The organism is Tatumella sp. JGM130 (assembly GCF_018257525.1).
Taxonomy (GTDB): Bacteria; Pseudomonadota; Gammaproteobacteria; order Enterobacterales; family Enterobacteriaceae; genus Tatumella; species Tatumella punctata.
The window spans coordinates 1-91,410 of record NZ_JAERJS010000012.1; the positions used below are offsets into that span (position 1 = coordinate 1).

The following is a 91,410-nucleotide window of genomic DNA, read 5'->3' on the forward strand; positions in this document are numbered from 1 at the left end:
CGGTCCGGAAAGACGGAGCGATAAGCGAAGGAACAGCGAGGACTGCGCGAAGGCGTGGATTGTTAAGGCCCGCGCCCTCGGGCCTTAACCCGTCCGCCGCAGCGCGGCTGCTGAAACTCCGCCACTGATGGCGGAAGGAAGATGCACAGAGCCAGACATTTACACGGGGAACCGCTATTCAGAGGTAAAAGGTAATGCCCCGGGCACGGATTGTTAAGGCCCGCGCCCCCGGGCCTTAACCCGTCCGCCGCAGTGCGGCTGCTGAGACTCCGCCTCTGATGGCGGAAGGAAGATGCTCAGAGCCGGACGTTCACACGGGGAACCGTCATTCAGAGGTAAAAGGTAATGCCCCGGCACGGATGATTAAGGGCCGCGCCCTGTGATATTTGTTATCCCTGACTAAGGCTTTTTCAGCCGTAAGACCATCAGCATCCCCGTCAGCAACAGGGCTGCAGAGAAAAACGCTGTTCCCTGTACACCTCTGAAGGCCAGTAGCTGCCCGCCAGCCAGTGCTCCGCCACCGATGGCACCGTTGAAAATTGCCACATAAAGTGCCGACGCAGGCTGTACAGCCTCTCCGGCACTCTGCAGTACCCATGTCTGTAAGCCGACAAAGATTATGGCAACAGCAGCGCCCCACAGTACCAGCAACAGTGTGACACCAGCCACAGGCAATGGCACAATGAATTTTATCCCCAGCAGTATCAGTGCTGAGGCACAGACCAGTAAACCGCCAGCAATTAGTGTTTTTAGATGACGGTCAATCAGCTTCCCGGCAATAACATTTCCTGTCAGTCCGGCAAGCCCTGAAGCCAGCAGTAACGCTGAAACGGAAGAGTCCGGCACTCCCTGAATACCGGTCAGTAAAAGCTGAATATAGGTGAATGCGGCAAAATGGGCGCTGATAATTACCGCTGTCGCCACGTATAATGCAGGGAGTTGCGGATTTCTGAACAGTCCGCGCCATAGATTGAATTGCACTGCGGGTGGTGACGATAACGGAGGCAGTGTCCAGACCAGGGCGAAAGCCGTGATCAGTGATAACAGAGAAATAGCGCTGAAAGCATAGCGCCAGCCCTCTGAACCCGCCATTACACTGACCAGCGGCACGCCAAGTACACTGGCGGCTGACACTCCGCCAAAAATCACCGATGTTGCCAGCCCGAGCTGTTCGGTAGTCACCAGTTGGCCGACGATGCTACCTATGACCGCCCAGAACGCGCCGTGTGCAATGGCTCCGGCTATGCGCGCAGAAATAAATTCTCCCATTGTCTGAGAATGTGCTACCAGAAATGAGGACACGGCCAGTATCAGCATCAGGAGAACCAGTAACGGTTTACGGGGAAACCGGGCTGGCATCCAGGCTGAAAACAGAGCTGCCAGCGCCCCCGTCCAGCCATAGGCTGTTACTGCCAGCCCGGCCCCGGCCTCACTCTGATGCAGTCCGGTGGCTAACATTCCCAGCATCCCTACCGGTGCCAGTTCGCTTGTAACAATAGTAAAAGCGCTGATCCCCAAAGCAATAACTGCCAGCCAGCCACGTACCGCTCGCGGGCCGGCAGATAAAACTATTTCATTATTCATAAATTACCTTCAAAAACCTCAGAGAAACGAATCGGTTGCATTTCAGGCATTGATTCCTTTCATCCCTTCTGCGGTATAACGCTCTCCGGCGATCGGAATAGCCTCAAGCGCGGTCGTCAGTCCGGTTAATTCGGAAACCGTCAGTTGTATATCAAGCGCAGTGATGTTTTCACTCAGATGTTGCGGATTACAGGTACCCGGAATAGGTACAATGTTCTCCCCCTGATGCAGTAACCAGGCCAGAGCTATCTGTGAGGGGGTGCATTGTTTGCTTTCCGCAAGCGAGCTGATCAGCGCTACCAGAGAGTGGTTCTTCGCCAGGTTCCCGGGCTGGAAACGGGGTAACTGACTGCGAAAATCCTTATCGGGCACCGGCTGATGCTGAAATCTGCCGGTCAGAAAGCCGCGGCCGAGTGGTGAATACGCGACAAAACCAATACCGAGAGCTTTACACAACGGCAATACACTGTGTTCAGCCTCGCGGCTCCACAGTGAATATTCGGTCTGTACAGCAGCGACCGGGTGCACGGCATGAGCTCGCCTCAGGGTTTCAGCGCTGACTTCGCATAAGCCAATCTGTCCAATCTTTCCTTCTGCCACCAGTGTCGCCAGCCCCTGCATAGTTTCCTCAATCGGTGTACGGGGATCGATGCGATGCACGTAGTAAAGATCAATGTGATCGACACCGAGACGTTTAAGGGATGCTTCACAACTCTGTCGCGCATACTGCGGGCTATTACACAACCTGCGCCGGTATTCTCCGGGCTGACGAACAATGCCAAATTTAGTCGCCAGTCGGATATCAGGCTTACGGGTACGAATAAACTCACCAATTAGCATTTCGTTATGCCATGGCCCATAAGTATCTGATGTATCCAGAAAGTTAATCCCCTCAGAAACCGCATAATCCAATACCCGCATCGACGCCTGATCATTCCGTGGCCCATAAAATTCACTCATCCCCATGCAGCCGAGTCCCATGGCCGTGACCGTCAGTCCTGAATTTAAATGTCGTAATTTCATTGTGCTCTCCTTATCGGGAGTGCAGTATCATCCTTCCTGAAATGATAAAACAGAGCAGAAACTGGATAGCTGGTTTCCATTAACGGAAAAAGACAATGACTACTTCTTTTCACTGGGACGATATCCGGATCTTTCTGGCCGTCGCCCGGGCTGGCACTCTGAGTGCGGCCGCTGAAACAATGAATATCGGGATTGCCACTATTTCGCGTCGCCTTGAACGACTTGAGAGGTCACTCTCTGTGCCACTTTTCAGCCGTCACCAGAGCGGATATCGCTTAACAGATGACGGGGAAGCGCTGCTTGAACGTGCAGAAGCTCTGGAATATGCGGGCATGGCGCTTGCTGAGCATGCAAAGTTGCAGGAAAATGTTGCCGGAATGGTCAGACTGGCAACTTCAGATAATCTTGCCAGCCATTTCGTGATGCCATCACTGGCAGATTTACTCGGGCGCTACCCCGGCCTGCGGCTGGAAGTGCTCAGTGGTGTACAGTCAGTCAATCTTCACCGGCGGGATGCTGATTTAGCAATCCGTATGGTGAAGCCGGAAGCCGGTCACCTTACATTGAAACGGCTCGGAACAGTGGGTTTCGGTGTTTACGCGGCTGACAGTTACCTGACAGGTGCGGCTAATACGCCGCCGGATGAGACACACTATATTTCATGGGGAGACTCTCACCAGCATCTGCCCGCGGCACAATGGGTAACGCGTAAACTACGCGGTAAACCCTGCCGTGTGGCAGCAAATACCCTGACCTCTCAGGTCTCAGCCGTCAGCGCAGGCCTGGGTTTCGGAGTACTGCCGCATTTTATGGCACGGCAGCACAATTTGCGTTGTGTTGACCCGGATATCGGTGTTGATCAGGTCTTGTGGCTGGTGATGCATTCAGATCTTGCCGGTTCCCGGCGGGTAAGAGTGGTAGCTGATCATCTGATTGAACTGTTTGATGAAGTAAAACATCAGTTACTGTTACCCTGACGTAATTTTACTCACTGCTCTGCCAGAAGTGACAGCAAGGCCCGGACTGAACTCCCGGCTGGCTTTTGCCCTCAGTCCCTGACGATGCTGGCTGACGGCGATGGTTTTCACGTTATATTCCGGCAGTTCGGCTGCAAGACGCGGCGCACCATATTGTTGTTTTGCCGCACTGAACGCCCTGCGAACAGCATTATCGCAGTTAAGGCGGAACGGCTGACGCAGGCTGACCTGGTAACGGCGTTTGAACCAGGCATACCCGCCGCTGCAGGCGATACCTGGACCCGGCACATAGCCTTGATGCTGAACTCAGACTGATATTTTTCAATAAAAGACAGCCTTCATTTCAGGCGCTTCGCGAAGTCTGTCGCGGTCTTTTGGAGAATAGCCAGTTCCTCATCCCGTTCTGTCCGTTGCCGCTTTAACCGGGCATTTTTTGCGGCCAGTTCATTTTCACCTTCTGAAGAAGTGATTTGTTGCTGTTACTTACTGCGCCGGGTACAGAACTGCGATTCGTAAAGACTGAGCTGGCGGGCAGCAGCCACGCCGGGCTGCATCGAGGAATTCAGGTGTGTGTTTGTTTACGGGGCTTCTTGCTGGTTGATGTCGCTTTTGCCATGAGTCACCTCTGGCTGAAAGTTTACTCACTTAATCGTATGCCCACTATTGCGTGTAAGGTCAGACAACGACCTTGAAACTTACCGATATTACGCGGGTAGGATCACTTCCCGTTACTAATCGCTGCCAGACACAAAAAAGCCCGCAGTGACGCGGGCTTAGAGGTACTTTACTGCTTTTACGTGCAGGCTGTTGCCAGACGCGAAATCATTCCCACTCAATGGTGGCCGGTGGTTTACCGCTGATATCGTATACGACACGCGAAATACCATCGACTTCATTGATGATGCGGTTAGATACACGGCCGAGGAAATCATACGGCAGGTGTGCCCAGTGAGCTGTCATAAAGTCGATAGTTTCGACAGCACGCAGAGATACCACCCAGTCGTACTTACGGCCATCACCCATCACACCGACCGAACGTACCGGCAGGAATACAGTAAAGGCCTGGCTGACTTTGTTATACAGATCAGCTTTGTGCAGTTCTTCAATAAAGATAGCATCGGCACGGCGCAGCAGATCACAGTACTCTTTTTTCACTTCACCCAGTACACGGACACCCAGACCAGGTCCCGGGAACGGATGACGGTACAGCATATCGTACGGCAGACCCAGTTCGAGACCGATTTTGCGCACTTCATCTTTAAACAGCTCTTTCAGTGGCTCAACCAGACCCATCTTCATTTCTTTCGGCAAGCCGCCCACATTGTGGTGTGACTTAATCACATGCGCTTTACCGGTAGCAGAGGCCGCTGATTCAATAACATCCGGGTAGATAGTCCCCTGAGCCAGCCATTTCACGTTATTCAGTTTCAGCGCTTCTTCGTCGAAAACTTCAACAAATACGCGGCCGATAGTTTTACGTTTCGCTTCAGGCTCATCAATACCTGCCAGTGCATCCAGGAAACGGTTTTCGGCATTGACATGTACAATGTTCAGCCCGAACTGGTCACCGAACATTTCCATCACCTGCTCAGCTTCGTTCAGACGTAACAGACCATTATCGACAAATACACAGGTCAGACGTGAGCCGATAGCACGGTGCAGTAACAGGGCAGTCACAGAAGAATCAACACCGCCTGACAGACCAAGGATCACATGGTCATCCCCTACCTGTTCACTGAGGCGGGCCACAGCATCATCGATGATTTTAGCCGGCGTCCACAGGGCTTCGCACTGACAAATATCCAGGACAAAGCGTTTCAGCAGCTCCTGGCCCTGACGGGTATGGGTAACTTCCGGGTGAAACTGTACGCCATAAAAACGTTTTTCTTCATTCGCCATAATGGCAAACGGACAGGTTTCGGTACTGGCTACCGTGACAAAGTCATCAGGGATCGCAGTCACTTTATCGCCGTGACTCATCCAGACATCCAGCAGCGGCGCACCCGCCTGGTTCAGGCTATCCTGAATCCCCTTCACCAGCGCACTGTCTGAGGTAATTTCAACCTGAGCAAAACCAAATTCACGCTCAGACGAGCCCTGAACCTGCCCCCCCAACTGCATTGCCATGGTTTGCATACCATAACAAACACCCAGAACCGGAACACCGGCAGTAAATACATACTCAGGAGCACGCGGGCTGTTTTGTTCGGTGGTACTTTCCGGCCCCCCGGAAAGGATAATGCCGTTAGGGTTAAACTGGCGGATTTGTTCTTCGGTGACATCCCAGGCCCACAGCTCACAGTATACGCCCAGCTCACGCACACGACGTGCCACCAGCTGAGTGTACTGAGATCCGAAATCAAGGATCAGGATACGATGTTTATGAATATTTTCCGTCGTCATTACAGTGTTCCAGGCAAAAATTACAGAGCGCCCGGCGATCAGCCAGGCGCGGGAAACAGAAAGAAATTAAGATCCGGTACGGTAGTTCGGTGCTTCTTTGGTAATAGTCACATCATGTACGTGACTTTCAGAAATCCCGGCACCACTGATACGTACAAATTCAGCCCTGGTACGCAGTTCATCAATTGTCTGACAACCGGTCAGGCCCATACATGACCGCAGGCCACCCATCTGCTGATGAATGATCGCTTTCAGATGGCCTTTATAAGCCACACGGCCTTCAATGCCTTCAGGAACCAGTTTATCCGCCGCATTATCCGACTGGAAGTAACGATCAGAAGAACCTTTAGACATCGCACCCAGTGAACCCATACCACGGTAAGACTTGAACGAACGGCCCTGATACAGTTCAATTTCTCCCGGAGACTCGTCGGTCCCTGCCAGCATTGAACCGACCATCACACAGGATGCACCGGCAGCAATCGCTTTGGCGATATCACCAGAGAAACGGATCCCGCCGTCAGCAATCACAGGAATACCGGTACCTTCCAGTGCATCCACCGCATCCGATACCGCACTGATCTGCGGAACACCGACCCCGGTCACAATACGGGTAGTACAGATAGAGCCAGGACCAATACCGACTTTAACCGCGCTGACACCGGCATCGGCCAGAGCTTTAGCCCCTGCTGCCGTAGCCACGTTACCGCCAATGATTTCCAGGTCAGGGTATTTTTCGCGGGTATTACGAATACGCTGTAATACACCTTCAGAATGGCCGTGGGAAGAGTCAATCAACAGCACATCAACACCGGCAGCCACCAGCGCATCAACACGTTCTTCATTACCGGCACCGGCACCCACCGCGGCACCCACCCGCAGGCGGCCATGACTGTCTTTACAGGCATTAGGCTTACGTTCGGCTTTCTGGAAGTCTTTTACCGTGATCATACCCTGCAGATGGAACGCATCGTCAACCACCAGCGCTTTTTCGATACGCTTTTCGTGCATCTTTTGCAGAACCACTTCACGAGAGTCGTTTTCTTTAACAGTAACCAGACGCTCTTTCGGAGTCATGACCGCAGAAACCGGCTGATTCAGATCGGTCACAAAACGCACATCACGACCGGTAATGATGCCGACCAGTTGCTTATCGACATTGACGACAGGATAACCGGCAAAACCATTCGCTTCAGTCAGACGTTTAACTTCAAGCAGCGTGGTGGAAGGCAGTACAGTTTGCGGATCAACGACCACGCCACTTTCATACTTCTTCACCTTACGAACTTCTTCAGCCTGACGTTCAATGGTCATATTCTTATGAATAAAGCCCAGACCACCTTCCTGTGCCAGCGCAATCGCCAGACGGGCTTCAGTCACGGTATCCATGGCAGCGGAAACCATCGGGATATTCAGACGGATATTTTTTGTCAGTCGGGTACCAAGTTCTGCGGTGTTCGGCAGGACGGTAGAGTGTGCAGGAACGAGTAAAACATCGTCAAACGTGAGGGCTTCTTTAATGATTCTTAGCATAGCAATATCTCGGCCTGGGAGTGATAAAATATTGCAGCGGAATTATACAGGGGCAGGACGCTTGCCTCCAGCTTTTTTTATAAAAAAGTCTTGATACTTATTCACGTCACTGTAGTATCGGTTGATTAACCCGCTGATTTATTATTTGATCTTCATCACATGTTGCACGACGAAAACGCCACAATTTTCTCTGTCAGCCGCCTGAATACAACGGTCCGCAAATTGCTGGAGCATGAAATGGGGCGTATCTGGCTGACAGCCGAGATATCCAACTTTACCCGGCCATCGTCAGGGCACTGGTACTTTACCCTGAAAGATGACAATGCTCAGGTGCGCAGTGCCATGTTCCGCAGCAGTAATCAGCGGGTCTCATTTCGTCCGCAGAACGGACAACAGGTCCTGGTTCGCGCCTCGGTTACCCTGTATGACCCGCGTGGTGATTATCAGCTGATTGTCGAGAGTATGCAGCCGGCGGGTGAAGGTCTGCTGCAACAGCAGTTCACCGAGCTGAAAAGCCGCCTGCAGGCGGAAGGCTTGTTTGCCGCGGAGTATAAACAGCCGTTGCCCTCACCTGCCCGTCAGGTCGGGGTAATTACGTCGGCGACCGGTGCCGCTCTGCACGATATCCTGCAGGTACTGCGCCGCAGGGATCCCTCATTACCGGTGATTATTTACCCCACTGCCGTGCAGGGTAATGAGGCCGTACCGGCGATAGTCCGGGCGATTGAACTGGCAAACCAGCGTAATGAGTGCGACATATTAATTGTCGGACGCGGTGGCGGTTCCCTTGAAGATTTATGGTGTTTTAATGACGAGCGGGTTGCCAGAGCCATATTTGCCAGCAGATTACCGGTCGTCAGCGCCGTAGGCCACGAAACCGATATCACTATCTGTGATTTTGTCGCTGACCTGCGGGCACCGACGCCGTCAGCCGCTGCAGAGCTGATTAGCCGTAATCAGACAGAACTGCTTCGCCAGCTGCTGTCAGCACAACAGCAGATGGAAATGGCGATGGATTACTATCTGGCCCGTCGTCAGCGTAGTTTCAGTCAGTTACAGCACCGCCTTCATCAGCAACATCCGCAATTACGTCTGACAAGACAACAAAACCTGTTACTGCAACAGCAGCGTCAGCTGCAGGCGGCGTTACAGCAGCAGTTACAGAAACACAACCTGCGCTTTGAACAGTTGTCACAGCGTTTACAACGCCACCAGCCACAGCCACTGCTTTATCAGGCGGCACAGGACCTGAGTCTGGTTCACTACCGGCTGAGGCAAGCGATGGAAAAACAGCTTAATGGCAGCCGGCAGAGATTTGGCACGCTGGCGGTACAGCTGGAAAGTGCCAGCCCGCTGGCAACCCTTGCACGGGGGTTCAGTGTTACTACCAGCAGTAACGGTGATGTCATCAAAAATACCCGCCAGTTACAACGCGGTGATACCCTTCGCACCCGTCTGAACGATGGCTGGGTGGAAAGTGAGGTCACCGCAACAATGCCGGTCAGCCCGGCAAAAAAAACGCGTAAGCCTTCCTCCGGTCCGGCCAGTCAGTCATAACTGCGGTTAACTCAGCAAGATCGGTCAGGACAATCCCCTGGCCCCGCGGCATACTCCACCGACAGGAGAAAATGCCATGCTGACAGACAAACAACGTTATACCACTGACTACCATAAACGCCTGACCCGGGTGCTGGAATATATCGACAGTCATCTTTGCGAGCCGCTGCTGCTGGAAAACCTCAGCAAAGTGGCCTGTTCTTCGCCTTTCCATTTTCACCGCCAGTTTACAGCCTATGCGGGGATCCCTCCCGGACGCTATATTCAGTTACTGCGCCTGCGTTATGCGTCATACCGGCTGGCATTTAATCCTTACCAGAAAATCACTGATATCGCGCTGGATACGGGGTTTACACATGCTGAATCATTCAGCCGTGCCTTTAAACAGGTGTTCGGAATGACCCCCGGAGAATTTCGTCACCGGCCCGGCTGGCTGCGGTGGTATCAGTGTATGCCTCGCCCCCCGATGATGAGGAGAGAAAACATGTTACAGGTGACGATTGTTAGCGTTGCGGATATACAGACAGCCATGCTGACCCACTGCGGAACACCGGAAGCAATTAACGAAACAGCGACACGGTTTGTTGCCTGGCGGAAAGCGTCCGGTTTATCGCCGGTAAGCCGCAGCCGGACATTTGGTATTGCCCCGGATGATCCGGCATGCTGCGACCCGCAGAGATTCCGTTTTAAGATTTGCGGCGAGGTGACGGCCCCCATCCCCGAAGATAATAGTTATGGTGTCCTGAACAGTACCATCCCGGGCGGCCGCTGTGCGGTAGTCCGGCACCGGGGATCCCACGACCAGCTGACCGGGATTGCGCAGTCACTCTATCGCGACTGGCTGCCTGGCAGCGGGGAGACCTTGCGTGATTTCCCGTTATATTTTCACTACCATAATTTTGTACACCAGGTTTCAGAGCATCAGTTGATCACGGATATTTACCTGCCACTCAGTGCTGAGCAGCCACCCGGCCCCGCCTTACGCCTCAGCCAGCCAGAGCACCCGACTGGATGACAGCAGGCCATGCTGCTGGCAAAAGAAGTCGACCGCGCCGCAGGCTTTCAGTACCTGCAGCGGTGTACGGCATTCAGGACAGTAAGCAACCTTGCGGAAGTCAATACCACAGCGTGGGCAGTGCAGAGCTTCCCCCTGTGTGGTGAGCTCTGACTGACAGTGACAACATAACAAAGCCATATGTATTCTCCTGATCAAAAAAGAGGGCATAACAGCCCTCTTTCCCGATAATTAACGCTTATTCTTTTTCAGATGTGACATCAGACGCTGACGTTTACGCTGCTGGGTCGGCGTCAGTAAATTACGCTTACCTGCATACGGGTTATCCCCTTCCTTAAACTGAATACGGATCGGTGTGCCCATAACATTCAGTGAACGGCGGAAATAGTTCATCAGATAACGTTTATAAGAATCCGGCAGGTCTTTTACCTGATTCCCGTGGATCACCACAATCGGCGGGTTATACCCACCGGCATGAGCATATTTCAGTTTTACACGTCGTCCGCGAACCAGTGGCGGCTGGTGATCGTCTGCAGCCATATTCATCACACGGGTCAGCAGTGAAGTATTTACCCTGCGGGTCGAACTGTCGTAGGCTTCGGTAATTGACTCAAACAGATTACCTACACCACTGCCATGCAGGGCAGAAATAAAGTGAACACGGGCAAAATCAATAAACCCTAACCGGTAGTCGAGGGCTTCTTTAACTTCCTCTTTGATTTCCTGAGAAAGACCATCCCATTTATTGACGACAATAACCAGCGAACGGCCACTGTTAAGGATAAAGCCCAGCAGAGAAAGATCCTGATCTGAAATACCTTCATGAGCATCAATCACCAGCAGGACAACGTTAGCATCTTCAATTGCCTGTAATGTTTTGATGACCGAGAATTTTTCTACCGTATCAGTCACTTTACCGCGTTTACGAACTCCGGCAGTATCAATCAATATATATTCACGATCATCACGTTCCATCGGAATATAAATACTGTCGCGGGTGGTACCCGGCATATCATAAACCACCACCCGATCTTCGCCGAGAATACGGTTCGTCAGGGTTGATTTACCGACGTTCGGACGGCCGACAATCGCCAGTTTGATCGGCAGGGTCGTCGGATCAAAGTCGTCTTCTTCATCTTCCGGAATGGTGTCATTCTCTTCGGCTTCCAGGGCGGCCCAGTATGCCGCATTTTCCTGCTCTTCCGTCAGAGTTTCAATTTCCGGGGTTTCCATCCACGGCTCAAGTACCGCTTCCAGCAGGTTATGCACACCGCGGCCATGGGTTGCAGCAATCGGATGAATATCCCCCATTCCCAGTGAGTAGAAATCAAGTACGGCATTCTCCGGGTCCATGCCGTCAGTTTTGTTCGCCACCAGGAAGGTAGGTTTTTGACGGGTACGTAAATGCCGGGCAATCTGTTCATCGGCAGGCATCACCCCGGCGCGGGCATCGACCAGGAACAGGACGATATCAGCCTCTTCGATGGCCATCAGTGACTGGGCAGCCATCCGGTTTTCAACGCCTTCTTCCATGCCATCGATACCTCCGGTATCAATAACAATATATTCCTGGCCCTCAACTTCTGCGCGTCCGTACTTACGATCACGTGTCAGACCAGGGAAATCCGCTACAAGCGCATCGCGGGTACGCGTTAACCGGTTAAAAAGAGTGGATTTTCCTACGTTGGGGCGTCCAACAAGCGCGACCACAGGTACCATAATAAAGCCTCATTACAAAAAATTTCGACCGAATCCGGAGATTATAACGATTCCTGATGCAGAGTTCAGACTATTCAGCAGAAAATCTTCAGGTCGAAGAAAAACGAAACGGCCCCTGTATCACAGGAGCCGTCATTAGCAGGTATTTCTATACCGTATTTTTAACCGTTACTCAGCGCTTAAACGCGTAAACCTCACCTTTTTTCGCCTGAATAATCAGCTTATCTCCGGCTACAATAGGGTTGGTCTGGAAACCGGAACTGTCTGCTTTCTGCTGAGCAACAAAGCGGCCATCAGCAGTATTGATCCAGTGCAGATAGCCCTCTGCATCACCAACGACCAGATAACCGTCATACAGTACCGGTGCAGTCAGATTACGGTGCAGTAATTCACTTTGACGCCAGATAGCAACACCACCATCAGTCGCGACGGCATCGACACGATCGTTCTGGTCAACCAGATAAATACGGCCATTATCGACAATAATATTTTTTACGCCACCGGTTTCACGTTTCCACAGTACTTGCCCTGAACGCAAGTCCAGCGCGGATAAGTTACCGTTATACGCCAGCGCGTAAACAACCCCGTTAACAATAACCGGCGTTACATCCACATCACTCAGGCGATCAATTTCGGTTGCACCGCCTGGCTGAGAAATACGCTGCTGCCAAATCATCTGGCCCTGGTTCATAATGACCGCACTGACACGGCCGTTATCACCACCGACAATCGCGCCACCAAAAGCAACCGCTGGCGCGGATTCACCGCGTAACGACAGTGCCGGCACATCCAGATTGACCATCCATTTACTGGCGCCGGTATTCTGGTCAAGGGCCTGCAGGATGCCATTGCTGGTATGGATTAATACCAGCCCGTCGCTGACCACCGGGTGCGACAGAGCTTCACCGGCAACCGGCACTTTCCATGCAACTGAACCGTCACTGCTATTCAGGGCAAAAACTTCACCGTGTTCACTGCCGATGTATAGCAGACCACCCTGAACGGTAATCCCCCCGGACAGCATTGCCGAAATATTCGAAGAGAAGAATCCGGTACGGGTGGAAAGGTCAACCTTCCATTTCTGCTTACCGGTATCGGCATCCAGTGCTTCAACAATACCAAAACGATCGGCAGCATAGACTGTATTGTCCTGCCATGCAGGGTGAAGGTTGGAATAGAAATCACCCACCCCGTCTCCTACCGATTTATCCCACACCTGAACCGGCGTGAACTGATTTTCCACTTTAGGCAGTGGCGACATTTTCACCACATCTTCTTCGCCACTGAATAGCGAACAACCGCTGAGCAAAGTGACCGAAAACAGTCCCGGCAGCAGGTATTTACGTAATTCCATGCGCTCTCTCTTTACCGTCTTAGCTTAAATTATTTAATTTCATCTGCATCATTTGTTTCAGTGCAGGTGAAGCATCAGAATCAATACCTTTGCTCCAGGCTGCCCGGGCCCCGGCTTTATCGCCTTTGCTCAGCAAAGCCTCACCGCGGATATCCGCAGACAGAGCCGTCCAGCTATCCCCTTTAATACTGTCGAGGGTTTTTAGCGCATCATCAGCCTGATTCTGCTGCAACTGCAAACGTGCCAGACGTAAGCGCATTACCGCCTGAAGATTCGCATCATCGCTGTCTTTAATGCCCTGCTGTAACTGCACAGCCGCTTTATCAGGATGACCTGTGTCTGCATAAATCTTCGCCAGGTCCATAGCGGCTAATGCGCCGTAAGAACCCTGAGTCTGATTAACAAAAGCCGCAACGGCTTCCAGTGTTTCCGGTTTATCAGCGTTCATTGCCTCAGACAGTTGCTGGTAACGGGCTGAACTCTCCAGGGCATTACTTTCCTGATGGCTCATCCAATAACGCCAGCCACCCAGGGCTGCGATACCAATTACTAATCCTGCTGCCAGTGCCTTACCATTACTGGTAAAGAAATGTCTGAGAGCATTAGTCTGTTCCTGTTCTGTGCTGTAAACTTCCACGCCATCCTACTCCTGTCAAAGCTTAATAATATCTGCCGGTTACTGTAATACGTTCAGTAATACGCCAGATACGTCATCCCGGTTAACGGTTTGCTGGTCGCCGGAGCTCAGGTCTTTGATCACAACCTGGTTGTTTTTCACTTCCTCTTCACCCAGCACCAGGGCCACCCGGGCTCCCCACTTATCGGCACGGGCAAATTGTTTTTTGAAGTTACCGCCACCAAAATTGGTCATAACTTTCATTTCCGCGCTGGCATCACGCAGATCTTCGGCCAGCTGCATCGCTGCTGACTGCACACCGGCACCTGAAGCGATAACATAGACATCGACTTTACGGGTCGGTTCAAAATCCGGGTTAACTGCCTGAACTAAAAGTACCAGACGTTCCAGTCCCATCGCAAAACCAACGGCCGGCGTTGCTCTGCCACCCAGTTGTTCTACCAGACCATCATAACGTCCACCGGCACATACCGTCCCTTGTGAACCCAGGCTGTTGGTCACCCATTCAAATACAGTGCGGTTATAGTAGTCCAGCCCGCGGACCAGACGCTGATTGACCGTGTAACTGATACCGGCATCATCCAGTAAGGCACACAGACCATCAAAGTGTTCACGTGATTCCGGGTCCAGGTAGTCACCTAACTGAGGTGCATCGTTCAGCAGTTGCTGAATATCCTGGTTTTTACTGTCCAGCACCCGCAGCGGATTGCTGTACATACGGCGTTTACAGTCATCATCCAGAGCCTCTTTATGCTGCTCAAGAAAAGCGACCAGTGCATCACGGTAGTTTGCACGGGCTTCCAGCGAGCCAATAGAGTTCAGTTCCAGACGGACATGTTCAGCGATACCCAGAGCTTTCCACCAGCGGGCTGTCATCATAATCAGCTCAGCATCAATGTCCGGACCCTTCAGGCCGAAAACTTCCGCACCAATCTGATGAAACTGACGGTAGCGCCCTTTCTGCGGACGCTCATAACGGAACATCGGCCCGATGTACCATAACCGCTGTTCCTGGTTATATAACAGACCATGCTCAATACCCGCACGTACACAACCGGCAGTGCCCTCAGGACGCAGCGTCAGACTATCGCCATTACGGTCATCAAAGGTATACATCTCTTTCTCAACGACATCGGTAACTTCACCGATCGCACGTTTGAACAGAGGTGTTTGTTCAACAATCGGCAGACGGATTTCGCTGAAACCATAACCCGCCAGTACCTGCTTAAGGACCTGTTCAATTCGTTGCCAAAGTGCGGTATCTGCTGGCAGATAATCATTCATTCCGCGGATAGCCTGGATATTCTTCGCCACGTCAAAATCTCTTAAAACAAAAAACCTGTCCGGCATCATACCTTATCGGGCTGATACCGCACAGGAGCAATCATCAAACGATACATTCCCTGAGGAATGCATCACCTTTATTTCTCAACCTGGCGGACAGTAATCCGGTGATTTTCGTCAAGCATTGAAGCTTTAGCCCGGATACGCGCTTCAAGTTGTTCAATCATATCGCTGTTATCCAGCCGGTCACGTTGCCGGACACCGTCTTCATAAAACCCGCTTTTTTTGCTGCCGCCGGTAACGCCAAGTGTCGATACAGTGGCTTCACCCGGTCCGTTAACCACGCAGCCAATGATAGAAACATCCATCGGGGTGATAATATCTTCAAGGCGTTGTTCCAGTGCATTCACGGTACCGATCACATCAAATTCCTGACGTGAACAGGTCGGGCAGGCAATGAAGTTGATCCCGCGGGCACGGATACGTAATGATTTCAGGATATCAAAGCCGACTTTAATCTCTTCGACCGGATCGGCAGCCAGGGAAATACGCAGTGTGTCACCAATACCTTCAGATAACAGTAACCCCAGACCAATCGCAGATTTAACCGACCCGGCACGTGCGCCACCGGCCTCAGTGATCCCGAGGTGCAGAGGCTGATCAATCTGTTTTGCCAGCAGACGATAAGACTCGACAGCGAGAAACACATCCGAGGCTTTCACACTGACTTTAAACTGATCGAAATTAAGCCGGTCCAGATGATCAACATGGCGCATAGCCGATTCCAGCAATGCCTGAGGCGTCGGCTCGCCATATTTTTCCTGCAGATCTTTTTCCAGTGAGCCGGCATTTACCCCGATACGAATCGGAATATTATGGTCACGGGCACAGTCAACCACCTGACGGATACGTTCATTATTGCCGATATTCCCCGGGTTGATACGTAAACAGTCAACACCATACTCGGCCACTTTCAGGGCAATACGGTAGTCAAAGTGAATATCTGCCACCAGCGGCACACTGACACGTTGTTTAATCAGACGGAAAGCTTCAGCAGCATCCATGGTTGGCACAGACACACGAACAATATCAGCACCTACCCGCTCCAGAGCTTTAATCTGAGTAACGGTGGCTTCGACATCAGTCGTACGGGTATTGGTCATCGACTGGACGGCAATAGGCGCTCCGTCGCCGACTGGCACCTTACCAACATAAATCCGCGTGGATTTACGACGGTTTATTGGAGCCTGGTTATGCATATTTTTTCTCCACAAGTCCTCTGCAATGGCGCGCTATTATGCACCAACTGTCAGGCGGGCGACCTGGTTATTACGAATAAAACGATTTAAATCAACAGGCTGACCACGGAACTGTACAGAAACAGCTGAGGGTGCGCCAATTTTTAAGCGATACGGCGTTTTGCCTTTCAGGTTCAGGCTGCTTCCCTTACGTTGTAAACCACTGAACAGTTTACGGCCGGTTGCATCAGTCACTTCCAGCCAGCAGTCTCCGTTAAAGTTCATTACCAGCGCATCTGAACTTGCGGCTGTGGTATCTGCAGCTGCTGTCGCAGGGGCCGAAGCGGTAGTATCCGGCGCCTGAGGAGCCTGAGCAACGGCCGGCGGACTGGCCGGTAAAGAGGTCTGTGACGGAGAAACCGCGACCGGCTGAGCTGGCGTCTGTGGTGCTGCCGGTGTCTCAGCAGCAGGTGCCGGGGTATTTTCAGGCGCAGCAGGTGCCGTGTTCTCTGTATCCAGAGGCACCGGGGTTGAGCCTGTCGCTGAACTGTCGTCGGCCGACAGAGGGATAGATTGTTCATTACCGCCGCCGGATGATACTTCTGACGCGGAATCCGTCATCGCCGCCATATCCGCCTGAGAGGCTTTGTGGTTCTGCCACCACCAGGCAACAGTAAGGCCCACCACGACAAGGATAACCAGCACGGTAAATGTTGTCAGCATGCCATCGCGTTTCTTGCGCCGGCTGCTGCTGCCAAGGGAGATATTGTGCATAGGGGTAATTTTTGCCGAACGCACCGGTGCCTGTTTAGAGAGCATCGGCAAAATATCATCTTCAGGGACATTCACCAGCCGGGCATAAGAGCGTATATAACCGCGTAAGAAAGTCGCGGCTAAATCAGTCGGTGATTTGTCCTCCTCGATATCACGTACCGTGGACACTTTCAGGCAAAGACGTTCCGCAACATTTTGTTGCGTCAGCCCTTTGGATTCACGGGCTAAACGCAGACGTTCACCTGTGGACGGGACTGCAGATTTTTCTTGGGTGGCTTCAGTATTCATTAGCTAAATAACGCTGGTACTGTATCGAAAGTGGATAAACCCGCGCTAACTGGTCACCGTAACGCTTCACGTCACTGGTGGCATTTTGTCGCGCGGCGTAAAGAATCTTTAACCATAAACTCTCTGCACTGGCAGAGCGTTGCTGGTGATAAATCTCTAACAACAACCGTGTATCCGCAAATTTCTGTTGTTCCAGCCGTCGGCCGGCTTCTTCAAGCAATTTACCGGCTGCAGAATTTTCAGCAACAACCGCCTGCGACAAACTATCAGCCGCCTGGCGGGTATCCCCCGCATCCAGAAAACACCTTCCTGAAAACAGTAATGCCTGAATCCGGCTGCCGGTTTCATCAGCCTGCATTGCCGCTAAGAAACGGGACTGTGCTTTATCATACTGCCTTAAAGAACACAGAAACGCACCGTAATTATTAAGCACATAGCCATTTTCCGGTGCAATTTCCTCTGCCCGGGTGTACCAGACAGCCGCCTCGTCATTATCGCCCTGAGCCTGATAAAGCCGGGCCAGTCCCAGCACAGGCCGGTAATCTTCTGCCGCTGCCAGTCTGGCTCGTTGCAGGTTCCGTTCGGCGGCAGAATACTCCCCTGCCACCAGATATTGCAGGCCTAACTGTAACCGCACCGGTGAAACTGACGGCGGACGGCTGCAACCGCTAACAACTGCCGAAACTGCCAGCAATGCAGTGGTCATCCATGATTTTGTTAACATCCTCTGTCTCCATGCTCATCCTGACGAAGCTATAAGCCATACAGATGACAGAGGATCAATTAAACTAAGAACCGTATAAGCTTAGACTGCCTTCACAGAGATTTCTTCACCGGCTGCTTTTTTGCGTAAAGTCCGCTTTGTACGGTCAATAACATCCCCGGCTAACTGCCCACAGGCAGCATCAATATCGTCACCGCGGGTTTTACGCACAATAGTGGTGAAACCATAATCCATCAGTACTTTCGAAAAACGGTCAACACGGCTATTAGAGCTGCGGCCATAAGGCGCACCCGGGAAGGGGTTCCATGGGATCAGGTTGATCTTACAAGGGGTGTTTTTCAGCACTTCTGCCAGTTGATGAGCGTGATCGGTGCTGTCATTAACATGATCCAGCAAGACATACTCAATAGTTACACGGCCCTGATTGGCGTTAGACTTTTCCATATAGCGTTTGACCGACTGCAGGAAAGTCTCGATATTATATTTTTTGTTAATTGGCACAATTTCATCACGCAATGCATCATTCGGCGCATGCAGGGAAATAGCCAGTGCCACATCAATCATATCACCCAGCTTATCCAGTGCCGGAACCACCCCCGATGTCGACAGGGTTACGCGACGTTTAGATAATCCGAAACCAAAGTCGTCCAGCATGATTTCCATCGCCGGGACAACATTATTCAGGTTCAGTAACGGCTCACCCATGCCCATCATTACCACATTGGTAATCGGACGCTGGCCGGTTACTTTGGCCGCACCAATAATTTTCGCTGCCCGCCACACCTGACCAATAATTTCCGACACGCGCAGGTTACGGTTAAAACCCTGTTGTGCGGTAGAACAGAATTTACATTCCAGTGCACATCCGACCTGTGAGGAAACACAAAGTGTCGCGCGGTCATTTTCAGGAATATAAACCGTTTCTACCAGCTGGTCACCGACGCGGATTGCCCACTTAATGGTGCCATCAGACGAGCGCATTTCTTCAGCCACTTCCGGCGCACGAATTTCGGCGACCTGGCTCAGTTTCTGCCTCAGGACTTTGTTGATATCTGTCATCTGCTCAAAGTCATCACTGCAATAGTGATAAATCCATTTCATTACCTGATCGGCACGAAATGGCTTTTCCCCGAGTTCAAGAAAGAATTCACGCATTTGCTGGCGGTTTAAATCCAGCAGGTTGATTTTAGCTTTGGGTGTCGCAGTGACAGGGGTTACGGATACAGGAGTTGCTGCAGGTTCGGACATAATAATCTCTGGCCTCGTTGTTACACGTTATGGCTCGGTTATGGATAGACAGTTTAATAAAGAAACACCCCTGCAGAAATATTCTGCAGGGGTGCTTATTGTACATTATCTGTTGCGGGATGCCATTCAGGGTTGCCCCGTTCACTGACTATTTTGTCACTGTGTGTTTACAGTCATTTCCCGCAGGGACAGATTAACGGGTACGCGGGCAAACTTCACCTTCAGCGAAGAAGTAAGCAATTTCACGTGCTGCAGATTCCTGAGAATCAGAACCGTGAGTTGCGTTCTCGGTGAAGCTGTCAGCGTAATCTGCGCGTAAAGTACCCGCCAGAGCGTTATCCGGGTTAGTTGCACCCATCAGGTCACGGTGACGCTGTACTGCGTTTTCACCTTCCAGTACAGAGACAACAACCGGACCAGAGGTCATGAATTCTACCAGACCGTCAAAGAAAGGACGGCCTTTGTGTTCTGCGTAAAAACCTTCAGCCTGCTCTTTGGTCAGGTGCAGCATTTTTGCAGCAACAATTTTGAAGCCAGCGCTTTCAAAACGGTTATAGATAGCACCAATCACGTTTTTAGCGACAGCGTTTGGCTTGATAATAGAAAACGTACGTTCGATTGTCATTTTGACCTCAGTCTGAACTTTCACAGTATGTCGCACAGAATAATTATTGCGGCCTGAAAACAGAATACGAAATAACCGTTCCGGCGAAGAAACGGCGCAAATTATAGGGGGCTATGCCGCTATTGCCTACGGTAAATCGTGTTTTTTTTTAAAAAATCATCGCCTGATCAGCAGATTGGTGGATAGATGAACAAAATACCTGTCTTTCACCGGCCGGATAAATCCCTGCCCGCGTAAAAGTATGACAGTTGTTGTCTTTTTCCTGCGCCGGAACTTGAGCTGACAGATAAAATCACCGACACTCAGAACACCCTAATTCCACAGGAGAGGCTATGAATCCGGCAATTTTTGTAACTACCGCATGGCTGGCTGAGCATCAGCATGATCAGCATCTGCAAATACTGGATGCCAGAATGCTGCCACCGGGCCAGGAACTGACGCGAGATATTGACCGTGAATACCAGGCCGGACATATCCCCGGAGCACCCTTCTTTAATATTGAAGCATTGTCCGACCACAATAGCCCCTTCCCGCATATGATGCCACGGCCGGAGGCCTTTGCGGTTGCTATGCGTGAACTGGGGGTGGACAGTGATAAACACCTGGTGGTATATGACGATGGCAGCCTGTTTTCAGCGCCGCGTGCATGGTGGATGCTGCGCCACTTTGGGGTCTCTCAGGTCTCGATCCTCGCCGGCGGATTGCAGGCATGGAAAGAGGCCGGGCTACCGACAGAGACCGGGATCCCTCAACTGGCCGAAGGTGTTTTTGATGCCAGGCCACAGCAGGGGCAAATCAGCCGGCTGAATGATGTATTACTGGCCAGCCACGAAGGCAGTGCTCAAATCATTGATGCACGAGCCGCCCCTCGTTTTAACGGCGAGGTGGATGAGCCCCGGCCGGGTCTGAAACGAGGCCATATCCCGGGCAGCCTGAATATTCCCTGGAATAGCCTGGTACAGAACGGACAGTTACTCAATGACGAACAACTGCGCAAGGTGTTCGAAGCCGCGGGTGTGGATATCCGCCGACCGGTGATCGCCAGCTGTGGTTCAGGTGTTACCGCCGTGGTACTGATTGCTGCCTTAACCCGTCTTGGTCAGCAACAGGTCAGCCTCTACGACGGCGCCTGGGGAGAATGGGGCAGCAGAGACGACCTGCCCGGGGTGCAATTGTAATAACCTGTATTTTCCGGGGCACCCGTCCCCGGATTTATAAAATGCGCTGCCCGCCGTTTAACGCCAGTCCGCGCAGAAAACTGCCATGGGGCCGCTGATAGAACGGTATTATATGGGCGCTGAAGAAGTGACTGATACCTTCAGATGACTCCCGGACTTCACAGAAATCGATCACCCCATCATCAGGAAGCGTATCCATAGCCACGTGCCCGGCCGCCTGAATAATATCATCCAGATCGTCGCTGGCTTCGATACCGATCAATAAATTCCCGGGTTGCTCCGGTGTTTCTTTACACCATGCAATAAAGGCCCTGCGAACCGGTTTATATGTACTGAACAGTTTTTTCAGCGAGTCTGTCAACTGTTGCGGAGGCTGCTCAACGGCCGACAGTAATAACGTCTGCCCCTGTTCGCGGACACTGAGCTCAGTTAACGCGTTACCAGCCCCCGATAACAGCGCATCTATTTCTGCTACCGTAAATTCTTTCCCGCTGTCACGCCCCGGATTCAGAAACAGGATTTCGCCACGGGTCATTTCAAACAGTGCCCGGGTACTGAGGCTGAAACCTGCTTTTTTCGCCCCGCCCGCTTCGGTAAAGGCGGCTTCTGAGGTGAAGAACGGTATCACAGGCTGTCCGTCCTCTTTTTCCCAGTGTTCAAGATCACAGATCGTACTCTGTTCTGTGCTTCCCGCATTGTTACTGCCGATAACCCAGACATCAGACTGCATCAGCCGCTGAAAAAATTCAGGACGATGGGCCGGTTCTGTTGCCGCTTTAGTTAACAATTCTTCAAGAGATATCTGCATTTTATCTGCCCGAAAATAAGGGCAGACCGGAGTCTGCCCTGCTGAAGAAAACTATCAGGTTTATTTAAGTAACAGGTTAGCCAGTGTCCGGACTCCCAGTCCGGTCGCCCCGGCCGACCACTGATCGACCGCACCTTTCCGGTAAGTCGCCGAACAGTCAATATGCAACCAGCCCTGCTGGTAGTCTTCCACAAAATAAGACAGGAAAGCGGCTGCGCTGCTGGCCCCTGCCGCATGGGAAGGACTGGCAATATTGTTCAGGTCGGCAAAGTTTGACGGCAGATGCTGGCGATGGAACTCTGCCAGCGGTAAACGCCAGAATAACTCACCTTCTGCAGCAGCACTGTCCAGCAGTTGGCTGGCCAGCGATTCATCAAAACTGAACAAGGCATGGTAATCATTACCCAGCGCTGTTTTTGCGGCCCCGGTCAGGGTTGCGGCGTCAATCAGCAGCCGGGGTTTTTGCTGGCTGGCATCGATCAGGCCATCAGCTAAGACCAGTCGCCCTTCAGCATCAGTATTCATCACTTCAACTGATTTACCGTTGCGATAACGGATAATATCCCCGAGGCGCAATGCCCCGCCACTGACCATATTATCAGCACAGCACAGGATCAGCTTCACGCGTTTATTCAGGCCGCGGCTGATTGCCAGCGCCAGCGCGCCAGTCAGAGTAGCAGCACCGCCCATATCGGATTTCATCGAATCCATAAAAGTGCTGCCTTTCAGGCTGTAGCCGCCGGTATCAAAAGTAATCCCTTTCCCGACCAGACAGATATCAACCGGCGTTGCATCATCTGCCGAAGGGTTAAAGTCCAGGGTTAATAATACCGGTGAGCGGGTCGAACCCCTGCCGACAATATGCAGTCCGTTATACCCCTGATCACGCAGGGCTTCACCTTTAGTGATACGGTAAGTGACCGCATCACCGCCGGTTTCACTGAGCAGATCAATCGCGGCGCTGGCTAAATCTTCCGGCCCGAGTTCTTCGGCCGGCAGGTTGATGACATCCCGCACCCAGTCGACAATTTTCAGCCGCTGCTGAAGTTCGGTTTTATCACTGTCATTCAGTTGTGGCCACTGCACCTGGCGATGACCTTTTGGTGAACGAAAACCTTGCCAGAAAGCCCAGCAACGTTCCAGATCCCAGTCATCCCCCGCCAGTGCGACGGAACGTATTCCCTGACCATCGATTTTATGGGCAGCACGCTGAATAACCTGCAGCTCATCCCCGGCACTCAGGTGGATAGTCATCCCCTGGTCAGTGCTGGAAATAATGGCTTTTTCGCCCCAGCGGGCATCTGCAGCTTGCTGGCTGAGTCTGATCTGCATCATTGGTGTGGTCATAAAATCGCTCCTTACGGGTTATTCGTACTCGTCCATCCAGACTAACAGAATTGCTTCGAGGATTTTTTCATTTGAAGCCTCAGGGTTATCATCAAAATCTTCTAATTCACAAACCCACTGATGTAAATCAGTGAAGCGGACGGTTTTCGGATCCGTCTCCGGAAATTGATCATACAGTGCTTCACCGATAAATCGGCTGTCGGTCCATTTGATTGACATAATGACTCCTCTGGCACAAAACGGGCCGGAAAATTTCCGACCCGGGATGTTAACGTTTTAATTAATGCTCACGCGCATGGTTCAGGGTGTAACGCGGGAATTCCACGACCAGGTCTTCGTCGGCAATCCGCGCCTGACAACTCAGACGGCTGTCCGGTTCAAGCCCCCAGGCTTTGTCCAGCATATCATCTTCGTCATCAGTGCTCTCGGGCAGTGAATCAAATCCTTCACGCACCACACAGTGGCAAGTAGTACAGGCACAGGACTTCTCACAGGCGTGCTCAACTTCGATACCATTACGTAATGCAACATCCAGGATAGTCTCACCGGGCGCTGCATCATAGACGCCGCCCTCCGGCAGCAAATCTTTATGGGGCAAAATTACAATCTTAGGCATTCTTAAACCTCATCCACAGAGTGTCCGGTCAGCGCCCGGCGAATTGAATTATCCATCCGGCGTGCGGCAAACTCCTGAGTCACTTGATCCAATAATTTTATTCCGCCAGCAATCTGCGCTTCATCATCACCTTCCAGTGCGTGGCGCAGGTTGTCCTGAGCCTGACGAATTTTCTGCAGTTCATCAGCGGAAAGTAATGTGCTGTCTTCGGCTAACGCACCCTCCAGGCTTTCCAGTACCCGCAGACCATCAACTTTCTGTTCCGCCAGTTTTCGTGCCGCCACATCGTCGCGGGCATAGGTCATTGAGTCGGTGATCATGGTCGCAATTTCATTTTCAGTCAGACCATAGGACGGTTTCACCTGAATAGACGCTTCAACAGCCGTAGACTTTTCCATCGCAGTAACACTTAACAGGCCATCTGCATCCACCTGAAAAGTGACACGAATATGGGCTCCGCCAGCCGGCAGTGGCGGCAGACCACGCAAAGCAAAACGCGCCAGTGAACGGCAATCACTCACCAGTTCACGTTCGCCCTGTACCACATGAATACTCATTGCGGTCTGGGCATCTTTAAACGTGGTAAATTCCTGAGCACGGGCCACAGGGATAGTGGTGTTACGCGGGATCACTTTTTCGGTCAGTCCGCCCATGGTTTCAAGACCCAGTGACAGAGGGATGACATCAAGCAGTAACATATCACTGTCAGGTTTATTCCCCACCAGGATATCCGCCTGAATTGCCGCCCCGAGGGCAACGACTTTGTCCGGATCAATCGAGGTCAGCGGCTGACGGGCAAAAAACTCGCCCACTTTGTCGCGCACTGCCGGTGTACGGGTGGAGCCCCCGACCATCACAACTTCCTGTACCTCATCAACCGCGATTCCGGCATCTTTTAAAGTGCGGCGGCAGGCGATTAACGTCCGCTTAACCAGCGGTGCAATCAGGGCGGTAAACTGTTCACGGCTGATATTGCCCTGCCAGTCACCGACGCTGATAGTCGCCTGTGGTTTGTCACTGAGGGTGATTTTTGCTGCCGTGGCGGCATCCAGAATTTGTCGTTGTAAGCGCCGGTCACTCAGGTCGGTAATCCCCGCCTGTTGACAGATCCAGTCTGCCAGCAACTGGTCGAAGTCATCGCCCCCCAGTGCAGAGTCGCCGCCGGTCGCCAGCACTTCAAACACACCACGACTGAGACGCAGTACCGAAATATCAAAGGTCCCCCCGCCTAAATCATACACCGCAATCACACCTTCCTGTCCGGAATCCAGACCATAGGCGACAGCAGCGGCAGTGGGTTCGTTGAGCAACCGTAATACATTGAGTCCGGCCAGCCGCGCGGCATCTTTGGTTCCCTGGCGCTGGGCATCATCAAAGTAAGCCGGGACTGTGATCACTACGCCATCCAGTTCTCCGCCCAGAGACTCTCGGGCTCTGGCGGCAAGTTCTGCCAGAATATCACCGGAAACCTGAATCGGGTTCACCCGGCCATCGGGCGTCGTCATCATTGGCAGACCATTCTCGCTGGCACTGAACAGATAAGGAAGATGCGGATAACGCTGCTGAATATCAGCCAGCGATCGGCCAATCAGTCGTTTCACCGAACTAAAGGTATAACGGGGATCACTGGCAGCCAGGCGACGGGCTTCCCAGCCAATCATTAACTGGCCAGGCTGGTAATTCACCACCGAAGGCAGTAAATGACGCCCTTGTGTATCCGGCAGAGTTTCAGCCTGACCGCTACGGACAGTAGCGACCAGGGAGTGGGTGGTTCCGAGGTCAATCCCGGCAGCCAGCTTGCGCTGATGAGGAGCAGCACTTAACCCCGGTTCACTGATTTGTAATAACGCCATAACGAGCTTCCCGTTTAAAAATCCAGCAGTTTCTCTTCCAGCTTTTCTGCTTCAACACGCAGTTTAGCGAGAAATCTTAGCTTACGCACCGTATCTGCGGCTTCAGGCCATTGCTGCTGAATAAATAGCTGGCGCATTTGCTGACTACGCTGCTGTTCCATTTCATCCAGCCGGCGAAAACAGTCTGCCAGTGCATCACTGTTTTTCTGCTGTTCGATAGTTTCAAGCTCTTCACGTAATTCCAACTGTTCCATCAGAAAAGCCGTGTCACGCAGGGTATGCTGCTCATTGTTGATATCAAAACCATGCAGAGATAATAAGTATTCTGCCCGGGAGAGCGGCTGACGCAGGGCCTGGTAGCCCTGATTGATGGTTGCAGCATGTTGTAACGCCTTCAGACGCTCTGCTTCCGGAGAGGTCGCAAACTTGTCAGGATGATACTGACGTTGCAGTGTCTGGAAATGTTCAGCCAGCCGTGCAGTGTCAATATCAAAGGATTCTGGCAAATCAAACAGGGTAAAATAATTCATAACCGGCCCGAACCTGAGATAAAAATAAAAAAAACGCCCCAGCAGGCTGGGGCAGATGTTCAGTGTATGACACAGAGATTATACGTTGAAACTCTCGCCGCAACCGCACTCATCTTTTACATTTGGATTGTTGAATTTAAACCCTTCATTCAGGCCTTCTTTCACAAAATCCAGTTCTGTACCATCCAGATAAACGAGGCTTTTGCCATCGACAACGACTCTGACGCCCTTCTGCTCAAACACCGTATCTTCCGGCTGTGGTTCGTCCACAAACTCGAGGACATAAGCCATACCCGAACAGCCTGACGTTCTTACGCCTAACCGCAGGCCATAGCCTGAGCCACGGTTTGCCAGAAAACTACTGACACGCGCAGCAGCTGAATCGCTCAGGGAAATCGACATCTCTGCCCTCGCTTACTTGTCTGTTTTTTTGCTCTTATAGTCAGCAATTGCTGCTTTAATCGCATCTTCAGCCAGGATAGAACAGTGAATTTTTACCGGCGGTAATTCCAGTTCTTCCGCAATCTGCATATTTGAAATGCCCTGGGCTTCGTCCAGTGATTTACCTTTCACCCATTCGGTGATCAGTGAACTGGAGGCAATTGCAGAACCACAACCGTAAGTTTTGAAACGGGCATCTTCAATAATCCCCGTGTCACTGACTTTAATTTGCAGTTTCATCACGTCGCCGCAGGCAGGTGCACCCACCATACCACTACCAATACTCGGGTCAGCATTGTCAAAAGAGCCCACATTACGTGGGTTTTCGTAGTGATCTATTACTTTTTCGCTGTAAGCCATTTTATATTCTCCTGAAGACTGTTAGTGATGCGACCATTCGATGCTGTTCAAATCCACGCCTGCTTTAAACATTTCCCACAGGGGAGAAAGGTCACGCAGCCGGCCGATAGAATTGCGCACCAGATTAATGGTGTAGTCGATCTCTTCTTCAGTGGTAAAACGTCCTAAAGAGAAACGAATAGAGCTGTGGGCCAGTTCATCGTTCATACCCAGAGCACGCAGTACATAAGATGGCTCAAGGCTCGCAGACGTACAGGCTGAACCGGAAGAGACGGCCAGATCTTTAAGCGCCATAATCAGCGACTCACCTTCAACATAGTTAAAGCTGATGTTGACGATATTCGGTGCGCCATTTTCGAGGTCACCATTCAGATAAACCTCTTCCATGTCTTTGACACCGTTCCACAGACGGTCACGCAGCACACGTAAACGTGCCATTTCGCTGTCCATCTCTTCTTTAGCAATCCGGTAAGCTTCACCCATGCCGACAATCTGGTGCACTGGCAGGGTACCTGAACGCATACCGCGCTCATGGCCACCGCCGTGCATCTGAGCTTCCAGACGAACACGAGGCTTACGGCGAACATAGAGTGCACCAATCCCCTTTGGTCCGTACAGTTTATGGGCAGAGAAAGACATTAAATCGACTTTCAGTTTGCTCAGATCGACAGGCAGTTTGCCCACACTCTGGGTCGCATCAACATGGTAAATAATACCGCGTTCACGGCAAATTTCACCGATGGTGGCAATATCCTGAACCACACCGATTTCATTATTTACATGCATAATGGACACCAGAATAGTGTCTTCACGGATAGCCTCTTTCAGCACGTCAAGATCAATAATACCGTTGGTCTGTGGTGCCAGATAGGTCACTTCGAAACCTTCTCTTTCCAGCTGACGACAGGTATCCAGTACCGCTTTATGTTCAGTTTTACAGGTAATGATGTGCTTACCTTTTTTCTGATAAAACTGTGCTGCACCTTTAATCGCCAGGTTGTCAGCTTCGGTCGCCCCGGAGGTGAATACGATTTCACGCGGATCAGCACCAACCAGATCAGCAATCTGGTTACGGGCAATATCCACTGCCTCTTCCGACTGCCAGCCAAAACGGTGAGAACGTGAAGCAGGGTTACCGAACACCCCGTCCAGCGTCAGATACTGCATCATTTTCTCAGCAACGCGCGGATCTGCAGGCGTAGTCGCAGAGTAATCCAGATAAATTGGTAATTTCATTGCTCTTAAACTCCGTACATCACTTCAATGCTAATAATTTATAGTATGGCGGTGGTATTACGCAGGCAAATAACGCCATAATCTCTAGTTGTAAGCACGCTGTTTGACGTCTATGGCAGACGGCATCCGCGGGTCAAGAAAACGTCGGTTATCATTATTTTGACGATCCGCAACCTCAAGAATATCCTGGTTATTGACCAGTTCAGCCAGAGTAATATTATTCAGAAACTCACTGATTCTGTCACTTAAATCACGCCACAATACGTGAGTGAGACAGCGCTCTCCCCCCTGGCAACCTTCTTTTCCCTGACAGCGGGTAGCATCGACAGACTCATCAACAGCAGTGATAACGGTACCCACGGCTATCTGGCTGGCATCTTTACCAAGCAAGTATCCGCCACCCGGCCCGCGTACGCTGGCGACCAGGCCATTTTTACGCAGGCGCGAAAAAAGCTGCTCAAGGTAGGAAAGTGAAATACCCTGACGTTCAGAAATATCGGCCAAAGGCACCGGGCCTTCATTTGAATGCAGTGCCACATCCAGCATGGCAGTGACGGCATAACGTCCCTTGGATGTCAGTCTCATCGTTACACGACCTCGATCAGTATCCGGTTACCGGAGTGTTAATAAAAGTTAATAACGATAAGTCTGACATTCCCGACCAAAATGGTCAACTATTTAACCGGGTATTTTACTCAGGTATTTAACCTGCTGTGCTGTTCAGTCCTTCTTCAGCCACAGCGAGTCATCAGTGCGATTTTTTCTCAAAGGACGCGAGCATACCGCGCAAAATATTCAGTTCATCACGCTCAGGACGCGCCCTGGTAAACAGACGGCGCAGCTTACTCATCACCTGCCCCGGCTGGTCTTTACGAACAAAACCACTGTCCTGCATCATCTTTTCCAGGTGTCCGTAGAAACGTTCCAGGTCATCAACCAGCGGATAAGGTGACTCTGCATATTGTGCCACACCGGTATCTGCAGACTGCGACTGCAGCCATGCCATGCGCACTTCGTAAGCAATCAGCTGAACAGCCATCGCAAGGTTCAGGGAGCTGTACTCAGGATTTGCCGGAATGGCCACATGGTAGTGACACTTCTGCAGTTCGTCGTTAGTCAGCCCTACCCGCTCACGCCCGAATACCAGAGCTACCGGTGCCTGCTGACCTTCTTCGACGCTTTTAACACCACACTCTCTGGCATCCAGCATCGGCCAGGGCAAAGAACGGGATCGCGCACTGGTACCAACCACCAGGCTACACCCGGAAATGGCCTCATCCAGCGAGTCGACAATACAGGCATTACCAATTAAATCACTGGCACCCGCCGCCAGGGAAATTGCCTGAGAATCCGGTTTAATTAATGGGTTCACCAGATAAAGATTCGACAGCCCCATGGTTTTCATAGCCCGGGCAACGGAGCCCATATTCCCGGTGTGTGAAGTTTCCACCAGGACAATACGAATATTCTGCAACATAATTGAAGGCCGCTCTTAAAATGATGCAGGGATACTAACATAAAAAGAGACATTATCTGAACACGCTGCTATACTTCCCGGCGTTTTTTCGTTCTTTAACATCCAGTGGGAATAACTGATGCATCCGATGCTCAATATCGCCGTGCGCGCTGCGCGCAAGGCCGGCAATTTAATTGCTAAAAATTACGAAACTCCAGACGCTGTTGAGACGAGTCAGAAAGGCAGCAATGACTTTGTTACCAATATCGACCGCGAAGCAGAACGCCTGATTATTGAGGTAATTCGTAAATCTTACCCTAAGCACTCAATCGTCACTGAAGAAAGTGGTGAACTGGCAGGTGAAGATAAGGATGTTCAATGGGTTATTGATCCACTGGATGGCACCACCAACTTTATTAAACGTTTCCCGCACTTTTCTGTTTCTATTGCCGTGCGTATCAAAGGACGTACCGAAGTCGCCGTGGTCTATGACCCGATGCGTAACGAACTGTTTACTGCTGCACGCGGACAGGGTGCCCAGTTAAACGGTTACCGCCTGCGTGGCAGCACTGCCCGCGATTTAGACGGTACTATCCTCGCTACCGGCTTCCCGTTCAAAGCCAAACAACATTCAGTACCTTTTATGAATGTTGTCACGAAACTGTTCACCCAGTGTGCAGATTTCAGACGTACCGGCTCAGCCGCCCTGGATTTAGCTTACGTTGCCGCTGGACGTACCGATGGTTACTTTGAAATTGGCCTGAAACCATGGGATTTCGCCGCCGGTGAATTACTGGTGCGTGAAGCGGGTGGTCTGGTCACTGACTTTACCGGCGGTCATGGCTACCTGAGCTCAGGTAATATCGTTGCCGGTAACCCACGCGTAGTACGCGCCGTGCTTGCCTCAATGCGCGACGAATTAAGCGAAGCGCTGAAACGCTAATCATTGCTTTCCGGCAGGCGGTCTGATGACTGTCTGCCCTTCCCCCTCCTGATGTCGCCTTTTCTCCCCCGCTACGCCGCTCTTGCTTTGTGTCGTTATCTCTTTACTGTTCCGCAAACGTCTGCGGCCAGATAAAAAAAATGCACCCCGACAGCAGATTATCCGCCTTTGAGGTGCAATTAACGTTATCTGATGGCCACCCTGGCCCGCGAGGACCAGAGTACCGGATCACGGGTTATTCATTCTCAGGCGTAAACCGGGAACCGTGCGCAGATTTCGAGGACTTTGCCTTTAACACGTTCGATAGTCGCTTCGTCGTTAATGTTATTCAGCACATCAGCAATCCAGCCTGCCAGTTCACGGACTTCGGCTTCTTTAAAACCACGACGGGTTACTGCTGGCGTACCGATACGGATACCGGAAGTGACAAACGGGCTCTTCGGATCGTTAGGCACGCTGTTTTTGTTTACCGTAATATTGGCGCGTCCCAGTGCGGCATCCGCTTCTTTACCGGTCAGATTTTTGTCTACCAGGTCCAGCAGGAACAGGTGGTTATGCGTCCCCCCGGAAACAATGTTAAACCCGCGGTCCAGCAGAACTTCAACCATTGCTTTAGCGTTAACCGCAACCTGCTGCTGATACGCTTTAAACTCCGGCTCCATCGCTTCTTTCAGCGCAATCGCTTTACCGGCAATCACGTGCATCAGAGGACCGCCCTGGCCGCCAGGGAAAACCGCCGAATTCAGTTTTTTATAAAAATCTTCGTCACCACCTTTCGCCAGGATCAGTCCGCCACGCGGGCCCGCCAGAGTTTTGTGGGTCGTGGTGGTCACGATGTGGGCATAAGGAACGGGGGTCGGATAGACACCGGCTGCGACTAATCCGGCAACGTGAGCCATATCAACGAACAACCATGCGCCGACGCTGTCTGCGATTTCACGCATTTTTTCCCAGTCACACACACCGGAATACGCAGAGAAGCCGCCGATAATCATTTTTGGCTGGTGTTGTTTTGCCAATTCAGCCAGTTCGTCATAGTCAATTTTGCCGCTTTCATCAATGCCGTAAGGCACCACGTTATACAGTTTACCGGACAGGTTAACCGGAGAACCGTGAGTCAGGTGACCACCGTGTGCCAGGTTCATCCCGAGGATAGTATCGCCCGGTTGCAGTAATGCGGTATACACTGCAAAGTTAGCCTGAGATCCGGAGTGCGGCTGAACGTTGGCATAATCTGCGCCAAACAGTTCTTTTGCGCGATCGATCGCTAACTGTTCAACAATATCCACATATTCACACCCGCCGTAGTAACGCTTACCAGGGTATCCTTCTGCGTATTTGTTGGTCAGCTGTGAACCCTGAGCCTGCATTACGCGTGGGCTGGTATAGTTTTCTGAAGCAATCAGTTCAATGTGCTCTTCCTGACGCACTTTTTCCTGCTCCATCGCCTCCCACAGTGGGGCATCATAATCGGCTATGTTCATCTCTCGCTTTAACATCCGCATCTCCTGACTAAGCTAACTTAAAAACGGCAATTTAACACCCATCGGCGGGTAACGGCCAACAGTGTAAACTCTTTTCCCGGAGTACGGTAGCCGGAAAACGTTCTTTTTGCGCAAACGATTGGCATTCAGTATTTTCGCGGGTCAACCTGTGAGCAGTCGCACTTTTTTTAGCCAGAAAACATGACCGTTCGCCATAAATTTTCCGGCCAGCTCCACACCGCAGGAAACCCTTGCTAACAATAAGTTTATTTACAATCCATACTGCCGGCTATAACATGTATATAAAATACATGTTTAATAATGAACAATGAGGACGCCCGCATGCTTGATTCAGAAACTCTCGCCCTGGTCAGATCGACTCTTCCTGCTATCGCCAATGCCGGCCCGGCAGTAGCAAAACATTTCTACCAGCGCATGCTGAGCCACAACCCGGAACTAAAAAATGTTTTTAATATGAGTAACCAGGTCAGTGGTCGTCAGCCGGAAGCTCTGTTTGCCGCACTCTGTGCCTATGGCAGCCACCTGGATAACCCTGCTGCACTGCTTCCTGCCGTCGAAAAAATTGCCCAGAAACATGCCAGTTTATCCATCAGTCCGGACCAGTACGCCATTGTCGGAGAGCATCTGCTGGGGACTATCCGTGAATTGCTCAACCCGGGTGATGAAGTTCTTGCCGCATGGGCAAAGGCTTACGGCGCACTGGCAGACATTTTTATTGGACGTGAGGCGCAAATTTATCAGGAACATGAACATAAACCCGGCGGCTGGCGGGGAACCCGTCGTTTTGTTATCAGTGACATCACACAACAAAGTGAGGTTATTAAAAGTATTGTATTGACTCCGCAAGACGGTAAGCCGGTCGCCGATTATGTCGCAGGCCAGTATCTGGCTGTCTATCTCCAGCCGGAAGGTTTTCCATACCGGCAGATCAGACAGTATTCTCTGACGCGCACTGCGAATGGTAACGATTATCGGATTGCTGTACGTCATCAGCCGGGCGGGAAAGTTTCCGGCTGGTTACATGAACATGCAAAATGTGGCGATTTGCTGGAAATTGCAGTGCCGGGCGGTGATTTTGTGCTCGACCGTTCACTGGCCCCCGCCCCCCTGACACTGATTTCGGCGGGGGTCGGTCTGACCCCGCTACTGGCAATGCTGCACAGCCTCGCTGAACAAAGCTATCCGGCGGAAGTAAACTGGTGGCACGCTGCCGAAAATCCTGCCAGTCATGCTTTCAGGGATGAAGTCAGTGCGCTGGGAGAAAAACTGGAACACTTCCGCCAGCTGACCTGGTATAACCACCCGGCGGCAGGAGATAATGACCCGGCACACTTCTCCGGACTGATGGATCTGAGCCAGGCGGGCGAACAGCAAGTAAGCCAGCACCGCCATTACTACCTGTGCGGACCAGCCGGCTTTATGCAGTCCGTATTTAACCAGCTGACGGCAGCAGGTGTCAGTGCCGACCATATCCACTACGAAATGTTCGGTCCCCACCAGTCTCTGTAACGGTACTGGTCTGCAGAGGCCATCAATGATGGCCTCTGCAGGCCTGTCAGATAGCCTCTTCGTCTTCTTCTCCGGTACGGATACGGATCACACGGGCAACATCAAATACAAAAATTTTGCCATCACCGATTTTCCCGGTCTGAGCAGTACGCATAATCGTCTCGACACAGGTATCGACAATATCGTCAGCAACCACTACTTCGATTTTGACTTTAGGCAGGAAGTCGACCATATATTCTGCGCCACGGTACAGTTCCGTGTGCCCCTTCTGACGGCCAAATCCTTTTACTTCAGTCACTGTCATCCCGGTGATCCCGACTTCAGCCAGAGACTCACGCACATCATCCAGTTTGAAGGGTTTAATAATCGCATCAATTTTTTTCATAACAGAACCTTTTCTTTCGCCTGTGGCTACCGGGTATTCGGGTACCGGCGATCTTATCCGGTATCGGGGGTAGAAATAACTGGCAGCAAATTACCCTTTAAAATCGCCCGCGTCCAGTTCATGACGCGCCAGAAGTTTATAGAATTCAGTACGATTTCGTCCGGCAAGCCGTGCCGCATGGGTCACATTACCGCCAGTCATTTGTAATAACTTACGTAAATAATTCAGTTCAAACTGATTTCTCGCCTCAGCAAAAGTCAGCAGCGCTGTATTTTCGCCGGCCAGTGCCTGTTCCACCAGCCGGTCAGTGATCACCGCTGCGGAACTCAGCGCCACACATTGTTCGATAACATTAACCAGCTGACGCACGTTGCCGGGCCAGCTGGCCGTAATCAGTCGTTTCATCGCCCCGGCAGAAAAACTGCGGATATGCGGTTTATTCCGGTCTGCAGCCTGCCTCAGCAATGCATTTGCCAGTAAAGGTATATCTTCAGCGCGGTCATTCAGTGACGGTAACCGCAGAGTAACCACGTTCAGACGGTAATAGAGATCTTCCCGGAACGTTTTTTCCTCCATCGCTTTCGGCAAATCACGGTGGGTTGCTGAGATAATCCGTACATCAATCGCCACATCCTGATTACTGCCCAGCGGCCGGACCCTGCGTTCCTGTAATACCCGCAGCAGTTTGACCTGTAATGCCGCAGGCATATCACCTATTTCATCCAGGAACAGAGTCCCGCCTTCTGCCGCCCGGAACAACCCTTCTCTGGCACTCAGAGCACCGGTAAATGCGCCTCTGGCATGTCCAAACAGTTCTGATTCAAGTAACTGTTCCGGTAATGCTCCACAGTTAATGGCAATAAAGGGGCGGTCTGATCGCGGACTGGCCTGATGAATGGCTTTGGCGAGAACCTCTTTCCCGGTACCGCTCTGCCCCTGAATCAGGATACTGACATCGGCACTGGCCACCATTTGTGCCTGTTCCAGCAAGCGCATCATCAGCGGGCTGCGGGTCACGATACTGTCACTCAGCTGATGTCCGGTGACCGTGCCCCGCTGGGCGATAGCCTGGTCAATAGCCTGATACAGGGCATCACGATTAACCGGTTTGGTAAGAAAGCTGCATACTCCCTGCTGGGTCGCGGCGACAGCGTCAGGAATGGATCCGTGGGCCGTAAGAATAATCACCGGTAATCCGGGAAATTGTTTCTGAATTTCCCCGAACAGGGTCAGACCATCCATATGATCCATTCGCAGGTCACTGATGACCAAATCAACCGGCTCTCTGGCCAGATGACGTAACGCATCAGTGCCGTTTTCACAGGTGGCCACCCGAAAACCTTCACTGCGTAACCGCATTCCCAGCAATGTCAGGATCCCCGGGTCATCATCTACCAGTAATAATCGTGCTGCCTGTTTTGTCATGAGTTAATTATCTTCCTTTTGCGGATCGCCGGGGTTAACAGACACTGGACGGAGATCAGCGTTGTCACGGATCACCGTCCTTTTACGGGCAGATAGCTGATGTTCTATATCCGTGAGCTTTTGTAATTGCAGGCGTTTGTCAGACAGTTGCCGCTGCAGTTGTTGCTGCTGCTGGCGCAACCGGGCTATCCGGGCATCACTGTGCTGACGAAGTTGTTTATATTTTTCTGTTATCAGCGATGCGGTGAGCTGGCTTTGCTGATTGTCCTGCCATAACTGCAATAACGAACCGACGCGCCGGTCTGCCTGTGGCTGCCATTGTTTCATCCGCTGTAATAACTGCTGGCGTTGCTGATCAGTCAGATCCGTCCCGGAAAACAGAATGCTTTGACGAAATACCTGCTGCCAGCTATCAGCGTCGATCAGTACCGCCTGACGATAATTATCCTCAACCCCTTGCTGCTGTACGCAGTTCATCAGTTTCAGCCAGTAATCCGGCCAGGCTGTCTGAGGGGGCACCAGCGGTTGTGTTATTTGCCGGCAAGCGGAAACACTCGTACCCTGCTGGTCCGGGGACAAAGTGCCGGCTGATCTTGTCTGCTGGCTGCATGCACTCAGTAACGGGAGAATAACTGCGACAAATATACGCGGACAAAAAATGCGTTTTATCACTGACTGCCTCCATGAATGATCGGCAATTGACGAGGGATCGATAATTCAATCCGGAAACGCACTTCAGCATCACCATTACTGACCAGTATCAGCTCCCCCTGCATACGCCGGATACAATCTCTGGCAATACTCAGCCCCAGCCCGCTGCCTTTTACCGGCCCGCGCCGCTGCCGGGCGCCCTGATAGAAAGGTTCGAAGATCATTTTCTGCTCATGTGCCGGTATCGGTGTTCCGCTATTAGACACATCTATCAGGATCCTGTCTCCGTCACGGCAACTGGAAAAAAGAATCTGCCCGCCAGGCCTCCCATAGTTTATGGCATTAGAATAGAGGTTATCCAGAGTGCGGGCCAGAAGTTGCCGATCGGCCAGACAAGATTGCTCCTGTAAAATCACCTGCGTATCAATATCACGGGCACTGGCTGGCAGGGCATGGGCAGTCACCACTTCATTAATAATATGTTGCAGATCAACGGGCGACATTAAACACCCGGCGTCCGCGGTGTGTCGGTTATAATCCAGTAATTGCTCAATTAGCGTCTGCAGGTGCAGGCTGCTCTGATCAAGGATAGCGACAATTTCCTGTTGATCCCTGTTCAGCGGGCCACTGATCTCCTCCGCCAGTAACGCGCTCCCTTCCCGTAAACTTGCCAGCGGCGTTTTCAGCTCATGGGAAAGATGACGTAAAAATTCATGACGCTGAGCCTCAAGCCAGGATAAACGTTCACTCAGCCAGACGATCCGCTGTCCGAGAGAGCGGATTTCGTCAGGCCCGCGAAAATCGGTCATTCCGTCTATTTCCCCGCCCTCTCCCAGCCGGTGGATCATTTTTTTCAGGTTTTTTATCGGCCCGATGATCATCCGGGTGAATAACCATATAAACCCGAGGCTGATCAAAAACAGTAACAATGCCTGCCAGCCAAAAAATGCGCCACGATCCGCAATTTCACGTTGCAGCTCTAAACCACGGGTAAAGACATTCTGCCGGGTTTCTTCAACCAGCTGACTGTTAGCAATAGAAAATGCAATCAGGTTATCTGACACGCTTTGCGGCGGATTGCCCTGCTCACAGTGAAGTGGCGTCAGGGCCGGTAATAATTGCTGAATTTTTTGTGTGGATTTAAGCCGTGGTAAACGCCGGAAGTGAGTCTGCAGCATTTGCCGGTAACGTATATATTGCTGCTGATACAGAGACTCAAGTGTCGGATCATTTAACACACAAAACTGCCGGTAATTACGTTCCAGTTCCAGGGCTGAGCGGGCCATCATTTCACTCAGACGGACATCCGTAAAGGTATTACGGTTGGTTTCTGCGGCCTGTTCACTGAGACTGGAAAAGCTTTCCCAGGCCTGCCATGCCAGCACAAGTAACGGTAACAATACCAGCACAAAAGCCAGCAAAACTAACTGTCTGAGAGAACGGGGGACAAAAGACCAGCGCTTCACGGTGACCGCCATCGGGAAAATAAAGATGATGCTAGCCGGATTAAGCTCAGGAAGGAAGCAGACTGCGGGAAAAATCCACGCTGTAATGACAGGAATAAATGAAAAGCACCGGGAATCACTGTCCGGTGTAGTCTCCGGACCAGTGTCAGAAAGGTATAACGCCGGCCATACCGGCGTTAAGAAAAAGGCGGTGCCTTACTCAACGTTACGCCCGTAGCATGATAACGCAGTAAAACTGACGATTATCAAAAGTCGGACGGCAGGCACCTTGGGGCATCATTCAAAGTTTATGAGCGCTTGACCGCTTACGCAGGGCATCATAAAGAGCAGAATGAGCTGTACTGACTATAATGCAATAGCTGTGCCACATATTACAAGTGTTTTTATATCAGTAAGTTAATGGCATTACGGCCACTATATCATCTCAGGACAGGTCGGAATTGTCTCTGATCAGAGACATTTAAAGCAGGTTGATAAATAATATATATTTATCAAATAATTAAGTGTCACAATTCAGCGACAGTTTGCGAGGGGAAATGTCACCATAATGATACAGTCCCCCTCTGTGGCCAGCAGGAGGCAGATAAAAAAAGCACTCCGCAGAGTGCTTTTTGTACCACATTCACCGCAGGCTGATGATTAGCCCAGCTGTTTACGTGCATTACGGAAAATACGCATCCACGGGCTGTCTTCGCCCCACTGCTGCGGGTGCCAGGAGTTACTCACCGTACGGAACACCCGTTCCGGGTGAGGCATCATAATAGTGACGCGACCGGAGGTATTGGTTACCGCAGTCATCCCTTTCGGTGAACCATTCGGGTTAGCCGGATAATTTTCGGTGACATTGCCGTAGTTATCGACAAAACGCAGCGCAACCAGCCGCTGTGCTTCCAAATCATCCAGCTGTTGTTGATCACGCAGTTCGGCAAAACCTTCGCCATGAGATACGGCGATTGGCATACGCGAACCCGCCATTCCCGACAGTAATAATGACGGGCTGTCAGCCACTTCAACCATACTAAAACGTCCTTCAAACCGTTCAGACTGGTTACGCACAAAGCGTGGCCACAGGTCACTGCCGGGGATCAACTCACGCAAGTTAGACATCATCTGACAGCCGTTACATACCCCCAGAGCCAGTGTCTGGTCACGATGGAAAAACTGCTCGAAGTTCTCACGAACCCGCGGGTTAAACAGAATGGACTTCGCCCAGCCCTCACCCGCACCCAGTACATCACCATAAGAGAAACCGCCACAGGCGGCCAGTACATGGAAGTCATCCAGCCCGCGACGTCCGGCAAGTAAATCACTCATATGGACATCGACAGTATCAAAACCAGCGCGATGGAACGCCGCAGCCATTTCCACATGGGAGTTAACCCCCTGCTCACGTAAGACCGCCAGTTTAGGCCGGGCACCGGTAGCAATCATCGGGGCTGCAATATCTTCGGCCGGATCGAAACTCAGCGATACATTCAGGCCGGGATCCTTATCGTCCAGTTTAGTCTGGTGTTCCTGATCCGCGCAGTCCGGATTATCACGCAGCCGCTGCATCTGCCAGGTCGTTTCTGCCCACCAGCGACGCAGGACAGAACGTTTCTCCTGATAGACGACCTGCTGTGATGCACGTACCACAAAGTCGTCTCCGCACTGTGCACTGCCTAATACATGCAGGCAGTCACTCAGCCCATGCTGTGCAAATACTGCGTTCACCGCCGCAAGGTCAGCCGTATTGATCTGGATAACCGCACCCAGTTCCTCGGTAAACAGCGACGCCAGTGTATCCCGGCCAAGGGCGGTAATATCAACATCCACACCACAATGTCCGGTAAAGGCCATTTCTGCCAGCGTGACCAGTAAACCACCGTCAGAACGGTCATGGTAAGCCAGTAATTTCTGTTCACTCACCAGTTGCTGGATAGCAGCAAAGAAACCCGCCAGTTGCTGTGCATCACGGACATCCGCCGGGGTATCACCCAGCTGGCTGTAAACCTGAGCCAGTGCGGTCGCTCCCAGGGTATTGGCCCCTGCACCTAAGTCCACCAGTAATAGCAGATTATCTGACTGTGACTGTAACTCAGGGGTGACCGTATGGCGAACATCTTCAACCCTGGCAAACGCGGTAATTACCAGAGACAGAGGAGACGTCATTTCCCGCGGCTGATCGTTCTGCTGCCAACGGGTTTTCATCGACATTGAATCTTTACCGACCGGGATAGTCAGCCCCAGAGCCGGACACAGCTCTTCACCCACCGCTTTTACCGCCGCATATAAACCGGCATCTTCTCCCGGATGACCGGCAGCAGACATCCAGTTGGCCGACAGTTTAACGCGGGTCAGTTCACCAATGTCTGTCGCCGCCAGGTTAGTCAGTGCTTCCCCTACCGCCATGCGTGCCGATGCAGCAAAATCCAGCAACGCTACCGGCGCACGTTCACCAATCGCAAAAGCTTCACCATGATAACTGTCCAGGCTGGCTGTGGTGACGGCACAGTTTGCTACCGGGATCTGCCAGGGTCCGACCATCTGGTCACGTGCCACCATGCCGGTGACGGAACGGTCACCGATAGTGATAAGGAAGGTTTTTTCGGCAACACCTGGCAAGTGCATTACACGTTTTACCGCCTCAGCCAGAGAGATACCGTCGCGGCTAAGCGCCACCCCCTCGGCCTGCAGAGTCGTGACGTCGCGGGTCATTTTCGGGGTTTTGCCCAGCAGTACATCCAGCGGCATATCAATCGGCTGGTTAGCAAAATGTTCGTCTGTCAGAGTCAGATGCAGCTCTTCGGTTGCCTCACCAATAACTGCATAAGGTGCCCGTTCGCGTTTACACAGCTGTTCAAATAACGCAATTTTTTCCGGCGCAACCGCCAGGACATAACGTTCCTGGGACTCGTTACACCAGACTTCCAGCGGACTCATCCCCGGTTCATCACTCAGAATATCGCGCAGGTTAAAGCGTCCGCCACGGCCACCGTCGCTGACCAGCTCCGGCATTGCATTCGATAATCCGCCTGCACCGACATCATGAATAAACAGAATCGGGTTCTGTTCACCCAGTTGCCAGCAGCGGTCAATCACTTCCTGACAACGGCGTTCCATCTCAGGGTTATCTCGCTGCACAGAAGCAAAATCCAGATCAGCATCGGACTGACCTGACGCCATCGATGATGCTGCACCACCGCCCAGACCAATATTCATTGCAGGGCCGCCCAGAACTATCAGTTTAGCCCCGACGGTAATGTCACCTTTCTGCACGTGATCAGCGCGGATATTACCGATTCCGCCCGCCAGCATCACCGGCTTATGATAACCACGCAGCTCTTCACCATTGTGGCTGTTTACCTGCGCTTCGTAGGTACGAAAATATCCGTTCAGTGCCGGACGGCCGAATTCATTATTAAATGCCGCCCCGCCCAGCGGGCCTTCCGTCATAATATCCAGCGCGCTGACAATCCGCTCCGGTTTACCGAAATCCTGTTCCCACGGCTGCTCAAAACCGGGGATCCTCAGGTTAGACACGGAGAAGCCGGTCAGACCCGCTTTAGGTTTAGCGCCGCGGCCGGTCGCACCTTCATCACGTATTTCCCCGCCCGACCCTGTCGCCGCTCCCGGCCACGGAGAGATCGCTGTCGGGTGGTTATGGGTTTCCACTTTCATCAGGATATGGGCTTCTTCCTGATGGTAATCATAGCGGCCCTGCTGATCATCCGCATAAAAACGACCCACGGTTGAACCTTCCATCACTGCCGCATTGTCTTTATAGGCAGAGAGCACATGCTCAGGATTTTTTTCGAAGGTATTTTTAATCATTTTAAACAGCGACTTTGGCTGTTTTTCACCGTCAATAATCCAGTCGGCGTTAAAGATTTTGTGACGGCAGTGCTCAGAGTTAGCCTGAGCAAACATATACAGCTCAATATCGTTCGGGTTACGTCCCAGCGCGGTAAAGGCTGCCAGCAGATAGTCAATTTCGTCTTCTGCCAGTGCCAGCCCGAGGGAGAGGTTTGCTTCCTGCAGCGCTTCACGCCCGTGTCCCAGAATATCCACCGCCTTTACCGGTTGTGGCTGATGATGAGCGAACAGTTGTTCAGCCTGAGACAGATCCGTGAATACGGTTTCCATCATCCGGTCATGGAGTAATACCCCCAGCCGGGCCCACTGAGCTTCTGTCAGGTTTTCTGCCTGAATATAGAAAGCCAGCCCGCGTTCCAGCCGCAACACTTTAGATAGTTCACAGTTATGTGCAATATCAGTCGCTTTCGAAGACCATGGCGATATGGTACCCGGCCGCGGGGTAACCAGTAATAAACGTCCGGCAGGTTCATGTTCTGCCAGCGAGGGACCGTATTTAAGAAGACGTTGGAGACGATTTTGCTCGTCCTGAGTCAGGGGTGAACTGACATCAGCAAAATGCACGTATTCGGCATAAATGTCACTCACCGGCAGATGAGCGTCGTGAAAGCTGGTCAACAGTTTGTTAATACGAAATGCCGACAGAGCGGGCGAACCACGCAAAATTTCCATCATTAAAGATCTCTCGTCTTCGAAACGCCGGGCGACGCTTCATTGGGCGCAACAGGGGGAAAACGGGGCGTATTATAAAGAATAAGGCCCCGTTACGAAACCGTTTGCGCGGATTTTATCTGGATAATTCACCGCCCAAAAAACAAACATTTCTTGCTATAAAAGTTGCTCTTTGCCTTTTTGTTGCTCAAAATGCTCTCCGCGTCGGGGTACTATTCCTGTGTTTAACATCCTGCCAAAAGGCTGAACCCGGCGCTGATTAATGAGATAATACTTTGAAATACTTAAAGTTTAATTATCTTTTGATCGGTCTTGTCACTCTATTACTGGCAATAGCTTTATGGCCTGCGATACCCTGGCATTCAGGTTCACAAGACACTCTGTCGCAAATAAAATCGCGCGGAGTATTACGTATCAGCACCATAAATTCGTCACTGACCTGGCAAAAGATAAATAAAGATCCTACGGGAATGGATTACGAACTGGCCAAACGCTTTGCAGACTATCTGGGCGTGAAGCTGGAGGTCACTGTACGCCCGAATATTGAAAGCCTGTTTGATGATCTGAACAATCACCAGGCGGATTTACTGGCTGCGGGTCTGGCCTGGGACAGCCACCGCCAGCAAAACTACCGTAGCGGACCGGCCTACTATACGACCACGCAACAACTGGTCTACCGCGTCGACCGGCCACGGCCTAAAAATCTGGGTGATCTGCGAGGTACACTGGCCGTGCCTTCAGAGTCAGCGTTTATTCCGACCCTTAAAGCGGCAAAAGCAGATCAATACCCGCAACTTGACTGGAGCATAGAGAAGAAACTCAGTCCTCAGGCAGTGCTGGAACAGGTAGCCTCAGGCAAACTGGACTATACCATCGGTGATTCGGCGACCATCGGTATGATGCAACGTATTCACCCGAAACTGGCTGTCGCGTTTGATGTCACCAGTGAGACTCCCGTGAACTGGTATATGGCAAAATCTGCTGATGATAGCCTGAATGCTGCCCTGCTTGATTTTTATAACCGTTTAAATGAAGAAGGTACTCTGGCGCGGCTGGATGAAAAATATTTTGGCCATACGGGAAGCTTTGACTATGTTGATACCCGGACATTTTTACGGGCGATTGACAGTACCCTGCCTTCCCTGCAGCCACTGTTCAAAAAATATGCCAGCCAGATAGACTGGCGTTTGCTGGCAGCGATTGCTTATCAGGAGTCACACTGGGATCCGCGGGCCACATCACCGACCGGCGTCCGGGGGATGATGATGCTCACCCGTAATACGGCCGACAGTCTGGAGGTCAGTGACCGGCTGGATGCTGCCGAAAGTATTCGCGGTGGCAGCCAGTATTTGCAAAATCTGATGGATAAAATGCCGGAAACTATCCCTTCAGATGAGCGTATCTGGTTCGCCCTGACTGCCTATAATATCGGTTATGCCCATATGATGGATGCCCGAAAACTCACCATGAAGCAGGGGGGCAATCCCGATAGCTGGGCCGATGTCAAAACCCGGTTACCGCTGCTGGCTCAGAAACGTTATTACAGCCAGACAACTTACGGCTTTGCCCGCGGCAATGAAGCCTATAATTACGTGGAAAATATCCGTAAATACAATATCAGCCTGGTCGGATACCTGCAGGAAATGCAGCAGAAACCGCCGGTTCTGCCGGAATCCGATCCTGTAACACCGGCTGAACCACAAATTGCTATGAACTAAGTGACTGATTTTCCCGCTGCGCCTGGCGCAGCGCTTTTTTTTGTGCACGACGCAGGCGGAAAAACTCACTTAACTGGCTGGCACATTCGTCAGCCAGTACCCCTCCGGTAACCTCTATCCGGTGATTCATCCCCGGGTGACCGGGCACATCCAGTAAAGACCCCGCAGCCCCGGTTTTCCCATCACTGGCACCGAATACCAGTCTGGAGATACGGCTGTGTACCATCGCCCCGGCACACATTACGCAGGGCTCAAGGGTGACATACAGGGTTGTGTCGAGTAAGCGATAATTGTTCAGTGCCCGCCCGCCATTACGCAGCGCCATGATTTCAGCATGTGCTGTCGGATCATGTGATGCCACAGGATGGTTCCAGCCTTCGGCAATCAGCGCCCCCTGAGACACCAGTACCGCACCGACCGGAACTTCATTATTATCCTGAGCCCGCTTTGCCAGCGATAATGCGTAACGCATCCAGTACTCATCATTTTTTTCGGTCAACACTTTATCCCCGGTTAATATTTTCGCGGCGCATTATACCGGGATCACTGATGAATGCGTAGCAGCGGTCGCGGTCCTCCGGCCGGAGTATTGTCGTTCACCCTTCGCCGAGCGGTTCAATCTCTCCGCGGGCGGTGACACGCCAGCGATGGCTGCAGCAGGCCATTAACGGATTATCCTGACGACTGTCACTGTAACCGCTGTAAAGCCGCAGCGGGCTGCCCAGTTGCCGTTCCAGCTGCCTGACTTTTTCTTTACCAATACAGCGCAGAGTCAGTACCCGCCCTCCGAGACTGCGTCGCATCTGTGAACCGATAATATTTACCGCGGGTAAAAAAGAGGACTGATGATACACACTTTCCACCAGCGTCACCGGCGACCCGGTAATTAACCAGACACTGGTATCCGTTGCCTGAAGATAGTGATTAAGCCGCCGGTGCACATCCGGAAACGGGATCACCCGTGGCCGGAACCAGCGACAAAACGCCTGTTGCTGCCGCTGTAAAAATGCTTCACTGTGCCCGACAGTCACCGACCAGAGTAACAGGCTGACAGGCCAGCGTGAGGCCCGGCCACAGACCAGTAACCCGCCGGCAATAAGCGGTATCAGCAACAATAGCGGCAACAGATTTAACGGTTGCCGGACAAGGCAATAGCGCAGATAACTGCCGAATAAATCCTGTTTATGGAGCGTGCCATCAAGATCGAAAAACACCACCCGTTGTTGTGCTTTTTTCATTATTTATGACTCTTCAGAGCTCTGCCGATACTCACCGTATCCTGACTGTAGCAGATATCACCACAATGCCGGATATACCGGGTACCACTCATAGGCTGCGGATTGATCCCCGCCTTGCGAAGAACATCACCGCAGGCATTATTGGGCTTTAACGGCTTCTGTGGTAAAGTGCGCCCCATTAACCCGCCTTTTAGTGTGGGATAACGCTGTCGCCGGAGCTAACCACAGAAACCCCGGTAGTGATGAAAAATGGTATAAGGCAGATAACCGAAGTGGCATTACTGATAACTACGCGCTGTATAAATTGTGATATGTGCGAACCCGAATGCCCTAACCAGGCGATTTCAATGGGGGATACCATCTATCAGATTGATGCCGATCGCTGCACCGAATGTGTGGGTCATTACGACGCACCGACCTGCCAGAGTGTCTGCCCGATCAATAATACTATTATCACCGATCCGCAGCAGACAGAAACCACCGATGCATTATGGGAAAAGTTTGTGACCCTGTGGCACTCTGCCTGAGTCAGCGGAATCAGTTTTCCAGGATTACCGTCGCACAGGCATAACGACGTTCATCCGCCAGGGTAACATGCACATGGCGAACGCCCAGATTTTCTGCCAGTGCACTGGCCTGACCAAAAAAACGCAGACAGGGTTTACCCAGCGCATCATTGAACACTTCAAACTGGTTGAAAGCCAGCCCGCCGCGGATTCCGGTGCCAAACGCTTTGGCAACGGCTTCTTTTACTGCAAACCGTTTCGCCAGAAAACGCACCGGCTGATGGTGTTGCTGATATTGCTGCCATTCGAAATCAGTCAGTACCCGGCGAGCCAGCCGGTCACCGGACCGGCCAATCACCTGCTCAATGCGTTCAATCTCAACAATATCAGTACCCAGCCCGAGAATAGCCATTAACGACGCGATTCTCTGAGCAGGGTTTTCATTTCACCTACTGCCCCGGCCAGGCCGGTGATCACTGCCTTGCCGATAACAGAATGGCCGATATTCAACTCATAGATCTCTGGTATCGCCGCAACCGGTAAGACATTATGGTAAGTCAGTCCGTGACCGGCATTGACTTTCAGACCGCGGGAGACGGCATATTGCACGGCTTCACGAATACGTTCAAGTTCAGCATCCTGAGCCGGCCCCTGCGCAGCTTCCGCATAAGCCCCCGTATGAATCTCGATAAACGGTGCCCCGGCAGTAACCGCTGCGTCAATCTGCCGGCGATCTGCATCAATAAACAGGGACACCAGAATACCGGCCTCACTGAGGCGCTTGACGGCGGCATTGAGTTTTTGCTGCTGCCCTGCCACATCCAGCCCGCCTTCGGTGGTCACTTCCCGGCGGTTTTCCGGCACCAGACAACAAAAATGCGGACGTGTCTCACAGGCAATGTTTAACATCTCTTCGGTGACAGCCATTTCCAGATTCATCCGTGTCTGGATAGTTTCACGCAGCAAACGAATATCACGGTCAGTAATATGGCGGCGGTCTTCGCGTAAATGAACTGTGATCCCATCAGCGCCGGCCTGCTCAGCAATAAAGGCGGCCTGCACCGGATCCGGATAGCATGTGCCTCTGGCATTACGTAAGGTGGCGATATGGTCAATATTGACCCCTAATAATAATTCCTTCATGACAATCCTCAGTCTGAATAATGGCACCCGGCCGGGTTCAGGAGCTCCCTGATCACTGTTTGTCTGGCGCTACTGTCCCGGCGGGCAACGTAAATTGCCGGAATAATTCCTGGCTCTTTAATGGTTTACCACCAAGATAAGGCTTTAAGGCTATACGTGTAAAACGTTTTGCTGCTTTCAGGGTATCGCCGTCCGGAAACTCACGCGCATAAAGTGCCAGCAAATGCCGGCCGGTGAAACTGCGCTGGGTCACAACCAGACTGGCGATAAAACCTTTTTCGTCCCGGTAACTGTAAGTCATTGTTTCACTGACAGGTTCGCCACTGCCGGCGCAATGTAAAAAATCGACCCCGTAACCAAGATGCCCCAGCACCGCCAGTTCGAAACGACGTAATACGGGCTCAGCCGATCCGGTGGCCGCAGCCAGCCCCTGAATACAGTGCAGATAGTCGAAAAACAGTTCGGAGAAGGGAATTTCCTGTCCCAGCACACGGGAAAGCAATTCATTGACGTATAAACCGCAGTACAGATACGTACCACTGAGCGGCAGTGCCAGCGAAATGGCTTCGGCACTGCGGAGGGTTCTGATATCACCTTTACCGGACCAGCGAACCAGTAACGGCGTAAAAGGCTGTAAGGTACCTTTCAGTTGCGAACGTTTGGAACGGGCGCCTTTTGCCAGCACCCGGACCCGGCCTTCGCTTTCGCTGAACAGATCCAGTAACAGGCTGGTTTCGCTGTACGGGCGACTATGCAGTACAAATGCGCGTTGCCAGCCTTCCATTGGTTAAAGGTCGTCAGTATAACCCAGGCTGCGTAACGCACGTTCATCGTCCGCCCAGCCGGATTTCACTTTAACCCACAGTTCCAGATGCACTTTAACTTCAAACATCTGTTCCATATCTCTGCGGGCTTCAATGCCGATAGTTTTAATTCTGGAACCTTTATTACCGATCACCATTTTTTTCTGGCCTTCCCGCTCGACCAGAATCAGACCATGGATATCGTAACCGCCGCGTTCGTTATTCACAAACTGCTCGATTTCGACCGTTACTGAGTAAGGCAGTTCAGCCCCCAGAAAACGCATCAGTTTTTCACGGATGATCTCTGAGGCCATAAAGCGCTGAGAACGGTCGGTCACATAGTCTTCAGGAAAATGGTGATCTGCTTCCGGCAGGCGTTTGTGCACGATAGCGGCAATCGCATCGACATTATTCCCGTCTTCAGCACACATGGGGACCACATCCAGGAAATCCATTTTCTGGCTCAGCATCTGAATATGCGGCAGTAAAATAGATTTATCCTGCAGGTTATCAATCTTGTTGATCGCCAGGACTACCGGTACTTTGCCTGCTTTCAGTTTACCCAGCACCATTTCGTCATCATCTGTCCAGCGGGTTCCTTCCACGACAAAGATAATCAGTTCCACATCCCCGATAGAACTACTGGCTGCACGGTTCATCAGGCGGTTAATCGCCCTTTTTTCTTCCATATGCAGGCCGGGGGTATCAACATAAATAGCCTGATAATTGTCCCGGGTATCAATACCCATGATACGGTGTCGCGTGGTTTGTGGCTTACGCGAGGTAATAGAAATTTTCTGACCCAGTAACTGGTTCAGTAAGGTAGATTTACCGACATTTGGCCGGCCTACAATTGCGATAAAACCGCAATGGGGTGCTTGTTCGCTCATTCAATTCCTAACTTAGTCAGCGCCTGTTCTGCGGCTGCCTGTTCTGCTTTGCGGCGGCTGGAACCAACACCAACCACCGCATCATCCATCCCGCTCACCTGACAATGAATAGTAAATTCCTGGTCATGTGCTTCACCGCGTACCTGTACTACCAGATAGGAAGGTAACGGTAAATGACGGCCCTGTAGAAATTCCTGCAGGCGCGTTTTCGGGTCTTTTTGTTTATCACCCGGACTGATTGATTCCAGGCGACTCTGATACCATTTGAGGATCAGTTGTTCTATTTGCTGTATATCGCTGTCGAGAAAAATCCCGCCAATCAACGCTTCAACAGTATCGGCCAGAATTGACTCGCGGCGGAAACCGCCACTTTTCAGTTCTCCCGGACCAAGGCGCAGACACTCGCCCAGTTCAAACTCGCGGGCCATCTCCGCCAGAGTATTACCGCGCACCAGGGTAGCACGCATCCGGCTCATGTCCCCTTCATCCACGCGCGGGAAGCGGTGATATAAAGCATTAGCAATCACATAGCTGAGTATTGAATCTCCGAGAAATTCCAGCCGCTCATTGTGTTTGCTGCTTGCACTGCGATGCGTTAATGCCTGCTGCAGTAAATCTGCTTGTGAAAAAGTATAGCCCAGTTTCCTCTGGAGCTTAGTCATCAGGATGGGGTTCATGCGTTTCCAGCTCTTATCTTACGTCTGTTGCTCTGCACACGAAACAGGGCTGATACAGCACTCTCTGTTTAGTGTGCAGTGGCCTGCCGGCCAGGTTTGAGAAACAAGGCCCGCAAATGCGGGCCCACATTAGTATTAATGGATGCCACCAATACGGCTCAGGCGTACACCTGTCGGCCACTGGCCTTCCTGTTTTTTGAAGCTCATCCAGATGGCAACGGCTTTACCCACCAGGTTCTTCTCAGGAACAAATCCCCAGTAACGGCTGTCAGCACTGTTGTCGCGGTTGTCGCCCATCATAAAGTACTCACCGGCAGGTACAACCCATGTTGCCGGGGGCTGACCTGGCTGCTGGTAATAGGAACTGACCGGACTCTGTGCTTCATTAACCAGTAAAATATTATGGGTGACATCACCAAGGGTTTCTTTGCGGATCCCAAGGCGCAGTCCGCCCTGCATACTTTGATCCAGCGGTAGCTGATAGAATCCGTTACCGACTTCATTACCGTCAAAACCACTGAAGGTCTGCACAAAGTTACTCGGTTCCATATCACTGTAGGTCACAGGGACCGGATTACCACAATGGCCAAAACCACAGCCCGGAGTGATGGAGAGGGTTTTACTGTAAGGGTCAAATACCACCTTATCACCAGGTAAACCAATCACACGCTTAATATAGTCGACACTGGGATCTTTCGGATATTTAAACACCACCACGTCACCACGTTTCGGGTGGCCGGTCGGGATCAGCGTTGTCTGGGTAATCGGATCTTTCAGTCCGTAGGCAAACTTTTCGACCAGAATAAAATCACCGATCAGTAAGGTCGGCATCATGGATGCCGACGGAATCTGAAATGGCTCAAAAATAAATGAGCGCACAATGAAAACCACAAATAATACCGGGAATACCGATACAGAGGTTTCAATCCAGCCCGGTTTACGGTCAACAGCGCTCAGGGCTGTTTTATCCAGCGTATTACCCGCCTGTTCCTGAGCCTGTTGCTGCTTCCTGCGGCGGGCCGGCGCCCACACAAATTTATCAATGCACCAGATGATTCCGGTGATTAAGGTCGCTAACGCCAGAATCAACGCAAACATATTTGCCATGCCAGGTCCTTATTTATTGTCCTTGCCCACATGAAGAATGGCTAAAAACGCTTCCTGTGGTAACTCTACGTTGCCCACCTGCTTCATACGTTTTTTACCGTCTTTCTGTTTCTGCAACAGCTTTTTCTTACGGCTTACGTCACCGCCATAACACTTGGCGAGTACGTTTTTACGTAATTGTTTCACTGTCGAACGGGCAATAATGTGGTTACCAATCGCAGCCTGAATCGCAATATCAAACTGCTGACGCGGGATCAGATCTTTCATCTTTTCCACCAGTTCACGTCCGCGATATTGCGAATTATCACGATGGGTAATCAGTGCTAATGCATCAACACGTTCTGAGTTAATCAGAACATCGACACGTACCATGTCAGAGGCCTGGAATCGTTTAAAATTATAATCCAGAGATGCATAACCCCGCGACGTCGACTTCAGCCGGTCAAAGAAATCCAGAACAACTTCAGCCATCGGGATTTCATAGGTTAATGCAATCTGGTTTCCATGATAAACCATATTGGTTTGCACGCCGCGTTTCTCAATACAAAGTGTAATGACGTTACCCAGATACTCCTGCGGTACCAGCATATGACACTCAGCAATAGGTTCGCGTAATTCTTCAATATTATTCAGAGGTGGCAGCTTGGAAGGGCTGTCCACATAAACAGTTTCACCGTCTGTGGTCTGTACCTGGTAAACCACGGTCGGGGCGGTAGTGATCAGGTCGAGATCATACTCACGCTCCAGACGTTCCTGGATAATTTCCATATGCAGCAGACCGAGGAAACCACAACGGAATCCAAAGCCCAGTGCCGTAGAGCTCTCCGGCTCATAGAACAGCGATGCATCATTCAGGCTGAGTTTACCCAGCGCATCACGGAATGATTCATAATCATCAGAACTGACAGGGAACAGACCCGCATATACCTGTGGCTTCACTTTTTTAAAGCCCGGTAACGCTTTATCCGCCGGATTGCGGGCGCTGGTCAGGGTATCACCTACCGGTGCACCTAAAATGTCTTTAATCGCACACACCAGCCAGCCAACTTCGCCACACCCCAGGGAGTCGCGGTCAACCCGCTTCGGTGTAAAGATACCTAACCGATCAGCGTTATAGACCTGTCCGGTACTCATTACCTTAATTTTCTCACCTTTGCGCAGAGTGCCGTTTTTAATCCGCACCAGTGACACTACGCCCAGGTAGTTATCAAACCATGAGTCGATAATCAGTGCCTGCAACGGGCCTTCAGGATCACCTTCCGGGGCCGGGATATCACGGACCAGACGTTCCAGCACATCTGGCACACCGATACCGGTTTTTGCCGAGCAGCGCACTGCATCTGTTGCATCAATCCCAACAATATCTTCAATTTCCTGAGCCACACGGTCAGGATCGGCTGCCGGCAGGTCAATTTTATTCAGTACCGGAACGACTTCGAGGTCCATTTCCATGGCCGTATAGCAGTTGGCCAGGGTCTGGGCTTCAACCCCCTGCCCTGCATCCACCACCAGCAATGCCCCTTCACAGGCCGCCAGTGACCGGGAAACTTCATAAGAAAAGTCGACGTGTCCCGGAGTATCGATGAAATTCAGCTGATAGGTCTGACCATCCGTCGCTTTATAATCCAGCGTCACACTCTGTGCTTTAATGGTAATACCGCGTTCACGTTCCAGTTCCATTGAATCCAGAACCTGAGCAGCCATTTCACGATCGGTCAGCCCGCCGCAGGTCTGAATCAGGCGATCGGAAAGCGTAGATTTGCCGTGATCGATGTGCGCTATAATGGAAAAGTTTCTTATATGCTTCATTTATATGAATATCTTCGCGTAAAAACGTCTGTTGAATACCCGGGCACAGAGATGATAAGTAACATCACTCGTTACTCGTATTGAGTCAGCCTCATTAATGAGGAGGCATATTACACTGTTAAGGGCCGCTACGAAAGCCGGTAACCCGGTGTAATTGCTACAGAGAAAGGTAAATTCAGGTGTGAAAAAGGCCGGACATTGTCCGGCCAGGGTTACTCACTCTTTACGTTTTCAAAACGTAATGTATCAGGTGGCAAAGCAATACTGAGGATCACTGGCTGAAAAGCTTCTTTATCACCGATCAGCGCCGAGATGCCTTTAGACAAAATAAAACCACCCACGCCGCCAAGCAATGCGCCACTGGCCGAGGCGAGATCCGAATGAAAGAGCATCTGAAACAATCCGGCAAGCATAAACAGCCCCAGTAGCGGAGTCATATAGACTAACAGCGCAGAGCCCAGCAGACTGCTTTCGCGGATGCCTAACTCAATACGCTGGCCCGGCTGTAGTGGCTGTTTACTGGCAATCTGCATAACTTCGGCATCTGCAGGCCCAAGTTTATTCAGTAAATGGCTGCCACAGCCTTTGCGGGCCGTACAGCTATTACAGGAGGTTTTAGCCTCAGTATGCAGTGTCGCTATCCCGTTTTCCCAGCTAGCAACCGTTGCCCATTCTCTCATCATAGTCAGTTACCTGTATCAACACTATCCGCAATACGTTTCGCGGTTGCCGGAGGAAGTTCGCCAACAACACTTATTTCTTTATTATTACGTATTTCCACCTGAATGGTACGTCGTCCAGTGCGCAATGTCTGATTCAGGCTGTATTTATCTGCATCAGTCACATTAATGGTAAAGGTAAATAAACCATCAGAGTAAAGCCGGGTTTCGAAAGCTTTCCCGATATTCGGGATTTGACGGCGGGTCTGAGAAATCATTTGCATACCGGCGGGCAGCCATGCGGGCTTCCAGGAAAAATTAACCTTCTCCCCTGCCGGCAAAGAGATAACCGGCGGCAGACTGGTGTCTTTCAGCGCCTGCATCATGCGGCTGATACCGTTATCCACCGCAAAACTGATCACCTGGAACTGCTCGATAGTCTCACCGTCCTGGTCCAGCAGGTCAACGCGTAATGGCAGGGAGGTATCAACATCCAGCCAGATGACATAGCTGTAGCGGGAACCATCATGAGAGACAACCCGCACTACATCACACATCTGATCGGCCACCCGCGAACGGCCAACCGGAATAAAATCATAGAAATCGTGTAACCGGCTAAAATCGGCATACAGTACCGAAGGCAGACCATCAATGATGTGCTCTCCGGGTAAGGTAAAGGGCTCTAAACCAGATTCAAAATAGCTGATATTGTTACCGCGCTGGATAATTTCACGCCGCGGGCCATCCATTTGCAGCATCTGGGCATAAGTCTGTCCGGAAACCAGCGCATGACGATAACGCAGTGATTCAATCCCCTGCCGGGAAACATTGATATAGGCGAGTTCGTAATTAAGACTGGCGCTGGCTTGTTCCATCTTTTCCAGCAATGCCTCAGACGCAGACTCCTGCGCTGAGGTGGCAAATGAAAAAAGTAAGCTACCAGCCAGAGTAGCTATCAGACGAAACGGTTTTTTCATTACTGCTACTGAATACCCAGAGACTGATTACCCGGCACATTGATCTGTGCCTGTTCAGGAGCACCCGACTCGAACTGGTCATTATTCAGACGGCGTTGCAGTTCATAGTCCTGCAGCATCGCATTAACTCTGCGGCGCTGGTCCTGAACCTGCTGCGAAGCATTGCCCGCATCAAAGATATCTGAAGGGACACCCAGACTTACCGGAGACGCTTTACCCATCATCGGCAGGGTATTAAATGCCGGGGTATCTGAGGTGTCAGCCGCATTGCTGGTGCCTGTCGGCGAATTACCATAGTGCTGCACCCCGACAATAACCGCCAGAGAAACACAGGCTGCCACACCCACCTGAGCCAGTTGTGCCATCCACGGGTGATTTTTGCCGAAAAACGGCATTTTACGCCAGCGTGAAGGAACCGGCTGGGCTTCCGGAATCAGCGAGGTCACATTACGGGCCGGTTCCTGCGCAATAGCTTCTGCAACACGGGCCGAGATATCAAAATGAACCACTGTTCCGACATCGCCACGCATCGTATCACGGATAAGATGATAATCAGCCCAGTGCTGCTGCAACTCTGCATCTTTAGCCAGCGAAGCAATCAATGACTGATCTAATATTTCACCATCCATTAAAGCGGAAAGTTGTTCTTTCTGCATGCCTTTTACCTTTCAAGTAGCCGCTGTCACTAGCGCTGGATCAGCGGTTGAACTTTGTTATCAATAGCCTCGCGGGCCCGGAAAATCCGTGAACGTACAGTTCCTACCGGACAGTCCATAATCTCAGCAATCTCTTCGTAGCTCAGGCCATCAAGCTCCCGGAGAGTAATTGCCATCCGCAAGTCCTCAGGTAATGTTTCTATCGTTCTAAAGACAATTTGTTTCAATTCGTCTGACAACATTAAATTCTCAGGGTTCGAAATTTCTTTTAATGCCCCTGCACTTTCGAAATTTTCTGCATCTGCCGCATCCACATCACTGGATGGTGGCCGGCGTCCCTGAGCTACCAGGTAGTTTTTCGCTGTGTTGACAGCAATACGGTATAACCAGGTATAGAAAGCACTATCGCCACGGAATGACTCAAGGGCACGATAGGCTTTGATAAATGACTCCTGCACAACGTCCGGAACATCCCCTGACGGTACATAACGCGACACAAGGCTCGCCACTTTATGCTGGTATCGGATCACCAGTAAGTTAAATGACTTTTGATCTCCTTTCTGGACGCGCTCAACAAGAACCTGATCTGTTAACTGCTCGCTCATCCGAGGTAATATCCCCACAAAATATGTTCTACATCCAATAAACCACCAGCAACATCTCACAAAATCGGAGCAAGCGGTGACTTAGAGCAGATACTTTAAAGAAAGTTCATCATTCCCTGGGTTTTCCGGATAACAGAGCCAGCAAGCTGCATTATCATCTGTCATCCGGGCCTTGTGTTACTGATAAACTAAGTCCTTCACAGCCCATTATAAGTGAGCAAAGGTAATATTACTGGCAGGTTACCTGATCACACTCAGCTTTTCATCTCTAATTCAGAGCCCGGCCCGGTAAAACAAACCACACTGCGAACCGTTGGTCCGGCAGCACTTATTTTACCTGACGTTCATTGTCCGAAACACGGCAGAAAATGACCGGCCCCGCCGCCGGAAAGGCTCATTACACCATTCCCGGTGATGGCGGTATTAACCATAAGCGCTGACCCGCTATGCTGATGATGGCTGACTGCGGGCCGATAAATAAAAATCCCCTGTCAGTTGCCGGTAACCGGCAGAATACTCCGCTGAAGGATCACGGATAATCAATTGCTGCTCCGTACAGCCGCCGTTTTGTAAGGACAAAAAAGCCAGAATCCGGTGCGGTTGTCGGTCGGCGTATTCACAAATATGTACCCGGGTACGTAATCGCCAGCCTTCATGTTGCGCCAGTTTAATAAATGCCTGCCCTTCACTGGCCGGCAAAATGACACAAAATATGCCCTGTGGCGTAATATGCTGCTGTGCACTTTGCAGCAGCGCCAGGTGAGTCAGGGTGGTAGTGTAGCGGGCGGTCTGTCGTGTTGAAGAACGGCAACTGACACCGGGACTAAAAAATGGCGGGTTACTGACAATCACTGCGTAAGGTTGCGTTATCTGTGGTTCCCACGTCAGGATATCCGCATGATGCACGCAAATTGCTTCCGGCCACGGTGATTCGGCAATATTCTGTCTGGACTGAGTCACCGCCGATGGCTCAATCTCAACCGCATCGATTTGTGGCCTGATACCTTGCGCAGCAATACGTTGCGCCAGCATCAGGGAGATCAGGCCACTGCCACTGCCAATATCCAGAACCCGGCCATCATCAGGCAGCGGTGTACTGGCACCTAAAATAATACCGTCGGTACTGACTTTCATGCCACACTGATCATGGGCGACGAAAAATTGTCGGAAGGTAAAACCATTTTTTCTGAAACTGGGCGCAACCGGCATTTATCCTGTCCTGCATTATGTTGTGACACTGAATAAGACCGCTAAGTGTACCTCCCTGCCATAAATATTGCCGTGAAAATCATGGTCTGTGGCCGGCCTGAAGGGGATAAACATCATTTAGCGGTCATCAGAAAGCAGACAACAGATGAAGAATGCGCCCGAAGTGTCTATAATCAGCGCCCCAAACAGAGGTAGACCATGACTGTAACCACATTTTCCGAACTTGAACTTGATGAAAGCCTGCTTAATGCACTGCAGGATAAAAATTACACACGTCCCACTGCTATACAGGCAGAGGCAATTCCACCCGCACTGGATGGACGTGATGTCCTGGGTTCAGCACCGACAGGTACCGGAAAAACAGCGGCCTATTTACTGCCCGCATTACAACATCTGCTCGACTTTCCCCGTAAAAAGTCAGGTCCTCCGCGTATCCTGATCCTGATACCGACACGTGAACTGGCAATGCAGGTTGCTGAACAGGCCCGTGAACTGGCGAAATATACCCACCTGGATATTTCCACCATTACCGGCGGTGTGGCGTATATGAACCATGCTGAAGTATTCAGTACTAATCAGGACATTGTTGTCGCGACCACCGGCAGGCTGCTGCAATATATTAAAGAAGAGAACTTCGATTGCCGCGCAGTAGAAACACTGATCCTGGATGAAGCCGATCGCATGCTGGATATGGGCTTCGCCCAGGACATTGAAACCATCGCCGGGGAAACGCGCTGGCGTAAGCAGACATTATTGTTCTCGGCTACCCTGGAAGGGGAGCATATCGAAGATTTTGCTGAGCGGATACTGAATGAACCGGTTACCGTTGAATCCGATCCCAGCCGCCGTGAACGTAAAAAAATTCAGCAATGGTATTACCGTGCTGATGACCTGGAACATAAAACCAGACTACTGATCCACCTGCTGAAAAAACCAGAAGCCAGCCGGGCGATTGTGTTTGTGCGTAAGCGCGAGCGCCTGCACGAAGTGGCTGAGTGGTTGCGTCAGGCTGATATCCGTTGCAGCTATCTTGAAGGTGAGATGGTACAGGCTAAGCGTAATGAAGCCATCAAACGACTGACCGAAGGCCGGGTGAACGTGCTGGTCGCCACCGATGTTGCTGCACGTGGTATTGATATTGATGATGTCACTTTGGTGATTAACTTCGATCTGCCGCGCACTGCTGATATCTATCTGCACCGGATTGGCCGCACCGGCCGGGCCGGAAAGAAAGGTACCGCTTTGTCACTGGTTGAAGCTCATGATAACGAACTGCTGATTAAAATTGGTCGTTATCTGAATGAGCCGTTAAAAATCAGAACCATTGATGAACTGCGGCCAAAAACCCGTGCACCTTCAGCCACTGGTCCGAAAAAACCGTCAAAAAGACAGCTGGAAAAACGTAAAGAGAAAAAGAGAGCTGAGGCGGATAAACCGCGGGTAAAACAGCGTCACCGCGATACTAAAAATATCGGTAAGCGCCGCAAATCATCAGTCACCGCAGCCCCTCAGACGCCGGAACAGTCTCCGGATTAAAAATCCATCACCACCGTATAAAAGTCGCCCCTGCGGGGCGATTTTTATCACTGTAAACAGTCGTTTTTACCCTGTTACCCGAAGAAAAAATTCTGACAATCAAAAATCAGATAAATATTTTTATTTATAAAAAATATCAATACGTTATAAATAAAAACGGGGCACAAAGTGCCCCGCTAATACCGGATGATAAAATTACAGGCTTTCGGTAAAAGTACGGGTAATAACATCACGCTGTTGTTCCGGTGTCAGAGCATTAAAACGTACGGCATAGCCTGATACACGGATAGTCAGCTGCGGATATTTTTCCGGATGCTTAACAGCATCTTCAAGAGTTTCGCGGCGTAAAACATTTACATTCAAATGCTGGCCACCTTCAACACGTACCTGCGGTTTTACTTCTAAAGGAATTTCACGATACTCAATATCACCCAGCTCCTGTAAAGAGACCAGCTGATCAGCCTGATAATCACCTTTCGCACACAAACAACGTGCTTCGGCGTTTTCTTCATCAAGTAACCAGAAAGAGTTAAGCAGCGCTTTATTACTGGTTTTCGTGATTTGAATTCCGTTAATCATATTTTTCCTCCCGGGAAAGAAACGGTCATTTAAAAGAATCCGTCTGGATCAACAACATGCTCACTGTATAACAAATAACCAGACCTGCTTCCTTGACCTCAGTCAAAAAAAACCAGAGATCAAATATAACCTTATGATATAAAACGGTTTCTTATGTAAACTATACTCGCAATTTTTCAAATTAATTTTAAGGCTTTACCTGAAAGAGAAAATGGTTAAGCTGGCCGGGAATACTCAGGAGTAAAAAAATGACAACGACACTGACGTGGCATGATGTACTGGCAGCCGAAAAGCAACAGGATTACTTTATTCAGACTCTGAATAGCGTGGAAGAAAGACGCCGCCAGGGTGTCACCGTCTATCCGCCGCAAAAGGATGTATTTAATGCCTTCCGGTTAACCGAACTGCATCAGGTGAAAGTGGTTATTCTCGGTCAGGATCCTTATCACGGTGCGGGTCAGGCACATGGCCTCGCATTTTCTGTACTGCCGGGGGTAGCAACACCACCTTCATTACTGAATATGTACAAAGAACTGGAACAGGATATTGAAGGCTTTACGCGGCCAAACCATGGTTACCTGGCAAGCTGGGCAACTCAGGGGGTACTGCTGCTGAACACGGTTTTAACTGTCGAAGCAGGAAAAGCCCATTCTCATGCCCGACTGGGCTGGGAACAGTTTACAGATCAGGTTATTTCACTGATAAATCAGCATCGTGAGGGGGTTATATTTTTACTGTGGGGCGCCCATGCGCAGAAAAAAGGCCGTATTATTGATCGCCAGCGCCACCATGTATTGCAGGCACCACACCCGTCACCGTTATCAGCCCACCGCGGTTTTTTTGGCAGTAAACCGTTTTCTCAGGCGAATAGCTTACTGGAACAGTCAGGACGTACAGGCATTAACTGGATGCCGGAGTTACCCTGAATAAATGTCCTGCCCCTGACCCCGGGCAGGACAACGCCAGCTTAGCGGGCCATTTTCCGGCCCCGATAACCTGCCAGCAAAAGTATATTCATCGGTAACAGAGGATGATTATGCTTTCGCTTTAGACACAGCCACCATCGCAGGACGCAACAGGCGGCCATTCAGGGTATAACCGTTTTGCATCACCATCAGTACATGATTCGGGGCCACATCTTCAGACTCGACCATCGACATAGCCTGATGTACATCCGGGTTGAAAGGTACGTGAGTTTCCCCCACCACTTCCACACCGAATTTACGAACCGCATCTAACAACGATTTCAGGGTCAGCTCGATACCTTCAATCATTGACGCTAATTCAGGGTTACTTTTATCAGCGACCTGTAATGCGCGCTCCAGGCTGTCGATCACTGGCAACAGTTCGTTAGAAAATTTTTCCAGCGCAAATTTATGGGCTTTTTCGACATCCAGTTCGGTACGACGGCGAATATTTTCCACTTCAGCCTGCGCACGTAACTGGGCATCGCGTACTCCGGTACTTAACGTTGCCAGCTCCGCTTCCAGCTGAGCAATACGCTCATCACGGGGATCGGCTGTGCCTGCATTCTCTGCGGTGGCCTGTTGTTCTGCCGACTGCTCTTCTGAAAAGTGCTCGTTAGGGGTATTCTGTTCTTTGCTGCTCATGAAAATCTCCGCGTTTTCAATATTCGTATCGCCGGTGAGCTTATTATGGGGATCAAAATTACGGATTCAAGGGACTCTGTCATATTGACTGATGTTTTGGTTAGAGGAATTACCGCAAATGAACACTTTTTTTAAATGCATTGGAATTGTCGGCCATCCGCGACATCCGAATGCTCTCGCCACCCATGAAATGCTGTGCCACTGGCTGACCGGAGAAGGCTACCGGGTTATCGTGGAACAACAAATTGCGGCAGAACTGAAACTGCAGCAGGTCAACACCGGAACCCTGGCAGAGATTGGCCAGCTGGCCGACCTGGCAGTGGTTATTGGCGGGGATGGCAATATGCTGGGAGCTGCACGGGTGCTGTCCCGTTATGACATTAAAGTTATCGGCGTCAACCGCGGTAACCTTGGGTTTCTTACTGATCTTGACCCGGAAAACGCTCGCCAGCAATTAGCCGACGTACTGCAGGGGAATTTCTTTACCGAACAGCGTTTTCTGCTGGAAGCCAGAGTCTCCGCCCCCGGAGGAGATCCGCGCATAGCAACTGCCATTAATGAGATTGTGCTTCACCCGGGTAAAGTCGCCCATATGATTGAATTCGAAGTTTATATCGATAATAACTTTGCCTTCTCACAGCGTTCGGACGGACTGATTATCGCCACCCCCACCGGCTCAACGGCTTACTCTCTGTCGGCCGGTGGTCCCATCCTTACACCGGGACTGGAGGCCATCAGCGTGGTACCAATGTTCCCTCATACCCTGTCGGCCCGGCCACTGGTAATTAACAGCAGCAGCATTATTCATCTGCGGTTTTCAGCCATGCGCAGTGACCTGGAAATCAGTTGTGACAGCCAGATAGCCCTGCCCATCCAGGAGGGGGAAGAAGTACTGATCAAGCGCAGTCCGCAACACCTTGATTTAATCCACCCAAAAAACTATAACTATTTCAATACACTGAGCACAAAACTCGGGTGGTCAAAAAAATTATTTTAAAAATTGCGCAGCGTCTCTTTACTGTATAAAAAAGCTGATTATACTGTACAAAAAAACAGTCATGTTTTTACATACAGGTGAATACTATGCTGGCACAACTGACCATCAGTAATTTTGCAATTGTTCGTGAACTGGATATCGACTTCCAACAGGGAATGACCGCCATCACCGGCGAAACCGGTGCCGGTAAATCAATTGCGATTGATGCGCTCAGCCTGTGTCTGGGCACCAGAGCAGAAGCCGACATGGTCCGTCCGGGTGCTGCGCGGGCCGATATCTGCGCCCGTTTTCGCCTGCAGTCATCATCCTCAGCACGCCAGTGGCTGACGGAGAATCATCTCGACGACAATGACGAATGTCTGTTGCGCCGGGTCATCAACGCCGATGGCCGGTCTCGGGGGTTTATTAACGGCACTGCGGTGCCACTTTCACAGCTGAGAGAGCTCGGACAGCGACTGATTCAGATCCACGGGCAGCACGCCCATCAGCTGTTACTTAAGCCGGAACACCAGCGCCATTTACTGGATGCTTATACTGATCCGACACCGTTAGCCGTGCAAATGCGCCACAATTATCAGCAATGGCACTCGGCCTGCCGTGCACTTGCTGCACTTCAGCAGCAAACCCAGGAGCGTGAATCACGCCGTGAACTGTTACAGTACCAGCTAAAAGAACTGAACAGCTTTGCGCCGGCCGCCGGAGAATATGAAGGCGCAGACAATGAATACAAGCGTCTGGCAAACAGTGGTCAGCGTCTGACCGTCAGCCAGCAGGCTTCGCAGATAGTATCAGACAGCGATGATGTTACCCTGCAATCGCTGATGCACAGTTCCCGTCAGATGGTAAGCGAGCTAATTTCGATGGATGACAGTCTGCTTCCGGTATTGAATATGTTGGAAGACGCCGCCATTCTGATCAGTGAGGCCGGTGATGAATTACGTCATTATTGCGAGCGGATCGACCTTGACCCTAACCGGCTTCAGGAGCTGGAGCAACGTATATCGCGGCAGATTTCGCTGGCACGGAAGCACCATGTGTCTCCGGAAAACCTGCCGGATTTACATCAACAGTTACTGACAGAATATCAGCAGCTGGAATCTCATGATGAAGACCTGGAACTGCTCAGCCAGCAAGTCAGCCAGTATCATCAGGCAGCTCTGGACACTGCACGACAAATGCATCAGCAACGGTGCCACTTTGCAGCGGAACTGTCGGCAAAAATAACCGAGTCTGTTCACCAGTTATCGATGCAGCACGGTAAATTTGTTATTGATGTCAGCTTCCGTGAAGACCGCCTGACCCCCGAAGGGGCCGATTATGTTGAGTTCCGTGTCAGTACCAACCCCGGTCAGCCATTACAGCCCTTAGCAAAGGTCGCTTCCGGCGGAGAAATGTCTCGTATTTCCCTGGCTATTCAGGTAATTACCGCGAAAAAAATGGAAACTCCGGCCATGATATTCGATGAAGTTGATGTAGGGATCAGCGGCCCGACAGCCGCCATTGTCGGAAAAATGTTACGTCAGTTAGGGGAATCAACCCAGGTGATGTGTGTAACACACCTGCCGCAGGTCGCAGGTTGTGGTCATTCTCATTTCTTTATCAGTAAAATAACCGACGGAACAATGACCGAAACCCAGATGCGGTTACTGGATAAACCCGCAAGGCTGCATGAATTAGCCCGTTTGCTGGGGGGAAGTGAAGTCACACGTAATACCTTAGCGAATGCTAAAGAACTTTTAGCCGCCTGATTTGGCACTTTTTTCTTTATCGGAAGTCATATGCATACTCTGCAAAGGTTTCCATCTGGCGAAAGGTCTATTATTATCGATATCTTATCTCGCCGGACGAAACCTGTTACAGGCAGAATTCATCGTTGATGGCAAAAACCGCCTTGCACAGGCACAAGTGTCCGAAAAAGGAATGTATACATGCGCAGTAAAATACTGGCTGCTGCTGCAGTAGTAATGTTGATAACAACTGCAGGTTGCTCAACTCTTGAACGGGTTGTTTATCGTCCGGATATTAACCAGGGTAACTACCTGGTTGCGAGTGATGTCAGTAAGCTTCATACGGGCATGACACAGCAACAGGTTGCCTATACTCTCGGTACTCCGATGATGCGTGATCCTTTTGGCAGCAACGTCTGGTTCTATGTGTTCCGTCGCGAGCCAGGCCATGAGCCAGTCACCCAGCAAACCCTGACCCTGACGTTTGACAGTAACGGGACACTGACGAATATCGTCAACAAACCGGCACTGACAAAAAATTAATCCGAAACCCTTTCGGATTAATAAAAAAAGCGCAGTACCGACTGCGCTTTTTTGTCCCTGAACAGCATAGTAACCCGCCGATATTATTTCTTATTTGCATTGGCTGAGCGTTCAGCCCGCTGGCGGCGCAGCTCTTTAGGATCGGCCAGTAGCGGACGGTAAATTTCAACCCGATCTCCGGGCGATACAACGTCCTGTAATTTTACCGTGCGACTAAAGATACCGACTTTATTTTCTGCCAGATTAATGTCTTTACGTAATGTGGCCAGTCCGGAAGTTTCTATCGCCTGCTCTACCGTACTGCCCTCTGGCACAGTAACGGTACGCAGATACTGTTTTTCCGGTAACGCATAAACGACTTCAACCTGAATATCAGCCACGGTATACCTCTTTCGCCCGCAAACTAAAGGCCTGCACCATACTGTTTGCCAGCTCTTTAAACACCCGGCCAAACGCCATTTCTACCAGCATATTGGTAAATTCAAAGTCGAGGCTTAACTCAACTTTACAGGCATCATCACCCAGGGGCACAAACAACCAGCCACCGGTCAGTTTACGAAACGGGCCATCGACCAGCTGCATATGAATACGCTGATTATCGGTCAGTGTGTTGCGGGTGGTAAATGTTTTACTGATCCCGGCTTTAGAAACATCCACCGAAGCAGTCATTTGATCTGCTGAGCTGTCGAGGATCCGGCTACCAGTGCAACCCGGCAAAAACTGCGGATACGCATCAACATCATTAACAAGCCGGTACATCTTTTCAGCGCTGTACGGAACCAGCGCTGAACGACTAATCTGAGCCATAACACTTCCTGCTTAGTAAAAAACATACCGATCATACCAGTTTCAGAAGTTAAACAAAAATGTCTTCATGCTACCGGCGTGCTAGAATGTGCTTCTTATTACCCCCGTCACGGGGGATGGTTTCTGCGCATAAGTGGTGTAAAATAAGCGATATTATGACTAAGAAAAAAGCTCACAAACCCGGTTCTGCAACCATTGCCCTGAACAAACGTGCCCGCCACGAATACTTTATCGAAGAGGAATTCGAGGCCGGACTCTCATTACAAGGATGGGAAGTCAAATCACTGCGTGCAGGCAAAGCCAACATCAGTGAAAGCTATATTTTGCTGCGTGACGGTGAAGCCTTTCTGTTTGGTGCCACCTTCCAGCCATTACTCGGTGCATCCACCCATGTGGTCTGTGATCCTACCCGTAACCGTAAGCTGCTGCTAAAGCAACGCGAACTGGATTCCATTTTCGGTCGTGTAAACCGCGAAGGTTACACTATTGTTGCTCTTTCCCTGTACTGGAAAAATGCCTGGTGCAAACTGAAAATTGGTGTTGCTAAAGGTAAGAAAGAACATGACAAGCGTGATGACATCAGAGAACGTGAGTGGAAAATAGACAAAGCACGTATTATGAAAAAAGGAAATCGCTAAACTACTGGTGTAGCTTATGCTTTTCCTGATATAGTAACCGACAGTACTTGGGGCTGATTCTGGATTCGACGGGATTTGCGAAGCCCTAGGAGCATGCCGAGGGGCGGTTGGCCTCGTAAAAAGCCGCAAAAAAATAGTCGCAAACGACGAAAACTACGCTTTAGCAGCTTAATAACCTGCTGAGAGCCCTCTCTCCCTAGCCTCCGCTCTTAGGACGGGGATCAAGAGAGGTCAAACCCAAAAGAGATCGTGTGGATACCCTGCCTGGGGTTGAAGCATTAAACTTAATCAGGCTAGTTTGTCAGTAGCGTGTCCATCCGCAGCTGGCAGGCGAATGTAAAGACTGGACTAAGCATGTAGTGCCGACGGTGTAGTAATTTCGGACGCGGGTTCAACTCCCGCCAGCTCCACCATTTTTGATAGGACCACAACCGGACAATAGCAGTGAAAACAGCTATTTAAGGACACTGACCAGACAGAGCGTGGACCTAACAGAGAAAAACAAATGCACGTGAAATGCACGCGCAGTTGGATCCAACCAGAAAGCCTCTGATTAACTTCAGAGGCTTTTCTGTTTGTGTCTAATTGAAACAATTAATCTCGCTTAGCTGAACCATGCCAAGATGCTCATACTGGCCTAAAGTTTTCCTGCAAAGATCCGTTAACTTAAACGAACCTGTGAATTTGCAGTACCTTGCCACTGAGTCAGACCTCTGTTGTGATTGGCCCGCCCCCTGGCGGGCTTTTTTTGATCTCATTCACTTGAAATCAGCCCATCACTGATCAAAAATTGAACAACAATAAGATAGAGCTCATAGGCAACCTCCTTGCCCGCACCAATTTTGCTGGGGGTGCGGGCCTTTCTGGAAACCCTGTGAACCTGCTTATTGTTGTTGAAGCTCAGTCCAGTCTGTCTTACCTCATTCGCACGGGTACTTACTGATTGATAGGGTGCCCGTGCGCTTTTTATCTTATCCCGTAGCCTGCTCAGACAGGAACGGCTGAGTCATTGCCCGGTCGCCGGGCTTTTTTCGTTTCTGTATTATAAGATCGATTCCTTGATCATCCCTTCGCCCAATGACAAAATCCGGTATCATTTCCTTTAGGTGTCGTCATGGCTAAATTATTTGCCCGCTACATAACGATTGGAGTTCTGAATACACTTATTCATTGGGTCGTGTTTGCCATATGCATCAAGAACGATCAGAGTCAGTCGATCTCCAACTTCACAGCCTTTTGTGTTGCAGTCACCTTTTCCTTCTTCGCAAACGCCCGATGGACATTTAGCTCTGAGGCGACCACATTCAGATACATGATGTACGTGTTTTTCATGGGCGCTGTTGCAACCCTCATCGGGGCATCGGCGGACCGGATGCATATGAATCCCGTAATTACGCTCGTCGTCTTCTCCGCAGTGAGCCTTGTATGCGGATTCCTTTATTCTAAATATATTATTTTTAGAGAGAAAAAATGAAAATATCGCTAGTCGTTCCAGTATTTAATGAAGAAGATGCGATAAGGCATTTTTATAGCGACGTTAGATATAAAGATTGCTTGAAACCATATGAAATCGAAATTGTTTTCGTAGATGATGGAAGCACTGACTTCACGGCGCAGTTGATGAAGGATATGCAGGAGGGTGACCCATTAGTTCGGAACGTATTCTTTACCCGAAACTTTGGCAAAGAAGCGGCGCTGTTTGCTGGCATCGAGTGTGCCACCGGTGACGCGATTATCCCTATTGATGTTGATTTGCAGGACCCGCTGGAAGTGATACCTCAGTTGATTGAGCGCTGGCAGGCAGGCGCAGATATGGTGCTGGCCAAGCGTACTGATAGAAGCACTGACGGCCACATGAAGCGCAAGACTGCAGAGTGGTTCTACCGACTACATAACAAAATCAGCTCACCGAAAATTGAAGAAAACGTTGGAGACTTCAGGCTGATGTCACGCGACGTGGTTGAGAGTATCAAGCTTCTACCTGAACGAAATCTATTCATGAAGGGAATTCTGTCATGGGTTGGTGGCAAAACTGAAATCGTTGAATATACCCGCGGGAAACGTGTTGCCGGTACCACAAAGTTCAATGGCTGGAAACTGTGGAATCTGGCATTAGAGGGCATCACATCTTTCTCTACCTTCCCACTTCGCATGTGGACATACATTGGGTTCTTTGTTGCCGGATTATCTTTCCTTTATGGAGTATGGATGATAATCGACAAAATATTCTGGGGGAATCCCGTGGCCGGTTATCCGTCAATACTGGTATCAATTTTGTTTCTTGGCGGGGTGCAGTTAATTGGTATTGGTGTTCTGGGAGAATACATAGGAAGGATCTACATCGAGACTAAAAATAGACCAAGATATATTGCTAAGAACAGCGAAAGGAACCTCAAGTGATCTCGCAAAAAGTTAATAACCAGTTAAAAACAAAGTACATTTTGTTATTAATCCTATTATCAACTGTCATTCTCATTACAAGAAGACCGGACGTTTTTACCCACCCGCAGCTTTGGGCGGAGGATGGTGCCGTTTTTTTGTATCAGGTATGGAATGGCGACATATTGAGTTCATTATTAACGCCTAGGGATGGCTATTTTCAAACCCTGCCAAAGTTAACAATGGCTTTCGCCTCGATGTTCGATTTAAAATATGTTTCATTAATTTCAGTAGTTATCGCGACTTTAATAAGGTTGGCTTTTATAACTTTCATCTTATCATCGAGATTTAATAGTTTTGATATAAGGCTAAGAATATTATTCATTCTTTACTACCTCCTGCAACCAAACGTGCAGGAAGGTTACATTAATATAACAAACACACATACATACCTTGCTATCTATCTGCTTGCCATAATTATCTCTGAAGAGCCTAAAAGTAGACTGTGGAAGGCGCATGACCTAATAGTGCTTGCTGTATCTGGTGTCAGTGGCCCATTCATAGCTCTTCTTGCACCATCCCTGGCTTTAAAGAGGTTGTATCAACGAGGTGGACTTTTTGTAGCTTTTAAAAAAATAAACGGATTCGATTTATTGTTTTCATTGTGCTTTATAATTCAAGTTTCCTCGGTTGTATTTGGCAGTTTTACCAGAACACAAACCTCACTTGGTGCTAACCTTCTACTCTTCTTTGATATCATTTCATACAAGATAATCTTTGGAAGCTTCATAGATCTTAAGTATGTTGATTGGGTTTTTGATAAAGAATTTATTAATGCAGTATTGACATGCATTTTGCTCATTGCTGTGATTTATGTTTTCATTAAAACCAAATGGAAATCTAAAGCAGTAATTCTTTACATTGCATTAAGCTTATTCGTATCGCTATATAAACCTGTAATAAGCCATTCAGGTAATCAATGGCCGCTATTTTTTAGCCATATAGTAGGCTCACGATACTTTATCGTTACAGGAATGGGAGCATTTTGCCTTGTCTTATATTATCTGACTTACGTTATTAAACACAAACCAATAATTTTATACGTAGCCTTTATTGTTATCTTGGTATGCCTTTGTTTTTCATACCGAATGCCAAGGCTAGATAATGTAGGGTACAGTGAAGATATCAATGCTTACAATAAGGCTAGTATTGGCGAACATGTTAGGATAAGAATAAACCCACCCGGATGGGAAATGAATCTTTTGAAGAAATAATTACAAGCCCACTAAATGTGGGCTTTTTATTATGCGTCAGGACCCTTTGGAAGAGCATCTTTACCAGACGCCTCAGCAATGTAAGCCCTCAACGCTTTGCGGTAAGTAGTCCAGTCAGCTTTTGACTTTGCCACCCCCGCCTCCGTGTGCTCACTGCTATAGTCCTCATCCTCAATGCGCTGGTTGAGGGCGGTGATCTGGGCTGATGCGCGGGCATATTCTGACTGCGCGGTGTTCAGGTTCTTCTGTGCCTGTTCTTCCGGGGTGATCACAATTACAGGAGCGGTAAATACCCAGTTGCCTGTTTCATCCTTTTTCGCCATATAACCCGGCCCGACCTGCATGCCGTCGACTATCTTGCATTGTTCGTATTCACTAAAAATCTCGCCTTCACCGTCCCACACGACTGTATTCATGACGAGACCATCTTTAATTAAAGCGTAACCAGACATTATGCGTACTCCCAAACGAGAATCATGCCATTACCACCGAACCCACCGGCAAAGGGTGTGGCGGGTGCAGAACTGCTGATTGCACCTGTCCCTCCGGAGCCAATCCCACCTTGCTTCCCTGCCCCAGACGAAGCATACGGTGGCAGTGGTGCTGATGAGAAAAAGGATCTTCCACCTTCCCCTCCGATTAAATTACCGCTGACGGTGGTAATACCCCTGCCACCATTCGCGCCCCGGGAATTAAATAATCCGCCACTACCAATGCCACCTTCTCCACCTTTAACCTGTCGAACGCTGCCGTCAGCGAACTGCACATCGGCATTCTCACCACCTAATCCACCAGTCGCAGTAACCGTACCGAAAGTACTGACCCCGCCTGGCGCGCCCTGATCACCACCTAAACCTACCGTTAAGGCCTGTGAAGCTGGTGCGGGTTTGATGATGGCTTTAGCATATCCTCCTGCGCCACCACCACTCCCCACAGCCATAAAACCATTTGAGGTGGCTCTTGCATAGCCGCCACCGCCGCCGCCTGCCTGAACCTCAACAACGACTGATTTGGTTCCGGGAGTCGGGGTGTAGATACCGGAAGCAGTAAAGACCTGCACATTCAGCAACCGGCCAGGCGTTAATGACGTCATGCCCGCCTTAAGACTGGCCAGAATAGCTGCAGGCGTACCGTTGTCGAGAACGTCAACCGATGCCGAATCCGAAATAAACTGTGCCAGGACGTAGGCCATTACTGAAGACTGTCTGAGCGCCTTATTAATCTGTGCCGAACTGGCTTTGCCTGCCTGAAAACCGGTCAGCAGCGCCGCCAGTGCCTCATAATCAGCCTGGCTGGTAACGTTGGCGTTATTGCCGATTGCGAAAGGTTTAAAATTATTCGTTGCCATTTACTACCTCGTCCCATGAACCCTGGTCAAAACCAGCTAAATATTGTGTGTCTGAATCAAATGCAAAAAGACGTGATCCGTCTGATGGCATCACCATTTCTTTAACGCGAACTCCGGCTGCTTTTACCGTTAGGTAACCCTGTTTAATTGCTTCAATCAGCTCCAGCGATACGTTGGCAAACTCTATTTCAGGCAGGATAAGGATACTTATGCTCATGTCCTGATTATCGACCACCTGCATTGATACGCCGGAACCGGATAACGCATTGTCGAGAATGTCGGGTAATGTGCCGTTTTGTCCGTTCCAGTTATTGATAGCGATTTTCGCCTTGAGGATGATCCGGTACGTCTCGTCTGAAAGACTGGTAAATCCAGTGTCCGGGTCATACGGGCCCTGCCAAACGCCCTGATCAAACCCGAGGCTGTCCGTATCGAGGGAGAAATAAACCCCTGATATAACCTGACTCACTACACGAGTACGCCCTACCCATTCCCCGATAATGTCTAGTTGCTTTCCAACCGCCGTATCAACGTCGAACGCGGTTATCAGGCTCTTAACTGAAGTATTGATATCAATCAGTGGGCGAGTTGAGAGATCTACATGCTGGACAAACAGGGGCTTACTGGCGTGATAGTTCGTTATCTTCTCTGTATAGACGCTCATGAAGTCACCGTCAGAGTAATGTCATCAACGCTGCATGATGCTGATTCGTTATATGCGATGGTCACATTTCCCGCGGCAACACTGCTATCCCGACCGACTTCAAGGCTCATGACATCGAAGTATGTGCCATTGGAGCTATCAGTACCCACAGTCAGGTTTGCTGCAGAGTACAGTCTCCCCAGATAGAGGCTGTTGCCTATACCTAGGTCATTGATGTAATCGGCAATGGCCTGTTTGATCTGGGTTCCGATAACGGTGTTGTAGCCGGTAAACGCCAAGAGTGTCACTGTCACAGCGATCGGGACGTCGGTTGAGCGTGAAAGATTGATGATGTGCGGGTTACCGTACTTATCATAGGTAGTGACTGACGTACTGCCATAGGTGGTCACCCCCTGCCCCTTAGTGCTACGGATAGCCTCAGCCAGATCGTCCACGTCCCCGCCATCTACAATGGCAGCAACTGAATGTGCTGGCAGCCCATTATCATCAGTGGTTTCCGTGTCATTCTCATACAGCTTGTGACGCGTCACCCCATCGACACTACCAATGGCCCCGTCGAGAGCATCAAATGGCGTCAGGCTCGGCAGGGCTACACTTTGTGTCTGGCGGGATCGTAATTCAGCATCTGTTTCTGCCGCACTTCCGACCGTGGCCTCTGCGGCATTGGTCACAGATACCCAGCCCAGAGTTGGCGTATTGATTTTCGTGATGCTGCCGGCCACTGCCGATACCGCGCCAGACTGTGCACACGTCGCGGTGACTGTAACGGTGCCCGTAGTTAGAATGGTTGTGGTGGTTGGAAGGTTCCAGATCACCCCATTGGCATCTTTAACGCTGCCGTTGCTGATGACGGTCCCGCCGGTACCAGTAATCGTCAGATCTGCCGTTGAATTAACGGCTGCCTGCCGGGATATGCCGTTAATCTTCACGTTCCGGCTAAGCGCGTCAGATTGCGCCGTTGACGGGCTAAACGAGTTGTAGCACTGGATAGCGGTGTTGTTCGCATCATTGATAGCCAGCGCCATCAGCGCGATCATCTGCCCATCTTTACTGTCCGGATCGAGATATGCGTCAGTGCCGTAAATCTGCTGGAAGTAGCCGGTCAGCGTGGACAGTATCGTCTGGTATGCAGGCGCACTTATCCCCTCAGCATCTATCGTTGCCGATAGGCCGAGTGTGTCTAAATCTAAGGCCATTACGCCTCCGAGGTTACTGTGGTTGTTCCGTAGATGGTTTCGACTGTTGCCGTGAATATGACCCGGCGCGTGGAGGTATTAACGGTGGTGCTGAATGAGGTGATTGAGTTAACGCCAGTGGTTTCGAGTATCCGCTGACGGATAGCCATGTTGTAGATGTCCTGCTTCTGTTTATCCAGCACAGACTGAATCCACGGTGTCCCTTCTGTAGTATCGAGGAACCATTGTCCTCGCCATAGTAGGAATCGGGTTTTGATGGCCTGCGCCACCGCCTCCGGAGAGTTGATCAGCCAAGTGTTATCGCCTAGGCCGAAGGAATAGTCACCATCATCTGTTTCTCTGCGATACCTCATTCAGGAACTCCTGTGGTTGACCCGCCAGACTCAACGCCGCTGTGCTTGTGCGACTCGAGACTGATGTCCCCAGCCTTAACATCGTCAGTCGAGGTTATGCTGCCATTAACCTGCAAGTTGCCATTCAACGTGATTTTCGGCGAAGTGATATTCACATTTCCCGACTTGGTGAGCTCAATGAATTGGCTTCCTCTATCGGTTCGGATCTGAACACTGTCGGTAGAAACAGACGATAGCGCTCTCGGGCATGAAGTCGGCCCGGGTATGACAAATGCATCAGACAGGTCATGCATACGGTCATCTACCGGATGTTGAACGCCACCACTCTGCCACCAAAAATCGATACACCGGTCAGCAAAAATGATCAGGCATTCATCACCTTCAGCGATGGGAAATGTCATGGCTACACCACCGCCATGGGGGAACACCACTGGGCAGTCTTGGAGCAACGGCAGAGACTCTTGGGAAATTGTGCCGGTACTGGATGACTTGGCGCCGGTTATCGCTGGCTGCACGGTGGCTGTGCACTTCTCGGCATCGAATGACTGGATTATCCCAGGCAGTGCCACGCGGATACTGCCAGCCGTTCTTTTCCGTAAGGCCTCATCTACTTGCTCACTGCTGCCGGTTTGCGAACTAAGCTTTACTGGCATATTTACTCCATAAAAAAACCCGCCGTAGCGGGTTGCACTCGAATAATAAAACTTATGAGGCTAATGATTGTTCCTTATGAGAATAAGCTCCATCATTGATTTCTAACGTACGGTAATATTGTAGAGCTGCTGGATTTGCCACATAGTCGACAACTCCATGATTATCCTCTACACATTTAATTATTTTGTCGATATCAGTTTTGAAAAATTCTTTTCTTAAATTAACTTTGTTTATTCGATCATTGCTAAGAACGCTATGAAGTTTTGCCTCTAAAGCTGGAGCATCATCGCAACTGATCATTGCATGAACATCAAATTCAAATGGAACACTTGCACCACTTAATTCTGAGATTCTCATCAATGGCTCTAGGCGGCGGGTCATGCCAATTTTAAATACATTCTCACCGAATGATCCGATATTAGAAATCACATATACATGCCCCTGTTTGGTCATCTGTGCCATAGACTTTGCTCGCTCATATTGTTTGTGAACGTCTTCAATCTCTTGCTCCAGCTTGCGGCGTGTCTCTTCAAGTTCTTGGCGATGATCTTCATCTGCAGCTAGTAAAGCCTCCTCTACAGCTTTACGGCGAGCCTCCAGTTCCTGCTCCTTAGCTTCAGCCTCTTGCTGCTGTTTTTCAAGCTCTTCAGTACGTTGTCTTTCTTCCCGCATCTGTCGCTTGATTTCATTCTGAGCCTCTCGCTCATCCTGAGCTTCTTGAAGAGCTAACACTTTACTTCGGAATTCATCTTCAACTGTATTCCAATCTGAATTATCAATAAGCTCAAAGAAATCATATTTTGCAATTAATGACTTGTAAATATCACGTTCTTTTCTTATGTCTTCAAGCTTCTTCTCGAAATTTCTTAATGATAAAGCTGAGAGAAGTGTCTTTCTTTTAAATCTATAAGAATCATCAAGCACTCTCTGAATTTCAATCTGTGCATTTTTGTGTTGATCCTTAAATATTTTCTCGAAATCAAATGCAAAGTCTACTGCTTTATCCAAAACAACCTTACTTCTAGACCTGTAATAAGATATTGTTTTATCTAAATCGGCCATCCTTTCTGTATGTTCGTTATTTCTTATTGTATCTTTAATTTTATACTGCTGAATTACCTTGTCTTTTTCAGATATTGTTTCTTCGAGATTTTTACTGTGATTAGACTTAAGGTCTGAGTAATTTTCAGTATGAATCTTGTTCATTATTTTGTAGGTGATTACACTTGCTATAAGAACTCCAACAAAGAAAACAATCACCAAGTAATCAAATGTATCTAAATCTGCCATTCCTAAACTCCACCAGTCATGATTCAATTCTGGTGGAATATATCACCACATTTAAAATAAAACCTATTTAAATTAAATGTATCATCATTTTACAAACTAACAGCTATTACACTTTGAAGAAGAAATAATCAAAGTTAATAAGCACCCGCCAATTACTTAACTCTCTCACAGTCATACGTCCAATACTGCCGAGGGGCATCCATGTTGGTGCGAATGACTTCGACATTGAGGATGGCTTTGCCGTCACGCTTGATGTAGTCCATGCCTAGCCAGTGCCCTATCTGTTGATCGGGAAGCATCCATTGGTATTTGATATTGCGATAGTCACCATCGGCTTTGAGAAAGGTTATCTTCTGGGACTGTGGCCTCATGTGATTTATGTGAGCAAATCCATCATCACTTGATGATATAAGGAATGGACCACATGTCATCAGTGGCTTTTCCGCCGCACAAGCCATAGTGGAGATGACCAATAATCCTGTAAATAATATTTTTTTCAACTTGGGATGACCCCTTTACCAAGGGTCGACTGTGATACCAAATCCTGTCCACCCTTCGCCAGACAAAGCAGATCCATGTACCAGTTCTGCCCCCGTGTATCACCAGTATAATCAATGCTACCCACGAAGTAATCGCCATCGGTATTTATTGCGGCCGGTTGCGCGCCGGTCAGGCCGTTGACGTAAAGGTTATCACCAGACTGGCTTTCACTGAGTTTGCTAGATGAACCCTGAGTGCTGGCGATCTGCTCATCACTCAACTGTGTACGGTAGACGGATGACTGGTCGAGGCGTATCAGGCCACCCAGCTTGATATTCGGGTTAATCAGGCAGCGGACGTTTACACCGGCACCCATTGTCTGGCGCGGTCGTCCAATCAAGCCAGTGTCAGCATTCAGGATAACGATGCTATCCAGCGGAGCCGACTCTTTGACGATATGAACCTTGTTATCCTCGTACCACCAGTGGGCGTCACATTGTCTGGCCACATCATTGATAATGTCCGAGGAGTTGCCGACAAGAACCTTTGCCCGGGGGAATACCGTTGCTGGCATGTCTGCCACTTCCCCTGCATTTATGCCATATGGCTCAAAGGTCCCCATGGTGGTGTTGAATACGTCATTAAACGTCCATCCGGCGGCAATCGTGGTCCGTACACCGGCGTACATGTGGCCCTGCCAGCTATCGAGGCACTGTAGTAGCACCCATGAGTCTGTGGCGTTATCTTTTCCAGCAATAGAAAAGCGAATGTCTCCATTGAAGATCATGCCCACATTCCGGTCCGGATAATTTCCAGATGCATCCGGCGTTCCGTCGTACCCAGCAAATACGCGAATGCGGGTGAACTCGGTCGAAAGTAGGCGGCTCTGGGTAGTGTTAGACAGGTTATAGATTTTAAAGTTACCCACGAACCCGTTAAATATGGTGGCGGGCTGTTTCTGGATCTGAAACTCAACCTTCAAATCGATCAGGCTCAGGCCATCGCCTTTATCATCGATAACCTGAATCTCGAAGTGGCGCATCCAGTTTTTAGACATTGTTACTCCGTGACAATATAGAGGTTGCTGGTAACGCCCAGGGTGGTGTCTGTCGGATCATCATCACCAGTGCTGTTTATCACATACAGGGAAAATCCTAGGCTGAGATGTGCGTATTGGCCTAGTAGGTCCACGCCGGTCACTAGCGGAATACCGTTGATAATCGCATCGCCGGATGAGTCCATCATATCCAGCGTCCAGAATTCCCCGCGCCATAGTAGTCGGAACTTGTAGGTAACGCCGCTAATGGATGAATCGAACTCCTGATTCTCCGTAGTCAGGGGTAACCGGCTTACTGAGCTTGTCATTTGCAACTCCGATGTTAACCAGCAAGCGTTGCCAGAATGGATTTATTGGCGGTGACCGGCGTTTTTACACCAGTAGACTGCACGGCGCTGGTATTGACCCCTTCGGTCATGTTCTCTTTTTTCGCTAAGGTAATACTCAGCGATTGAGTCAGAATCACCTCTCGCAAGGTCACGGTGATCATCAGCACGTTTTCAGATGTCTTATCCGTGGTGACGTCCAGCGAGCGGATCAGAATATTGCTGTACATTCGCTTTCCGGTAATGACATCGAGAGGTTCACGGGAACGCTGTAGGGCCAACAGTTGCGCGTAAATTTCCTTGGGGCTGGTGCCAATGGATAACCCTATGGATGACGTATCAACCAGATCGGTAAGACTGCCACCACCCGAGAACCCAACTTCCATCACCAATTCAGACGGTCGCCTGTAGGCATGGTCGGCAATAAAGCCCGCCCCGCCTGAGGTAACATCGGTATCGGTAGTTGGTCGCTCTACAGGGTGTTCAGTTATCTCGAGTGCGTCAGAGTGGCGCTCCGAAATGACGACATCAGGGATGATGGTGCCAATTTTTCGCGTTCTCTGGTTGAGTAATACAGAGAGGAAGTCCATTAGCTATTACTCCTGCTCAATTGCTGAGTTGCTCGGGAGTTCACCTGCTCCTGCCGGTCCGCGATCACCCTTCCTGCCTCTCTCGGATTATGGACGTCATGGATATGGATGACCGTTTCCTGATTCAGCGTGGCACCCGCAACTTGTCGAGCGACCGGACTATTCCACTGGCTGTAACCTTCCTGACGGGCCATAGACTGCATAAGGCTGGACATGGTGTCGGGATTGCTCAGGTTAAGCGCAGCATCTGGGCTGACATGCATCCACTTGGCGACATGGGCAATGTAACCTGCCGTATCGTTTTCATTTGGCGGCGCCCACGTGCTCACAATGTCGTTAATCGTCTGAAGATGACGACCAGTGGTTTTACCCGTGAAGTAACGCATTAACTGGTCATGCATTGCTGTCCAGCCACTTGCGGCGTCACTAAATGAGCGAAAGCCGCTAGAGCTCGTCAGATTGCCAGGATTGTTATTTCGGTCTGGCCGGTTTCCAGTGAGATACTGACCAACGCTGCGCGGATCAAAGCCAGTTTTGTTTTTAATCCAGTCAGCAACAGCATTGGCGCTTGATGACACACCGGGGGTCGCATCAGTGGTCGTCTCGCTGCGCTGATCCAGTAATGCTTTACCTGCCGCATAGGCATCTTTCCAGCGACCATCCTTGATAGCATTAAGCATCTCAGCGATGTAATTCAACATCTTCCCGAAGTCGCCGAGGTTCTTTGTGAGATTTGAAAAATCCCACTCACCTGTCCACTTCTTCGGGTCGATGCCAAACAGCTTCAGGAGGCTGCTCTCGAGGCTCTGGACGCCCTTAATCGCGCTATCGATGTCAGGCTTCCATTTCGCCCAATCAACGAGCGACTTGCCGCCCTCCTTCCAGGTCTGGTAGTCCTCAAATAGGAGTGCAATCGCTGAGCCAAGGGCGATAATTCGGCCAATCGGTGACATCATGAATGCGCTGTTAAGCACCTTCCATGCAATAGCCAGCGCGCCAATCACCTCAATCACTCTGCGAGTGCCAGCCTCGAGGCTTCCCCACCATGACAATACAGAGCCCGCGCTCTCTATTAGGCGGAACACAATGCGCGTCAGCACATTAGCCAGCCAGAGCATCCCATTCGCGCCCGAGGTGATAGCCCCTTCGATCTTCGGGAAGTTATTCACCACCTGATGGCGCAGGTTATCAATCGAACCCGCCAGACCGCCTGCCAGCGTAGAACCGATTTTGTCCCGCGCCATGCCGGCCATTAGGCCAAAAGACCTCAGGCTGGTCATAAACACATTTGACTGGCGGGCTGCGATATCGGCGTTGTAACCAATGGCTTTAGCCATCTGGGTATATTGCCCAGAGAACTGACCAAGCCCGCGGCGCATTGCCATCAGCGTGTTTTCATCAATCCCCAGCATCTGGGCGAACTGATTAGCCCTGTAGTAGGGCATCTGGCTCAATCGTTGGCCTACGCCGGTGAAGATCGCCGACATATCCATCATGTGGCCATGCGCATCGCGGGTCTGTACGCCCAGCCGATTCAGGAAGCCTTCGCCGCCGGGGTTGTTACGCATGAACCGGGCAAGTGATTCCAGTGAACCCCTTGCACCTTCTACGCTTCCACCGACCTGTGAGGCTGCATACCCAATGGCCTGAATACCTGCCACCGTTGAGCCGGTGCGCTGTGACGCCCAATAAAGCTTGTCCAGCCCTGCTGCAATATTCGCAGTAAACGCCACGACAGACAGCGCTGATGCCTCCACAGCCGCTGCCATCTTCACAGTCTTCAGCGTGACACTTACCAGTGTCTGCTCAAACTTCTGCTGTCCAGACTGGTCTACCTGAAAGCCCAGAGAGACCAGGAAGTCCTTAATTGTTTCAGCGTTCATTCGCCTGCTCCCATCGTCTTATTCGGGCCTCGTTATCTGCCTTGAGGTCAAGCCAATCATTCATCAGGGCGATGTCAAAAAGGCTCAGTGAGCCGTCTTTCAGCGCCCCATAATGACAAAGCCCCGAATCAACGGGGCGCATCAGGTAACCAAGGCCATCAGGCAGTGAGTCGAGTGTCAGGCCGACTGCTGGACTTGCATCTCGCTGGCGGGGGCTTCTGGCAAAAAATCACCAATGTTCTCCCCGATTACCTTTCCGACGATCTGCAACATGGCAGGCAGGTTAATGTCATCGAACATCAGAACGCCGCCATTGGAAACCGCTGTCCAGTTGCTACCATTCTGGCGTGAGACTGCTGCGAGGCATGGCTTCATGATGGCTTCTACGCTCTCTTCCGGCATATCTGCCAGCACACCTGCTACCTTTGGCAAGGCCGCAGTAATGGCCTTGGTGATTTTCTCTGAGTCTCCGGCCGCATCACGAATGGAGGACAGATCAGAGGTCATGCCGGCCAGAACCGGCAACAACTTACGGGCAATGCGAAACTGTGCAAACACGTCCAGTTTTGCAGTGCGGTACTGCTGGCCATTAATTTCAAACTGCATCATCTACCCCTTAAAATGTTCCCAGAACTTCATCGATTTTGCCGCAGTCGAATACCCACTCCACGGTCCCGCCTTCTTTGGCGTTGACGTGATCTGGCTGCTTCTGGAACGCTACGGTGCGGGCAGTGGTGATGTCGCCGGACTCATGGTTACGGATAACAATGATGTTATTCCCCCACGATGCGGATGACAGGCTCTGCTCGTTGTAGGCCAGTGAAAGTTGCTTATTTTTAGGGGACGTTTTGAGAATCCGGACGGTAATGGTTCCACTTTTGCCAGCATGCAGAGAGTGCATAACCTCACCGTCAGCGCCGACGGTCATGGTGTTCTTGCTCTCTGACATGGTGACGGTGATGCCCTCTTCGGAGTTACCAGAGCCATAGCCCAGGTCGATACTCCCTGACGTGCCGGTAAGCGATGCCGACACATCCATAAAACTATAAGTTGCCATTGTTCACCCCTTAACGAACAACATTAATCTGCACATCGGCAAAGTGGACAGCGCCTGCCAACTTGATGGCGCATTGGATGGTTGGCGATTTACGCGCCTCACGGTCGGACTGGCTCTGAGACGTGAGTTTATTGGCATAGACGTAATAGCCCTTAGTCAGTGTGTCTCCGGATGACAACTCGCCGATATCGTCACCATTCCATACGCCCGGACCAACCAGTCCATTATCCGCAGCCTGTGCCAGCGACTGCTCAACATTGGTCACCAAGCGAGTGATACCGGCTTCAGTCTGGGGGATCTTCGTGGTTGACGTGTACAGCAGGTTAAACAGATTGGTCTGTACATAGTTTTGCAGCCAGTCCAAACCATGGCGCTCATCAAAGAAATCACCACTTGCCATGACACCCTGCTGAAGAATTGCGGTGTCGTTGTCGTAGTAGACATAAACGTTGCAATATTTCGCATCCAAGGCCGCAGCCTGAGAGGACGTCAGTGTTTCGTAGGTGATGCCAGGCTCAGTCTTGAACTTCAGGGTGATCGTGGTGTTTTCACCGGTGAAGTCCACAGTGAATGCACGACCGAACATCGAAACAGCCGCATATTTGCTGGAAGTTGAGTACTGCGAGAAAGTGCGCGTGTAACCCGCGGCTTTCAGCTTGTACGCAATATCATCTGTCGCAGAGGACGAAATGGCATCAGCAGCAGAAGTGGTCACACCAAAGGTGCGGCTAACTGTCGCTGCCTCGATTGCCGCAGCCACCGTCAGGACATCAGCATCAGCAATATCGTCACTGTCTGCCAGATGGATACCGTACCAACTGGTATATTCCAGTACCGCAGTGATAGCATCAGAGGCAGTTTCAACGCTGCCGGTTTCAGCGGTAGCCAGCGTTTTCGCCCAGCGCCCAACATAGACTTGAGTAGGCTTCGGAGACTGCGAAAAGAACACGGTGGCTGCGAGATATTCCGGGCTGGTCGAGCCGAAGTCAGTTGCGATATCGTCTGGGTCGGTATACAGACGGATACGTTCACTGACAGGAATAATGGTGGATGTACCGAGGATAAGTAACGAGCCAAAATTGCGACCCGTTGCTGCTTTCGCTGACATGCTGACGTCAACGGTCACAACATTTGAGACAGGCAAGCCCTGTGTCATAGTTAATCTCCAAAGAATTTGGTTTCTGCCGATTTGATTGAGCGGATCGCGTAATTGCGCGTAACTTTCCGGCGGACAGTGATGGCAACGTCATAGCGACGCACCCATTGGTTATTGATAAGCTCAGGGAAGTTGATGGCATCGCCGATCTGCTGAAGTGTCATTCCTGACGCTTTCAGTGTTTCATTGCTTTGCTCGACAGATGCACCGTCCCGAAAGGCAGTGGCCATCGACATGCCGGCAGGCCCATAGAAAGATGCGAGGCAGTCGATAGACTCATGACGAAAGAGATCGTCAGACTCAGAGTCAACCGCAGACATGGCAACCGAGTAATCCCCTCTGATGCCGGTAACCCCAAAGGCGCACCAGTCGGTCAGTGATGATAAAAGCGGGGCCTGCGTCTGCTGCCATCGGGCACGGACCATGCCGTCCGGGTAACCCGACACCCCTTTGAACCATCGGCTGAGCAGTCGGTCGAGGTCATCGCCATATACCGCATCGGTGCTCTGCTCTGTGAGGTAACCCGCTTGCGTTGAATCAGATGCCATTTGCAGCACCCCCATCAAACGGAAGCAGCTCACAGTGAGCCTGAACGAAGCCGGCGCCATACTCGGTGTAGTAGTCCACAAACGACACGCGATAATCACGGCCACGGTAGGTCACCACATCAGCATCGTTTGTGCTCGTACCCTCTGTGAGAATAAATCTGGTAATGACGAGGATAGCCCCTCGTACTACCTGGCCAGCTTCCATCCTGGCATTTTCCAGTGACTTATCGACGGTGACCACACCAGCAAACGGCAACTGACTTGTTGAGTTAGTCGTGAATCCATCTGCGTCTGTGGACTGTGCTGACCTGGAACAAACAAGCGAAGTATCGAGAAACTCCGGAGATAGCAGGACATCACTGACATCAAGAGTCGGCATCTTTATCCCTCACGATGTAGGTGATTGAGTCTCGGTATTTCCCGGTGTCAACCAGTGGCATGGCATTGGCATTGTTAGGCTCCCCTCCATTAGCCCTACTTTTCATCTCAGCAATCGCGCCTTTCCTACCCTTTCTGGCTCTTGCTGCAACAGTACTGTCTGCTAAGGGTGCAAACCCAGATTGGTCAATGACGCCCTTTACCGCATTGGCGGCTAGGAATCCCGCCTGATTCAGATCACGTGTCGCCGCACCTTCGTTACCGCTCAATGTTGCTTGTGCCGCAGATTTCAGCAGCGGGAGCGTTTCGGTCTGCGCACCGCGAACTCCAGGCACCAGATGTGGCCTTGCAGGTATATTCCTGGCCGGTGAGCCGTTTTCGTTGATGAATCCGATAGCAGCATTGCCGATATCATCCCCATCACGAACGTTCTCCGACTCAGGAATCCCCACAAGGACGTCTTTTTTACCGATAGCCTTGAGTGCTTTCAGGATGTCAGCGCTCTTATCAAGACGCGTGGTTAAGCCTGATTTCATAGCTGACGCCCTCCCGCACCGAACATGCCGATCAGTTGCCAGAACTCAGCACCATAGCGGGTGTAGTTCCAGAATCCTGCATCAGGATTAAGTGTCGTGCCGTTGTCATACGACACAGACACCTTATCCACTGACTTAGACGCCACAACACCACTGGTTGAACCTGTCGCACCACCTACCGCTGAAGCTGCTGAATCAGCCGCATAGAGCGTGAGGTAGTGCGCCACAAATAACTCCGCGAAATACGGGAATAGCTTCACGCCCGTTAATTTTTCAGATAACAGAGTGTCAGCCAGCGTAAGTCGGAAGTTTATTTGTGCGTCAGGGAACTTAGTGGTGTTAGAGAACTGCGGGAAGTCTGTTCGGAACTGGTCAGCATCAGGCAACGATGAATTGTTGCTCATGCCAGGCCACCTTAGATTCCATCCATGTAGGCCATGGTTTCTTTGTACACTGGCTCAACCGCACCCAGCTTCCCGTAGTAGGTAACCAGCTGATACAGGCCACGATACTGAATCGGAATTGAACGCAAAGGTACCATCGGGAAGCGGACATATTTTTTGTCGTTGGTGTACGCCATCATGCGATCGGCATTTTTAGAACCACGACCTTTAAGCCATTTCACTGGACGGATATTCAGTGGAACACCGTTGTTGTGATAAGCAATGGTGTTGGTGCTCAGGTAAGTCAACAGTGACTGGTTACCGGCGGTAGAAACGATGATAGACGCCAACAGTGCATACTGCTCAGGTGGCAACAGCAGATCGGTAGGAACTACAGAGTAAGCCGATGCCTTCCAGGCTGCAGTTAACAGCGTGTTGATGCTGTCGCGGATTTGATCTGGCGTTGATGTTGCCCAGGTCGCGGCAGCGCTTGCAGTGCTAACGCTGCTTTGGTTCAACAAGCCACTTACTTTCAGATCCGTGTCACCGATGTAAACTTGCTCATCGGTGTCCATGTTCCATTTCAGTTGCATACCTTCGTACTTCTGGCTGTCAATCGGGCGACCAACCTGTGCGGCGGCTGCCAGCTCAACAACGGTCCAACCAAGCTCTTGGCCCCATAACTGGAGCGGGAATCCCTGCTTAACCAGGTCGAGGTTAACACCAGAAATCGCAGTTGAGTCTTTGCCGATCCAGTTTTTACCAGACGCTTTACCGCCGGTACCGGATGCTGCGAAGTTGCTCAGGGTGAAGGATGAGATGTCATCTGCTATAGAGACATCTTCGCGCAACTGAATGTCACGGCTCCAGGTATAGGCTACCAGAGGCATATTTAGTTTCTGATCCAGGCGTTCAAGCTCGCCAATCAGGAACGCGCCAGTTGAATCGATAGTGGCGCGGTCATAGGTTTGTAATGGCATAAATCACTGCTCCTTAAATATTGTAAGCCACTTCAGCGTTGCCGTCGGCATCGCCAGCGCCGGTAAACACCGCGCTCGGAATCTGAATAACCGTGGCGGTAGCTGTGGTGGTCGTACCATCGGTGGTTGTGGTATCGGTCGTCGGTGCGGTAGCGGTGATGCTGCCGGTACTCAGGTCGAAATAGACCGAGGCGTTTTTGGTGATCGCCGTTGCATCGCCGCCAACGTTGACGTTGATGTAGCCACGCTTGAGGATGTCACCCTGCTGGTTGCCACCAGAGGTGACGTTGCGGGCGAAGTCAGAGGCATCAGTGGTCGGCCACGGACGAACCAAGAGACCAACGATGTCGCTGGCAGTGTCAGTCGATGCCAACGGCACGAAGTTGTCGCCGCTGTATTTACCCGGTAACCCGTAAGCCGAGAACACATTGGTTGCGTCCAGAATGGCAGGTTCAGTAGTCAGGTCCTGAGGGCGTGAAATAGCCCCGGCAATGCCCGCAGGCATCCGGTACAGATATGCTGTCATGTGTTTACCTTATTTTTTAGACCAGAAGTCGCGAGCGGTCTGGTTGAATGAAGCGGGGGTTGTTTCGCCAATCGACAATGCGTTGTCAGTAGTGCGACCACGGGTATTACGGGTTTTTGCCAGTTCGGAAACTGCGTTGAATGCCATGTTTACAGCTGACTTTGGCAGTTTGCTGATAGCGGAATCACCTACCACAGCACGAACCAGTTCCTTATCGGCTGCCTTTAACACATCCCGCTTGAATGCTGTTGGTTTGGATTTTTCCGGGATCTCATATCCAGGGACGATAATTTCAGCACGGGATGCACTGTCACCCGTTACCTGACCTTCTTTTTCATCATCTTCAGAATCACCGGTATTTTCAGCAGGATCGTCTTCTTCGCTGTCACCAGTTTTTGGGGTAAGCAACTCAATTAACCTGTCCAACTTTTCATGGATAGCCGCTGAGTCGTCATCACCAGTCAGGCCTTCCTGTTCAGGTTTCTGGGGTGGAAGGGAATAATTTGGCGGTGTCTCGCTGTCACCACTGGCCATTTCCGCCAGTTCTGCAATATCATCCGCGTCTCCGGTTTTCACTGCCCTGGCAAATAAGGCCAGAAATCCGCTTTTCTTTTTGGGTTGCATAGAGTCTTTATCTCCTATTGCGCAACGTGAACCAGCACGGCCTTTATCAACCAGTGCCACATGATTACCAGTGATCATCTTCTGCTTTGCTCTGCCCGGGCTAATCTGCTCATAGTCAGCATCATAGCCGCAGGAGACTTCCCGCAGCCCTTCATCAATGGCTTGTATCGCCTCAGCAGACTTGACCACAAGGTCTGCCAGCATAAGGTCTGAGTTAATCCCATCACCGCGCCGGACGTTCTGTAGGTGCCCCATAGAGAGATCACGCCAGTTTTCCGGGTTTATGAATAGGATGCCACCGTCAAGGCCGTGGGGATGGTCGATGGTGATGCTCATGCCCTCGAACGAGGCTAGTGTCTGTTCGCTGAATACTTCGTCCTCGTGCCGCTCAACCACAATGAGGCCGCCGGGTGATGGCTCGATATCTGGCAAGTCGTCGGCTGTGTAGGTCTGCTCCCCTGTCCGGGCGATGGGGACGTCTTTGCAAAGCAATCCACCATCAGCCATTTGGAAGCGTGTTTCACCCAGCTTGGTATTGAAGAAATATTTCATTCCACCACTATGACTTCTGTCTCCGGTTTTCCCTGATTTACCCTGATATCTGCGTGATATTTCCAGGAAGGACCTGGGATTATTGCTTAGGAATTTAATAAGTAAGTCACGGGCATCTTTATTGTCAGGAGCTTCTTTGAAGAGTGCCTTTACCTTTTCATTAAACAAGGCATCACTATCGTTTTTGGCGGGCTTATTTATCTCTTCACGCCAGGACCGATATGCAACACTCTGCCTTTCGTTCAGTTTTATCTTGTATTTACCGGAAAGTGGTGACTCAGGAATGTTAAGCTCAGCCACAGGAGTACTGGATATTTTCTTGCCAGCATTGGAAATATTCTCCCCGTTAAACTTTCCGCCCATTCCGGCCTGAACTACACCTTCTTTATTTATTAATACAGGAGAGCCACTACCGTTATTTGGATGTACGGTGATCCACCTGTCACCATCACTATCGATTGATCTCTTATCCACCGACCAATTGTTAAGTACATTTTTCATTGTTCACCTGTGAATTTCAGGCATAAAAAAGGCCGCCTAAGCAGCCTGTTGTGGATTTCTGAATACGACCTCTGGGTAGCATCGGCAGTTCGGGACGCAACCAGCATGACCGGTTAAGCCATCCAGTGTGGGCGGCCTATCCCACGCAACAAACTTACCTTCCATTTCTTTATGTGAGTGCCGTACGTCACTATCATGCGCTGTACGCCAGATATAACCTACTGACCCAACTGATAGTGCACGAGCCTGAGTTAGTGCACCATTCGCTCGCCCGATCTCCGTTCTGGCAATCAGCTTCGCCCGTGATTCTGCCACTTCGCCAGTGCGCATGATTTCTTTCTGCAGCACTGATGCCCGCTCACCATTTACCACCGCCTCAATGGCTCGGTTCTGGATGTCGTATACGCGGTCAGCGGCCTCGATAGGAAGTGACTTCATGTACTTCACCTGTTCATTAACGATTGAGCGCATGACGTCACCAATAGGCGTGTCATCAACAATATCTTTCAGTCCGTGGTGAATTTCCCTGCTCATCTGCCGCCACTGTTTATCATTTTCTCGCAGTACGCCGGAAGCAAATGTTTGGGCAATACGATTAGCCCAGCCGTCAATTATCTGACTGTACGCATCGAGGTTAGCCATGATTTCGGTAACGCTATCGTTGGAACCATCGTAGGTACCGTCTACGATACCGCCCACTGCCTGCGCTATCTTGCGTAGACTGGTTCTGTACCGGCTCTCCACGGGCGTGCTCCGGAGGGGTTTCTGCTTCCTGTCGGAAGTCCGGAGGCGGTTCGTTTTCCGCATCGTTGATATCCTCGTCGGTTATTGACGCGCCAATGCCGGTCAGGTCGGAAAGCTCACGCATATCAGTCATAGCGGCCTTCTTCGGCAGCAGGTCATTCTCATATGCTGAGTTGATCGCATTGATGAGGTTCACTGCCACCGTGGAGCGGTCAAGGTCTGACATCTGCCACAGTGGGTTGAACTCAAACGTGAAGTCATCATCAATAGGCTGACCCAGTTCAGATCGGCTGATAATGTCGATGATTCTGCGAAGGGGGTTACGTAAGCGGCGCTCCTGCTGGCTACCGATGCCGTCATAGTAATTCGCTAGATCGGCGTCACCAGTAGAGAATCCCTGTGGGGACTGGCCAAATAGCCGAACCAGCGGGATGCCGACAGCGCCGGATATCTGCTCAGAGAACTGACTGAGCAGTCCGTCAAGGCCACCGAATGAATACTGGTGCGTTTCAAATGTATCCTTGGCATCCATCAGGGTCATGCCCTCATTGGACTGGAACTGACGGATCATGTCGATGTGCTTTAGCAGGCCGTCATATGCAGGACCGCCAAGGGTAATAAGCTGACGTAGCCCTTCCACGCTGTACGTGCGTAGGTGAGCCTTGAAAATAAGCTGTGCCGCGCCCTGTGTAGAACTGTCGTAAGCCATCAAACGATCGAATATGCGCTCAATGACCGACATGCCCCACTCATTTTCGGTGATTTTCTGCTGGTATGGCAGTGTCACACCATCAAAACGAATCAGCCGACTGTGATGAATGTGCCACCCCTGCAGCCCGGTTCCGGTAGTCACCAGGTCGTAGAACTTCGGCATCGTGTAATGCGGGCCGAGCTCAGTGATACGTTCAGTCAGGTTTGGGTTAACCTGCCAGCGGTCAAGAGGCAATATCCCTTTAAATGCACCACGACCGATAGTCTCCGGCCGTAGTGGAGTTGAAGGGTCCTGCCCGTCAATCATGATATAGCCAACAGCCCCACCATAGAGCCGTGACCACTTGATGATATCGTTCAGTTTGTCCCAGATTTCCAGAGCATCGAACTGGCTCTCAATCACACCCCTGGCTTTCGGGTCAATCTCGGAAGTGATCCGGATGCCTTTGCGGGTCATATCGTCAGCAATACAATCGACTGCTGCGCCAATAATCCACGATGACCGGTAGCACCACTCGATTTCAAGCCGGTTGCGTGACGTGAAATTAGGGCGATACTCACCGGCTGCGCTTTGGTTCTGGGTCTGAATCCCGGTACGGGAGACAAAGTTGTTGTAGCCGTCAGCAGTTTTAGTCCCGCGGCGGTTTCTGTTTTTTCGTGACATATTCCCTCGCGGAATTGATTAAGACTGGCGACCGAGTGACATCCAGGTGCCTATTCCTCCGTCAGAGGTAATGTACCCGTCCAGGCCGTAGCGTATGGCATCCCAGCAGTGATTATGGGCGTCAGCAATTACCGGCAGAACGTCACCGGTTATGCGATCTGTTTTGTAGGAGTAAAGACGAGCTTCCTGTGCTGTATGCTTACAGCGTGGGTGAATAACGATTTTCTCGAATCCGCGCAGGTAGGTGATGCCATCTTCAACACAACCTTGCCACTTTGCTGCAGCAGCGATGTCAAACCCCTGCCGTGACAGGTAGCTGATTGTCTCGGGTCGTGCGGCATCTCCCTTGATAGGCCAACGTCTTACCTCGGGGACCGAATCATAGAACTGCGGCATTTCGTCAAGCTCGACTCCCACCCCGTAGCACTCATATTCGATGTACAGCCGGTTATCGAGCATGAACATGCGGATGAGCGTATTCGGGTCTTGGGCAAACCCGAAGTCAGCACCGAAGAATAGCCGATCTGCTTTCTGCCAAAGATCATCAGGAAATTCTTCGACAATATACTTGCCGGCAAGCACCTGTTTCTCAGAGTTTTCGAGGTAAGCACCTTCCCACACCCAGCAGTAGGACGCATAGTCCATATTGCGAAGGTCGCGCAGCCTCTCACTCTCAAGCACATCAGGGAACCACGGGTTATCTGTATAATTCATCTCAACGACAACTATTTCGTCATCATCGACTTTACGGAATCGCTTATCAGTTGCGCTTCCGTCCATTTCAGGGTTCCAAGTCACCCAAATTTCAGACCCTTCTTCACGAACGGTGGGTGACAGCTTGCGCCAGGCGATTTCACTAACAGACTCAGCTTCATCTACCCAGCAAAGTAGGATCCGGGCTTTTGATTTAATGCTGTCCAAGTTGTGACGCAGGCCAGCGAAAACATAGGTCACGCTCTTATCGATGGTACGGATGTACTTTTCACCGATATCGAAGTTAGCTGCCAGCCAAGGAACTGAGCGTATCGCCTGCTTCACTTCCTCCATACTCGACTCTTCCAGAGAGTTCATGAACTCACGGGCGCAGAGGATCACGCCTGACTCGCCGTTCATCATAGCCTGGTAGGCTTTAACAGCTGTCATTAGCGCAAATGTGCGAGTCTTGGCGCTACCACGCCCACCATGTGAGCAGCGGTAACGTTTATTTGTAGCGGTGAAGAGTGGAGCAAGTTTGGCTGGTATGGGTAGCTGTACGCTACTCATGCTTTGGCTCTACCGGCAGTAGCTGGATGACAGTTGGCTTCGGCGTCATGCTGCCGTCAGAAGATTTGTTGTCTACTTCGGCTTTATCACTGTACCCGTGATTAGCCAACATCAGTTTAGTTATCGTTGGATTGAAGTCGCCGACAAGACCTTTGTTGATGAGCTTATTTTCCTGCAGTGTCTTTATCGCCTCTAACGTGCCCGAAAACTCTTCATTTTCCTTGGCGTATTCCTGAGCAGTTGACCGGCTAATACCTAAATAGCAGGCCAGCCCGGCAACGCTTGGAACAACGTCCCCTACTGTTTCATAGCCGCCCATTAAGTAGTCTTTAGCCTTACTGATGCTTTCGGCCAGTTTACTCGGGCGACCTACTTTGTTTTTAGTCGCCATTATCTATTCCTTGTTGATTGCATTAAACAGCACCCGGACGGATGCTCTGTGATGCAGAGAGCCGTTGTAGAAGTGGCTCTCGGGTTGGTTAGGCAGCTACGAAACCGGAGTCACGTGGCGATTAGAGTCGATACCCATATTCCGGGTAACGGTAGCGCAGGTTTACGCTTTGCTTTTTAATCATGCACTTAGCACACATTTAGAACCTGCCTCAAAATTGAGGAGGGCGATACGGGAATCACCGTAACGGGGTTTTGCCTGCTAGGATTGGTTGTTTTTTGTTTTCGACGCTCTCAAGGATTCTTTCCTTTCTTTCAACGTCATTAACACCTCAATCAGCACATCGACATTCTCTACGCAGGCGACCCCATCGGCCACTCGACCACACGAGAAGTAATCTACTGCACTTTTAAGGTATCGCTGAGCCGTTACCAGTTGAGACTTTTCGTCTTTAGTCACGACCGTTTCCTTCCATAATCATCACCATATCTGGATTGCTAAGGCTCATGATGTGCTCATGCTCAATAGCCAATGCACGCTTTTCTTTCTTCCTGTCGTTCATCAAGCGACTTCCGATCGTACCCTTGAGCTTTGAGCGAGTCTCTTTGATAACTAATTTATGCTGAGCCTCTTCACCGATTGCGGCACGGCGGCGAAGCTGCTCCGACATCCAATTAAATGCTGCGATAAAGTTTTCTTTAATGGCTGACGCGGCATGACCAGTAAAACCCATGATTAGAAACATGCATCCATCGCGGGAGATATTCATCATCGGCTGAATGTCGCCATTTTTATCAATAAAATCAGTGGGCTCATAATTGAGCCGCTTAAATTCATCCGAGCATTTTAGGTTTCTAATCGCGAGCAATACGTTTTTGTGCTTCTTGCCAAAGTATTCTGCGACCCTCACTGATGTTGTCATCAGCTCGCCGCCAGACACGGTCACCATTTCACGGAAATCGAAAGCTGGTAAGACTGTGGGATTATTCATATCGGCATTTCCTTTTAGTGGTGAACCTTGTCACACAGGAAGACAGCCCTCAGAAGGCATCCGACAGCCAGCCGAATTCCTCAAGGGTCACCCTGAAAGGTTCTGAGTTTTTTGCGCGTGTGAAGCGCCAATAAAAAAGCCCACCGGTTAAAGTGGGCTTGGGGAGTGAAATTACTTGTCGGGTAATCACAATCGAGGCCACCGCAGTGATGGCCTCTGTTCTGATTACTTTTTCACGCTGACAGCTTTAGCGAAGTCGATAGCCAGCTCTTTGTATTCAGCGCCGAATCGTTCGGTTAGTTCTTTAACCACGTCATAGAACTGGCTGAGGTCACGTTCCACAGTTGCCACAACTCCAGTATCAGTTGACGCTGGTTCAGTGGTGGCTGGATGTACGGTATCTGCCACTTCTGGCTGAACTACGGCTGGCTGTTCTGCTACTGCGGTCTCGGTTACTAATTGGTCTGCCATTTTCTCTTTCTCTCGGTTAAAAAGGCTGATTAGCCAGGTGATGAATTTCATTTGATGATTTCCCTGATGTAAGCCTGCAGGCCGTTAATCTGGGCGGTGGCCTGGTTTAACTGGCTTCGGAGGGTGTAATAATCTTGTCGAGCGTCTGGACTGAGTTCGGCGCTGGTTGCATTAGTGCGGCTGGCGGTGCCGGAGGTTTTGGACACTCCGATTGGACAGACTGCTTTGATACGCAACCGGACAGCACCAGAGTCAACGCTGTTGCGCAGAAAACTGATTTCATCGTCTTTCGCCTTAATGGTTGTCTGGTACTGGGTGTCGATGTCAGAGACAGCCTTCTGTTGTGCCTGCATCGTAGTGATAGTGCTCTGCAATTGGGCGGAAAGCGCCTCAGATTGCGAGAGCGCCGCTTTCTCTGTCAGGTAGGCTGAGTGCCAGTGAATAGCGGTGAACCAGATGCCGCCGCATATGCACAGCAGGAACGCCAGAATAAACGCCAGATAACGAAGGCTCATTCGGTACCCCACATGCAGACTTCACGCTCAACCTGTCGGCGGTTCATCAGGCCAGTGGATTTAGTCCGTCCGATGTACACCCAGCGGGTGAGTGAATTACAGGCCTCGGCATAATGGCCGGCGTTGAGCTCACGCAGTAACGATGACCGAGAGAAGTTACCGGCCCCCACGTTAAACACGAAACTGGTCAGGGCCGCTTCCTGCATTTCATTCATCGGGACCTTTACCAGACGGGTGACCGACCGGTTGGCGGTAGCAATGTCCGCAGACAG

Annotated in this window: 98 protein-coding genes, 1 other RNA gene and 1 pseudogene; 18 read left to right on the forward strand and 82 right to left on the reverse strand. The window is 50.7% G+C overall.

Going from position 1 to position 91,410, the window contains the following annotated elements; genetic code table 11:
- Window positions 1-399: 399 nt before the first annotated feature.
- Both JK211_RS07495 and JK211_RS07500 read right to left on the reverse strand, forming a co-directional pair.
- The gene (locus JK211_RS07495) at window positions 400-1,584 is read right to left on the reverse strand and encodes an MFS transporter (RefSeq protein WP_212708059.1); all 1,185 of its coding nucleotides are present in this window, start codon (window positions 1,582-1,584) and stop codon (window positions 400-402) included.
- Window positions 1,585-1,626: 42 nt separating this feature from the next.
- On the reverse strand, window positions 1,627-2,607 hold the full coding sequence (locus JK211_RS07500) for an aldo/keto reductase (protein ID WP_212708060.1): 981 nt from the start codon (window positions 2,605-2,607) through the stop codon (window positions 1,627-1,629).
- Between the two features lie 95 nt (window positions 2,608-2,702).
- On the opposite strand from JK211_RS07500, the gene JK211_RS07505 reads away from it, so the two are divergent.
- Window positions 2,703-3,584 (forward strand): LysR family transcriptional regulator, encoded by an 882-nt coding sequence (locus JK211_RS07505; RefSeq protein WP_212708061.1) that lies wholly within the window; start codon window positions 2,703-2,705, stop codon window positions 3,582-3,584.
- A gap of 42 nt (window positions 3,585-3,626) precedes the next feature.
- Here the strand turns inward: JK211_RS07505 and JK211_RS07510 are convergent.
- The 3 genes and pseudogenes from JK211_RS07510 to guaB all read right to left on the reverse strand — a co-directional run.
- Window positions 3,627-4,200: pseudogene (locus tag JK211_RS07510) on the reverse strand (IS3 family transposase); the annotation flags it as partial.
- A gap of 206 nt (window positions 4,201-4,406) precedes the next feature.
- Window positions 4,407-5,987 carry a glutamine-hydrolyzing GMP synthase gene (guaA, locus tag JK211_RS07515; protein ID WP_212708062.1) on the reverse strand — a complete coding sequence of 527 codons (1,581 nt, stop codon included), beginning with the start codon at window positions 5,985-5,987 and terminating at the stop codon, window positions 4,407-4,409.
- A 66-nt stretch (window positions 5,988-6,053) separates the two neighbouring features.
- Entirely contained in the window at window positions 6,054-7,520 is a 1,467-nt protein-coding gene (gene guaB, locus JK211_RS07520; protein WP_212708063.1) for an IMP dehydrogenase, read from the reverse strand.
- A gap of 159 nt (window positions 7,521-7,679) precedes the next feature.
- Here guaB and xseA point away from each other — a divergent pair, with 159 nt between their 5' ends.
- Both xseA and JK211_RS07530 read left to right on the forward strand, forming a co-directional pair.
- Window positions 7,680-9,077: an exodeoxyribonuclease VII large subunit gene (gene xseA, locus JK211_RS07525; RefSeq protein WP_212708064.1), complete on the forward strand. Its 1,398-nt coding sequence runs from the start codon at window positions 7,680-7,682 to the stop codon at window positions 9,075-9,077.
- A gap of 76 nt (window positions 9,078-9,153) precedes the next feature.
- The gene (locus JK211_RS07530; RefSeq protein WP_212708065.1) at window positions 9,154-10,092 is read left to right on the forward strand and encodes a GyrI-like domain-containing protein; all 939 of its coding nucleotides are present in this window, start codon (window positions 9,154-9,156) and stop codon (window positions 10,090-10,092) included.
- Here JK211_RS07530 and JK211_RS07535 read toward each other — a convergent pair.
- The 10 genes from JK211_RS07535 to ndk form a co-directional block, all read right to left on the reverse strand.
- Entirely contained in the window at window positions 10,057-10,272 is a 216-nt protein-coding gene (locus tag JK211_RS07535; protein ID WP_212708066.1) for a zinc ribbon domain-containing protein, read from the reverse strand. The genes JK211_RS07530 and JK211_RS07535 overlap by 36 nt on opposite strands.
- Window positions 10,273-10,323: 51 nt before the next feature.
- Window positions 10,324-11,811 (reverse strand): ribosome biogenesis GTPase Der, encoded by a 1,488-nt coding sequence (gene der / locus JK211_RS07540; RefSeq protein ID WP_212708067.1) that lies wholly within the window; start codon window positions 11,809-11,811, stop codon window positions 10,324-10,326.
- 172 nt (window positions 11,812-11,983) lie between these two features.
- Window positions 11,984-13,165 carry an outer membrane protein assembly factor BamB gene (gene bamB / locus JK211_RS07545; RefSeq protein ID WP_212708068.1) on the reverse strand — a complete coding sequence of 394 codons (1,182 nt, stop codon included), beginning with the start codon at window positions 13,163-13,165 and terminating at the stop codon, window positions 11,984-11,986.
- Window positions 13,166-13,184: 19 nt separating this feature from the next.
- On the reverse strand, window positions 13,185-13,802 hold the full coding sequence (locus JK211_RS07550) for a YfgM family protein (protein ID WP_212708069.1): 618 nt from the start codon (window positions 13,800-13,802) through the stop codon (window positions 13,185-13,187).
- Between the two features lie 39 nt (window positions 13,803-13,841).
- Entirely contained in the window at window positions 13,842-15,116 is a 1,275-nt protein-coding gene (hisS, locus tag JK211_RS07555) for a histidine--tRNA ligase (protein ID WP_212708070.1), read from the reverse strand.
- Window positions 15,117-15,223: 107 nt separating this feature from the next.
- Complete coding sequence (ispG, locus tag JK211_RS07560; RefSeq protein ID WP_212708071.1) at window positions 15,224-16,345, reverse strand: flavodoxin-dependent (E)-4-hydroxy-3-methylbut-2-enyl-diphosphate synthase; 1,122 nt, start codon at window positions 16,343-16,345, stop codon at window positions 15,224-15,226.
- A gap of 36 nt (window positions 16,346-16,381) precedes the next feature.
- Window positions 16,382-17,386 (reverse strand): cytoskeleton protein RodZ, encoded by a 1,005-nt coding sequence (gene rodZ / locus JK211_RS07565; RefSeq protein ID WP_212708072.1) that lies wholly within the window; start codon window positions 17,384-17,386, stop codon window positions 16,382-16,384.
- Window positions 17,376-18,110 (reverse strand): type IV pilus biogenesis/stability protein PilW, encoded by a 735-nt coding sequence (gene pilW / locus JK211_RS07570; RefSeq protein ID WP_249213327.1) that lies wholly within the window; start codon window positions 18,108-18,110, stop codon window positions 17,376-17,378. The genes rodZ and pilW overlap by 11 nt, the downstream gene beginning before the upstream one ends.
- A gap of 81 nt (window positions 18,111-18,191) precedes the next feature.
- Window positions 18,192-19,358, reverse strand: coding sequence for a bifunctional tRNA (adenosine(37)-C2)-methyltransferase TrmG/ribosomal RNA large subunit methyltransferase RlmN (locus JK211_RS07575; RefSeq protein WP_212708073.1), 1,167 nt, complete (start codon window positions 19,356-19,358; stop codon window positions 18,192-18,194).
- 193 nt (window positions 19,359-19,551) lie between these two features.
- Window positions 19,552-19,983, reverse strand: coding sequence for a nucleoside-diphosphate kinase (ndk, locus tag JK211_RS07580; RefSeq protein WP_038022177.1), 432 nt, complete (start codon window positions 19,981-19,983; stop codon window positions 19,552-19,554).
- A gap of 332 nt (window positions 19,984-20,315) precedes the next feature.
- On the opposite strand from ndk, the gene sseA reads away from it, so the two are divergent.
- The gene (gene sseA, locus JK211_RS07585; RefSeq protein ID WP_212708074.1) at window positions 20,316-21,161 is read left to right on the forward strand and encodes a 3-mercaptopyruvate sulfurtransferase; all 846 of its coding nucleotides are present in this window, start codon (window positions 20,316-20,318) and stop codon (window positions 21,159-21,161) included.
- A 34-nt stretch (window positions 21,162-21,195) separates the two neighbouring features.
- Here sseA and sseB read toward each other — a convergent pair whose 3' ends face one another.
- The 11 genes from sseB to trmJ all read right to left on the reverse strand — a co-directional run bounded on the left by sseB (window position 21,196) and on the right by trmJ (window position 29,829).
- The gene (sseB, locus tag JK211_RS07590; protein ID WP_212708075.1) at window positions 21,196-21,969 is read right to left on the reverse strand and encodes an enhanced serine sensitivity protein SseB; all 774 of its coding nucleotides are present in this window, start codon (window positions 21,967-21,969) and stop codon (window positions 21,196-21,198) included.
- Window positions 21,970-22,029: 60 nt separating this feature from the next.
- The gene (gene pepB / locus JK211_RS07595; protein WP_212708076.1) at window positions 22,030-23,316 is read right to left on the reverse strand and encodes an aminopeptidase PepB; all 1,287 of its coding nucleotides are present in this window, start codon (window positions 23,314-23,316) and stop codon (window positions 22,030-22,032) included.
- Window positions 23,317-23,334: 18 nt separating this feature from the next.
- Window positions 23,335-23,535: a Fe-S cluster assembly protein IscX gene (iscX, locus tag JK211_RS07600; protein ID WP_212708077.1), complete on the reverse strand. Its 201-nt coding sequence runs from the start codon at window positions 23,533-23,535 to the stop codon at window positions 23,335-23,337.
- 61 nt (window positions 23,536-23,596) lie between these two features.
- On the reverse strand, window positions 23,597-23,932 hold the full coding sequence (gene fdx, locus JK211_RS07605; protein WP_212708078.1) for an ISC system 2Fe-2S type ferredoxin: 336 nt from the start codon (window positions 23,930-23,932) through the stop codon (window positions 23,597-23,599).
- A 2-nt stretch (window positions 23,933-23,934) separates the two neighbouring features.
- The gene (hscA, locus tag JK211_RS07610) at window positions 23,935-25,785 is read right to left on the reverse strand and encodes a Fe-S protein assembly chaperone HscA (RefSeq protein WP_212708079.1); all 1,851 of its coding nucleotides are present in this window, start codon (window positions 25,783-25,785) and stop codon (window positions 23,935-23,937) included.
- Window positions 25,786-25,799: 14 nt separating this feature from the next.
- The gene (gene hscB, locus JK211_RS07615) at window positions 25,800-26,315 is read right to left on the reverse strand and encodes a co-chaperone HscB (protein ID WP_212708080.1); all 516 of its coding nucleotides are present in this window, start codon (window positions 26,313-26,315) and stop codon (window positions 25,800-25,802) included.
- Between the two features lie 78 nt (window positions 26,316-26,393).
- Window positions 26,394-26,717, reverse strand: a complete 324-nt coding sequence (iscA, locus tag JK211_RS07620) for an iron-sulfur cluster assembly protein IscA (protein ID WP_038022191.1) — start codon at window positions 26,715-26,717, stop codon at window positions 26,394-26,396.
- Window positions 26,718-26,729: 12 nt separating this feature from the next.
- Window positions 26,730-27,116 carry a Fe-S cluster assembly scaffold IscU gene (gene iscU, locus JK211_RS07625; RefSeq protein ID WP_212708081.1) on the reverse strand — a complete coding sequence of 129 codons (387 nt, stop codon included), beginning with the start codon at window positions 27,114-27,116 and terminating at the stop codon, window positions 26,730-26,732.
- Window positions 27,117-27,137: 21 nt separating this feature from the next.
- Window positions 27,138-28,352 carry an IscS subfamily cysteine desulfurase gene (locus JK211_RS07630; protein ID WP_212708082.1) on the reverse strand — a complete coding sequence of 405 codons (1,215 nt, stop codon included), beginning with the start codon at window positions 28,350-28,352 and terminating at the stop codon, window positions 27,138-27,140.
- Window positions 28,353-28,436: 84 nt separating this feature from the next.
- Window positions 28,437-28,937, reverse strand: coding sequence for a Fe-S cluster assembly transcriptional regulator IscR (iscR, locus tag JK211_RS07635; RefSeq protein WP_212708083.1), 501 nt, complete (start codon window positions 28,935-28,937; stop codon window positions 28,437-28,439).
- A 163-nt stretch (window positions 28,938-29,100) separates the two neighbouring features.
- Window positions 29,101-29,829: a tRNA (cytosine(32)/uridine(32)-2'-O)-methyltransferase TrmJ gene (gene trmJ, locus JK211_RS07640; protein ID WP_212708084.1), complete on the reverse strand. Its 729-nt coding sequence runs from the start codon at window positions 29,827-29,829 to the stop codon at window positions 29,101-29,103.
- A 118-nt stretch (window positions 29,830-29,947) separates the two neighbouring features.
- Between trmJ and suhB the strand changes: the two genes are divergently transcribed.
- On the forward strand, window positions 29,948-30,751 hold the full coding sequence (gene suhB, locus JK211_RS07645; RefSeq protein ID WP_212708085.1) for an inositol-1-monophosphatase: 804 nt from the start codon (window positions 29,948-29,950) through the stop codon (window positions 30,749-30,751).
- Window positions 30,752-30,996: 245 nt separating this feature from the next.
- Here suhB and glyA read toward each other — a convergent pair whose 3' ends face one another.
- Window positions 30,997-32,250 (reverse strand): serine hydroxymethyltransferase, encoded by a 1,254-nt coding sequence (gene glyA / locus JK211_RS07650; protein WP_212708086.1) that lies wholly within the window; start codon window positions 32,248-32,250, stop codon window positions 30,997-30,999.
- A 327-nt stretch (window positions 32,251-32,577) separates the two neighbouring features.
- On the opposite strand from glyA, the gene hmpA reads away from it, so the two are divergent.
- Window positions 32,578-33,765, forward strand: coding sequence for an NO-inducible flavohemoprotein (gene hmpA, locus JK211_RS07655; protein ID WP_212708087.1), 1,188 nt, complete (start codon window positions 32,578-32,580; stop codon window positions 33,763-33,765).
- A 46-nt stretch (window positions 33,766-33,811) separates the two neighbouring features.
- Here hmpA and glnB read toward each other — a convergent pair whose 3' ends face one another.
- From glnB to purL, 5 genes are all read right to left on the reverse strand, one after another.
- Window positions 33,812-34,150, reverse strand: a complete 339-nt coding sequence (glnB, locus tag JK211_RS07660; protein WP_212708088.1) for a nitrogen regulatory protein P-II — start codon at window positions 34,148-34,150, stop codon at window positions 33,812-33,814.
- A gap of 90 nt (window positions 34,151-34,240) precedes the next feature.
- Window positions 34,241-35,575, reverse strand: coding sequence for a two-component system response regulator GlrR (gene glrR / locus JK211_RS07665; RefSeq protein WP_212708089.1), 1,335 nt, complete (start codon window positions 35,573-35,575; stop codon window positions 34,241-34,243).
- Window positions 35,576-35,578: 3 nt separating this feature from the next.
- Complete coding sequence (locus tag JK211_RS07670; protein WP_212708090.1) at window positions 35,579-36,247, reverse strand: hypothetical protein; 669 nt, start codon at window positions 36,245-36,247, stop codon at window positions 35,579-35,581.
- Window positions 36,244-37,692 carry a HAMP domain-containing sensor histidine kinase gene (locus JK211_RS07675; RefSeq protein ID WP_212708091.1) on the reverse strand — a complete coding sequence of 483 codons (1,449 nt, stop codon included), beginning with the start codon at window positions 37,690-37,692 and terminating at the stop codon, window positions 36,244-36,246. Before JK211_RS07675 ends, JK211_RS07670 begins: the two co-directional genes overlap by 4 nt.
- A gap of 639 nt (window positions 37,693-38,331) precedes the next feature.
- Window positions 38,332-42,222: a phosphoribosylformylglycinamidine synthase gene (gene purL, locus JK211_RS07680; RefSeq protein ID WP_212708092.1), complete on the reverse strand. Its 3,891-nt coding sequence runs from the start codon at window positions 42,220-42,222 to the stop codon at window positions 38,332-38,334.
- A gap of 272 nt (window positions 42,223-42,494) precedes the next feature.
- On the opposite strand from purL, the gene mltF reads away from it, so the two are divergent.
- On the forward strand, window positions 42,495-43,937 hold the full coding sequence (gene mltF / locus JK211_RS07685) for a membrane-bound lytic murein transglycosylase MltF (RefSeq protein ID WP_212708093.1): 1,443 nt from the start codon (window positions 42,495-42,497) through the stop codon (window positions 43,935-43,937).
- On the opposite strand, the gene tadA is transcribed toward mltF, so the two are convergent.
- The 3 genes from tadA to JK211_RS07700 form a co-directional block, all read right to left on the reverse strand.
- Complete coding sequence (gene tadA, locus JK211_RS07690; protein WP_212708148.1) at window positions 43,927-44,436, reverse strand: tRNA adenosine(34) deaminase TadA; 510 nt, start codon at window positions 44,434-44,436, stop codon at window positions 43,927-43,929. The two genes, mltF and tadA, sit on opposite strands and share 11 nt — an antisense overlap.
- A gap of 97 nt (window positions 44,437-44,533) precedes the next feature.
- Window positions 44,534-45,175 (reverse strand): phosphatidylglycerophosphatase C, encoded by a 642-nt coding sequence (gene yfhb / locus JK211_RS07695; RefSeq protein WP_212708094.1) that lies wholly within the window; start codon window positions 45,173-45,175, stop codon window positions 44,534-44,536.
- Window positions 45,175-45,354 (reverse strand): hypothetical protein, encoded by a 180-nt coding sequence (locus JK211_RS07700; protein WP_212708095.1) that lies wholly within the window; start codon window positions 45,352-45,354, stop codon window positions 45,175-45,177. Before JK211_RS07700 ends, yfhb begins: the two co-directional genes overlap by 1 nt.
- A gap of 93 nt (window positions 45,355-45,447) precedes the next feature.
- Here JK211_RS07700 and JK211_RS07705 point away from each other — a divergent pair, with 93 nt between their 5' ends.
- Window positions 45,448-45,702 carry a YfhL family 4Fe-4S dicluster ferredoxin gene (locus tag JK211_RS07705; protein ID WP_212708149.1) on the forward strand — a complete coding sequence of 85 codons (255 nt, stop codon included), beginning with the start codon at window positions 45,448-45,450 and terminating at the stop codon, window positions 45,700-45,702.
- Between the two features lie 10 nt (window positions 45,703-45,712).
- Here JK211_RS07705 and acpS read toward each other — a convergent pair whose 3' ends face one another.
- From acpS to JK211_RS07765, 12 genes are all read right to left on the reverse strand, one after another.
- Window positions 45,713-46,093 carry a holo-ACP synthase gene (acpS, locus tag JK211_RS07710; protein ID WP_212708096.1) on the reverse strand — a complete coding sequence of 127 codons (381 nt, stop codon included), beginning with the start codon at window positions 46,091-46,093 and terminating at the stop codon, window positions 45,713-45,715.
- On the reverse strand, window positions 46,093-46,824 hold the full coding sequence (gene pdxJ / locus JK211_RS07715; protein WP_212708097.1) for a pyridoxine 5'-phosphate synthase: 732 nt from the start codon (window positions 46,822-46,824) through the stop codon (window positions 46,093-46,095). Before pdxJ ends, acpS begins: the two co-directional genes overlap by 1 nt.
- 52 nt (window positions 46,825-46,876) lie before the next feature.
- Window positions 46,877-47,608 carry a DNA repair protein RecO gene (gene recO / locus JK211_RS07720; RefSeq protein WP_212708098.1) on the reverse strand — a complete coding sequence of 244 codons (732 nt, stop codon included), beginning with the start codon at window positions 47,606-47,608 and terminating at the stop codon, window positions 46,877-46,879.
- A 3-nt stretch (window positions 47,609-47,611) separates the two neighbouring features.
- Window positions 47,612-48,517, reverse strand: coding sequence for a GTPase Era (era, locus tag JK211_RS07725; protein ID WP_212708099.1), 906 nt, complete (start codon window positions 48,515-48,517; stop codon window positions 47,612-47,614).
- The gene (gene rnc / locus JK211_RS07730; protein ID WP_212708100.1) at window positions 48,514-49,194 is read right to left on the reverse strand and encodes a ribonuclease III; all 681 of its coding nucleotides are present in this window, start codon (window positions 49,192-49,194) and stop codon (window positions 48,514-48,516) included. Before rnc ends, era begins: the two co-directional genes overlap by 4 nt.
- Before the next feature lie 135 nt (window positions 49,195-49,329).
- Entirely contained in the window at window positions 49,330-50,301 is a 972-nt protein-coding gene (gene lepB, locus JK211_RS07735; protein ID WP_212708101.1) for a signal peptidase I, read from the reverse strand.
- 9 nt (window positions 50,302-50,310) lie between these two features.
- Window positions 50,311-52,110, reverse strand: coding sequence for a translation elongation factor 4 (gene lepA, locus JK211_RS07740; RefSeq protein ID WP_212708102.1), 1,800 nt, complete (start codon window positions 52,108-52,110; stop codon window positions 50,311-50,313).
- Window positions 52,111-52,322: 212 nt separating this feature from the next.
- Window positions 52,323-52,793 (reverse strand): SoxR-reducing system protein RseC, encoded by a 471-nt coding sequence (gene rseC / locus JK211_RS07745; protein ID WP_212708103.1) that lies wholly within the window; start codon window positions 52,791-52,793, stop codon window positions 52,323-52,325.
- Window positions 52,794-52,795: 2 nt separating this feature from the next.
- Complete coding sequence (gene rseB, locus JK211_RS07750; RefSeq protein ID WP_212708104.1) at window positions 52,796-53,746, reverse strand: sigma-E factor regulatory protein RseB; 951 nt, start codon at window positions 53,744-53,746, stop codon at window positions 52,796-52,798.
- 5 nt (window positions 53,747-53,751) lie between these two features.
- A complete protein-coding gene (gene rseA / locus JK211_RS07755) occupies window positions 53,752-54,402 on the reverse strand; it encodes an anti-sigma-E factor RseA (protein WP_212708105.1) in 651 nt (216 codons plus the stop codon).
- 29 nt (window positions 54,403-54,431) lie between these two features.
- Entirely contained in the window at window positions 54,432-55,007 is a 576-nt protein-coding gene (gene rpoE / locus JK211_RS07760; protein WP_212708106.1) for an RNA polymerase sigma factor RpoE, read from the reverse strand.
- Between the two features lie 444 nt (window positions 55,008-55,451).
- Entirely contained in the window at window positions 55,452-56,216 is a 765-nt protein-coding gene (locus tag JK211_RS07765; protein WP_212708107.1) for a tRNA1(Val) (adenine(37)-N6)-methyltransferase, read from the reverse strand.
- A 198-nt stretch (window positions 56,217-56,414) separates the two neighbouring features.
- On the opposite strand from JK211_RS07765, the gene srmB reads away from it, so the two are divergent.
- The gene (gene srmB, locus JK211_RS07770; RefSeq protein ID WP_212708108.1) at window positions 56,415-57,752 is read left to right on the forward strand and encodes an ATP-dependent RNA helicase SrmB; all 1,338 of its coding nucleotides are present in this window, start codon (window positions 56,415-56,417) and stop codon (window positions 57,750-57,752) included.
- Between the two features lie 195 nt (window positions 57,753-57,947).
- On the opposite strand, the gene grcA is transcribed toward srmB, so the two are convergent.
- Window positions 57,948-58,331, reverse strand: coding sequence for an autonomous glycyl radical cofactor GrcA (gene grcA, locus JK211_RS07775; RefSeq protein ID WP_212708109.1), 384 nt, complete (start codon window positions 58,329-58,331; stop codon window positions 57,948-57,950).
- 248 nt (window positions 58,332-58,579) lie between these two features.
- On the opposite strand from grcA, the gene ung reads away from it, so the two are divergent.
- A complete protein-coding gene (gene ung / locus JK211_RS07780; RefSeq protein WP_212708110.1) occupies window positions 58,580-59,257 on the forward strand; it encodes a uracil-DNA glycosylase in 678 nt (225 codons plus the stop codon).
- A gap of 108 nt (window positions 59,258-59,365) precedes the next feature.
- Here ung and grpE read toward each other — a convergent pair whose 3' ends face one another.
- Window positions 59,366-59,941: a nucleotide exchange factor GrpE gene (gene grpE, locus JK211_RS07785; protein WP_212708111.1), complete on the reverse strand. Its 576-nt coding sequence runs from the start codon at window positions 59,939-59,941 to the stop codon at window positions 59,366-59,368.
- A gap of 118 nt (window positions 59,942-60,059) precedes the next feature.
- On the opposite strand from grpE, the gene nadK reads away from it, so the two are divergent.
- The 3 genes from nadK to bamE all read left to right on the forward strand — a co-directional run bounded on the left by nadK (window position 60,060) and on the right by bamE (window position 63,208).
- Window positions 60,060-60,938 (forward strand): NAD(+) kinase, encoded by an 879-nt coding sequence (gene nadK, locus JK211_RS07790; RefSeq protein ID WP_212708112.1) that lies wholly within the window; start codon window positions 60,060-60,062, stop codon window positions 60,936-60,938.
- 86 nt (window positions 60,939-61,024) lie between these two features.
- On the forward strand, window positions 61,025-62,686 hold the full coding sequence (gene recN, locus JK211_RS07795) for a DNA repair protein RecN (protein ID WP_212708113.1): 1,662 nt from the start codon (window positions 61,025-61,027) through the stop codon (window positions 62,684-62,686).
- A 180-nt stretch (window positions 62,687-62,866) separates the two neighbouring features.
- Window positions 62,867-63,208, forward strand: coding sequence for an outer membrane protein assembly factor BamE (bamE, locus tag JK211_RS07800; protein ID WP_212708114.1), 342 nt, complete (start codon window positions 62,867-62,869; stop codon window positions 63,206-63,208).
- Window positions 63,209-63,291: 83 nt separating this feature from the next.
- Here the strand turns inward: bamE and JK211_RS07805 are convergent, their stop codons facing one another.
- Together JK211_RS07805 and JK211_RS07810 are read right to left on the reverse strand one after the other, a co-directional pair.
- On the reverse strand, window positions 63,292-63,588 hold the full coding sequence (locus tag JK211_RS07805; protein WP_212708115.1) for an RnfH family protein: 297 nt from the start codon (window positions 63,586-63,588) through the stop codon (window positions 63,292-63,294).
- Window positions 63,581-64,015, reverse strand: a complete 435-nt coding sequence (locus tag JK211_RS07810) for a type II toxin-antitoxin system RatA family toxin (RefSeq protein ID WP_212708116.1) — start codon at window positions 64,013-64,015, stop codon at window positions 63,581-63,583. Before JK211_RS07810 ends, JK211_RS07805 begins: the two co-directional genes overlap by 8 nt.
- 155 nt (window positions 64,016-64,170) lie before the next feature.
- Here JK211_RS07810 and smpB point away from each other — a divergent pair, with 155 nt between their 5' ends.
- From smpB to JK211_RS07835, 5 genes are all read left to right on the forward strand, one after another.
- Complete coding sequence (gene smpB / locus JK211_RS07815; RefSeq protein WP_212708117.1) at window positions 64,171-64,653, forward strand: SsrA-binding protein SmpB; 483 nt, start codon at window positions 64,171-64,173, stop codon at window positions 64,651-64,653.
- Between the two features lie 49 nt (window positions 64,654-64,702).
- Window positions 64,703-65,066, forward strand: a transfer-messenger RNA (tmRNA) gene (ssrA, locus tag JK211_RS07820).
- Between the two features lie 701 nt (window positions 65,067-65,767).
- Window positions 65,768-66,127: a GtrA family protein gene (locus tag JK211_RS07825; RefSeq protein WP_212708118.1), complete on the forward strand. Its 360-nt coding sequence runs from the start codon at window positions 65,768-65,770 to the stop codon at window positions 66,125-66,127.
- Window positions 66,124-67,053 carry a glycosyltransferase family 2 protein gene (locus JK211_RS07830; protein ID WP_212708119.1) on the forward strand — a complete coding sequence of 310 codons (930 nt, stop codon included), beginning with the start codon at window positions 66,124-66,126 and terminating at the stop codon, window positions 67,051-67,053. The genes JK211_RS07825 and JK211_RS07830 overlap by 4 nt, the downstream gene beginning before the upstream one ends.
- Window positions 67,050-68,306 (forward strand): glucosyl transferase, encoded by a 1,257-nt coding sequence (locus tag JK211_RS07835; RefSeq protein WP_212708120.1) that lies wholly within the window; start codon window positions 67,050-67,052, stop codon window positions 68,304-68,306. Before JK211_RS07830 ends, JK211_RS07835 begins: the two co-directional genes overlap by 4 nt.
- A gap of 29 nt (window positions 68,307-68,335) precedes the next feature.
- On the opposite strand, the gene JK211_RS07840 is transcribed toward JK211_RS07835, so the two are convergent.
- The 31 genes from JK211_RS07840 to JK211_RS07985 form a co-directional block, all read right to left on the reverse strand.
- A complete protein-coding gene (locus tag JK211_RS07840) occupies window positions 68,336-68,758 on the reverse strand; it encodes a hypothetical protein (protein ID WP_212708121.1) in 423 nt (140 codons plus the stop codon).
- Window positions 68,758-69,654, reverse strand: a complete 897-nt coding sequence (locus JK211_RS07845; RefSeq protein WP_212708122.1) for a hypothetical protein — start codon at window positions 69,652-69,654, stop codon at window positions 68,758-68,760. The genes JK211_RS07840 and JK211_RS07845 overlap by 1 nt, the downstream gene beginning before the upstream one ends.
- A complete protein-coding gene (locus JK211_RS07850; protein WP_212708123.1) occupies window positions 69,641-70,318 on the reverse strand; it encodes a DUF2612 domain-containing protein in 678 nt (225 codons plus the stop codon). Before JK211_RS07850 ends, JK211_RS07845 begins: the two co-directional genes overlap by 14 nt.
- Window positions 70,315-71,514 (reverse strand): baseplate J/gp47 family protein, encoded by a 1,200-nt coding sequence (locus JK211_RS07855; RefSeq protein WP_212708124.1) that lies wholly within the window; start codon window positions 71,512-71,514, stop codon window positions 70,315-70,317. Before JK211_RS07855 ends, JK211_RS07850 begins: the two co-directional genes overlap by 4 nt.
- Complete coding sequence (locus tag JK211_RS07860; RefSeq protein ID WP_212708125.1) at window positions 71,514-71,867, reverse strand: hypothetical protein; 354 nt, start codon at window positions 71,865-71,867, stop codon at window positions 71,514-71,516. The genes JK211_RS07855 and JK211_RS07860 overlap by 1 nt, the downstream gene beginning before the upstream one ends.
- Window positions 71,864-72,520 (reverse strand): Gp138 family membrane-puncturing spike protein, encoded by a 657-nt coding sequence (locus JK211_RS07865; RefSeq protein ID WP_212708126.1) that lies wholly within the window; start codon window positions 72,518-72,520, stop codon window positions 71,864-71,866. Before JK211_RS07865 ends, JK211_RS07860 begins: the two co-directional genes overlap by 4 nt.
- A 52-nt stretch (window positions 72,521-72,572) precedes the next feature.
- On the reverse strand, window positions 72,573-73,811 hold the full coding sequence (locus JK211_RS07870; RefSeq protein WP_212708127.1) for a GIY-YIG nuclease family protein: 1,239 nt from the start codon (window positions 73,809-73,811) through the stop codon (window positions 72,573-72,575).
- Window positions 73,812-73,963: 152 nt separating this feature from the next.
- Window positions 73,964-74,269: a hypothetical protein gene (locus JK211_RS07875; protein ID WP_249213771.1), complete on the reverse strand. Its 306-nt coding sequence runs from the start codon at window positions 74,267-74,269 to the stop codon at window positions 73,964-73,966.
- A 38-nt stretch (window positions 74,270-74,307) separates the two neighbouring features.
- Window positions 74,308-75,348, reverse strand: a complete 1,041-nt coding sequence (locus JK211_RS07880; RefSeq protein WP_212708128.1) for a hypothetical protein — start codon at window positions 75,346-75,348, stop codon at window positions 74,308-74,310.
- Window positions 75,349-75,350: 2 nt separating this feature from the next.
- Window positions 75,351-75,656, reverse strand: coding sequence for a hypothetical protein (locus tag JK211_RS07885; RefSeq protein ID WP_212708129.1), 306 nt, complete (start codon window positions 75,654-75,656; stop codon window positions 75,351-75,353).
- Window positions 75,657-75,670: 14 nt separating this feature from the next.
- Window positions 75,671-76,264, reverse strand: a complete 594-nt coding sequence (locus tag JK211_RS07890; RefSeq protein ID WP_212708130.1) for a phage baseplate protein — start codon at window positions 76,262-76,264, stop codon at window positions 75,671-75,673.
- Complete coding sequence (locus JK211_RS07895) at window positions 76,264-78,147, reverse strand: hypothetical protein (protein WP_212708131.1); 1,884 nt, start codon at window positions 78,145-78,147, stop codon at window positions 76,264-76,266. Before JK211_RS07895 ends, JK211_RS07890 begins: the two co-directional genes overlap by 1 nt.
- Window positions 78,137-78,289, reverse strand: coding sequence for an NTP pyrophosphohydrolase (locus JK211_RS16890; RefSeq protein ID WP_249213768.1), 153 nt, complete (start codon window positions 78,287-78,289; stop codon window positions 78,137-78,139). Before JK211_RS16890 ends, JK211_RS07895 begins: the two co-directional genes overlap by 11 nt.
- 35 nt (window positions 78,290-78,324) lie before the next feature.
- Window positions 78,325-78,753, reverse strand: a complete 429-nt coding sequence (locus JK211_RS07900) for a phage tail assembly chaperone (RefSeq protein WP_212708151.1) — start codon at window positions 78,751-78,753, stop codon at window positions 78,325-78,327.
- A gap of 10 nt (window positions 78,754-78,763) precedes the next feature.
- Window positions 78,764-79,204 carry a DUF3277 family protein gene (locus tag JK211_RS07905; RefSeq protein ID WP_212708132.1) on the reverse strand — a complete coding sequence of 147 codons (441 nt, stop codon included), beginning with the start codon at window positions 79,202-79,204 and terminating at the stop codon, window positions 78,764-78,766.
- Window positions 79,205-79,214: 10 nt separating this feature from the next.
- Window positions 79,215-80,360: a DUF3383 family protein gene (locus JK211_RS07910; protein WP_212708133.1), complete on the reverse strand. Its 1,146-nt coding sequence runs from the start codon at window positions 80,358-80,360 to the stop codon at window positions 79,215-79,217.
- 2 nt (window positions 80,361-80,362) lie between these two features.
- Complete coding sequence (locus tag JK211_RS07915; protein WP_212708152.1) at window positions 80,363-80,923, reverse strand: hypothetical protein; 561 nt, start codon at window positions 80,921-80,923, stop codon at window positions 80,363-80,365.
- Window positions 80,898-81,287 carry a head-tail adaptor gene (locus JK211_RS07920; protein ID WP_212708134.1) on the reverse strand — a complete coding sequence of 130 codons (390 nt, stop codon included), beginning with the start codon at window positions 81,285-81,287 and terminating at the stop codon, window positions 80,898-80,900. Before JK211_RS07920 ends, JK211_RS07915 begins: the two co-directional genes overlap by 26 nt.
- The gene (locus JK211_RS07925; protein WP_212708135.1) at window positions 81,274-81,822 is read right to left on the reverse strand and encodes a hypothetical protein; all 549 of its coding nucleotides are present in this window, start codon (window positions 81,820-81,822) and stop codon (window positions 81,274-81,276) included. Before JK211_RS07925 ends, JK211_RS07920 begins: the two co-directional genes overlap by 14 nt.
- Window positions 81,819-82,226: a DUF4054 domain-containing protein gene (locus tag JK211_RS07930; RefSeq protein ID WP_212708136.1), complete on the reverse strand. Its 408-nt coding sequence runs from the start codon at window positions 82,224-82,226 to the stop codon at window positions 81,819-81,821. Before JK211_RS07930 ends, JK211_RS07925 begins: the two co-directional genes overlap by 4 nt.
- An 11-nt stretch (window positions 82,227-82,237) precedes the next feature.
- Window positions 82,238-83,185 (reverse strand): DUF2184 domain-containing protein, encoded by a 948-nt coding sequence (locus JK211_RS07935; protein ID WP_212708137.1) that lies wholly within the window; start codon window positions 83,183-83,185, stop codon window positions 82,238-82,240.
- Between the two features lie 13 nt (window positions 83,186-83,198).
- Window positions 83,199-83,711, reverse strand: a complete 513-nt coding sequence (locus JK211_RS07940) for a hypothetical protein (protein ID WP_212708138.1) — start codon at window positions 83,709-83,711, stop codon at window positions 83,199-83,201.
- 9 nt (window positions 83,712-83,720) lie between these two features.
- Complete coding sequence (locus JK211_RS07945; protein ID WP_212708153.1) at window positions 83,721-84,887, reverse strand: DUF2213 domain-containing protein; 1,167 nt, start codon at window positions 84,885-84,887, stop codon at window positions 83,721-83,723.
- A 537-nt stretch (window positions 84,888-85,424) separates the two neighbouring features.
- Window positions 85,425-86,087 carry a phage minor head protein gene (locus JK211_RS07950; protein ID WP_212708139.1) on the reverse strand — a complete coding sequence of 221 codons (663 nt, stop codon included), beginning with the start codon at window positions 86,085-86,087 and terminating at the stop codon, window positions 85,425-85,427.
- Entirely contained in the window at window positions 86,044-87,507 is a 1,464-nt protein-coding gene (locus JK211_RS07955; RefSeq protein WP_212708140.1) for a DUF1073 domain-containing protein, read from the reverse strand. Before JK211_RS07955 ends, JK211_RS07950 begins: the two co-directional genes overlap by 44 nt.
- Window positions 87,508-87,525: 18 nt before the next feature.
- Entirely contained in the window at window positions 87,526-88,770 is a 1,245-nt protein-coding gene (locus tag JK211_RS07960) for a PBSX family phage terminase large subunit (protein ID WP_212708141.1), read from the reverse strand.
- Window positions 88,763-89,161: a DNA-packaging protein gene (locus JK211_RS07965; protein WP_212708142.1), complete on the reverse strand. Its 399-nt coding sequence runs from the start codon at window positions 89,159-89,161 to the stop codon at window positions 88,763-88,765. Before JK211_RS07965 ends, JK211_RS07960 begins: the two co-directional genes overlap by 8 nt.
- A gap of 451 nt (window positions 89,162-89,612) precedes the next feature.
- Window positions 89,613-90,152, reverse strand: a complete 540-nt coding sequence (locus JK211_RS07970; RefSeq protein WP_212708143.1) for a Rha family transcriptional regulator — start codon at window positions 90,150-90,152, stop codon at window positions 89,613-89,615.
- Between the two features lie 225 nt (window positions 90,153-90,377).
- On the reverse strand, window positions 90,378-90,674 hold the full coding sequence (locus JK211_RS07975; protein WP_212708144.1) for a hypothetical protein: 297 nt from the start codon (window positions 90,672-90,674) through the stop codon (window positions 90,378-90,380).
- Complete coding sequence (locus JK211_RS17055) at window positions 90,671-91,138, reverse strand: lysis protein (protein WP_371734593.1); 468 nt, start codon at window positions 91,136-91,138, stop codon at window positions 90,671-90,673. The genes JK211_RS07975 and JK211_RS17055 overlap by 4 nt, the downstream gene beginning before the upstream one ends.
- Window positions 91,135-91,410 (reverse strand): lysozyme (locus tag JK211_RS07985; RefSeq protein ID WP_212708146.1); only part of this gene is annotated, 276 nt, incomplete at its 5' end. The genes JK211_RS17055 and JK211_RS07985, both read right to left, overlap by 4 nt.

Excerpts from the sequence above, each read along its gene's own strand:
- fdx (WP_212708078.1), bottom strand. The coding sequence starts at position 23,932 with ATGCCTAAGATTGTAATTTTGCCCCATAAAGATTTGCTGCCGGAGGGC.
- JK211_RS07895 (WP_212708131.1), bottom strand. The coding sequence starts at position 78,147 with ATGAACGCTGAAACAATTAAGGACTTCCTGGTCTCTCTGGGCTTTCAG.
- recO (WP_212708098.1), bottom strand. The coding sequence starts at position 47,608 with ATGGAAGGCTGGCAACGCGCATTTGTACTGCATAGTCGCCCGTACAGC.
- JK211_RS07535 (WP_212708066.1), bottom strand. The coding sequence starts at position 10,272 with ATGGCTTTGTTATGTTGTCACTGTCAGTCAGAGCTCACCACACAGGGG.
- bamE (WP_212708114.1), top strand. The coding sequence starts at position 62,867 with ATGCGCAGTAAAATACTGGCTGCTGCTGCAGTAGTAATGTTGATAACA.
- JK211_RS07830 (WP_212708119.1), top strand. The coding sequence starts at position 66,124 with ATGAAAATATCGCTAGTCGTTCCAGTATTTAATGAAGAAGATGCGATA.
- JK211_RS07845 (WP_212708122.1), bottom strand. The coding sequence starts at position 69,654 with ATGGCAACGAATAATTTTAAACCTTTCGCAATCGGCAATAACGCCAAC.
- JK211_RS07945 (WP_212708153.1), bottom strand. The coding sequence starts at position 84,887 with ATGAAATATTTCTTCAATACCAAGCTGGGTGAAACACGCTTCCAAATG.
- JK211_RS07875 (WP_249213771.1), bottom strand. The coding sequence starts at position 74,269 with ATGGCTTGTGCGGCGGAAAAGCCACTGATGACATGTGGTCCATTCCTT.
- JK211_RS07700 (WP_212708095.1), bottom strand. The coding sequence starts at position 45,354 with ATGGGGCGCACTTTACCACAGAAGCCGTTAAAGCCCAATAATGCCTGC.
- JK211_RS07940 (WP_212708138.1), bottom strand. The coding sequence starts at position 83,711 with ATGACAGCATATCTGTACCGGATGCCTGCGGGCATTGCCGGGGCTATT.
- JK211_RS07880 (WP_212708128.1), bottom strand. The coding sequence starts at position 75,348 with ATGTCTAAAAACTGGATGCGCCACTTCGAGATTCAGGTTATCGATGAT.
- JK211_RS07900 (WP_212708151.1), bottom strand. The coding sequence starts at position 78,753 with ATGCAGTTTGAAATTAATGGCCAGCAGTACCGCACTGCAAAACTGGAC.
- glyA (WP_212708086.1), bottom strand. The coding sequence starts at position 32,250 with ATGTTAAAGCGAGAGATGAACATAGCCGATTATGATGCCCCACTGTGG.
- pilW (WP_249213327.1), bottom strand. The coding sequence starts at position 18,110 with ATGTTAACAAAATCATGGATGACCACTGCATTGCTGGCAGTTTCGGCA.
- sseB (WP_212708075.1), bottom strand. The coding sequence starts at position 21,969 with ATGCAGATATCTCTTGAAGAATTGTTAACTAAAGCGGCAACAGAACCG.
- guaA (WP_212708062.1), bottom strand. The coding sequence starts at position 5,987 with ATGACGACGGAAAATATTCATAAACATCGTATCCTGATCCTTGATTTC.
- JK211_RS07850 (WP_212708123.1), bottom strand. The coding sequence starts at position 70,318 with ATGAGCGTCTATACAGAGAAGATAACGAACTATCACGCCAGTAAGCCC.
- JK211_RS07925 (WP_212708135.1), bottom strand. The coding sequence starts at position 81,822 with ATGAAATCAGGCTTAACCACGCGTCTTGATAAGAGCGCTGACATCCTG.
- JK211_RS07935 (WP_212708137.1), bottom strand. The coding sequence starts at position 83,185 with ATGCCATTACAAACCTATGACCGCGCCACTATCGATTCAACTGGCGCG.
- JK211_RS07630 (WP_212708082.1), bottom strand. The coding sequence starts at position 28,352 with ATGAAATTACCAATTTATCTGGATTACTCTGCGACTACGCCTGCAGAT.
- rseB (WP_212708104.1), bottom strand. The coding sequence starts at position 53,746 with ATGAAAAAACCGTTTCGTCTGATAGCTACTCTGGCTGGTAGCTTACTT.
- iscR (WP_212708083.1), bottom strand. The coding sequence starts at position 28,937 with ATGAGACTGACATCCAAGGGACGTTATGCCGTCACTGCCATGCTGGAT.
- ispG (WP_212708071.1), bottom strand. The coding sequence starts at position 16,345 with ATGCATAACCAGGCTCCAATAAACCGTCGTAAATCCACGCGGATTTAT.
- pdxJ (WP_212708097.1), bottom strand. The coding sequence starts at position 46,824 with ATGAAGGAATTATTATTAGGGGTCAATATTGACCATATCGCCACCTTA.
- recN (WP_212708113.1), top strand. The coding sequence starts at position 61,025 with ATGCTGGCACAACTGACCATCAGTAATTTTGCAATTGTTCGTGAACTG.
- rodZ (WP_212708072.1), bottom strand. The coding sequence starts at position 17,386 with ATGAATACTGAAGCCACCCAAGAAAAATCTGCAGTCCCGTCCACAGGT.
- JK211_RS07810 (WP_212708116.1), bottom strand. The coding sequence starts at position 64,015 with ATGGCTCAGATTAGTCGTTCAGCGCTGGTTCCGTACAGCGCTGAAAAG.
- smpB (WP_212708117.1), top strand. The coding sequence starts at position 64,171 with ATGACTAAGAAAAAAGCTCACAAACCCGGTTCTGCAACCATTGCCCTG.
- glrR (WP_212708089.1), bottom strand. The coding sequence starts at position 35,575 with ATGACAAAACAGGCAGCACGATTATTACTGGTAGATGATGACCCGGGG.
- hscA (WP_212708079.1), bottom strand. The coding sequence starts at position 25,785 with ATGGCGTTATTACAAATCAGTGAACCGGGGTTAAGTGCTGCTCCTCAT.
- xseA (WP_212708064.1), top strand. The coding sequence starts at position 7,680 with ATGTTGCACGACGAAAACGCCACAATTTTCTCTGTCAGCCGCCTGAAT.
- yfhb (WP_212708094.1), bottom strand. The coding sequence starts at position 45,175 with ATGAAAAAAGCACAACAACGGGTGGTGTTTTTCGATCTTGATGGCACG.
- ndk (WP_038022177.1), bottom strand. The coding sequence starts at position 19,983 with ATGACAATCGAACGTACGTTTTCTATTATCAAGCCAAACGCTGTCGCT.
- JK211_RS07910 (WP_212708133.1), bottom strand. The coding sequence starts at position 80,360 with ATGACACAGGGCTTGCCTGTCTCAAATGTTGTGACCGTTGACGTCAGC.
- JK211_RS07970 (WP_212708143.1), bottom strand. The coding sequence starts at position 90,152 with ATGAATAATCCCACAGTCTTACCAGCTTTCGATTTCCGTGAAATGGTG.
- rseA (WP_212708105.1), bottom strand. The coding sequence starts at position 54,402 with ATGCAGAAAGAACAACTTTCCGCTTTAATGGATGGTGAAATATTAGAT.
- hscB (WP_212708080.1), bottom strand. The coding sequence starts at position 26,315 with ATGAATTATTTTACCCTGTTTGATTTGCCAGAATCCTTTGATATTGAC.
- iscX (WP_212708077.1), bottom strand. The coding sequence starts at position 23,535 with ATGTCAATCAAATGGACCGACAGCCGATTTATCGGTGAAGCACTGTAT.
- JK211_RS07975 (WP_212708144.1), bottom strand. The coding sequence starts at position 90,674 with ATGAAATTCATCACCTGGCTAATCAGCCTTTTTAACCGAGAGAAAGAG.
- rpoE (WP_212708106.1), bottom strand. The coding sequence starts at position 55,007 with ATGAGCGAGCAGTTAACAGATCAGGTTCTTGTTGAGCGCGTCCAGAAA.
- grcA (WP_212708109.1), bottom strand. The coding sequence starts at position 58,331 with ATGATTAACGGAATTCAAATCACGAAAACCAGTAATAAAGCGCTGCTT.
- iscA (WP_038022191.1), bottom strand. The coding sequence starts at position 26,717 with ATGTCGATTTCCCTGAGCGATTCAGCTGCTGCGCGTGTCAGTAGTTTT.
- rnc (WP_212708100.1), bottom strand. The coding sequence starts at position 49,194 with ATGAACCCCATCCTGATGACTAAGCTCCAGAGGAAACTGGGCTATACT.
- era (WP_212708099.1), bottom strand. The coding sequence starts at position 48,517 with ATGAGCGAACAAGCACCCCATTGCGGTTTTATCGCAATTGTAGGCCGG.
- JK211_RS07825 (WP_212708118.1), top strand. The coding sequence starts at position 65,768 with ATGGCTAAATTATTTGCCCGCTACATAACGATTGGAGTTCTGAATACA.
- JK211_RS07960 (WP_212708141.1), bottom strand. The coding sequence starts at position 88,770 with ATGAGTAGCGTACAGCTACCCATACCAGCCAAACTTGCTCCACTCTTC.
- JK211_RS07860 (WP_212708125.1), bottom strand. The coding sequence starts at position 71,867 with ATGAGGTATCGCAGAGAAACAGATGATGGTGACTATTCCTTCGGCCTA.
- ung (WP_212708110.1), top strand. The coding sequence starts at position 58,580 with ATGACAACGACACTGACGTGGCATGATGTACTGGCAGCCGAAAAGCAA.
- JK211_RS16890 (WP_249213768.1), bottom strand. The coding sequence starts at position 78,289 with ATGCGCCCCGTTGATTCGGGGCTTTGTCATTATGGGGCGCTGAAAGAC.
- JK211_RS07840 (WP_212708121.1), bottom strand. The coding sequence starts at position 68,758 with ATGTCTGGTTACGCTTTAATTAAAGATGGTCTCGTCATGAATACAGTC.
- JK211_RS07870 (WP_212708127.1), bottom strand. The coding sequence starts at position 73,811 with ATGGCAGATTTAGATACATTTGATTACTTGGTGATTGTTTTCTTTGTT.
- JK211_RS07930 (WP_212708136.1), bottom strand. The coding sequence starts at position 82,226 with ATGAGCAACAATTCATCGTTGCCTGATGCTGACCAGTTCCGAACAGAC.
- JK211_RS07915 (WP_212708152.1), bottom strand. The coding sequence starts at position 80,923 with ATGGGGGTGCTGCAAATGGCATCTGATTCAACGCAAGCGGGTTACCTC.
- hmpA (WP_212708087.1), top strand. The coding sequence starts at position 32,578 with ATGCTTGATTCAGAAACTCTCGCCCTGGTCAGATCGACTCTTCCTGCT.
- lepA (WP_212708102.1), bottom strand. The coding sequence starts at position 52,110 with ATGAAGCATATAAGAAACTTTTCCATTATAGCGCACATCGATCACGGC.
- JK211_RS07890 (WP_212708130.1), bottom strand. The coding sequence starts at position 76,264 with ATGGACTTCCTCTCTGTATTACTCAACCAGAGAACGCGAAAAATTGGC.
- iscU (WP_212708081.1), bottom strand. The coding sequence starts at position 27,116 with ATGGCTTACAGCGAAAAAGTAATAGATCACTACGAAAACCCACGTAAT.
- rseC (WP_212708103.1), bottom strand. The coding sequence starts at position 52,793 with ATGATGAGAGAATGGGCAACGGTTGCTAGCTGGGAAAACGGGATAGCG.
- JK211_RS07855 (WP_212708124.1), bottom strand. The coding sequence starts at position 71,514 with ATGGCCTTAGATTTAGACACACTCGGCCTATCGGCAACGATAGATGCT.
- JK211_RS07575 (WP_212708073.1), bottom strand. The coding sequence starts at position 19,358 with ATGTCCGAACCTGCAGCAACTCCTGTATCCGTAACCCCTGTCACTGCG.
- lepB (WP_212708101.1), bottom strand. The coding sequence starts at position 50,301 with ATGGCAAATATGTTTGCGTTGATTCTGGCGTTAGCGACCTTAATCACC.
- JK211_RS07765 (WP_212708107.1), bottom strand. The coding sequence starts at position 56,216 with ATGCCGGTTGCGCCCAGTTTCAGAAAAAATGGTTTTACCTTCCGACAA.
- JK211_RS07955 (WP_212708140.1), bottom strand. The coding sequence starts at position 87,507 with ATGTCACGAAAAAACAGAAACCGCCGCGGGACTAAAACTGCTGACGGC.
- bamB (WP_212708068.1), bottom strand. The coding sequence starts at position 13,165 with ATGGAATTACGTAAATACCTGCTGCCGGGACTGTTTTCGGTCACTTTG.
- JK211_RS07885 (WP_212708129.1), bottom strand. The coding sequence starts at position 75,656 with ATGACAAGCTCAGTAAGCCGGTTACCCCTGACTACGGAGAATCAGGAG.
- JK211_RS07865 (WP_212708126.1), bottom strand. The coding sequence starts at position 72,520 with ATGCCAGTAAAGCTTAGTTCGCAAACCGGCAGCAGTGAGCAAGTAGAT.
- purL (WP_212708092.1), bottom strand. The coding sequence starts at position 42,222 with ATGATGGAAATTTTGCGTGGTTCGCCCGCTCTGTCGGCATTTCGTATT.
- JK211_RS07965 (WP_212708142.1), bottom strand. The coding sequence starts at position 89,161 with ATGGCGACTAAAAACAAAGTAGGTCGCCCGAGTAAACTGGCCGAAAGC.
- suhB (WP_212708085.1), top strand. The coding sequence starts at position 29,948 with ATGCATCCGATGCTCAATATCGCCGTGCGCGCTGCGCGCAAGGCCGGC.
- trmJ (WP_212708084.1), bottom strand. The coding sequence starts at position 29,829 with ATGTTGCAGAATATTCGTATTGTCCTGGTGGAAACTTCACACACCGGG.
- JK211_RS07920 (WP_212708134.1), bottom strand. The coding sequence starts at position 81,287 with ATGCCGACTCTTGATGTCAGTGATGTCCTGCTATCTCCGGAGTTTCTC.
- JK211_RS17055 (WP_371734593.1), bottom strand. The coding sequence starts at position 91,138 with ATGAGCCTTCGTTATCTGGCGTTTATTCTGGCGTTCCTGCTGTGCATA.
- pepB (WP_212708076.1), bottom strand. The coding sequence starts at position 23,316 with ATGACCACACCAATGATGCAGATCAGACTCAGCCAGCAAGCTGCAGAT.
- JK211_RS07505 (WP_212708061.1), top strand. The coding sequence starts at position 2,703 with ATGACTACTTCTTTTCACTGGGACGATATCCGGATCTTTCTGGCCGTC.
- acpS (WP_212708096.1), bottom strand. The coding sequence starts at position 46,093 with ATGGCTATTCTCGGGCTGGGTACTGATATTGTTGAGATTGAACGCATT.
- JK211_RS07530 (WP_212708065.1), top strand. The coding sequence starts at position 9,154 with ATGCTGACAGACAAACAACGTTATACCACTGACTACCATAAACGCCTG.
- guaB (WP_212708063.1), bottom strand. The coding sequence starts at position 7,520 with ATGCTAAGAATCATTAAAGAAGCCCTCACGTTTGACGATGTTTTACTC.
- sseA (WP_212708074.1), top strand. The coding sequence starts at position 20,316 with ATGAATCCGGCAATTTTTGTAACTACCGCATGGCTGGCTGAGCATCAG.
- JK211_RS07905 (WP_212708132.1), bottom strand. The coding sequence starts at position 79,204 with ATGGCAACTTATAGTTTTATGGATGTGTCGGCATCGCTTACCGGCACG.
- nadK (WP_212708112.1), top strand. The coding sequence starts at position 60,060 with ATGAACACTTTTTTTAAATGCATTGGAATTGTCGGCCATCCGCGACAT.
- der (WP_212708067.1), bottom strand. The coding sequence starts at position 11,811 with ATGGTACCTGTGGTCGCGCTTGTTGGACGCCCCAACGTAGGAAAATCC.
- srmB (WP_212708108.1), top strand. The coding sequence starts at position 56,415 with ATGACTGTAACCACATTTTCCGAACTTGAACTTGATGAAAGCCTGCTT.
- glnB (WP_212708088.1), bottom strand. The coding sequence starts at position 34,150 with ATGAAAAAAATTGATGCGATTATTAAACCCTTCAAACTGGATGATGTG.
- JK211_RS07495 (WP_212708059.1), bottom strand. The coding sequence starts at position 1,584 with ATGAATAATGAAATAGTTTTATCTGCCGGCCCGCGAGCGGTACGTGGC.
- JK211_RS07500 (WP_212708060.1), bottom strand. The coding sequence starts at position 2,607 with ATGAAATTACGACATTTAAATTCAGGACTGACGGTCACGGCCATGGGA.
- grpE (WP_212708111.1), bottom strand. The coding sequence starts at position 59,941 with ATGAGCAGCAAAGAACAGAATACCCCTAACGAGCACTTTTCAGAAGAG.